114 protein-coding genes and 2 tRNA genes (1 of these 116 only partly in view) are annotated in these 112389 nt (G+C 69.3%); 44 read left to right on the top strand and 72 right to left on the bottom strand.

The genetic code is table 11. The features are described from left to right. Positions 1-357: 357 nt before the first annotated feature. From BHQ18_RS00815 to rplS, 4 genes are all read right to left on the bottom strand, one after another. On the bottom strand, positions 358-663 hold the full coding sequence (locus BHQ18_RS00815; RefSeq protein WP_069411668.1) for a DUF2469 domain-containing protein: 306 nt from the start codon (positions 661-663) through the stop codon (positions 358-360). Between the two features lie 98 nt (positions 664-761). After that, positions 762-1484 (bottom strand): ribonuclease HII, encoded by a 723-nt coding sequence (locus tag BHQ18_RS00820; RefSeq protein ID WP_069411981.1) that lies wholly within the window; start codon positions 1482-1484, stop codon positions 762-764. Between the two features lie 24 nt (positions 1485-1508). After that, the gene (lepB, locus tag BHQ18_RS00825; protein ID WP_069411982.1) at positions 1509-2351 is read right to left on the bottom strand and encodes a signal peptidase I; all 843 of its coding nucleotides are present in this window, start codon (positions 2349-2351) and stop codon (positions 1509-1511) included. An 86-nt stretch (positions 2352-2437) separates the two neighbouring features. Then, the gene (rplS, locus tag BHQ18_RS00830) at positions 2438-2779 is read right to left on the bottom strand and encodes a 50S ribosomal protein L19 (protein WP_069411669.1); all 342 of its coding nucleotides are present in this window, start codon (positions 2777-2779) and stop codon (positions 2438-2440) included. 295 nt (positions 2780-3074) lie between these two features. Between rplS and BHQ18_RS00835 the strand changes: the two genes are divergently transcribed. After that, the gene (locus tag BHQ18_RS00835; RefSeq protein WP_069411670.1) at positions 3075-4004 is read left to right on the top strand and encodes a serine hydrolase; all 930 of its coding nucleotides are present in this window, start codon (positions 3075-3077) and stop codon (positions 4002-4004) included. Here the strand turns inward: BHQ18_RS00835 and trmD are convergent. The 5 genes from trmD to mgtE form a co-directional block, all read right to left on the bottom strand. Beyond that, positions 4001-4681, bottom strand: coding sequence for a tRNA (guanosine(37)-N1)-methyltransferase TrmD (trmD, locus tag BHQ18_RS00840; protein WP_069411671.1), 681 nt, complete (start codon positions 4679-4681; stop codon positions 4001-4003). The two genes, BHQ18_RS00835 and trmD, sit on opposite strands and share 4 nt — an antisense overlap. Positions 4682-4693: 12 nt before the next feature. Next, positions 4694-5215: a ribosome maturation factor RimM gene (rimM, locus tag BHQ18_RS00845; protein ID WP_069411672.1), complete on the bottom strand. Its 522-nt coding sequence runs from the start codon at positions 5213-5215 to the stop codon at positions 4694-4696. A gap of 19 nt (positions 5216-5234) precedes the next feature. Beyond that, a complete protein-coding gene (locus tag BHQ18_RS00850; protein ID WP_003928628.1) occupies positions 5235-5477 on the bottom strand; it encodes an RNA-binding protein in 243 nt (80 codons plus the stop codon). A gap of 8 nt (positions 5478-5485) precedes the next feature. Beyond that, positions 5486-6028, bottom strand: a complete 543-nt coding sequence (rpsP, locus tag BHQ18_RS00855) for a 30S ribosomal protein S16 (protein ID WP_069411673.1) — start codon at positions 6026-6028, stop codon at positions 5486-5488. A 199-nt stretch (positions 6029-6227) separates the two neighbouring features. Further along, positions 6228-7505, bottom strand: a complete 1278-nt coding sequence (mgtE, locus tag BHQ18_RS00860) for a magnesium transporter (protein ID WP_084293835.1) — start codon at positions 7503-7505, stop codon at positions 6228-6230. A gap of 330 nt (positions 7506-7835) precedes the next feature. Between mgtE and BHQ18_RS00865 the strand changes: the two genes are divergently transcribed. Continuing rightward, positions 7836-8468 carry a class I SAM-dependent methyltransferase gene (locus BHQ18_RS00865; RefSeq protein ID WP_069411675.1) on the top strand — a complete coding sequence of 211 codons (633 nt, stop codon included), beginning with the start codon at positions 7836-7838 and terminating at the stop codon, positions 8466-8468. A gap of 4 nt (positions 8469-8472) precedes the next feature. Here the strand turns inward: BHQ18_RS00865 and BHQ18_RS00870 are convergent, their stop codons facing one another. Further along, positions 8473-8901 (bottom strand): nuclear transport factor 2 family protein, encoded by a 429-nt coding sequence (locus tag BHQ18_RS00870; protein ID WP_069411676.1) that lies wholly within the window; start codon positions 8899-8901, stop codon positions 8473-8475. Between the two features lie 122 nt (positions 8902-9023). On the opposite strand from BHQ18_RS00870, the gene BHQ18_RS00875 reads away from it, so the two are divergent. Continuing rightward, positions 9024-9902 carry a D-alanyl-D-alanine carboxypeptidase family protein gene (locus BHQ18_RS00875; protein ID WP_069411677.1) on the top strand — a complete coding sequence of 293 codons (879 nt, stop codon included), beginning with the start codon at positions 9024-9026 and terminating at the stop codon, positions 9900-9902. Positions 9903-9974: 72 nt separating this feature from the next. Beyond that, complete coding sequence (locus BHQ18_RS00880) at positions 9975-10808, top strand: D-alanyl-D-alanine carboxypeptidase family protein (RefSeq protein ID WP_069411678.1); 834 nt, start codon at positions 9975-9977, stop codon at positions 10806-10808. Between the two features lie 165 nt (positions 10809-10973). Here the strand turns inward: BHQ18_RS00880 and BHQ18_RS00885 are convergent, their stop codons facing one another. The 20 genes from BHQ18_RS00885 to BHQ18_RS00980 form a co-directional block, all read right to left on the bottom strand. Then, positions 10974-12047, bottom strand: a complete 1074-nt coding sequence (locus BHQ18_RS00885) for a metal-dependent hydrolase family protein (RefSeq protein WP_069411679.1) — start codon at positions 12045-12047, stop codon at positions 10974-10976. Position 12048: 1 nt separating this feature from the next. Then, entirely contained in the window at positions 12049-13608 is a 1560-nt protein-coding gene (gene ffh / locus BHQ18_RS00890; protein WP_069411680.1) for a signal recognition particle protein, read from the bottom strand. Positions 13609-13668: 60 nt separating this feature from the next. After that, on the bottom strand, positions 13669-16137 hold the full coding sequence (locus BHQ18_RS00895; protein ID WP_069411681.1) for a [protein-PII] uridylyltransferase: 2469 nt from the start codon (positions 16135-16137) through the stop codon (positions 13669-13671). A 77-nt stretch (positions 16138-16214) separates the two neighbouring features. After that, positions 16215-16553 (bottom strand): P-II family nitrogen regulator, encoded by a 339-nt coding sequence (locus tag BHQ18_RS00900; protein WP_069411682.1) that lies wholly within the window; start codon positions 16551-16553, stop codon positions 16215-16217. 33 nt (positions 16554-16586) lie between these two features. Further along, on the bottom strand, positions 16587-17888 hold the full coding sequence (locus tag BHQ18_RS00905) for an ammonium transporter (protein ID WP_234794039.1): 1302 nt from the start codon (positions 17886-17888) through the stop codon (positions 16587-16589). A 256-nt stretch (positions 17889-18144) separates the two neighbouring features. Continuing rightward, a complete protein-coding gene (ftsY, locus tag BHQ18_RS00910; protein WP_069411684.1) occupies positions 18145-19518 on the bottom strand; it encodes a signal recognition particle-docking protein FtsY in 1374 nt (457 codons plus the stop codon). A gap of 56 nt (positions 19519-19574) precedes the next feature. After that, entirely contained in the window at positions 19575-23162 is a 3588-nt protein-coding gene (smc, locus tag BHQ18_RS00915) for a chromosome segregation protein SMC (protein ID WP_205866012.1), read from the bottom strand. 26 nt (positions 23163-23188) lie between these two features. Then, on the bottom strand, positions 23189-23473 hold the full coding sequence (locus BHQ18_RS00920) for an acylphosphatase (protein WP_069411686.1): 285 nt from the start codon (positions 23471-23473) through the stop codon (positions 23189-23191). Beyond that, the gene (locus tag BHQ18_RS00925) at positions 23457-23873 is read right to left on the bottom strand and encodes an OsmC family protein (protein ID WP_069411687.1); all 417 of its coding nucleotides are present in this window, start codon (positions 23871-23873) and stop codon (positions 23457-23459) included. The genes BHQ18_RS00920 and BHQ18_RS00925 overlap by 17 nt, the downstream gene beginning before the upstream one ends. Before the next feature lie 57 nt (positions 23874-23930). Next, a complete protein-coding gene (gene mutM / locus BHQ18_RS00930; RefSeq protein ID WP_069411688.1) occupies positions 23931-24803 on the bottom strand; it encodes a bifunctional DNA-formamidopyrimidine glycosylase/DNA-(apurinic or apyrimidinic site) lyase in 873 nt (290 codons plus the stop codon). Beyond that, positions 24796-25497 (bottom strand): ribonuclease III, encoded by a 702-nt coding sequence (gene rnc / locus BHQ18_RS00935; RefSeq protein WP_069411689.1) that lies wholly within the window; start codon positions 25495-25497, stop codon positions 24796-24798. The genes mutM and rnc overlap by 8 nt, the downstream gene beginning before the upstream one ends. After that, a complete protein-coding gene (locus BHQ18_RS00940) occupies positions 25490-26098 on the bottom strand; it encodes a YceD family protein (protein WP_069411690.1) in 609 nt (202 codons plus the stop codon). Before BHQ18_RS00940 ends, rnc begins: the two co-directional genes overlap by 8 nt. 31 nt (positions 26099-26129) lie before the next feature. After that, a complete protein-coding gene (sepIVA, locus tag BHQ18_RS00945; RefSeq protein ID WP_069411691.1) occupies positions 26130-26867 on the bottom strand; it encodes a cell division protein SepIVA in 738 nt (245 codons plus the stop codon). 196 nt (positions 26868-27063) lie between these two features. Beyond that, positions 27064-27630 (bottom strand): hemerythrin domain-containing protein, encoded by a 567-nt coding sequence (locus BHQ18_RS00950; protein ID WP_069411692.1) that lies wholly within the window; start codon positions 27628-27630, stop codon positions 27064-27066. Positions 27631-27708: 78 nt separating this feature from the next. After that, positions 27709-28188 carry a pantetheine-phosphate adenylyltransferase gene (gene coaD, locus BHQ18_RS00955; RefSeq protein ID WP_069411693.1) on the bottom strand — a complete coding sequence of 160 codons (480 nt, stop codon included), beginning with the start codon at positions 28186-28188 and terminating at the stop codon, positions 27709-27711. Positions 28189-28212: 24 nt separating this feature from the next. Beyond that, positions 28213-28794, bottom strand: a complete 582-nt coding sequence (gene rsmD / locus BHQ18_RS00960; RefSeq protein WP_084293836.1) for a 16S rRNA (guanine(966)-N(2))-methyltransferase RsmD — start codon at positions 28792-28794, stop codon at positions 28213-28215. Next, the gene (locus tag BHQ18_RS00965) at positions 28791-32177 is read right to left on the bottom strand and encodes a pyruvate carboxylase (protein WP_069411695.1); all 3387 of its coding nucleotides are present in this window, start codon (positions 32175-32177) and stop codon (positions 28791-28793) included. Before BHQ18_RS00965 ends, rsmD begins: the two co-directional genes overlap by 4 nt. A 33-nt stretch (positions 32178-32210) precedes the next feature. Continuing rightward, on the bottom strand, positions 32211-32843 hold the full coding sequence (locus tag BHQ18_RS00970; RefSeq protein WP_069411696.1) for a vitamin K epoxide reductase family protein: 633 nt from the start codon (positions 32841-32843) through the stop codon (positions 32211-32213). After that, positions 32840-33625, bottom strand: a complete 786-nt coding sequence (locus BHQ18_RS00975) for a DsbA family protein (RefSeq protein WP_069411697.1) — start codon at positions 33623-33625, stop codon at positions 32840-32842. Before BHQ18_RS00975 ends, BHQ18_RS00970 begins: the two co-directional genes overlap by 4 nt. Positions 33626-33659: 34 nt before the next feature. Further along, on the bottom strand, positions 33660-34754 hold the full coding sequence (locus BHQ18_RS00980) for an alpha/beta hydrolase (RefSeq protein WP_069411698.1): 1095 nt from the start codon (positions 34752-34754) through the stop codon (positions 33660-33662). On the opposite strand from BHQ18_RS00980, the gene BHQ18_RS00985 reads away from it, so the two are divergent. Then, entirely contained in the window at positions 34753-35583 is an 831-nt protein-coding gene (locus tag BHQ18_RS00985; RefSeq protein ID WP_069411699.1) for an aldo/keto reductase, read from the top strand. The genes BHQ18_RS00980 and BHQ18_RS00985 overlap by 2 nt on opposite strands. Before the next feature lie 5 nt (positions 35584-35588). Further along, positions 35589-36428, top strand: a complete 840-nt coding sequence (locus BHQ18_RS00990) for an aldo/keto reductase (RefSeq protein WP_069411700.1) — start codon at positions 35589-35591, stop codon at positions 36426-36428. Positions 36429-36515: 87 nt separating this feature from the next. Here the strand turns inward: BHQ18_RS00990 and BHQ18_RS00995 are convergent, their stop codons facing one another. From BHQ18_RS00995 to BHQ18_RS01005, 3 genes are read right to left on the bottom strand one after another with little or no spacing between them, the layout of a single operon-like run. Beyond that, complete coding sequence (locus BHQ18_RS00995; protein WP_069411701.1) at positions 36516-37223, bottom strand: HNH endonuclease family protein; 708 nt, start codon at positions 37221-37223, stop codon at positions 36516-36518. Then, complete coding sequence (gene recG / locus BHQ18_RS01000; RefSeq protein WP_069411702.1) at positions 37220-39454, bottom strand: ATP-dependent DNA helicase RecG; 2235 nt, start codon at positions 39452-39454, stop codon at positions 37220-37222. The genes BHQ18_RS00995 and recG overlap by 4 nt, the downstream gene beginning before the upstream one ends. Positions 39455-39456: 2 nt before the next feature. Beyond that, entirely contained in the window at positions 39457-41079 is a 1623-nt protein-coding gene (locus BHQ18_RS01005; RefSeq protein ID WP_069411703.1) for a fatty acid kinase ATP-binding subunit FakA, read from the bottom strand. A gap of 219 nt (positions 41080-41298) precedes the next feature. On the opposite strand from BHQ18_RS01005, the gene rpmB reads away from it, so the two are divergent. Continuing rightward, on the top strand, positions 41299-41493 hold the full coding sequence (gene rpmB, locus BHQ18_RS01010; protein WP_069411704.1) for a 50S ribosomal protein L28: 195 nt from the start codon (positions 41299-41301) through the stop codon (positions 41491-41493). Positions 41494-41572: 79 nt separating this feature from the next. Further along, positions 41573-41884, top strand: a complete 312-nt coding sequence (locus BHQ18_RS01015) for a hypothetical protein (RefSeq protein ID WP_069411705.1) — start codon at positions 41573-41575, stop codon at positions 41882-41884. On the opposite strand, the gene BHQ18_RS01020 is transcribed toward BHQ18_RS01015, so the two are convergent. Next, positions 41881-42582 carry a uracil-DNA glycosylase gene (locus tag BHQ18_RS01020; protein ID WP_069411983.1) on the bottom strand — a complete coding sequence of 234 codons (702 nt, stop codon included), beginning with the start codon at positions 42580-42582 and terminating at the stop codon, positions 41881-41883. The two genes, BHQ18_RS01015 and BHQ18_RS01020, sit on opposite strands and share 4 nt — an antisense overlap. 47 nt (positions 42583-42629) lie before the next feature. Then, a complete protein-coding gene (locus BHQ18_RS01025) occupies positions 42630-43589 on the bottom strand; it encodes a thiamine-phosphate kinase (protein WP_069411706.1) in 960 nt (319 codons plus the stop codon). 104 nt (positions 43590-43693) lie between these two features. Between BHQ18_RS01025 and BHQ18_RS01030 the strand changes: the two genes are divergently transcribed. Both BHQ18_RS01030 and BHQ18_RS01035 read left to right on the top strand, forming a co-directional pair. After that, positions 43694-43936: an Lrp/AsnC ligand binding domain-containing protein gene (locus BHQ18_RS01030; RefSeq protein WP_109789148.1), complete on the top strand. Its 243-nt coding sequence runs from the start codon at positions 43694-43696 to the stop codon at positions 43934-43936. A 12-nt stretch (positions 43937-43948) separates the two neighbouring features. Next, positions 43949-44524, top strand: coding sequence for a DUF3515 domain-containing protein (locus BHQ18_RS01035; protein ID WP_069411707.1), 576 nt, complete (start codon positions 43949-43951; stop codon positions 44522-44524). A 10-nt stretch (positions 44525-44534) separates the two neighbouring features. On the opposite strand, the gene BHQ18_RS01040 is transcribed toward BHQ18_RS01035, so the two are convergent. The 3 genes from BHQ18_RS01040 to BHQ18_RS01050 are packed head-to-tail and all read right to left on the bottom strand — an operon-like array spanning position 44535 to position 47824. Further along, positions 44535-45659: a D-alanine--D-alanine ligase family protein gene (locus BHQ18_RS01040; RefSeq protein WP_069411708.1), complete on the bottom strand. Its 1125-nt coding sequence runs from the start codon at positions 45657-45659 to the stop codon at positions 44535-44537. Between the two features lie 60 nt (positions 45660-45719). Then, complete coding sequence (locus BHQ18_RS01045) at positions 45720-46823, bottom strand: cystathionine gamma-lyase (protein WP_069411709.1); 1104 nt, start codon at positions 46821-46823, stop codon at positions 45720-45722. 2 nt (positions 46824-46825) lie between these two features. Then, entirely contained in the window at positions 46826-47824 is a 999-nt protein-coding gene (locus BHQ18_RS01050) for an NAD(P)H-dependent glycerol-3-phosphate dehydrogenase (RefSeq protein ID WP_084293810.1), read from the bottom strand. Positions 47825-47867: 43 nt separating this feature from the next. On the opposite strand from BHQ18_RS01050, the gene cofC reads away from it, so the two are divergent. From cofC to mutT1, 3 genes are read left to right on the top strand one after another with little or no spacing between them, the layout of a single operon-like run. Beyond that, entirely contained in the window at positions 47868-48500 is a 633-nt protein-coding gene (gene cofC, locus BHQ18_RS01055; RefSeq protein WP_069411710.1) for a 2-phospho-L-lactate guanylyltransferase, read from the top strand. Between the two features lie 51 nt (positions 48501-48551). After that, entirely contained in the window at positions 48552-50747 is a 2196-nt protein-coding gene (locus BHQ18_RS01060) for an RNA degradosome polyphosphate kinase (protein WP_069411711.1), read from the top strand. A gap of 51 nt (positions 50748-50798) precedes the next feature. Further along, positions 50799-51719, top strand: a complete 921-nt coding sequence (gene mutT1 / locus BHQ18_RS01065; protein ID WP_069411712.1) for an 8-oxo-(d)GTP phosphatase MutT1 — start codon at positions 50799-50801, stop codon at positions 51717-51719. 122 nt (positions 51720-51841) lie between these two features. Here mutT1 and BHQ18_RS01070 read toward each other — a convergent pair whose 3' ends face one another. From BHQ18_RS01070 to leuC, 3 genes are all read right to left on the bottom strand, one after another. Next, positions 51842-52471 carry an HU family DNA-binding protein gene (locus BHQ18_RS01070; protein ID WP_069411713.1) on the bottom strand — a complete coding sequence of 210 codons (630 nt, stop codon included), beginning with the start codon at positions 52469-52471 and terminating at the stop codon, positions 51842-51844. A 203-nt stretch (positions 52472-52674) separates the two neighbouring features. Then, on the bottom strand, positions 52675-53268 hold the full coding sequence (gene leuD, locus BHQ18_RS01075; protein WP_069411714.1) for a 3-isopropylmalate dehydratase small subunit: 594 nt from the start codon (positions 53266-53268) through the stop codon (positions 52675-52677). Between the two features lie 11 nt (positions 53269-53279). Continuing rightward, on the bottom strand, positions 53280-54731 hold the full coding sequence (leuC, locus tag BHQ18_RS01080; protein WP_069411715.1) for a 3-isopropylmalate dehydratase large subunit: 1452 nt from the start codon (positions 54729-54731) through the stop codon (positions 53280-53282). 38 nt (positions 54732-54769) lie between these two features. On the opposite strand from leuC, the gene BHQ18_RS01085 reads away from it, so the two are divergent. Next, entirely contained in the window at positions 54770-55471 is a 702-nt protein-coding gene (locus BHQ18_RS01085) for an IclR family transcriptional regulator (RefSeq protein WP_069411716.1), read from the top strand. Between the two features lie 30 nt (positions 55472-55501). Here the strand turns inward: BHQ18_RS01085 and BHQ18_RS01090 are convergent. The 4 genes from BHQ18_RS01090 to BHQ18_RS01105 form a co-directional block, all read right to left on the bottom strand. Continuing rightward, positions 55502-55574, bottom strand: a tRNA-Glu gene (locus BHQ18_RS01090). A 62-nt stretch (positions 55575-55636) separates the two neighbouring features. After that, positions 55637-55711, bottom strand: a tRNA-Gln gene (locus tag BHQ18_RS01095). A 133-nt stretch (positions 55712-55844) separates the two neighbouring features. After that, entirely contained in the window at positions 55845-57317 is a 1473-nt protein-coding gene (gene gltX, locus BHQ18_RS01100) for a glutamate--tRNA ligase (protein WP_069411717.1), read from the bottom strand. Continuing rightward, a complete protein-coding gene (locus BHQ18_RS01105; RefSeq protein ID WP_069411718.1) occupies positions 57314-58102 on the bottom strand; it encodes a fumarylacetoacetate hydrolase family protein in 789 nt (262 codons plus the stop codon). Before BHQ18_RS01105 ends, gltX begins: the two co-directional genes overlap by 4 nt. A gap of 112 nt (positions 58103-58214) precedes the next feature. Here BHQ18_RS01105 and BHQ18_RS01110 point away from each other — a divergent pair, with 112 nt between their 5' ends. After that, complete coding sequence (locus BHQ18_RS01110) at positions 58215-59417, top strand: MFS transporter (protein ID WP_069411719.1); 1203 nt, start codon at positions 58215-58217, stop codon at positions 59415-59417. A 33-nt stretch (positions 59418-59450) separates the two neighbouring features. Here the strand turns inward: BHQ18_RS01110 and BHQ18_RS01115 are convergent, their stop codons facing one another. Both BHQ18_RS01115 and serA read right to left on the bottom strand, forming a co-directional pair. Continuing rightward, positions 59451-60461, bottom strand: a complete 1011-nt coding sequence (locus tag BHQ18_RS01115; protein ID WP_069411720.1) for a 3-isopropylmalate dehydrogenase — start codon at positions 60459-60461, stop codon at positions 59451-59453. After that, the gene (gene serA / locus BHQ18_RS01120; RefSeq protein ID WP_069411721.1) at positions 60458-62044 is read right to left on the bottom strand and encodes a phosphoglycerate dehydrogenase; all 1587 of its coding nucleotides are present in this window, start codon (positions 62042-62044) and stop codon (positions 60458-60460) included. Before serA ends, BHQ18_RS01115 begins: the two co-directional genes overlap by 4 nt. Positions 62045-62098: 54 nt before the next feature. Between serA and BHQ18_RS01125 the strand changes: the two genes are divergently transcribed. The 11 genes from BHQ18_RS01125 (at position 62099) to BHQ18_RS01175 (ending at position 71919) form a co-directional block, all read left to right on the top strand. After that, a complete protein-coding gene (locus BHQ18_RS01125) occupies positions 62099-63529 on the top strand; it encodes a phytoene desaturase family protein (protein ID WP_205866021.1) in 1431 nt (476 codons plus the stop codon). Positions 63530-63833: 304 nt separating this feature from the next. Then, positions 63834-64973, top strand: coding sequence for a polyprenyl synthetase family protein (locus BHQ18_RS01130; protein WP_069411723.1), 1140 nt, complete (start codon positions 63834-63836; stop codon positions 64971-64973). Then, a complete protein-coding gene (crtI, locus tag BHQ18_RS01135) occupies positions 64973-66481 on the top strand; it encodes a phytoene desaturase family protein (protein WP_069411724.1) in 1509 nt (502 codons plus the stop codon). Before BHQ18_RS01130 ends, crtI begins: the two co-directional genes overlap by 1 nt. After that, the gene (locus BHQ18_RS01140; RefSeq protein ID WP_069411725.1) at positions 66478-67425 is read left to right on the top strand and encodes a phytoene/squalene synthase family protein; all 948 of its coding nucleotides are present in this window, start codon (positions 66478-66480) and stop codon (positions 67423-67425) included. The genes crtI and BHQ18_RS01140 overlap by 4 nt, the downstream gene beginning before the upstream one ends. Positions 67426-67427: 2 nt before the next feature. Then, a complete protein-coding gene (locus BHQ18_RS01145) occupies positions 67428-67772 on the top strand; it encodes a lycopene cyclase domain-containing protein (protein ID WP_069411726.1) in 345 nt (114 codons plus the stop codon). After that, a complete protein-coding gene (locus tag BHQ18_RS01150) occupies positions 67769-68092 on the top strand; it encodes a lycopene cyclase domain-containing protein (protein WP_069411727.1) in 324 nt (107 codons plus the stop codon). The genes BHQ18_RS01145 and BHQ18_RS01150 overlap by 4 nt, the downstream gene beginning before the upstream one ends. After that, entirely contained in the window at positions 68089-68811 is a 723-nt protein-coding gene (locus tag BHQ18_RS01155; RefSeq protein ID WP_069411728.1) for a class I SAM-dependent methyltransferase, read from the top strand. The genes BHQ18_RS01150 and BHQ18_RS01155 overlap by 4 nt, the downstream gene beginning before the upstream one ends. Continuing rightward, positions 68808-70325 carry an FAD-dependent oxidoreductase gene (locus BHQ18_RS01160; protein WP_069411729.1) on the top strand — a complete coding sequence of 506 codons (1518 nt, stop codon included), beginning with the start codon at positions 68808-68810 and terminating at the stop codon, positions 70323-70325. The genes BHQ18_RS01155 and BHQ18_RS01160 overlap by 4 nt, the downstream gene beginning before the upstream one ends. Further along, complete coding sequence (locus BHQ18_RS01165) at positions 70322-71329, top strand: Rieske (2Fe-2S) protein (RefSeq protein WP_069411730.1); 1008 nt, start codon at positions 70322-70324, stop codon at positions 71327-71329. The genes BHQ18_RS01160 and BHQ18_RS01165 overlap by 4 nt, the downstream gene beginning before the upstream one ends. A 37-nt stretch (positions 71330-71366) precedes the next feature. Next, positions 71367-71576, top strand: coding sequence for a hypervirulence associated TUDOR domain-containing protein (locus BHQ18_RS01170; protein WP_069411731.1), 210 nt, complete (start codon positions 71367-71369; stop codon positions 71574-71576). A gap of 7 nt (positions 71577-71583) precedes the next feature. After that, the gene (locus BHQ18_RS01175) at positions 71584-71919 is read left to right on the top strand and encodes a DUF3140 domain-containing protein (protein WP_069411732.1); all 336 of its coding nucleotides are present in this window, start codon (positions 71584-71586) and stop codon (positions 71917-71919) included. Here BHQ18_RS01175 and idi read toward each other — a convergent pair. Next, complete coding sequence (idi, locus tag BHQ18_RS28905) at positions 71858-72457, bottom strand: isopentenyl-diphosphate Delta-isomerase (RefSeq protein ID WP_234794040.1); 600 nt, start codon at positions 72455-72457, stop codon at positions 71858-71860. The two genes, BHQ18_RS01175 and idi, sit on opposite strands and share 62 nt — an antisense overlap. 63 nt (positions 72458-72520) lie before the next feature. After that, positions 72521-73357, bottom strand: coding sequence for a MerR family transcriptional regulator (locus tag BHQ18_RS01180; protein ID WP_069411733.1), 837 nt, complete (start codon positions 73355-73357; stop codon positions 72521-72523). A gap of 135 nt (positions 73358-73492) precedes the next feature. Between BHQ18_RS01180 and BHQ18_RS01185 the strand changes: the two genes are divergently transcribed. Continuing rightward, positions 73493-73924, top strand: coding sequence for a hypothetical protein (locus BHQ18_RS01185; RefSeq protein ID WP_109789149.1), 432 nt, complete (start codon positions 73493-73495; stop codon positions 73922-73924). Positions 73925-73990: 66 nt separating this feature from the next. Here BHQ18_RS01185 and ilvC read toward each other — a convergent pair whose 3' ends face one another. From ilvC to BHQ18_RS01200, 3 genes are all read right to left on the bottom strand, one after another. Then, on the bottom strand, positions 73991-74992 hold the full coding sequence (gene ilvC, locus BHQ18_RS01190) for a ketol-acid reductoisomerase (protein WP_205866023.1): 1002 nt from the start codon (positions 74990-74992) through the stop codon (positions 73991-73993). A 61-nt stretch (positions 74993-75053) separates the two neighbouring features. After that, entirely contained in the window at positions 75054-75560 is a 507-nt protein-coding gene (gene ilvN, locus BHQ18_RS01195) for an acetolactate synthase small subunit (protein ID WP_069411735.1), read from the bottom strand. Next, entirely contained in the window at positions 75560-77419 is a 1860-nt protein-coding gene (locus BHQ18_RS01200; protein WP_069411736.1) for an acetolactate synthase large subunit, read from the bottom strand. The genes ilvN and BHQ18_RS01200 overlap by 1 nt, the downstream gene beginning before the upstream one ends. 303 nt (positions 77420-77722) lie before the next feature. Here BHQ18_RS01200 and BHQ18_RS01205 point away from each other — a divergent pair, with 303 nt between their 5' ends. Then, positions 77723-78070: a PH domain-containing protein gene (locus tag BHQ18_RS01205; RefSeq protein WP_109789168.1), complete on the top strand. Its 348-nt coding sequence runs from the start codon at positions 77723-77725 to the stop codon at positions 78068-78070. On the opposite strand, the gene BHQ18_RS01210 is transcribed toward BHQ18_RS01205, so the two are convergent. After that, the gene (locus tag BHQ18_RS01210) at positions 78067-78906 is read right to left on the bottom strand and encodes a DoxX family protein (protein WP_069411738.1); all 840 of its coding nucleotides are present in this window, start codon (positions 78904-78906) and stop codon (positions 78067-78069) included. The genes BHQ18_RS01205 and BHQ18_RS01210 overlap by 4 nt on opposite strands. 137 nt (positions 78907-79043) lie before the next feature. On the opposite strand from BHQ18_RS01210, the gene BHQ18_RS01215 reads away from it, so the two are divergent. Then, positions 79044-80165: a PQQ-dependent sugar dehydrogenase gene (locus tag BHQ18_RS01215; RefSeq protein WP_069411739.1), complete on the top strand. Its 1122-nt coding sequence runs from the start codon at positions 79044-79046 to the stop codon at positions 80163-80165. A 150-nt stretch (positions 80166-80315) separates the two neighbouring features. On the opposite strand, the gene BHQ18_RS01220 is transcribed toward BHQ18_RS01215, so the two are convergent. Further along, positions 80316-81218: an oxygenase MpaB family protein gene (locus BHQ18_RS01220; protein WP_069411987.1), complete on the bottom strand. Its 903-nt coding sequence runs from the start codon at positions 81216-81218 to the stop codon at positions 80316-80318. An 85-nt stretch (positions 81219-81303) separates the two neighbouring features. Here BHQ18_RS01220 and BHQ18_RS01225 point away from each other — a divergent pair, with 85 nt between their 5' ends. Next, on the top strand, positions 81304-81927 hold the full coding sequence (locus tag BHQ18_RS01225) for a TetR/AcrR family transcriptional regulator (RefSeq protein ID WP_069411740.1): 624 nt from the start codon (positions 81304-81306) through the stop codon (positions 81925-81927). On the opposite strand, the gene gatB is transcribed toward BHQ18_RS01225, so the two are convergent. The 4 genes from gatB to gatC all read right to left on the bottom strand — a co-directional run bounded on the left by gatB (position 81924) and on the right by gatC (position 86419). Continuing rightward, positions 81924-83426, bottom strand: coding sequence for an Asp-tRNA(Asn)/Glu-tRNA(Gln) amidotransferase subunit GatB (gene gatB / locus BHQ18_RS01230; protein WP_069411741.1), 1503 nt, complete (start codon positions 83424-83426; stop codon positions 81924-81926). The two genes, BHQ18_RS01225 and gatB, sit on opposite strands and share 4 nt — an antisense overlap. A 99-nt stretch (positions 83427-83525) precedes the next feature. Beyond that, complete coding sequence (locus tag BHQ18_RS01235) at positions 83526-84557, bottom strand: ATP-dependent 6-phosphofructokinase (protein WP_069411988.1); 1032 nt, start codon at positions 84555-84557, stop codon at positions 83526-83528. Positions 84558-84635: 78 nt separating this feature from the next. Further along, the gene (gene gatA, locus BHQ18_RS01240) at positions 84636-86123 is read right to left on the bottom strand and encodes an Asp-tRNA(Asn)/Glu-tRNA(Gln) amidotransferase subunit GatA (RefSeq protein WP_069411742.1); all 1488 of its coding nucleotides are present in this window, start codon (positions 86121-86123) and stop codon (positions 84636-84638) included. Further along, positions 86120-86419, bottom strand: coding sequence for an Asp-tRNA(Asn)/Glu-tRNA(Gln) amidotransferase subunit GatC (gene gatC / locus BHQ18_RS01245; protein ID WP_069411743.1), 300 nt, complete (start codon positions 86417-86419; stop codon positions 86120-86122). Before gatC ends, gatA begins: the two co-directional genes overlap by 4 nt. A gap of 69 nt (positions 86420-86488) precedes the next feature. Between gatC and BHQ18_RS01250 the strand changes: the two genes are divergently transcribed. From BHQ18_RS01250 to BHQ18_RS01275, 6 genes are all read left to right on the top strand, one after another. Further along, positions 86489-87145, top strand: a complete 657-nt coding sequence (locus tag BHQ18_RS01250) for an ACT domain-containing protein (RefSeq protein WP_069411744.1) — start codon at positions 86489-86491, stop codon at positions 87143-87145. Positions 87146-87226: 81 nt separating this feature from the next. After that, positions 87227-87838, top strand: a complete 612-nt coding sequence (locus tag BHQ18_RS01255; RefSeq protein ID WP_069411745.1) for a DUF4178 domain-containing protein — start codon at positions 87227-87229, stop codon at positions 87836-87838. Between the two features lie 10 nt (positions 87839-87848). Then, a complete protein-coding gene (locus BHQ18_RS01260; RefSeq protein ID WP_069411746.1) occupies positions 87849-88346 on the top strand; it encodes a DUF2617 family protein in 498 nt (165 codons plus the stop codon). Further along, complete coding sequence (locus BHQ18_RS01265; protein ID WP_069411989.1) at positions 88343-88777, top strand: DUF4247 domain-containing protein; 435 nt, start codon at positions 88343-88345, stop codon at positions 88775-88777. Before BHQ18_RS01260 ends, BHQ18_RS01265 begins: the two co-directional genes overlap by 4 nt. 34 nt (positions 88778-88811) lie before the next feature. Further along, positions 88812-89270: a DUF350 domain-containing protein gene (locus BHQ18_RS01270; protein ID WP_069411747.1), complete on the top strand. Its 459-nt coding sequence runs from the start codon at positions 88812-88814 to the stop codon at positions 89268-89270. Further along, positions 89267-90838, top strand: a complete 1572-nt coding sequence (locus tag BHQ18_RS01275) for a polyamine aminopropyltransferase (protein WP_069411748.1) — start codon at positions 89267-89269, stop codon at positions 90836-90838. Before BHQ18_RS01270 ends, BHQ18_RS01275 begins: the two co-directional genes overlap by 4 nt. Positions 90839-90841: 3 nt before the next feature. Here BHQ18_RS01275 and BHQ18_RS01280 read toward each other — a convergent pair whose 3' ends face one another. Beyond that, positions 90842-91096, bottom strand: a complete 255-nt coding sequence (locus BHQ18_RS01280) for a metallothionein (protein WP_069411990.1) — start codon at positions 91094-91096, stop codon at positions 90842-90844. 63 nt (positions 91097-91159) lie between these two features. Further along, a complete protein-coding gene (ligA, locus tag BHQ18_RS01285; protein ID WP_069411749.1) occupies positions 91160-93268 on the bottom strand; it encodes an NAD-dependent DNA ligase LigA in 2109 nt (702 codons plus the stop codon). 94 nt (positions 93269-93362) lie between these two features. Between ligA and BHQ18_RS01290 the strand changes: the two genes are divergently transcribed. Continuing rightward, a complete protein-coding gene (locus tag BHQ18_RS01290) occupies positions 93363-93767 on the top strand; it encodes an MmcQ/YjbR family DNA-binding protein (RefSeq protein ID WP_069411750.1) in 405 nt (134 codons plus the stop codon). A 34-nt stretch (positions 93768-93801) separates the two neighbouring features. After that, a complete protein-coding gene (locus tag BHQ18_RS01295) occupies positions 93802-95406 on the top strand; it encodes a 4-coumarate--CoA ligase family protein (RefSeq protein ID WP_069411751.1) in 1605 nt (534 codons plus the stop codon). On the opposite strand, the gene BHQ18_RS01300 is transcribed toward BHQ18_RS01295, so the two are convergent. From BHQ18_RS01300 to BHQ18_RS01315, 4 genes are all read right to left on the bottom strand, one after another. Continuing rightward, a complete protein-coding gene (locus BHQ18_RS01300; protein ID WP_069411752.1) occupies positions 95407-96246 on the bottom strand; it encodes a hypothetical protein in 840 nt (279 codons plus the stop codon). A gap of 155 nt (positions 96247-96401) precedes the next feature. Continuing rightward, a complete protein-coding gene (locus BHQ18_RS01305; RefSeq protein ID WP_069411753.1) occupies positions 96402-96734 on the bottom strand; it encodes an ArsR/SmtB family transcription factor in 333 nt (110 codons plus the stop codon). Further along, positions 96731-97225 (bottom strand): SRPBCC family protein, encoded by a 495-nt coding sequence (locus tag BHQ18_RS01310; RefSeq protein ID WP_069411754.1) that lies wholly within the window; start codon positions 97223-97225, stop codon positions 96731-96733. The genes BHQ18_RS01305 and BHQ18_RS01310 overlap by 4 nt, the downstream gene beginning before the upstream one ends. Positions 97226-97512: 287 nt before the next feature. After that, positions 97513-98523 carry a uroporphyrinogen decarboxylase/cobalamine-independent methonine synthase family protein gene (locus BHQ18_RS01315; protein ID WP_069411755.1) on the bottom strand — a complete coding sequence of 337 codons (1011 nt, stop codon included), beginning with the start codon at positions 98521-98523 and terminating at the stop codon, positions 97513-97515. A gap of 58 nt (positions 98524-98581) precedes the next feature. Here BHQ18_RS01315 and BHQ18_RS01320 point away from each other — a divergent pair, with 58 nt between their 5' ends. Beyond that, on the top strand, positions 98582-99226 hold the full coding sequence (locus BHQ18_RS01320) for a sensor domain-containing protein (protein ID WP_069411756.1): 645 nt from the start codon (positions 98582-98584) through the stop codon (positions 99224-99226). On the opposite strand, the gene mnmA is transcribed toward BHQ18_RS01320, so the two are convergent. The 7 genes from mnmA to BHQ18_RS01355 all read right to left on the bottom strand — a co-directional run bounded on the left by mnmA (position 99223) and on the right by BHQ18_RS01355 (position 105881). Continuing rightward, on the bottom strand, positions 99223-100290 hold the full coding sequence (gene mnmA, locus BHQ18_RS01325) for a tRNA 2-thiouridine(34) synthase MnmA (RefSeq protein WP_069411757.1): 1068 nt from the start codon (positions 100288-100290) through the stop codon (positions 99223-99225). The genes BHQ18_RS01320 and mnmA overlap by 4 nt on opposite strands. Further along, positions 100290-101486 (bottom strand): cysteine desulfurase family protein, encoded by a 1197-nt coding sequence (locus tag BHQ18_RS01330; protein WP_069411758.1) that lies wholly within the window; start codon positions 101484-101486, stop codon positions 100290-100292. The genes mnmA and BHQ18_RS01330 overlap by 1 nt, the downstream gene beginning before the upstream one ends. A 44-nt stretch (positions 101487-101530) precedes the next feature. Continuing rightward, a complete protein-coding gene (locus tag BHQ18_RS01335) occupies positions 101531-102349 on the bottom strand; it encodes a lysophospholipid acyltransferase family protein (RefSeq protein WP_069411759.1) in 819 nt (272 codons plus the stop codon). Then, positions 102346-103170 (bottom strand): GNAT family N-acetyltransferase, encoded by an 825-nt coding sequence (locus BHQ18_RS01340; RefSeq protein WP_069411760.1) that lies wholly within the window; start codon positions 103168-103170, stop codon positions 102346-102348. The genes BHQ18_RS01335 and BHQ18_RS01340 overlap by 4 nt, the downstream gene beginning before the upstream one ends. A gap of 90 nt (positions 103171-103260) precedes the next feature. After that, on the bottom strand, positions 103261-103926 hold the full coding sequence (locus BHQ18_RS01345; RefSeq protein ID WP_069411761.1) for a nitroreductase: 666 nt from the start codon (positions 103924-103926) through the stop codon (positions 103261-103263). Positions 103927-104101: 175 nt separating this feature from the next. Further along, a complete protein-coding gene (locus tag BHQ18_RS01350) occupies positions 104102-105058 on the bottom strand; it encodes an electron transfer flavoprotein subunit alpha/FixB family protein (protein WP_069411762.1) in 957 nt (318 codons plus the stop codon). Positions 105059-105089: 31 nt separating this feature from the next. Further along, complete coding sequence (locus tag BHQ18_RS01355) at positions 105090-105881, bottom strand: electron transfer flavoprotein subunit beta/FixA family protein (protein ID WP_069411763.1); 792 nt, start codon at positions 105879-105881, stop codon at positions 105090-105092. A gap of 194 nt (positions 105882-106075) precedes the next feature. On the opposite strand from BHQ18_RS01355, the gene BHQ18_RS01360 reads away from it, so the two are divergent. From BHQ18_RS01360 to BHQ18_RS01370, 3 genes are all read left to right on the top strand, one after another. Then, on the top strand, positions 106076-106858 hold the full coding sequence (locus tag BHQ18_RS01360) for a class I SAM-dependent methyltransferase (protein ID WP_069411764.1): 783 nt from the start codon (positions 106076-106078) through the stop codon (positions 106856-106858). Further along, the gene (locus tag BHQ18_RS01365; RefSeq protein ID WP_069411765.1) at positions 106855-108393 is read left to right on the top strand and encodes a 1,4-alpha-glucan branching protein domain-containing protein; all 1539 of its coding nucleotides are present in this window, start codon (positions 106855-106857) and stop codon (positions 108391-108393) included. Before BHQ18_RS01360 ends, BHQ18_RS01365 begins: the two co-directional genes overlap by 4 nt. A gap of 97 nt (positions 108394-108490) precedes the next feature. After that, complete coding sequence (locus BHQ18_RS01370; RefSeq protein ID WP_069411766.1) at positions 108491-109732, top strand: glycosyltransferase family 4 protein; 1242 nt, start codon at positions 108491-108493, stop codon at positions 109730-109732. A gap of 105 nt (positions 109733-109837) precedes the next feature. On the opposite strand, the gene BHQ18_RS01375 is transcribed toward BHQ18_RS01370, so the two are convergent. Next, positions 109838-110575, bottom strand: a complete 738-nt coding sequence (locus tag BHQ18_RS01375; protein ID WP_069411767.1) for an acyltransferase — start codon at positions 110573-110575, stop codon at positions 109838-109840. An 81-nt stretch (positions 110576-110656) separates the two neighbouring features. On the opposite strand from BHQ18_RS01375, the gene BHQ18_RS01380 reads away from it, so the two are divergent. Both BHQ18_RS01380 and BHQ18_RS01385 read left to right on the top strand, forming a co-directional pair. Continuing rightward, positions 110657-111943: a BamB-related PQQ repeat family beta-propellar protein gene (locus BHQ18_RS01380; protein ID WP_069411768.1), complete on the top strand. Its 1287-nt coding sequence runs from the start codon at positions 110657-110659 to the stop codon at positions 111941-111943. A 157-nt stretch (positions 111944-112100) separates the two neighbouring features. Beyond that, positions 112101-112389, top strand: the beginning of a protein-coding gene (locus BHQ18_RS01385) for an alanine/glycine:cation symporter family protein (protein ID WP_069411769.1). The gene runs 1256 nt beyond the window's last position; the window shows 289 of its 1545 coding nt (coding positions 1-289); it begins with the start codon at positions 112101-112103; its stop codon lies off the right edge, out of view.

Below are 112389 nucleotides of genomic sequence, written 5' to 3' on the forward strand. Positions count from 1 at the left end.
GACAGGGACAGTAACCGCTCCCCTTCCTGCAAACTTCACGGGTCGAAGCGCAGATAAAAGTTTGCTACATAAGATTGACACACGCCTCTGGGCTGTTCAAGCCGCAGAAATGAGACATCAGTGTCTTACCTGTCTCGCCGAGGAGTCTGCGTCGACCCATGTGTCTCTTGGCGATCTGCCCGGAACAACTATTAGGCCCGAAACCCGGCAGGTGGTAACTCGCGAGGTCTCTACCTCGACGAGGAGAAATAATGCCGCGTCGCGCGCGCCGACGCGTACCAAACGGCAATTTTTATGAAGATAGCCAGTCGGTGGTGCCGGCGGCTCGGCTGCCCTGACGCATGCGTCGGGCTGAAATCACTCGGGCAGACGCAGTTCGGGTTTCTCGACCTCTTCGATGTTCACGTCCTTGAACGTGATGACGCGCACCTGCTTGACGAAGCGGGCGGGCCGGTACATGTCCCACACCCACGCGTCGCCCAGCCGCAGCTCGAAGTACACCTCACCGTCGGAATTGCGGGGCACCACCTCGACGCTGTTGGCGAGGTAGAACCGGCGCTCGGTTTCCACCACGTAGCTGAACTGCCCGACGATGTCCTTGTATTCGCGGTAGAGCGAGAGCTCCATCTCGGTTTCGTACTTCTCGAGATCTTCGGCACTCATCGCTTCAGCTGTCCTTCATCCTGGTATCGCCGCCCGCTTGTAGGCGCCCCCGTGTAGGCGCCCCCGTGTAGGCACCCCCGTGTAGGCACCATTGTCCCCTACCCCACTTCCCCACGCTGCTCCGGCACACAGTCGTCGACCAGTTCGGTGACCACCTTGATGCCACCGGAGGTCGCGACCCGACGCACGTTGATGAACGAGTGCCGGTGCTGGGCGCACGGACCCCGTTCGGCCAGCGCAGCGCTGTGCGCGGGCGTGCTGTAGCCCTTGTGATCGGCGAACCCGTAACCCGGATGCTCGGCCTCCATCTTCACCATCAAGCGGTCCCGGCTCACCTTGGCCAGCACGCTGGCCGCCGCGATGCACGCCGCGGCCGCGTCGCCACCGACCACCGGCAGCGAGGGTACCGCGAGACCGGGTACCCGGAACCCGTCGGAAAGCACATAGCCCGGACGCACCGACAGGCCGGCGACCGCGCGGCGCATGCCCTCGATGTTGGCGACGTGCACTCCGCGGCGGTCGACCTCGGTCGACGGAATGAACACCACGTGATAGGCCAGGGCGTAGCGGCGGATCAGCGGGAACAGCCGCTCACGTTCCCTCTCGTTGAGCCGCTTCGAGTCGTCGAGCGCGCTCAGGCTCTCGAGCCGGTTGGGCCCCAGCACGCAGGCCGCCACGACGAGCGGGCCCGCGCACGCGCCGCGACCGACCTCGTCCACTCCCGCGACCGGGCCGAGCCCGCTGCGGTACAGCGCGGATTCCAGCGTGCGCAGCCCCGAGGATTTCCGGATCACCGTGCGTGGCGGCCATGTCGCCGGCAAGACCAACTCCTACTGATCAGCGAGTCACGTCTGCGGGTTCACGCTGCCGATTCCGCCCCACCGTGACGGCGGCCAGGCGATGAACCGCGCCTTTCCGATCACATTGTCCACCGGGACCGTGCCCGCCTCCGGGTCGCCCGTGCAGATCAGGCCCTTCTGGGCGTCTTCGGGGTTGCTCGAGCAGTGCGCCCGCGAGTCGGCCGAGTGCGTGCGGTTGTCGCCCATCACCCACACCCTGTCCTCGGGGACCTTCACCGGGCCGAACTCCCGGCCGAGGCACGGGTAAATCGCCGGGTCGGCGTTCATCGTCTCGGGATCGAGGTACGGCTCGTCGAGCCGTTTTCCGTCGACCGTCAGCCCGGTGGTCGCGCGGCACTCGACGGTCTGGCCACCCACCGCGATGATGCGTTTGACCAGGTCGTTCTCGTCGGGCGGGACGAAGCCGACAAAGGACAGCGCGTTCTGCACCCAGCGGATCGCGGGGTTGTCCGAGCGGATCGACCGGTAGTTGAGGTTCCAGTTCGGCGGGCCCTTGAACACGACGACGTCGCCGGGTTCGGGCGAGGTGAACCGGTAGGTGAGCTTGTCGACCATGATGCGGTCGCCGGTGCAGCCGGCGCAGCCGTGCAGCGTGGGCTCCATCGACTCCGACGGGATCAGGTACGGCCGCGCGACGAACGTCAGCATCACGTAGTACAGGACCAACGCGATCGACACGAGGATCGCGAATTCCCGAACCGCTCCGCCCTTCTTCTCGGGCTTCGCAGAGTCCTCGGACGAATCCTCAGACGACACGACGCTGTCGTCGTCGGAGTCGTTCGGGGCGGGATCGGCAGGCTTCTCGTCGGGCTCTGTGGGTCCGGTCACCGCATCAGGGTAGCCAGCGCGGTCGTCATCGCCGCGCTGCTGGCGTTCCAAGGATCAGGCTTCGGTGCGGATGCGCCGACGGACCGTCAGCGCTTCTCCTTGATCTTGGCCTTCTTGCCACGCAACTCGCGCAGGTAGTAGAGCTTGGCGCGCCGGACGTCACCGCGGGTGACGACGTCGATGTGGTCGATGTTGGGCGAGTGCACGGGGAAGGTGCGCTCGACACCGACGCCGTAGCTCTCCTTGCGCACGGTGAAGGTCTCGCGGACACCGCCGCCCTGGCGCCGCAGCACGACACCCTTGAAGACCTGGACGCGCTCCTTGGAACCCTCGATGACCTTCACGTGCACATTGATGGTGTCGCCGGGGCCGAATTCCGGAATATCGTCGCGCAGCGACGTCTGATCGACGAAGTCCAGCGTGTTCATCGGTGACACTTCCTTGCGGTTGGCGGCTGCGGGCGATGCGGTCGCGGTGGACGCATGCCGAGCCGATCTGATCGGGCGTATCGGGGTGTATCTCGCAGCGGGCGGAGCTAACCGTTCCCGGGTCCTGCACAGACAACTGCTCAATTGTGCCAGATGGGGCGGGGTCGAGTGAAATCGCTTCCGCCTCGGCGCGGTGGACACCACGCTACCGCGCTCCCCGCGACGGTGCGCCATACCGATTAGGCTGGAAGCGGGCCGATTCCGCGCCCGATTCTCGGCGCACCGTAGGAGGGCCATGCGACGTCGGCCGTCGAGGCTGGTGAGGGCGGTCGTTTCGATCGCCGCTGTGATTCCCGTCGTCGCTGGTTGCAATGCCCAGGTCAACGGTATGGCGCCGGAACCCGCAACGCCGCACCTGACCGTCGTCGTCCCGCAGGGCACCATGGCGCCGCTGCCCGAGGCGGCCCTCGACGAGCCGCCGCCGTCGTTCACCGGGCTGCAGGAACGCATCCGGCAGGCCACCGAGGACGGCAGGGCCGCGGGCGCCGACATCAGCGTGACGGTGCTCGACCGTTCGACCGGCCAGCGGGTGTCCAACGGCAACGACCGCGGGGTGGCGATCGCCTCGGTGGTCAAGCTGTTCATCGCCGACGACCTGCTGTTCCGCGACGAGCCGTTGAGCGAGCAGGACCGCGAATCGTTCGACACGATGCTGCGCGTGTCCGACGACAGCCCCGCCGAGGTGTTCTGGAACCGGGGTGGCGGCAGCGCGATCGTCACCCGCGTCGCGCAGCGGTACGGGCTGACGGGCACCCGCCCGCCGGGCAACGGACGCTGGTTCAACACCATCAGCACCACCGCGGACCTGGTCCGCTACTACGACATGATGCTGTCGGGCGCCGGCGGGCTGCCTACGCAGAAGGCGGAGATCATCCTCGACGATCTCGCGGCGTCCGCGCCCGTCGGCATCGACGGGATGATGCCCGGCGGGGTGTACCCGCAGCGGTTCGGTATCCCCGACGGCCTCTACGAAGAACCGGTGGCGGTCAAACAGGGCTGGATGTGCTGCATCGGAGCCGACTGGGTGCACCTGTCGACCGGTGTCATCGGGCCCGATCGGCGTTTCGTGATGGCGATCGCCTCCGATCAGGCCGCCGGCGCCGCCGAGGCCCGCGACACCATCACCGAGGCCGTCAAGACGATGTTCCCGGACGGCGCGATCTAGTCGTCGAGCAGATCGGGGCGGCGCTCCCGGGTGCGCTGCAGACCCTGCTCGTGTCGCCAGGCCGCGACCTTGGCGTGGTTGCCCGACAGCAGCACCTCGGGCACGTCCAGGCCGCGCCAACTGGGCGGCCGGGTGTAGCTGGGCGCCTCGAGAACTCCGTGCGAGTGCGAATCGTCTTCGTGGGACGCGGGATTGCCGAGCACGCCGGGCAGCAACCGGACCACCGCCTCGATCATCACCAGCGCGGCCGACTCCCCGCCGGGCAGGACGTAGTCGCCGATCGACACCTCGGCGACCCGCATGCGGCGCGCGGCGTCGTCGGCGACGCGCTGGTCGATGCCCTCGTAGCGACCGCAGGCGAACACCAGGTGTCTCTCTGCCGCCCACGCCTGCGCGTCGGCCTGGGTGAAGAGCCGTCCCGCCGGCGTTGGCACCACGAGAAGCGTTTCCGCCGAGCAGATTTCGTCGAGGGCCTCACCCCAGACCGGTGCCGTCATCACCATGCCGGGGCCACCGCCGTAGGGGGCGTCGTCGACCGAACGGTGCACATCGTGGGTCCAGCGGCGCAGGTCGTGCACCGCCAACTCGACGATGCCGGCGTCGATCGCCCTGCCCGGCAACGACTGTCGAAGCGCGTCGAGGTAGGCCGGGAAGATGGTCACGACGTCAATGCGCACCGCTGTGCATCCTCACTGGAGTTCCAGCAGTCCCTCGGGCGGATCGATCTCGATGGTCTGATCGGCCAGCGACACCGAGGTGACGATCGCGGCGACGAACGGCACCAGCACCTCGGCGCCGTCCTCGGCGGTCACCGACAGCAACTCCCCCGCCGCGGTGTGCAGCACCTCGGAGACGTTGCCGACGAGGCGGCCCTCGGTGGTGACGACGCGCAGCCCCTCGAGTTGATGGTCGTAGAACTCGTCGGGGTCGTCGATCGGGGGCAACTCCTGCGAGTCGACGAGGAACAGCGTGCCGCGCAAGGCGTCGGCGGCGGCGCGGTCGTCGATCCCGCGCAGCCGCACCAGGAGCCGACCGCCGTGCGCGCGCACCGTCTCGACGACGAACTCGCGTTCGGTGCCGCCCCGACCGGGCCGACCGCGAAGCACGGCGCCCGGCGCGAACCGGGTGTCGGGATCGTCGGTGCGGACGTCGACGGCCAGCTCACCGGTGACGCCGTGCGCCTTGGCGACGCGCCCGACCACCAGGTCCATGGCTGATTGCCCGCCCGGTCTACTGGTCGGTGTCCACCACGTCGACGCGGATACCGCGACCGCCGATCCCGGCGACCAGGGTGCGCAGCGCGGTGGCGGTGCGGCCGCCTCGGCCGATCACCTTGCCAAGATCGTCGGGGTGCACGTGCACCTCGACGGTGCGCCCGCGCCGGTTGGTCACCATGTCGACGCGGACATCGTCGGGGTTGTCGACGATTCCGCGCACCAGGTGTTCCACCGCGTCAACGACGACAGAACTCACGGCCGTGCTCAGCTCTCGGTGGCGGACTCGTCCGCCGCGCCCTCGGTGGCACCGGCGACGGTGGCGTCCGCGCCCTCAGCCGGCGGCTCGGACTCGTCCTTGGTCGGCGCCGGATCCGCGGCGGCTTCAGTCTCGGCGGCCTGCCCTGCCTTTTTGGCTGCGGGCGCCTTCTTCTTCTTGGGCTGGGTGGCCTCGGTGCTCGGGCCGCCATCGGCCTCGGCCAGCGCGGCGTTGAACAGGTCCAGCTTGCTGGGCTTGGGCTCCTTGACCTTCAGCGTGCCCTCGGCGCCCGGCAGGCCCTTGAACTTCTGCCAGTCACCGGTGATCTTCAGCAGCTGCAGGACGGGCTCCGTCGGCTGCGCGCCGACCCCGAGCCAGTACTGCGCGCGCTCCGAGTCGAGCTCGATCAGGCTCGGCTCTTCCTTCGGGTGGTAGCGGCCGATGACCTCGATCGCGCGCCCGTCGCGGCGGGTGCGGGCGTCGGCGACGATGATGCGGTACTGGGGGTTGCGGATCTTGCCAAGCCGCGTGAGCTTGATTTTGACAGCCATGGTGAAGCACTTCTCCTGTGATTGCCACGCTGCAATTCAGCGGTCGAGGCGGGATGCCCGGACCCGGTTTTGCCTTACGTGTGTGACCGCTGCGGGGCCGTAATCCCGGAGCAGACAGCCGCCTATTGTGCCAGACCAGCGGCGACCGGCAAAAATCGTGCCCGGGTACGGGGCTCTCGCCCGTCCGCGTTGAATGCAGTCAGATCCCGAGAACCGCCTTCGCGATCAGGAAGTAGATCAGCAGACCGGTCGCGTCGACGAAGGTCGTGATGAACGGATTGGAGAAGACTGCCGGGTCCGCGCGGATTGCCCGTGCGAGCAACGGCATCGCCCCGCCAACCGTCGCCGCCATGGTGCACACACTCAGCAGCGTCAGCGCGATCACCGTCCCCAGCGCGCGTTCGTACACCGCGGACGTCACGACGAAGGCCACAGCACCCAGCAACAAGCCCAGCGCCAGCCCGACACGGAACTCGCGGAACAACACCTTGAACAGATCGCTCGGCCTGACGTCGCCGAGGGCCAGCGCTCGAGTGACGGTAGTGGCGGCTTGGTTTCCAGTGTTGCCTCCCGTGCCGATCAGAAGCGGCACAAACAACGCCAGCGTCACCGCCTCGGCCAACGTCTGCTCATACACCTCGAGCACCTGAACGGTCAGCGTCGCTCCGATGGCCAGGACGAGCAGCCAGACCACCCGCGAGCGCACCAGGCTCGCCACGGGCGCTGTCAGATAGGGCCGACGCAGTGGTTCGACACCGCTGATGCGGGCCTGGTCCTCCGATTCGGCCGACTCGAGGATGCGCAGCGCGTCGTCGACGGTGAGGATGCCGATCAGCCGGGTCTCCGTGTCAACGATCGGCAGGGTCAGCACCTTGAGATCGGCACACCGGCGGGCCGCGGTTTCGGCGTCGTCGGTGGCGTACGCCCACTGCACCGGACGCATCAGTTGTCCGATCGTCGTTTCGGGCGCGGCGCCGAGCAGCTCGCGAAGACTGACCACCCCGACGAGTACCCGCTCGTCGTCGGCCACCGGGAGCGTGTAGACGGTCTCGGCGTCGGCCAGATGGCGCGACACCCGCGACATCGCCTCGGCAGTGGTCATTCCGGGGCGCACGGAGACAAATTCCGGACTCATCCGGCGCCCGATCGAACCCTGCGGATAGCCGAGGATGTCGGCGGTCATGGCGCGTTCATCGGGCGGCAGGCCCTGCAACAGCCGGTGCGCCACCGTCGCCGGTAATTCGTCGAGCAACTCGACGCGGTCATCGGGATCGAGGTCGGCGAACAGTGCGGCCACCGCATCGTCCTGCAGGGCTTCGACGAGATCGCGCTGCAGACTGGCGTCCAGGCTTTCGAACACCTGCAGTGCGAGGTCCTTCGGCAACACTCGATACAGCACTGCCTGTTGCCTGCGGTCATGACGTTCCAACGTGGCCGCGATGTCGGCCGCCGGGAGAGTCCGCACCTCGGCGGTCATGGCCGCCACGTCCAGGCGGTCGATGGCGTCACAAAGGGCCTTCACGGCCGCATTCCGACGGTCGGTCTCAACGTCACCCGTCACGGGTGACCCTCGAGCCGCGCCTTGACGTCCGGAAAGCGGTCGTCGATGTAGGCGCGGTGGTCGATGTAGGCGTCGTGGGTGGAGACCCGGCTCCCCTTCCTCAACATGGATCGATTGAACACGGTTCGGGCTCGTCGAGTGAACTGGTAGCGGTCCGGCACTTGTTCACGACCTCATTCACGCTCGGCGTCGCGCCGGCGGGCACGATGGTGGATCGTTTCGCGCACTGGCACCGTAGGTACAGATATGAATCCGCTCCGACGCAAACTGATGGCCGCCACCGCCCGGCAGCTGGGCCGCCCCCACGGGCCGTTCGGACTGGTCGTCGCGAAGAAGCTCAACCGGTCCAACGAGCGCGCCGTCGCGGCCGCGGTCGACGCGACCGGGGTCGGGCCCGGTGCGGTGGTCACCGACGTGGGGTTCGGCGGCGGGGTCGGGTTGCGGCTGCTGCTCGACCGGGTCGGTCGCGGCGGCGTGGTGCACGGGGTCGAGGTCGCGGAAACGATGCTGCGGCGCGCCCGGCGGGGCTTCGCGCGCGACATCGCGGCGGGCCGGCTGCGGTTGCACGACGGATCGCTGACCGCGCTGCCGTTCGACGACGGCGTGCTCGACGCCGTCGTCACCGTCAACACGGTGTACTTCATTCCCGATCTCGACGCCGCCTGCGCCGAGTTGGCCCGGGTCGTGCGGCCGGGCGGCCGGGTCGTGATCGGCATCGGCGACCCCGACGTGATGCGCCACGCGCCGTTCACCGCCTACGGGTTCACGCTGCGGCCCGTCGACGAGGTCCGCGCGGCTCTCGCAGGCACCGGGCTGACCGTCGAGCACCGGCCGATTGCCGACCACCCCATCCCCCGGCACGTGCTGGTCGGGCGCTGACGGTTCAGAGCAGCTTGTCGAAGCACTTCTCCTCGACGCGCCTGCTCATCCGCCACCCGTCCGCGGTGCGGATGAACTCGTCGACGTACCAGATCCCGACGAAATAGATTGGCGCACCGTCTTTGTGCGCACCGCCCATCACCATGGGGTTGAAGCAGATGGCTCGCGACGTGGCGTGATTGCCGGACACGCGGATGTCGACGTTGCCGAGCATGTGGTAGTACGCCGGGAAGTTCGGCAGCACGTCCTTGAGCCAGGCCTTGACGTCCGGAAAACGCCCGTCGACGCCGCCGGTCACCCGGTAGTCGATGTAGGCGTCCTCGGTGAACACCCGGTCGAGGTCGTCGAACCGCTTCTGGTCGATGGCCGTCGAGTAGTCGATCAGTAACTGCTGGATCTCCAGGCGGTCCGAGATCTCCTCCAGGCTCAACATGCGTCGATTCAACACGGTGCGGGCTCGCCGAGCGTGAAGTGGTGGCGGTTCGCGGTCTGAATCCAGGGCCGGATTTCCAACCCTGGGTTCACGCTCGAGGTGCGGGGTTAGGCTCGGGACCCATGCGCAGAACCGTGACCTGGCTGGCGATCATCGGCGCGCTGCTGACCGCGCTGTGCCCGGCAGCGGCCGCCGCGCCGGCCGCGGTGCAGCAGCCGGCCGGCTCGGTGCCGATTCCCGACGGGCCGGCCCACGCCTGGGTCGTCGCGGACATGGACAGCGGCGCGGTGTTGGCCGCGCGCGACGAGTACGGGCAGTACGCCCCGGCGAGCACCATCAAGGTGCTGCTGGCCCTGACGGTCCTCGACGAGCTCCCGCTGGACATGACGGTGGTCGCGAACGAGGCCGACACCCGGGTGGAGTGCAACTGCGCGGGCGTCGCTCCCGGCATCGTCTACACCACGCGGCAACTCCTCGAAGCGGTGCTGCTGGTCTCGGGCAATGACGCGGCCAACACGCTGGCCACCATGCTGGGCGGGCGCGATGTCGCGGTCACCAAGATGAACGCCAAGGCCGCGCTGCTGGGCGCCTACGGAACCAACGTCGGTTCGCCGTCGGGGCTGGACGGTCCGGGCATCGACATGTGGTCTTCACCGCACGATCTGGCGGTGATCTTCCGCGCCGCGATGGCCAACCCGGTGTTCGCGGCGATCACCGCCCAGCCGACCGCGGTGTTCCCGACCAGAACCGGCGACAAGGTGCTGGTCAACCAGGACGAGTTGCTCAAGCGTTACCCCGGCACGCTCGGCGGCAAGACCGGGTTCACCGATCGCGCGCAGAAGACATTCGTGGCCGCCGCGCAGCGCAACGGCCGCCGGTTGGTGATCGCGATGATGTTCGGGATGGACAAACCCGGCCAGCCGACGTACTGGGATCAGGCCGCCGCCCTGTTCGACTGGGGATTCGCGCAGCCTGCCGGCACCAGTATCGGCGCCCTGTAGCGCTGCCGAAGTTGCTCAATCGCAACGAATCCGAGACCGGCGCGGACAGCGCGGCGGATACGCTCGGCGGCCATGCGAAGCTTGCTGGCTGCGTTGGCCATCGCGCTGTCAGCGGCTCTGGGTGTCGCGGCGCCCGCCTCCGCGCAACCCGGCGGTGAGCCGTCGGGCGCGGTCGCTCTGCCCGACGGGCCCGCGCAGTCGTGGGTGCTCGCCGACCTGGACTCCGGGCGGATTCTGGCCTCCCGCAACCCGCATGAACCCCGCGCGCCGGCAAGCACGATCAAGGCGCTGCTGGCGATCGTCGTACTGGACGCGCTTCCGCTCAACGGCGTGATCGCGGCGCGGCCCGCGGCGGCCGACGTCGAATGCTCGTGCGCCGGAGTCAAAGCCGGCCGGCCCTACACCGTGCGTCAGTTGCTCGACGGGCTGATGCTGGTGTCCGGCAACGACGCGGCCAACGTCCTCGCCGACGGCCTCGGCGGCTACCGCGTCGCCGTGGCCAAGATGAACGCCAAGGCCGCGTCGCTCGGTGCGCGCAGCACGCGGGTGTCGTCGCCGTCCGGACTCGACGGGCCGGGGATGGAATCGTTCACCACCGCAACCGATCTCGCGATGATCTATCGACATGCATTGCGGTATCCGGCTTTCGCCGCGATCGTGCGCCAGCCGTCGTCGCTGTTCCCGACTGACAGCGGCCCCAAGACCATCACCAACCAGAACCAGCTGCTGAAGAGGTATCCGGGCACACTGGTCGGCAAGACCGGCTACACCAACCTGGCCCGCGATACGTATGTCGCTGCGGCGCAACGCAATGGTCGACGGTTGGTGGTCGCCCAGCTCTACGGCAGCGGGGACCTGTACGGCCAGGCGATCAAGCTGTTCGACTGGGGTTTCGCCCAACCCTGACCTCCGCCCGGTTTGTGTGGCGAGCGTGCGTGTCTGCGCCCCGACACGCCGCGAAAAGCCAACACTTTGCGCACGTTCGCGCCGCGACGAGCGTGCGCGAACACAGCGGAAACTCCGGCGCGTCGCCACCAGACACGCACGCTCGCGGTACGAAGGCGAAGCAAACTAGGCGAACACGCGGCCGCGCAGGATCACCACGTCGGGGTGGTTGAGGACGGCCGCGCCGCGGCGCGGATCCTCCGAATAGCACACCAGATCGGCGGGGGCGCCGTGCTCCATCGCGGGCCGGCCCAGCCACTCGCGGGCGCTCCAGCACGCCGCGCCCAGCGCCTCGGTCGCCGACATCCCGATGCGGGTCAGCGCCTCGATCTCGTCGGCGATCCGCCCGTGCGCCACCATGCTGCCCGCGTCGGTGCCCGCATAGATCGGCACCCCGGCCTCCCGGGCCGCCGCGATACGCGGATAGCACTTCTCGTGCAGATCCCGCATGTGCCGGGCGTACGTCGGGTATTTGGCCGCCGCGTCCGCGATGCCTGGGAAGTTCGCGATGTTGATCAGCGTCGGCACCAGCGCGGTGCCGTGCTCCACCATCAGGTCGATGGTGTCGTCGGTCAGACCGGTTCCGTGTTCGATGCAGTCGATGCCGGCCTTGATCAGCCCGGGCAGCGCGTCCTCGCTGAACACGTGGGCGGTGACGCGGGCGCCGTTGTCGTGGGCGGCGTCGATCGCGGCCTTGAGCACCTCGTCGGACCACAGCGGCGCCAGGTCGCCGACCTCACGGTCGATCCAGTCCCCGACCAGCTTGACCCAGCCGTCGCCGAACCGCGCCTGTTCGGCGACCGCGGCGGGCAGCGCGGACTCGTCCTCCAGCTCGATCGCGAAGTCCCGCTGGTACCGCTTCGGGCGCGCGAGGTGGCGGCCGGCGCGGATGATCTCGGGCAGGTCGTCGCGGTCGGCGAGGCTGCGGGTGTCGATCGGCGATCCGGCGTCGCGCAGCAGCAGCGCCCCCACGTCGCGTTCGACCTCGGCCTGCGCGATGCAGTCGTCGAGGTTGTCGAGCGGACCGTGATCGCCGAGGCCGACGTGACAGTGCGCGTCGACCAGGCCGGGCAGCACCCAGCCGCCGTCGAAAACCGTCTCCGCGCCGCTGACCGGTTCGGCGCTGAGCGCGCCGCGGTCGATCCACCACTCCACCGGCTCCCCGGTCGGCAGGCCGCGACCCCGAACGTGCAGCGCCACGCTACTTCTGACCCGGGAACTTCAGCTTCGACAGGTCGATGTCGGCCAGCCCCGGCGGCAGTTCGTCGAGCCCCTTGGGCATGTCGGACAGATCCGGGAAGCCCGCGGGCAGTCCCGGCATCCCCGCGCCGAGCGGATTGCGCACCTTCGGCGGGGTCGGACCCTTGCCGCCCTTCTTGCCCTTCTTCTTGTTCTTGGCGTTCTTGCGGTTGTTCTTGCGGCCGAACGGCATTCCCATCTGACCGGCCATGCTCGACATCATCTTGCGGGCCTCGAAGAACCGTTCGACGAGCTGGTTGACCTCGCCGACCGTGACACCGGAGCCGTTGGCGATCCGCAGCCGCCGGGACCCGTTGATGATCTTCGGGTCGGCGCGCTCCTCCGGCGTCATACCGCGGATGATGGCCTGCAGCCGGTCGAGCTGTTTGTCGTCGACGGCGGCCAACGCGTCCTTCATCTGACCGGCACCGGGCAGCATGCCCAGCAGGTTGCCGATCGGGCCCATCTTGCGGATCGCCAGCATCTGCTCAAGGAAGTCCTCCAGCGTCAGCTCACCGCTGCCGATCTTGATGGCGGCCTCTTCGGCCTTCTGCGCATCGAAGACCTGTTCGGCCTGCTCGATCAGCGTCAGCACGTCGCCCATGCCCAGGATCCGGCTGGCCATCCGGTCGGGGTGGAAGACGTCGAAGTCCTCGAGCTTCTCCCCGGCGGAGGCGAACAGGATCGGCACGCCGGTGATCTCGCGCACCGACAGCGCGGCGCCGCCGCGGGCGTCACCGTCGAGCTTGGTCAGCACGACGCCGGTGAACCCGACGCCCTCGCGGAACGCCTCCGCGGTGGTCACCGCGTCCTGGCCGATCATCGCGTCGAGCACGAAGATCACTTCGTCGGGGTCGACGGCCTCGCGGATCGCGGCGGCCTGGCTCATCAGCTCGTCGTCGATGCCGAGGCGGCCCGCGGTGTCGACGATGACGACGTCGTAGTGCTTGGCCTTGGCCTCGGCCAGGCCGGCCGCGGCGACCGCCACGGGGTCACCGGGCGCGGCGTCGGCGGCACCGTCGGCGGACACGCCCGGATGCGGGGCGAACACCGCGACGTCCGCGCGCTGGCCGACGATCTGCAGCTGGCTCACCGCGCCGGGCCGTTGCAGGTCGCACGCCACCAGAAGCGGGGTGTGCCCCTGCCCGCGCAGCCACTTCGCCAGCTTGCCGGCCAGGGTCGTCTTACCGGAGCCCTGCAGACCCGCCAGCATGATCACCGTCGGCGGGTTCTTGGCGAACGTCAGCGAGCGGGTCTCACCGCCGAGGATCCCGATCAGTTCCTCGTTGACGATCTTGACGACCTGCTGGGCCGGGTTGAGCGCACCGGAGACCTCGGCGCCGCGGGCCCGTTCCTTGATGCGGTTGACGAACGCGCGCACGACGGGCAGCGACACGTCGGCTTCCAGCAGCGCCAGCCGGATCTCCCGGGCGGTCGCGTCGATGTCGGCGTCGGTCAGCCGCCCCTTACCGCGCAGCCCCTGCAGGGCGCCGGTCAACCGGTCGGACAGGGATTCAAACACGCCGTCCAGCCTAATGGGAGCGCGACGGTGACCGCCCCGGCAGGGCGGACGCGCCCGCGATCAGCTGGCTTCGGAGACCGGCTTGGCCGGCGGCGGCGTGGGCAGCACCGCGTACAGGTCGCGGTCGAGGTCCTCGCGCAGCGCCGGACCTGCGGTGATACCGAACAGGTCGACGACCGACGAACCCAGCGTCGTGACCTTCGCCCAGGCGATGTCGACACCGTCGCGTTCGAACACGGCGGTGAGCCGAGCCAGCAGCCCGGCACGGTCGGTGCTGCGGATCTGGGCGACGAGCTCACCCGGCCTCGCGCCGTCGGACCACAGGATCCGCGGCGGTGCGGCGACGTGGTTGATCGGGACCGCGGCCGGGACCTCCCCGGCGCGGCCCGACCCGTGTTTCGACGCGTCGCGGTCGCGGCGGTCCAAGGCCTCCAGCACGTCGAGTTCGCCGTCGAGCGCGAGGATCAGTTGCTGGCGCAGCAGTTCGGCGGCCGGCGGCGCACCAAAGTGCGGGGACACCACGAACGTGTTGATCGCCGCACCCTCGTGACCGTTGACCGACGCCGAGTGCACCCGCAGCGAGTTCAGCGCCAGCACACCGGCCGCCTTCGACAGGAACCCCCGCCGGTCGGGCGCGATCATCGTGACGTGATGGATCTGCGGGCTGTCACCGGGGGTCATCTCGACGTGCACGCCCACTTGCGAAGCTATCGAAAGGTGCCGGGGATCAACGGGATCCGGCTGCGGCAGCGGTTCCCCGGCCATCACCATCCTGCACCGACCGACCAGATCCCCGATCAGGGAGGCCTTCCAGTCGCCCCACACTCCGGGTCCGGTGGCCAGCGAGTCGGCCTCGGCCAGCACGTGCAGCAGTTCCAGCAGAACCAGATCGCCGTCGAGTGCCTCGGCCACTGCGGCGATCGTGGCGGGATCCTGCAGGTCCCGGCGGACCGCGGTGTGCGGCAGCAGCAGGTGGTGGCGGACGACTTTGGACAGGATCTCCACGTCCGACGGCCACAGCCCCAGCCGGGTGCCGATCTGGGTGGCCAGCTCGGCACCGATCACGCTGTGGTCGCCGCCGCGCCCCTTGCCGATGTCGTGACACAGCGCGCCCAGCAGCAGCAAGTCCGGCCGGGACACGCGGGTGGTGAATGCGCTTGCCCGCGCGACGGTTTCGACGAGGTGACGGTCGACGGTCCAGATGTGCACGACATCTCGCGGCGGTAGGTCGCGCACCGCGCCCCATTCGGGGAACAGCCTGCCCCACAGGCCGGTGCGGTCGAGAGCCTCGATGGTGGCCACCGCCGACGGTCCCGCGGCGAGCATCACCAGCAGGTCTTTGAGCGCCTGCGCCGGCCACGGGGTGCGCAGTTCCGGTGCGGCCGCGGCCAACCGGGCCAGCGTCGACGCGGCCATCGGCAGGCCGGTGGTCGCCGAAGCGGCGGCGACCCGCAGGATGAGCCCGGGGTCGCGTTCGGGGCGCGCGTCGCGAGCCAGGATGACCTCTCCCGCGAATTCGATGACTCCCTCGTCGAGGGGTCGGCGCGACGGGCGGCGCAGCGCGGCGAATCCGCGCCGCGGCAGCGCGTTGCCCGCGGTGCGGATCCCGGCGTCGACGTAGAAACTGATCGTGCGCGCGGCATCGGAGAGCATGCGGGCCAGGTCGAACCGGTCACCGATGTGCAGTGCGGCGCCGATCTCGTCGGCGTGCTGCGCCAACAGCAGGTCGCGACCGCGCCCGGCGACCCGGTGCAGTTCGGTGCGCACGTTGAGCAGCGCGAGATGCGCTTCGCCGAGTGTGCCGATCGGCGAGGCCAGGCTCCGGTTGGGATACACGTCGGTCAGCTGGGCGATCGACAGGGCGTTGAGCAACTGCACGTCGCGCAGCCCGCCGCGGCCGCATTTGAGGTCAGGTTCGGCGCGGTGCGCGATCTCCCCGCTGCGGCCCCAGCGCGCCCTGGTGTGCTCGACGAGTTCGTCGAAGCGGGAGGCGATTCCGGTTCGCCACTGCCGTCGGGCCCCGCCGATCAACAGCGACGACAGATCCGAGTCACCGGTGATGTGACGGGCCTCGAGCATCGCCAGGCCCGCGGAGATGTCCTCACCGGCCACCTTGAGCGCCTCCGGAACGGTACGCACGCTGTGGTCGATGCGAATGTTGGCGTCCCACAGCGGATACCACAGCAGCTCGGCGACCTGGCTGACGATGTCGGTGGGCATATTGTCGTGCAGCAGCGTCAGGTCCAGGTCGGAGTGCGGGACGAACTCCCCGCGCCCCAGCCCGCCGGTCGCGACGATCGCAAAACCACTGGTCGGGGTGATCCCGATCTCGGTGGCCTTTGTGGTGAGCCAGAACTCGTGCAGATCCTGCAGCGCCTCGCGCAGCGCAGCCGAATCCAGTTGGCGCGCACCGCCGGAGAGCAGCTGCTTGGCGGCAGCGGCCAGGTCGGTGGCGGGACGGGACGAGCCCGCCGCCGGCGCCACCCATCGAGAGGGGGCACCGGCGGCGGGTCGCTGTTTCTCGGTCATCTCGTCATCTCCCCACCTGTCGGAATCAGCAATCGGTTCATCGGGTCGGGAGACGACCTCTCATTTGGTCAAGCGGCTCAAAGGGCGTCGGCTCCGCGTTCTCCGGTGCGTACCCGGACCACGGTGTCGACGGGGCTGACCCACACCTTGCCGTCGCCGATCTTGCCGGTGCGTGCGGCCTGGACGATGACGTCGACGACCTTGTCGACAGACGCGTCGTCGACCACGACCTCGACACGCACCTTCGGCACGAAATCGACGGAGTATTCAGCGCCGCGGTACACCTCGGTGTGACCCTTCTGGCGTCCGTAGCCCTGAACCTCGCTGACGGTCATGCCGAGAATACCCGTCTGTTCGAGTCCGGTCTTGACGTCTTCGAGCGTGAACGGCTTGACGATCGCAGTAATCAGCTTCATGTAGTCGATCCCTTCCGAGGAAATTGTTGCCGATCAGACGAGCTCGTAAGCGGTTTCGGCATGTTCGGTCGCATCGATGCCGGTGTCCTCGTCCTCTCGGCTGACCCGCCAGCCCAACGGTTTGACAATAAAGGCAATGATCGCCGTCATGATGCCAGTGAAGATGACGGCCACCAAGGCGATCACCACCTGCACCACCAGCTGCTGCACGCCGCCGCCGTAGAGCAGGCCGGTCTCCGTCGCCAGGAAGCCGATGCCGACGGTGCCCCACAGGCCCGCCACCAGGTGCACACCGACGACGTCGAGCGAGTCGTCGTAGCCGAACTTGTACTTCAGCCCGACCGCCAGCGCGGACAGCACACCGGCGATGACGCCGAGGATCAGCGACCCGATCGGCGAGAGTGAACCGCAGGCCGGTGTGATCGCGACGAGGCCGGCGACGACGCCGGAGGCGGCGCCGACGCTGGTCGCGTGGCCGTCCCGGATGCGCTCCACCAGCAGCCAGCCCAACATCGCGGCGGCGGTGGCGGCGGTGGTGTTGACCCAGACCAGGCCGGCGAGCATGTCGGCCGCGCCCTCGGATCCGACGTTGAAACCGAACCAGCCGAACCACAGGATGGCAGCGCCCAGCATCACGAACGGAATGTTGTGCGGCCGGTAGGCGACCTTGCCGAAGCCGGTGCGCTTGCCGAGCAGCAGCGCCAGCACCAGTGCGGCCATGCCCGCGTTGATGTGAACGACGGTGCCACCGGCGAAGTCGATCGGCGAGACGTTCGCGGTGCCTTCCTCGCTGACACCGAACATCTTGGCCGCGATGCCGTTCTCAGCGCCGGACAGCAGACCGCCGCCCCAAACCATGTGCGACAGCGGGAAATACACCAGCGTGACCCAGATGCCGCCGAACACCAGCCAGGTGCCGAACTTCATGCGCTCGGCCACCGCGCCGCTGATCAGCGCGACGGTGATGACCGCGAAGGTCAATTGGAAGCCGACCCACACGATGGCGGGCACGGTGCCGAAACCGCCGATGACGTAGAGCGTGTCCGCACCGACTTCCTTGGCTTCCAGCAGCGGGCTCAGGCCGAACAGCGCGAACGGGTTGTCGAAGATGCCCGCGATGTCGCTCTCACCGGTGTGCGCGGAGGCGAACGACATCGAGTAGCCCCACAACACGTAGATGACGCTGACCACGCCGAGCGACCCGAACGACATCATCATCATGTTCAGCACGGACTTCTGGCGGGACAGCCCGCCGTAGAAGAACGCCAGGCCCGGTGTCATGAACAGAACGAGTGCCGCGGCGGTGAGTACCCATGCGGTGTCGCCTGAGCTCAACCCGTCTGGGCCGAACGGCGCGAACGCATCATCGGGTAGAGCTAGGGGTAAGGCTGAAACCACTTTGTGTGAACCTCCTTGGGAAGTGCGCCGATCGGATCGGCCTCCCGAAGAGACTCTTTGGCTCGCGTTTCACCTGTGATTCTGTTCCGTTTCCGTTAAGTGAACGGACACGTCAGAAGCGTTACGCTCGTGTTTCGCACGCGCGCGGCCAGCAAAAACGGGTCCGGACACGACTCGACGATGTCTCGTCGGACTAACCGAGTAGCGCGTCGACGAACGCCGCCGGTTCGAACGGCGCCAGATCGTCGGCGCCTTCCCCGAGCCCAACGAGTTTGACCGGAACGCCGAGTTCCTGTTGCACGCGGAACACGATTCCGCCCTTCGCCGTGCCGTCGAGTTTGGTCAGCACCACACCGGTGATGTCGACGACCTCAGCGAACACGCGCGCCTGCGGCAGACCGTTCTGTCCGATGGTGGCGTCGAGGACCAGCAGCACCTCGTCGACCTCGGCGCGCTTGCTGACCACCCGCTTGACCTTGCCCAGTTCGTCCATCAGGCCGGTTTTGGTGTGCAGGCGCCCGGCGGTGTCGATGACGACGACGTCGGCGCCGTCGGCCACACCCTTGTCGACGGCGTCGAACGCGACCGACGCCGGGTCGGCACCCTCGGGTCCGCGCACCACCTGCGCGCCGACCCGCGACGCCCAGGACTGCAGCTGGTCGGCCGCCGCGGCGCGGAACGTGTCGGCGGCGCCGAGCACGACGCGGCGGCCGTCGGCCACCAGCACCCGCGCCAGCTTGCCGACCGTCGTCGTCTTACCGGTGCCGTTGACACCGACGACCAGCAGCACCGACGGCTTGTCGGCGTGCGGCAGCGCCCTGATCGAGCGGTCGAACTCGGGGCGCAGCTCTTCGATGAGCACCTCGCGCAGCACCGCGCGGGCGTCGGCTTCGGTGCGCACCCCGCTGGACGCCATCCGTGCGCGCAACGACGTGACGACCGACTCGGTGACCACCGGGCCGAGGTCGGCGATCAGCAACGTGTCCTCGACCTCCTCCCAGGAGGCCTCGTCGAGGTCACCGGCGCCGAGCAGGCCGAGCATGCTGCGGCCCAGCGTGTTCTGCGAGCGGGCCAGCCGTCCGCGTAGCCGCTCGAGGCGGCCCTCGGTCGGCGCGATCTCGTCGATCGCGGGCGCGGCTGGGGTCGGCTCTTCGACCGGTTCTCGGACGGGTTCTCGGACGGGTTCTTCGACGGTCTCCTCGACCGGCTTCTCGACCACCGGCGGAGTCTCGACCGGCTTCGGCACCGGCTTCACCGGAGCCTCGGGCAGCTGCACGTCGGCGATCGGGCGTTTCGGGGCGTCCCGCGGGACGGTCGCGTCGTCGCCGACGGCGGGCAGCCCGCTGGTGTCGATCCGCTCGGCGGGCTGAGGCGGCGCGGTCGGCGCGGACTGCGAGAACGTGATGCCCGAAGAGGCCGTGTAACCGCCCGAGCGGTCGACCGCGGCCGGGGTGTCGGTCTTCTTCAGGCTGATCTGGCGGCGCCGGTAGCGCACCAGCCCGATGATGAGCGCGGCCACGAGCAGAACGGCGATGACCGCGACTGCGATCCACAAACCTTCGGTCACCGAACCATTGTCTCAAGATGGCTCGGCGTCTCCCCCGCGCCCTCAGTTGGGGGCAGTCAGTTGGTGGAGGCGAGCAATTCCTGCCCGCGCATGCGCTGGCTGATGACCGTGGTGATGCCGTCGTCGCGCATGGTGACGCCGTAGAGCGCGTCGGCGACCTCCATGGTCGGCTTCTGGTGGGTGATGACGATCAGCTGTGAGCGTTCCCGCAGCTGCTCGAACAGGCTGATCAGCCGGCGCAGGTTGACGTCGTCGAGCGCGGCCTCCACCTCGTCCATCACGTAGAACGGCGACGGCCGGGCCCGGAAGATCGCGACCAGCATCGCCACCGCGGTCAGCGACTTCTCGCCGCCGGACAGCAGCGACAGCCGCTTGATCTTCTTGCCGGGCGGGCGGGCCTCGACCTCGATCCCGGTGGTGAGCATGTCATCGGGGTTGGTCAGCAGCAGCCGGCCCTCGCCGCCGGGGAACAACGTCGAGAACACCTGGGTGAACTCGCGTTCCACGTCGGCGTAGGCCTCGGTGAAAACCTGCAGGATCCGCGCGTCGACGTCGTCGACCACGTCGAGCAGGTCCTTGCGCGCGCCCTTGACGTCCTCGAGCTGGGTGGACAGGAAGTTGTAGCGCTCCTCGAGTGCGGCGAACTCCTCGAGCGCCAGCGGGTTCACCCGGCCCAGCTCGTTGAGTTCGCGTTCGGCCTTCTTCGCGCGGCGTTCCTGCGTCGGCCGGTCGAACGGCATCGGAGCCGGCGCGGTGACCTGCTCGCCGCGTTCCCGGGCCTGCTCGTACTCGGCCATCTCCAGCTCGGTCGGCGGCAGCGGCACGTCGGGGCCGTACTCGGCGATCAGGTCGGCGGTGGCCATCCCGAACTGTTCGAGGACCTGCTCTTCGAGTTGTTCGATGCGCAGCGCCGCTTGGGCTTTGGCCACCTCGTCCTTGTGCAGCGCGTCGGTCAGCGCGTTGCTCTTGGCGGTCAGCTCGTTGACCTCGTCGCGGGTACGGGCCAACGCCGTCGACCGGTGTTGCCGCTCGGCGGCCACCTCGTCGCGCACCCGTGACGCCACCGCGACCACCGCGCTCAGCCGTTGCGCGACAAGGCGTCCCGACTCGGCGACCGCAGCGGCCACCGCGGCGGCGTGCTCGCGGGCCTCGCGCGCCCGCTGGGCCCGCAGCCGGGCCTCGCGTTCGGCCGTCGCCGCCCTGCGCAGTGAATCAGCCCGGCCGCGAACGGCGTTCGCGCGTTCCTCAGCGGTGCGCACGGCCAGCCGGGCCTCCACCTCGGCGGCGCGGGCGACCTCCGCGGCGGCCATCGTCTCCTGACGGTCGACCGGTTCGGCTTCGAACATCGGCGCCTGCTGCGCGTTGTGCAGGCGCTGTTCGAGCTCGCCGAGTTCCTCGACGGTGCGGGCGCGGTTGGTTTCCAGCTCGGCGCGCTGCTGGATCAGCCGTTGCCATTCGTCGTCGGCGGCGCGGGCGTCCTGGCCGAGCCGGCCCAGCTGCTCGTAGATCGCCGAGATCGCGGCATCGGACTCGTTGAGCGCCGCGAGCGCCTGCTCGGCGGCGTCCTGCCGGCTGGACTGCTCGGCCAACGCGCCCGCCAACGCGGCCGACAACTCGCCGACCTGGGTCTCGGCGGCCTCGAGTTCGGCGCGGGCCTTGTCGACCTCGGAGGCGATCTCCAGCGTGCTGACCTTGCGATCCGAGCCGCCGCTGAGCACGCCGGCGCCGACCAGGTCGCCGTCGGTGGTGACCGCGCGCAGCCCCGGGCGGGCGGTGGCCAGGTCCAGCGCGGCCGACAGATCCCCCACCACCGCGACGTCGCCGAGCATCGCGTGCACCGCACCGACCAGCCGCTGCGGCGCCTCGACCAGATCGACCGCCCAGTGCGCGCCGTCCGGAAGCGAATCACGCTGCGGCACAGCGTGATCAGGCCAGTCGCTGAGCACGATGGCGGCACGTCCGCCGTCGGATTCCTTGAGTGCGGCGACCGCAGCGCGGGCCGCGGCGGCGTTCTCGGCGGCGACGGCGTCGGCGGCCGCGCCGAGGACGGTCGCGACGGCCACCTCGTAGCCGCTGCGCACCTTCAGCAGGTTCGCGACCGACCCGAGAAGTCCTGCGTCGCTGCGGTTCTCCTGCAGCCAGGCCGCGCCGTCCTTGCGGTCGAGACCGACCGAGAGCGCTTCGATCCGGGCCCGCAACGATGCCACCTGCCGTTCGGCGCTGCGCTCGGCGGCCTGCAGTTCGGCGACGCGTTCGTCGGCCAACCGCAGCGCGGTCACGCTGCGGTCGTGTTGTTCGTCGAGCCCGACCTCGCCGGCGTCGAGTTCCCCGACGCGGCCCTGTACGGTCTCGAACTCGGCCTGGGTGTGCTGGGCCTTGGCGGCGGCCTCCTCGATGGCGCCGCTGAGCCTGCTCACGGTCTCGTCGATCGACTCCACGCGGGTCCGCATCGTGTCGACCTGGCCCGACAGCCGGGCCAGCCCTTCGCGGCGGTCCGCTTCGGCGCGGGCGGCGGCCATGTGGGCGCGTTCGGCTTCGGCGGCCATGCGCTCGCACTCGCCGAGTTCGGCGCGAGCGGCTTCGAGTGTGCTGCGGGATTCGGTGAGTTCGTCGAGCAGTTGCCGTTCCTGGGCGGCAATCTCGTCGGCCTGCGCGTCGAGTTCGTCGGGGTCCGGCCCGGTCGACATCTCGGGCTCGCCCTCCAGATGCTGGGCCCGTTCGGTCGCGATGCGGACCGTCGCGCTGACACGTTCGGCCAGCGCCGACAGCGAGAACCACGTCTGCTGCGCGGCGTCGGCTCGCGCGCTGAGGGTTTCGACCGCCGACTCGTGGGCGCTCAGCTCGACGGTCTTGGCCTCCAGGCGGGCGGCGATCTCGTCGTGCTCGCGGCGCAGCGTGGTCTCGGCCTGGTTGGTGTTCTCGAACTCGGTGCGGCGGGTGACCAGGTCGTCGGCGGCCAGCCGCAGCCGGGCGTCGCGCAGATCGGCCTGGATGGTCTGCGCACGCCGGGCCATCTCCGCCTGCCTGCCCAGCGGTTTGAGCTGGCGGCGCAGTTCGGTGGTCAGGTCGGTGAGCCGGTTGAGGTTGGCCGACATCGCGTCGAGCTTGCGGACCGCTTTTTCCTTGCGCTTGCGGTGTTTGAGGACGCCGGCGGCCTCCTCGATGAACGCCCGCCGGTCCTCGGGCCGCGACTCGAGGATCTCCGAGAGCTTGCCCTGCCCGACGATCACGTGCATCTCGCGGCCGATGCCGGAGTCCGACAGCAGTTCCTGGACGTCCATCAACCGGCAACTGCTGCCGTTGATCTCGTACTCGCTGCCGCCGTCGCGGAACATCCGCCGGGTGATCGAGACCTCGTTGTATTCGATCGGCAGTGAGTTGTCGGAGTTGTCGATGGTGACGTTGACCTCGGCACGGCCCAGCGGCGGCCGCGACGACGTGCCGGCGAAGATGACGTCTTCCATCTTGCCGCCGCGCAGCGTCTTGGCCCCCTGCTCGCCCATCACCCAGGTGAGCGCGTCGACGACGTTGGATTTGCCCGAGCCGTTGGGCCCGACCACGCACGTGATGCCTGGCTCGAAGCGCAGAGTCGTCGGCGAAGCAAACGACTTGAAGCCCTTCAGGGTCAGACTCTTGAGGTGCACGACGTGCCACACTACCGCCGGAACGGCTATCGCTCGGTGAAGCTTTCTAGCGAGTCGCGAGGTTCGGTGAAGTCGGCGACGACGTTGTCGACGCGACCGGGGGTGTCGCCGCTTCGCAGCAGGTCAAGTAGCCGATCGCAGGCCTCGCGCGGGCCCTGCGCGACAACCTGGACCCGGCCGTCGGGCTTGTTGGCGGCGTAGCCGGTCAGCCCGAGTTCCAGCGCGCGCGAGCGGGTCCACCAGCGGAAGCCGACGCCCTGGACGTGGCCGTGCACCCAGGCCGTCAGACGTACCTCAGCTAACTCCTGCATCATCAACCTCAAATGTCACTTCCGCCCCGGCCTTGAGCGTGCGGCCGACCGTACAGACCTGGTCGATCGCGCGCTCGACCACGGAGAGCACCCGCGCGCGCTCCGACTCGGAGAGCCCGGACAGGTCGAGCTCCATGCGTTCGGCCAGCCGCGGATAGCGCTCGGCCTCGCGGTCGGCGGCACCGGACACGCGGATCGTCGTCGTGTAGTCCTCGCCGAGGCGGCGCTGCAGGGGGATGTCGCTGGCCATCCCGCTGCACGCGGCCAGCGCGATCTTCAACAATTCGCCGGGGGTGAAGACGCCGTCGACGTCCTCACTGCCGACGAGCACCTGCGCGCCCCGCGAACTGCGTCCGGTGTACCGGCGCGCTCCGGTCCGCTCTACCCAAAGTTCGGTCATGGCCCCATCTTCGCCCAGACCGACGAATTGGCGGAAAACCGCGCGCGCAATCGACCATTACGTCGCTCTCGGCAAGGTTCGGCGCACCCGCGGGCGCGGCTGGCATCTCGGGCAGTAGAACGAGGAGCGGTTCATGAACTTCTCCCGCCGCATGACGGCTCCGCAGCGGCGGCACGGTTCGCCCTCGCGGCCGTAGGCGTCCAGCGAGCGGTCGAAGTACCCGGACTCGCCGTTGACGTTGACGTACAGCGAGTCGAACGACGTCCCGCCCTGGGCCAGCGCCTCACGCATCACCTCCGCGGCCGCGTCGAGCACTTCGGCCAGCTTGGGCCGGGTCAGCGACGACGCCAGCCGCGCGCCGTTGACCTTGGCCCGCCACAGCGCCTCGTCGGCGTAGATGTTGCCGATGCCCGAGACGACGGTCTGGTCGAGCAGCTGCCGTTTGATCTCGGAATGCTTGCCGCGCAACACTTTCACGACACCGTCGCGGTTGAATCGCGGGTCCAGTGGGTCGCGCGCGACGTGCGCGACGGGCACCGGCACCTCGCTACCGTCAACGGTGACCATGTCGGTGAGCATCCACCCGCCGAACGTGCGCTGGTCGACGAAGCTCAGCGCGGTCCCGTCGTCGAGCAGCGTCGCGATCCGCAGATGGTCCTCGCGCGGCAGCGGGCCGAGCAGCATCTGCCCGCTCATGCCCAGGTGCACCACCAGCGCGGAGCCGTCGTCGAGCGTCAGCCACAGATACTTGCCGCGCCGCCCGGTGCCGACGATGCGCGAACCCAGCAGCCGCGCGGTCAGATCCCCCGGCCCCGCCTCGTGCCTGCGCACGGCGCGGGGATGGTGCACCCGCACCGCGGTGATCGCCTTGTCGACGACGTGTGCGGCCAGTCCCCGGCGCACGACCTCGACTTCGGGAAGCTCAGGCATCTACCTCAGCGGCGGTCAGCGCCGTCCACGCGGCCGCGGCCGCCTTGAGTTCGGCTTCCTTCTTCGTGCGGCCCACTCCCCTGCCGTACTCGGTTTCGGCGACGACGACGGTCGCGCTGAACTCCTTGTCGTGGTCCGGGCCGCTCGAGGTGACGATGTAGGACGGCGCGCCGAGCCCGCGGCCGGCGGTGAGTTCCTGCAGGCTGCTCTTCCAGTCCAACCCGGCGCCCAGCGTCGGCGCGGTGTCGAGCAGCGATGCGAACAGGCGCAGTATCACCTCACGCGTGACCGTGATGCCGTGCTCGAGATAGATTGCGCCGAGCAGGGATTCGACGCCGTCGGCCAGGATGCTCGCCTTGTCGGCGCCGCCGGAGTTCTCCTCGCCCTTACCCAGCAGCAGGTGCGTGCCGAGGCCGCCCTCGGTCAGGTGGCGCCCTACCTCGGCCAGCGCCTGGGTGTTGACGATGCTGGCCCGCAGCTTGGCCAGATCACCCTCGGAGCGCTCCGGATGACGGTGGTAGAGCTCTTCGGTGATCGTGAGTCCCAGCACGGCGTCGCCCAGGAACTCCAGGCGCTCGTTGGTCGGCAGTCCGCCGTTCTCGTAGGAGTAGCTGCGGTGGGTGAGCGCGACGGTCAGCAATTCGTCCGGCAGTTCGACCCCCAGCGCAGCCAACAGCGCGGCGCGGTCAGTCACGCGCGTCCTTACTGATCCCAGACTCGCTCTCCTGCCCACCGGCGTCGAACATGCCGGCCAGCTTGGCCCAGCGCGGGTCGAGGCGTTCGTGGTGGTGTCCGGGTTCCGCGGTGGCCAGCGCGATACCGCACTCCGGGCACAGACCGGCGCACTCCGGGCCGCACAGCGGCGCGAACGGCAGCGCGAGTCCGACGGCGTCGACGATCGGCTGCTCGAGGTTCACGGTGTCGTCCACCACGCGGCCGACCTCGTCGGCCTCGGTGGTCTCGTCGGTGGCGCTGTCGGGATAGGCGAACAGTTCGGTCAGCTCGATCTCGACCTCGCCAGTGACCGGTGTCAGACATCGCGCGCACTCGCCCGACGTCGGCGCCGACACGGTGCCCGAGACCAGGACGCCCTCCGAGACCGACTCGACCCGCACGTCGATGGTCAGCGGTGCGCCTTCGGCGATCGCGATGAGGTCGAGCCCGATCCTCGACGGACTCGGCACCGTCTCGTGGACAGCCACCATCGACCCGGGTCGTCGACCGAGCCGGGAGAGGTTGATGACGAGCGGCGATTGTGACGCGCGGTGCGTCGCCGCTCTGGCATGCGTCGCCATAGACGTCCAGTTTACGGCGATCGCCGGGCGGCTACCGAGCCGCGTAGTCGTGGGTGCCGGCGGCGGTCCGCAACTGGTGCCTGCCACGCCCGACCGAGCGCAGTGTGCCGTTGAGGAAGTCCTCGAACTCGGCGAGCTTGCTGTCGACGTAGATGTCGCATTCGCCGCGCAACCGGTCGGCCTCGGCGTGCGCCGAGTCGATCAGACGGGTGGCCTCGGCGGTCGCGGTCTGCACGATCTCGGTCTGCGACACCAGCCGCTGCTGTTCCTTGATGCCTTCCTGCACGGCCTTCTCGTAGGCCAGGTTGCCGCTCTCGATGAGGCGGTCGGCCTCGGTCTTGGCGCGTCCGGTGCTGGCCTCGTACTCGCGCTTGGCGGTCGCGGCGATCCGGGTGGCCTCGTCGCGGGCCTCGACGACCATCCGCTCGCTGTGCTGGCGGGCCTCGGCGACCATCCGGTCGGCCTGGGCCTTCGCGTCGGCCAGCAGCCGGTCGGCTTCGGCGCGGGCGTGGTTGAGCACCGAGTCGGCCTCGGCGGTGGCCGTCGACACCATCGAGTCGGAGTGCTCCTTGGCTTCGCGCAGCAACCCGTCCCGGGCGTCGAGCACATCCTGGGCGTCGTCGAGTTCACCGGGAATCGCGTCCTTGATGTCGTCGAGCAACTCGAGGACATCGCCGCGGGGCACCACGCAGCCGGCCGTCATCGGCACGCCGCGGGCTTCTTCCACAATCGCGCTCAGTTCGTCGAGCGCCTCAAAAACTCGGTACACGGCAACACCCTCCAGGCGTAGTTGACGGTTACTAGTGTGCCTGGTGTTACGCCTGTGACTCAGCTTCCCGCCCGGTGTGTCGCCGGTCGACTTGTTTGCCGCGAGCTTCGAGCCACTACCCCAGACCCCTTGGCCGCCGAACGTGAACTGTGCGCGAGAGCTTCGACCACCAGCTCACGTCCGGCGCGACGAGGCGCTACTTGACCACGGCCCCGATCAGGTCGCGCGCGCGGTCGAGCATCGACGCGAACGGGCCGACCGCGAAGTTCGCCTTGGCCGACTCGACCCCGGCGTGCGGATGCGTCGGCGCGATGGCCTCGGCGGCCTGGACCGCACCGGCCATCACCTTCAGGTCGTTGTCGTCGAGTTGCTGCTGCAGCCGGCTGAACTCCTCGCGCTCCTCGAGTTCGGCGTGCTCGATCACGTCGTCGCGGAACTTGGTCAGTTCGGTGATGAACTCCTGCGACGCGATGTCCATCTTCTCCAGCCGCGACAGGAACTCCTTGGCCTCGTGCTCTTCCTTGAGCCGGGCGTCGACGACCGCGTCGCCGTCCTCGACCGCCGAGCGGGCCCGTGGATGCACGACCATCTCCTCGGCGGTCTCGTGCACGGCGAGCAGTCGGCGCAGATCGGTGAACGCCTTCTCGCGGGCCTTCGGATGGGAGGCGCCGAGCACCTCGTCGAACAGATCCTTGATCAGGTTGTGCTGGTCGGTCAGGAACTTGACCACGTCACTGGTGTCCTGGACAAACGTGTCCACCATGGCAGAACCTCCTGCGGTGTCGAGTGATGGCGCTGTTGGGCTGGTGCGCCATGTGCGGACTACCCGCGCAGGGGGGTTCTAATCTCGGCGAAGCTTTGCCTGCAACCGCTCGTTGACCGCCGCGGGAAGCAGATCGGACACGTCGCCGCCGAGTGAGGCGACCTCCTTGGCCAACGACGACGACACGAACGAGTAGCGCGGCGTGGTCGCGACGAAGAACGTGTCGACGCCCGCGACATGTTTGTTCATCTGCGCCATCTGCAGCTCGTACTCGAAGTCGGCTCCGCTGCGCAATCCCTTGATGATCGCGGTCATCCCGCGCTGGCGGACGAAGTCGACCACCAACCCCTCGCCCGACTCGGCCCGCAGGTTGGGCAGGTGCGCGGTGGACTCCTCGATCATCGCGATGCGCTCGTCGAGGGTGAACATGCCCTTCTTGTTCGGGTTGACGAGTACGGCGATCACCACCTCGTCGAACTGCGCGGCCGCGCGCTCGAAGATGTCGATATGGCCGAGAGTCACCGGGTCGAAGGATCCCGGGCATACCGCGCCGCTCATGACCGAAGACGCTAGCAGGGCGGCTCAGCCGGTCCCGGTGTCGCCGTACTCGGCCAGTTCCAGGCGGGTGTCTCCGTAGCTGCGCGCCGGCCACACCTGCCAGCCGGCCGGCCAGTCCAGCGGCGGGCCGTGCGCGGAGCGCTCGATGACGACGACGGTTCCCGGCGCCGCCCACCCGCCGCGCGCCAGGGCCTCGAGCACCGAGATCACTTCGGCGGCAACGACGTCGTACGGCGGATCGGCGAACACGAGGTCGACCGGGCTCGTCGCACCCGCACCCAGCACCGCGGCGACCGAACCGCGGCGCACCACCGCCCCGGTCACGTGCAGCGAGGCGATGTTGTCGGCGATGACACCGGCGGCGCGGCCGTCGGATTCGACGAACAGTGCTGACGAGGCCCCGCGCGACAGCGCCTCCAAACCGAGCGCGCCCGAACCCGCGTACAGGTCGAGTACCGCCGCGCCGTCGAGGTCCACCCGCGCGGCCAGCAGGTTGAACAACGCCTCGCGGACCCGGTCGGTGGTGGGCCGGGTGCCCTGACCGGATCGCTGCTGGGGCACCGAGATCCGCCGTCCGCCCAGCGCGCCGCCGATGATGCGGGTCAGCTGACCACCACCAGCAGATCGCCGCCCTCGACCTGGGCCGTGGCCGACACCGCGACCCGCTGCACCTTGCCGGCCTTCGGGGCGGTGATCGCGGCCTCCATCTTCATCGCCTCGATGGTGGCGACGGTCTGACCGGCCTGCACCTCGTCGTCGGCGGCCACGCTGACGGTGACCACCCCGGCGAACGGCGCGGCGATGTGGTCGGAGTTGGACCGGTCGGCCTTCTCGGCGGCCGGGACGTCGCTGGCGACGCTGCGGTCGCGCACCAGCACCGGGCGCAGCTGTCCGTTGAGGATGCACATCACCGTGCGCATACCGCGTTCGTCGGGATCGGAGACGGCCTCGAGCCCGATCAGCAGCTCCACGCCGCGCTCCAACTGGACGCGGTGCTCGTCGCCGTGCCGCAACCCGTAGAAGAACTGGTTGGCCGACAGCCCGGAGGTGTCCCCGTACTGTTCGCGGTGCGCCTCCAATTCCTTTGTCGGACCGGGGAACAGCAGCCGGTTCAGCGCGGCCTGACGTTTCGGTCCGGCCTGCGCGAGCACGGCCTCGTCCTCGGCGCTGAGCTCGGCCTGCGGTTTGGCGGGGGCACGGCCGGCCAGCGCCTTGGTCCGCAGCGGCTCCGGCCACCCGCCGGCCGGGTCGCCGAGTTCACCCCGGAGGAACCCGATCACCGAGTCGGGGATGTCGAAACGCGCCGGGTCCGAGGCGAATTCCTCGGCGCTGACGCCGGCCCCGACGAGCGCCAGCGCCAGGTCGCCGACCACCTTCGACGAGGGGGTGACCTTCACCAGCCGGCCCAGCACCCGGTCGGCGGCGGCATAGCTGGCCTCGATCTCCTCGAACCGGTCGCCGAGGCCCAGGGCGATCGCCTGCTGCCGCAGGTTCGACAGCTGACCGCCGGGGATCTCGTGGCGGTACACCCGGCCGGTCGGCGCCGGCAGGCCGGACTCGAACGGCGCGTACACCTTTCGCAGCGCCTCCCAGTAGGGCTCCAGATCGCACACCGCCTGCAGTGACAGTCCGGTGTCGAACTCGGTGTGCGCGGTGGCCGCGACGATCGAGCTGAGCGCGGGCTGGCTGGTGGTGCCGGCCAGCGGCGCCGAGGCGCCGTCGACCGCGCTGGCGCCGGCCTGCCACGCCGCCAGGTAGGTCGCCAACTGGCCGCCCGGGGTGTCGTGGGTGTGCACGTGCACCGGCAGGTCGAACCGCGACCGCAGCGCACCGACCAGGGTGTGCGCGGCCTGCGGACGCAGCAGACCGGCCATGTCCTTGACCGCCAGCACGTGCGCGCCGGCCTCGACGATCTCTTCGGCCAGCCGCAGGTAGTAGTCCAGCGTGTAGAGGTCCTCCCCCGGGTCCGACAGGTCCCCGGTGTAGCTCATCGCGACTTCCGCTATGGCCGAACCGGTTTCGCGGACCGCGTCGATCGCCGGGCGCATGGAGTCGACGTTGTTGAGCGCATCGAAGATCCGGTAGATGTCGATGCCGGTGGCGGTGGCCTCGGCGACGAACGCCTGCGTCACCGACTCCGGGTAGGGGGTGTAGCCGACGGTGTTGCGTCCGCGCAGCAGCATCTGCAGGCAGATGTTCGGCAGCGCCTCCCGCAGCGCGGCCAGCCGCTCCCACGGGTCCTCCTTCAGAAAGCGAAGCGCCACATCGTAAGTCGCGCCGCCCCAGCATTCGATCGACAGCAGCTGCGGCGTCATCCGCGCGATGTAGGGCGCCACCATCAGCAGCCCGGTGGTGCGCACCCGGGTCGCCAGCAGCGACTGGTGGGCGTCGCGGAACGTCGTGTCGGTGACGCCGAGCGGACCCGAATCGCGCATCCAGTCGGCGAAACCCTGCGGGCCCAGTTCGGTCAGGCGCTGCTTGCTGCCCGGCGGCGGCGCGACGTCGAGGTCGACGTCGGGCAGCTTGTCCTGCGGGTACACCGACGCGGTACGCGGGCCGTGCGGTTGGTTGACCGTGACGTCGGCGAGGTAGTTGAGGATCTTGGTACCGCGGTCGGCGGGTGTACGCGCGGTCAGCAGGTACGGCCGCTGGTCGATGAACGACGTGCTGACCCGGCCGGCCCGGAAGTCGGCGTCGTTGACCACCGCCTGCAGGAACGGGATGTTCGTCGACACCCCGCGGATGCGGAACTCGGCCAGGGCGCGGCGGGCCCGGGCCACCGCGGTGCTGAAATCGCGCCCCCGACAAGTCAATTTGACCAGCATCGAGTCGAAGTGCGCGCTGATCTCCGCGCCGAGGTGCGTGCCGCCGTCGAGGCGGATCCCGGCGCCGCCGGGTGTGCGGTAGCCGGTGATGCGGCCGGTGTCGGGCCGGAACCCGTTGGCCGGGTCCTCGGTGGTGATGCGGCACTGCATCGCGAAACCCCGCGGCACCGGCAGCGCCTCCTGGCTGAGCCCCAGCGACTCCAGCGTCTCGCCGTCGGCGATCCGCAACTGGCTCGACACCAGGTCGATGTCGGTGATCTCCTCGGTCACGGTGTGCTCGACCTGGATCCGCGGGTTGCACTCGATGAACACGTGATGGCCGCGCTCGTCGAGCAGGAACTCCACCGTGCCGGCGTAGGTGTAGTCGATCTGGCGGGCGAACGCGACCGCGTCGTCGCAGATCCGTTGCCGCAGTTCGTCGGACAGGTTCGGCGCCGGCGCCAGCTCGATGACCTTCTGGTGGCGGCGCTGCACGCTGCAGTCCCGTTCGAACAGGTGCATGATGTTGCCGCGGGTGTCCGCCAGGATCTGCACCTCGATGTGGCGCGGGTTGACCACGGCCTGCTCGAGGTACAGCGTGGCGTCACCGAACGCGGATTCGGCTTCCCGCCCGGCCGCCTCGATCGCGTCGGGCAGCGCTTCCATGTCGGCCACGTGGCGCATGCCGCGCCCGCCGCCACCGGAGACCGCCTTGACGAACAGCGGGAACTCCATGTCGCGGGCGGCGGCCAGCAGTTCGTCGGGCGATGCCGACGGCGCCGAGGACCGCAGCACCGGCAGCCCCGCCGCGCGGGCCGCCTCGATCGCGCGCGCCTTGTTCCCGGTCAGTTCGAGGACCTGGGCGCTGGGCCCGACGAACGTGATCCCGGCCTCGGCGCAGGCGGCCGCCAGCGCCGGGTTCTCCGACAGGAAGCCGTATCCCGGATACACCGCGTCGGCGCCGGCATGTTTGGCCACGCGGATGATCTCGTCGACCGAGAGGTAGGCGCGCACCGGGTGCCCGGTGTCGCCGATCTGGTAGGACTCGTCGGCCTTGAGCCGGTGCAGCGAGTTCCGGTCCTCGTGCGCATAGACCGCGACGGTGCCGATGCCCATCTCGTAGGCGGCGCGGAAGGCCCGGATCGCGATCTCGCCGCGGTTGGCGACGAGGACTTTGGAGATCACGCGCCCATTTAACCCCGGGTACTCAAAGAAGTCTCAGAGCAGGGTCGACCAGTAGTACCAGAACCGCACCAGGATCAGCAGCAGCAGCGCGGTGAACCACAGCGCGACCAACGACCACCGCCAGGTGTGCACCACCCGCGCGACGGCGCCGCGCTGCTGCGGTTGCAGCGCGATCGAGGCGACCACCACCAGAAGCGGAATGACCACCGCCCACACGACCATGCAGTACGGGCACAACGCGCCGATGCGGTACATGCTCTGAAAGATCAGCCAGTGCACGAACGCCGCGCCCAGCAGCGTCCCGACGGCCAGGCCGGACCAGTACCAGCGCGGCAGTTCGACGCGGGCGAGCGCGAGCACTCCGGTCACCACCACCACCGTGAACGCGACGATGCCGATCAGCGAGTTCGGGAACCCGAACGCCGACGCCTGCGGGGTGATCATCACCGAACCGCACGACAGCACCGGGTTCAGGCTGCACGACGGGACATAGTCGGGGTCGATCAGCAGTTCGATCTTCTCGACCGTCAGCGCCGCCGCGGCGGCCAACCCCAGCACCCCGGCCAGCAGGATCCACACCGCGCTCGCGCGCCCGACCGGCATTCCGGGCGACCGCTCGGGCGCCGGTCCGGTCGGCGAGACTGCGCCGGGCGCGGTGACGGTCACGGCGCCGGCGGGGCCTGCGGCGGCGTCGGGTCCGGATTCGGCGACGGCGCGCCCGCATCCAGGGCGGGCACCTCGCCGACGATCTTCTCGATCTCGGCGATCAGCGCATCAGGTGTGGAGGGCCGGTAGTCGTTGCCGTTGATCCGGATGGTCGGCGTGGAGTTCACCTCGGTGGCCTTGGCCAGGCCCTTGACCATGTCCTCGTAGCGGCCGTTGTTGATGCAGGTCGGCACGTCACCGGTCACCCCGGCCTGGCGCGCGACCTCGATCAGCCGCGAGTTGTCCGGGAACGGGCCGACACCTTCGGGGGGCTGTTGCGCGTACAGCGCGCCGTGGAAGCGACGGAACGCCTCGGTGTCGGCGTCGGCGACGCAGTAGGCGGCGTTGGCCGCGCGCGTCGAGTAACCCTGTCCCTGCCGGTCGAGGATCGAGACCATGTAGTAGTCGGCGGCCACCGCACCGCTGTCGATGAGCTTGTTGATCGTCGGCCCGAACTGCTTCTCGAAGTTGCCGCACGCCGGGCACAGGAAGTCCTCGTAGAGCGACAGCACCGCCTTGGGTTCGGTGCTGCCCTCCGCGGTGATGACGTTGCTCGACGCCACCCGGATCGACTTGGCCTCACCTTCGCCGGGCTTGTCCTCTTTGGTCATCACGATGTACAGCACCAGCGCGGCGGCGAAGATGACGACGACGGCGGTCAACCCGATCTGAATTGCCAGGTTGCGCTTCCGGTCGGCCGCCTTGAGGTCGTAGCGCGGGTTCTTCTTCGGTTTCGTGGCCACGGGGTAAGCGTACCGGCGGCGGTTTCGCGTCTGGTCAGCCGCGCACCAGATGGGCGCGCAGCGCGGAGATCATGTCCGACACCGCGGCCGCGCTGCCGCCGCCGAGGGGGAACATGCTGGCGAAACCGTGGACCAGTGACCCGGCCTGCCGGAAGTCGACGGGCACGCCGGCGCTGCGCAGCGCGTCGGCGTACTGGATTCCCTCGTCGCGCAGCGGGTCGAAACCGCCGGTCAGCATCAACGCCGGCGCCAGCCCGGACAGGTCGTCGGCCAGCAGCGGTGAGACCACCGGGTCGGTCACCGCGACCGGCGCGTCGGTGAGGTATTTGTCGCGGAACCAGTGCAGGTCGGCCTTGGTGAGGAAGTAGCCGTTGGCGAACAGGGTCTGCGACCGGGTCTGGGCGGCCAGGTTCGTCCACGGGTAGATCAGCAGCTGCAGCGCCGGCGACGGCAGTCGCTCGTCGCGGGCGCGTTGGGCGACGACGGCGGCGATGTTGCCGCCTGCGCTGTCACCGCCGACCGCGATCCGGGCGGGGTCGGCGCCGAGTTCGGCGGCGTGCTCCAGCGCCCAGCGGTAGGCGGCGAACCCGTCCTCGGCCGCGGCCGGCGCCTTGTGTTCGGGCGCCAACCGGTAGTCGACGGACAGCACGTGCAGGTCGGCGTCCCGGCAGATCAGCCGGCACAGGTCGTCGTGGCTGTCGAGGTCGCCGAGCACGAACCCGCCGCCGTGGAAGAACACCAGCAGCGGGGCGTCCGGCGCGGCGGTGGCGTAGTGCCGCGCCGGGATCGGGCCGGCACCGCCCGAGACGGTCAGGTCGGTCACCGCGGCGACCGGAATGTACTGGTCGAACCCGGCGGACAGGCCGCTGAGCTGGGCGCGGGCGGCGGCCACGTTGCCGGGACCGCTGAGGCCGTCGATACCGACCAGCTTCTGCCCGGCCAGCATCAGCTGCAGCGTGGTGTCGAGCGTGTTGCCGTCGACGGTGATGCTGCGCCCGCCGAGCAGGAGCCGTTTGACCCGGTCCGGGATGCGGGGCAGCGTGCGCAACGTGACGCCGGCGGCGGCGTTCAGCAGCGCCTCACGGCGGCCCGGGCTCCAGGTTTGTTGAGCTGGCAGACTCTCGGTCATGGCATCTCCCTCGATCACGCTGAACGACGGTAATTCGATACCCCAGGTCGGTCTGGGCGTTTGGCAGACCCCGCCGGAGGACACCGAGCGGGCCGCGGCCACCGCGCTGGAAGCCGGGTACCGCCACATCGACACCGCTGCTGCCTACCGTAACGAGCGCGAGGTGGGCCAGGCGCTGGCCACGTCGGGTGTGCCGCGCGAGGAGGTGTACATCACGACCAAGCTGTGGAACTCCGACCAAGGCTACGACACCACCCTGACCGCGTTCGACAAGAGCATGCAGCGGCTCGGGCTCGAGTATCTCGACCTCTACCTCATCCACTGGCCGATGCCGAAGACCAACAAGTTCGTCGACACCTTCAAGGCCTTCGCCGAGCTCAAGGAGCAGGGCCGCATCCGCTCCATCGGGGTCAGCAACTTCGAGCCCGAGCACCTGCGCGCGCTGGTCGACGCGACCGGCATCGTGCCGACCGTCAACCAGATCGAACTGCATCCGCTGCTGCAGCAGGAGGAGCTTCGGGAAGTGCACGCGCAGTTGGGTATCGCCACCGAGGCGTGGAGTCCGCTGGGGCAGGGTTCGTTGCTCTCGAACGAGACCGTGACCGCGGTTGCCGAGGCACACGGCAAAACGCCCGCACAGGTACTGATTAGGTGGCATATGCAACTCGGCAATATAGTCATCCCGAAATCGGTGACCCCCGAGAGAATTGTGAGCAACTTCGACGTGTTCGACTTCGAGCTGAGCGAGCAGGACATGGCGTCCGTCTCGTCTCTCGGCGACGGCACTCGGTTGGGTCCCGACCCGAAAAACTTCGAGTTCACAGGGTAGGTGAGATGACCTCCTCGGCCACTATTCCCACGGTCACACTCAACGACGACCACACCATGCCGGTGCTCGGCCTCGGTGTCGGCGAGTTGTCTGACACCGAGACCGAACAGGCCGTGTCCGCGGCGCTGTCGGCCGGCTACCGGCTGATCGACACCGCCGCCGCGTACGGAAACGAGGAAGCGGTCGGCCGGGCGATCAAAGCGTCGGGTGTCCCCCGCGAGGAGATCTTCGTCACCACCAAGCTGGCGACGGCGGACCTGGGGTTCCAGTCGTCGCAGGACGCGCTGCGGGCCAGCCTCGAACGGCTCGGCCTCGACTACGTCGACCTGTACCTGATCCACTGGCCCGCCGGCGAGCAGGGCAAGTACGTCGACAGCTGGGGCGGGTTGATGAAGCGCAAGGAGGTCGGCGACACCAAGTCGATCGGCGTGTGCAACTTCCACTCCGAGCACCTGGCGAACGTGATCGACCTGTCGTTCTTCACCCCGGCGGTCAACCAGATCGAGCTGCACCCGCTGCTGAACCAGGCCGAGTTGCGCGAGATCAACGCCGGCTACGGCATCGTCACCGAGGCCTACGGCCCGCTCGGCGTCGGCCGGCTGCTGGACAACGAGACCGTCACCGCCGTGGCCGAGTCGCACGGTAAGACGCCGGCGCAGGTGTTGATCCGGTGGAGCCTGCAGCTGGGCAACGTCGTGATTCCGCGGTCGTCGTCACCGGAGCGGATCGCCTCGAACCTCGAGGTGTTCGACTTCGAGCTCACCGACGATCAGATGGCCGCGCTCAACGGCCTCGACGAGGGCACGCGGTTCCGGCCGGACCCGGAAACCTACACCGGCGCCTAACTCTCACTTTTTCCTCGCGAGCAGACGCAAACTGCTCTGAAATCCGCCGTTTTCGGGTCACTTTGCGTCTGCTCGCGCGGGAGAACTTCAGCCCGTCGGGCAGGTCGCCGCGGCCTCGCGCAGCACCGTGGCCGACGGCGCGTCGACCGGCAGCGCGTACCCGCGCAGCACCGCGATGAACTGCATGGCGTACTGGCAGTGGAACGCGGCATTCGGCGGCATCCACTGCGACGGCTCCTGATCGCCCTTGTTCTGGTTGGCGTCGCCGGCCACCGCCAGCAGGTTGGCCGGGTCGTTGGCGAACCGGACCCGCATCTCCTCGGGCCAGCCACGCGCACCGAGGTCCCACGCCAGCGCAAGCGGCACAATGTGGTCGATCTGCACTGCGGCGCCGGTCTTCTCGCCACGGGTGAACGGCACGACGGCGTTGGTGTAGGGGTCGATCAACGTGCCGGTCGCGACCGCGGTGGGACACCGCTTGATCGACACGAACGTCTTGTCGAGCAGGTCCCGGTTGAGCACGTCGTTGCGGGTGTCACACCCGTTTCGCCCACCGGGGGCCGTGGTGTCGTCGGTCCAGCTGTCGCCGAACGCGGCCCGGCGGTAGTCGTGCCCGCGGATGCGCAGCGGGATCACCGGGATCCCGGCCAGCACGTCGGTGCCCGGCGCGACGGTCGGGACGTCGGCCTCGGCGATGAACTCGGCCCGGTCGTGCGAGGACACCACGGTCTGCACCGCGACGGCGACCATCAGCGCGACGATCGCGGTCAGCCACAGCAGATACCGACGCCTCATGCCTTGTCCAGAAACTCGACACGATCGTCGGTGAACGGTGCGGCCAGCGCCGCCATCCCGACGTGGCCGGGGTCCCGCTCGTAGAGCGCGGTGCAGAACTCGCGGGCCTCGACGATCACGTCGAGATGCTTCTGCAGCGACAGGAACCGCAACGTGATGGCACGCCCGGACTGACTGTGCCCCAACACATCTCCTTCCTGACGCTCTTCGAGGTCGAGGTCGGCGAGCGCGAACCCGTCGAGCGTGGCGGCGACCGCTTTGAGCCGCTGACCGGCCTTCGACATTTCGGGTAGCCGGGTGGCGAGCAGACACAGGCTGGGGTGTTGCCCCCGGCCGATCCGGCCGCGTAACTGGTGGAGCTGGCTGATGCCGAACCGGTCGGCGTCCATCACCAGCATCACGGTGGCATTCGGCACGTCGACGCCGACCTCGATCACCGTGGTGCACACCAGCACATCGATCTCGCCGGACCGGAACGCGCCCATCACCGCGTCCTTCTCGTCGGCGGGCAGCCTGCCGTGCATCAGACCCAGCCGCAGACCCGACAGCGGCCCGCCGCTCAGCCGGTCGAACAGCTCGACGACCGTGATCGGCGGTGGACCACCGTTCTTGTTGTCCTTCTTGTCCTTGTCGCTCTCGTCGATACGGGAGGCGACGATGTAGGCCTGCCGGCCCGCGCCGACCTCCTCGATGATGCGCTGCCAGGCCCGCTCGAGCCAGCGCGGTTTCTCCTTGAGGAAGATCGTGTTGGTGGTGATCGGTTGTCTGCCGCGCGGCAGTTCGCGCAGCGTCGAGGTCTCCAGATCGCCGTAGTGGGTCAGCGCGACGGTGCGCGGGATCGGGGTCGCGGTCATCACCAGCAGGTGCGGTGTCACCCCGTCGGGGGCCTTGCTGCGCAACCGGTCTCGTTGTTCGACGCCGAAGCGGTGCTGTTCGTCGACGACCACCATCCCGAGACGGCTGAATTCGACGGCGTCCTGCAGCAGCGCGTGCGTACCGATCACGATGCCGGCCTCACCGCCGGCCACCTCCTCTCGGACGGCGCGTTTCTGCGGCGCCGACATCGACCCGGTCAACAGCGCGACCCGCGTGGCCCCGTCGGCGCCGCCGAGCTGACCCGCCATCCCCAGCGGGCCCAGCACATCGCGGATCGACCGGGCATGTTGGGCGGCAAGCACTTCGGTCGGCGCGAGCAGGGCGCACTGATAGCCGCCGTCGACCATCTGCAGCATCGCCATCACCGACACGATGGTCTTACCGGAGCCCACCTCGCCCTGCAGCATGCGGTTCATCGGCCGGGTGGCGGCGAGTTCGGCGGTCAACACCTCCAGCACATCGCGCTGGCCCGCGGTCAACTCGAACGGCAGGCGTTCGCGCATGGCGGCCACCAGCCCGTCGTCGCGCGGCGCTACCGCGGGACCGGATTCGCCGAGCTCGCCGTGCCGCCGTTCGGCCAGCGCCCACTGCAGCCCGAGCGCCTCGTCGTAGGTCAGCCGCGCGATCGCCGCATCGCGTTCGGCCGAGCGCTCGGCCGTGTGGACGGCCCGCAGCGCCTCGTCCTCGGTGATCAGACCGTGTTGCCGCAGAAAGGATTCCGGCAGCGGCTCGGGGATCGGGTCGAGAACATCGAGCACCTGGCGCACACACGCGTAGATCTCCCAGGTCTGCACTTTCTTGTTGGCCGGATAGATCGGGAAAAAGTCCCGTTCGAACGCGGCGAGCAGGTCGTCGCCGGTGGCGCCGGACGTCGAGACGATGGTCTTCATCGACTTGGTGCCGATAGTCCTGCCGCCCGGCGACTCCAGCACGAGAAACGCCGGGTGCGTGAGCTGCAGAGCACCCCGGAAGTAGTCGACCTCACCCGACAAGATCAACCGGGTTCCTTCGACCAACTCAGGAATCATCCAGTCGGCATTGAAGAACGTCGCGGTGACCGCGCGCCCACGACCGCCGAGGGTCACGCGCAACCATTTGCGCTTCCGTATCCTCCCCTTCTTGTCCCGCTGCGGCTTCATGTCGCCTGTGGTGGTACCGGTGATGGTGTCGACGAACGTGACGTGTACGCCTTCTTCGAGTTCCTCGTTCTCGCCGGCGGTCGTCATCTCGTCGCTGTACTTGCGGGGGTAATGGCGCAGCAGGTCGTTGACCGTGTGGATGCCGAAGTGCTCCGCCAGCGGGCCGGCGGCCTTCTTGCCGAGAACGAAGTCGAGACGGTCGGACAGGGTGGCCACCGCTACTCCACCCCGATCAGCAGCGCGTCACCGCGGTGGCCGGTGTGGTAGGTCACCAACTCCGCGCCCAGATGCCGTCGGTGCACGTGTTCGGCCAGCGCGTCCGCGACGCCGTCGTCGACGCCGCTTCCGGTGAGCACGGTGACCAGTTCTCCGCCCGCCGCCAGCAGCAGATCGATCAGCCCGGCTCCCGCAGCCACCAGATCGTCGCCGACGATCAGCACTTCGTCACCCGAAATGCCCAGGCCGTCACCGGGTTTGCACATACCGGCCCAGGTCAGCGCCTCCTCGGTGGCCACTCGCACCGAGCCGTGCCGGGCCCCGGCGGCGGCGCGGGCCATCGTGTAGCCGTCGTCGACGGCTTGGCGTTCGGTGTCGTGGACGGCCAGCGCGGCCAACCCCTGCACCATCGACGCCGCGGGCACCGGGACCACGTCGATCCCCCACCCGATCGCGGCCGTGCACCCGGCCACCAGCTCTTCGGCCGCGACGTAACCGTTGGGCAGCACCATCGCCTGGCCGGCGTCGGCGTTGACCAGCGCGTGCAGCAGTAGTTTGGCGCTGATCGGCCCGTCGTCCTCCAACCGCAGCACGTGCGCGCCCTCACCGGCGAACAGTTCCTCGGCGCCGGCGCCGTCGACCACCGCGAGCACGACCCGCCCGCGCGACCACCCGGCGGCCGGGCGCGCTCCGCCGGTCAGCGACGTCACCTGGATGCGGCTGGGCGTGCCCACCGACAGCGCCGCCTCGATCGCGGCACCGGCGTCGTCGGCGTGCACATGCACCGAATAGTGCCCGGCACCGTCCTGCGCCGCGGCGATCGCCACCGAGTCCCCCAGTCGGTCGAGTTCGCCGCGCAGCGTCTCGACATCCGCCGGGTCGCAACCGCCGAGCAGATACATCACCTCGTAGGCCGGGGTGACGGCGGCGGGCGCGCGGGTCTCACCGTGGGTGTGGGTGGGCACGTACTCGTCGCGACGCGGCGCCGTGCCGGTCAGCGTGGCGGTCATCGCGTCCAGCAGTACCAGCAGGCCCCGCCCGCCCGCGTCCACGACACCGGCCTCGGCCAGCACGTCGAGTTGGTGCGGCGTCTCGTCGAGGGACCGGACGGCGGCCTCGGTTGCGCGCGCCAGGACGTCGGCCAGGCCCGCGTCGTCGGTGACCGCCTTCTCGGCCGCTGACGCCGCGGCCTGCAGGACGGTGACGATGGTGCCGGGCACGGTTTCGCCCATGGACCGGACCACCAGCGCCACGGCCTGGCGCAACGACGCCGCCAGCAGCGGCCCGTCGACCGCCGCGACCGGGCCGTGGGTCGCGGCCCCGGCGGTGACGTCGGCCACCGCGCGCAGGATCTGCGACAGGATCACCCCGGAGTTGCCGCGGGCGCCGTGCAGGGCGCCGCGGGCCAGCGCCGCCGCGACCTGCGCGACGTCGTCGCAGTCCGCCAGCGCGTCGGCCTGCGCCCACGCGGCCCGCATGGTGAACAGCATGTTGGTCCCGGTGTCCGCGTCGGCCACCGGGAACACGTTGAGCCGGTTGATCTCGTCGGTGTGGGTGATGAGATCGCCGACGGCGGTGTGGGCCCATTCGATCAGGGTGGCGGCATCGAGCCGTCGAGCCGACATGCCTAACCTCCACGCACTCGCCGTGCGGGTCAGCCTAGTCACTGGACCCGACAGCGACGCCGCGACATCGCCGCCGGTCGCCGCGCCACCGCGGGGCTGGGGACGCCATTTTGGTGATCCCCGCGGCTATCGGTATCCTGGTCAGGTTGTCGGGTCACGCCGCGCCCGGTGTGGTGCAGCGGCCCGAACCCCCACGTACTGATCTGAGGAGTTCTGCATATGGCTGCCGTGTGCGATATCTGCGGGAAGGGCCCCGGCTTCGGCAAGTCCGTCTCGCACTCCCATCGCCGGACCAGCCGTCGGTGGAATCCCAACATCCAGACCGTTCGCGCGGTGACCCGCCCCGGCGGCAACAAGCAGCGGATGAACGTCTGCACCTCGTGCCTGAAGGCCGGGAAGGTCGCGCGCGGCTGACGCTGCCGCGCGTTTAGCACCGTCAGCGCGGGGGAAGCCCGCGGCCATGACGGTCCATCGAGCACGACCCATTCTCGCGTTGGCTTCCGCTGCTGCGCTGGCCTCGCTGCTGGCTGCCTGCGGCGACGACTCCGGGGGCAGCGAGAGCACTTCGTCCGAGACGACCAGCGAGACCACATCGGTGACCACCTCGGTGGAGGTCACGGTCTCGCCGAGCGCACCTCCTGAGACCACCGCGCCGCAGCCCGCGGCACCCCCGGCCACCGACGGCGACGGCACCGTCGAGGTGCCGATTCCGGACATCCCGTCGCCGCCGGCCATACCGTCGCCTCCGGCAATCCCTTCACCGCCGCCGATCCCGTCGCCGCCCCCGATCCCGGGCGTCGGCTAGGTGTGATCCTCGCGGGAGGGCAGTCGCCAGTCGATCGGCTCGGCGCCCATCTTGTCGAGCAACTCGTTGGCCCGGCTGAACGGGCGCGACCCGAAGAAGCCGCGCGACGCCGACAGCGGTGACGGGTGCGGTGACTCGATCGCGACGCAGTCGGCGCCGTCGAGCATCGGTTTGAGCGTCGACGCGTCGCGTCCCCACAGCACCGCGACCAACGGTTGCTTCCTGGCCACCAGCGCGCGGATCGCGCATTCGGTGACCGCTTCCCACCCCTTGCCGCGGTGCGACGCGGGGCTTCCGGGCCGCACGGTCAGCACCCTGTTGAGCAGCATCACTCCGCGCTGCGCCCACGGCGTCAGATCGCCGTTGGCCGGCGGCGGGTAACCCAGGTCGCTGGCGTACTCCTTGAAGATGTTCTCCAGGCTGCGTGGCAGCGGGCGTACTTCGGGCGCCACCGAGAAACTCAGGCCGACGGCGTGGCCGGGCGTCGGGTAGGGGTCCTGCCCGACGATCAGCACCCGGACCCGCTCCAGCGGAAAAGTGAACGCGCGCAGGATGTTCGGGCCGGCCGGCAGATAGGTGTTGCCTGCGGCGATCTCGGCGCGCAGAAACTCGCCCATCTGGGCGACCTGCCCGGCGACCGGTTCGAGCGCGCGCGCCCAGCCGTCGTCGACGAGTTCGTGCAGCGGCCGCGCGGTCATCGATGTCCCGGGGTCGTCGTCGCGGAAGTCACGAGTGGCCACCCTAGCTAGTCGAAGGACTGCCAGCCGGGATTGCCTTGCCACGCCGCGTCGTCCACCAACACCCGCGGCGGGCCGTCGAGCACCCGGCCGATCGGCGTCCACCCCGTCGGCGGCGCCCCGGGGAACGTCGCGACCAGCGCGTGGTCCTCTCCGCCGCCCAGGATCCAGGCCATCGGGTCGGCGCCGACGGCGGCGGCCGCGGCGGCCAGCGCGTCCCGGTCGGCGCTCAACGCTTCGGTGCGCAGTCCGATGCCGACGCCGGATCCGTCGGCGATGTGGGCGAGGTCGGCGACCAACCCGTCCGACACGTCGGTCATCGCGGTCGCACCGGCGTCGGCGGCCGCCCGGCCCTGACCGTAGGGCGGCTCGGGCACGAGGTGCCGGCGGCGCAGCTCGTCGAATCCGTCGACCCAGTTGTCCCACAACGCATATCCGGCCGCCGAGCGGCCCAGCTCACCGATCACCGCGACAGTGTCACCCGGCCGCGCCCCGCTGCGGCGCACGGGGTGCCTGCCGTCGAGGTCACCGAGCGCCGTCACCGAGATCACCCATAGCGGGGCACTGACCAGGTCACCGCCGATGATGCCGGCGCCCAGCGCCGCAGCCTCGTGCCACATCCCGTCCGCCAGCGCCAGTGCCTGCGCGGCCGGGGTGTCGGCGGGCGCGCCGAACGCGACCACGAACCCGGTCGCGCGCGCCCCCATCGCCTCGATGTCGGCGGCGTTCTGCGCAATCGACTTGCGCCCCACGTCGTGTGGGGTGGACCAGTCGAGGCGGAAGTGCCGGCCCGCGACCAGCATGTCGGTCGACACCACGGTCTGGCCGTCGCTGGATCGCAGCACCGCCGCGTCGTCACCGGGCCCGAGCGTGACGGCGTCGGGTTGGCGCCGGCCGGCGACCAGGCGCTCGATGACGGTGAACTCACCGACCTCGGCCAGGCTCTCGCCGCGGTCGTCGGTCGCCATGTCGCCTCCTGTCGCGGCCAGCCTCCGCGCCCTGAACACCGGACGGACCTGCGGTAGGTTAAGCCCCTGCGGCGTGGAGTCTATGCAGCGGTGAGGAGGTCCGGGTGGTCGAGGCGTTCATGCTGATCCAGACCGAAGTCGGACGCGCCCGGGTCGTCGCGGACCAGCTCGCCGAACTGCCCGGAGTGACCTCCGCCGAATACGTGACCGGTCCGTACGACGTCGTGGTCCGCATCGGCGCCGACACCCTCGACGAGTTGACGGCGTCCGTCGTGCCCACGGTTCAGCAGGTGACCGGCATCACCCGCACCCTGACCTGCCCGATCGCCAACGGGGCGCATCCCTAGAGTTGGGGTTCCGTGAACACCGACACCGACACCGACACCGACGCCGACGGCCCACCGCGCACCCTGCTGATCGCCGCGGTCGTGGTGGCCGTCACCGCCGTGGTCGTGCTGCTGGTGGTGGCGGTCTCGCGCCAGCGCGCGGTCCCGCCGCGCCCGGTGCCGCTGGTGGGGATCCCGGCGCCGCAGGCCACGAGCGCCGACTGCGCGACGGTGCTCGGTGCGCTACCCGACGGCCTCGGCGACGCCGTCCGCGCGCCGCTGGCCGAACCGGCGCCGCCCGGCGCGGCGGCATGGCGGTCCGACGGCAGCGACGAGGCGATCGTGTTGCGCTGCGGGGTGGATCGGCCCGTCGAGTTCGTGGTCGGCGCGCCGCTGCAGGCGGTCGACGACGTGCAGTGGTTCCGGGTCGGCGAGTCCGGGGTCGCCGACACGGGCGACGGCCGCAGCACCTGGTACGCCGTCGACCGCGGCGTGTATCTGGCGCTCACGCTGCCTGCGGGTTCCGGGCCGACGCCGATTCAGCAGATCACCTCGGTGATCGCGAAGTCGTTGCCCGCCAAGCCCCTCGACCCGGCGCCGGCGCGGTGATCCGGCGAGGTCAGCGCAGCCCAGTGCCCCGCGCGAGCGCGGTTTCGACCATGGTGGCCAGCAGCGTCGGATAGTCTACGCCGCTGGCCGCCCACATCCGCGGATACATCGAGATCGTGGTGAATCCCGGCATCGTGTTGATCTCGTTGATCACCGGCCCGTCGTCGGTGAGGAAGAAGTCGACGCGCGCCAGCCCCTGGCAGTCGATCGCGTTGAAGGCTCGAATCGCCAACTGCCGCACCATGTCCGCGACATCGTCGTCGACCTTGGCAGGTACATCGAGTTCGGCGGCGTCCTCGAGGTATTTGGTTGCGAAGTCGTAGAAACCGTCTTCGCGGCCGCGCACACCCGCGACCCGGATCTCGCCGACGGTGCTGGCTTCGAGCCGGCCGTCGGGGAATTCGAGCACGCCGCACTCGAGTTCGCGTCCCGGCACCGCGGCTTCGACGATGACCTTGGGGTCGTGGCGGCGGGCCAGTTCGATCGCCGCGGGCAGCTGATCCCATGCCGTGACCCGGCTGACGCCGATCGAGGATCCTCCGCGGGCGGGTTTGACGAACACCGGCAGCCCGAGCCGCTGCCGCTCGTCGAGGCTCAGCGTCTGCTTGCGTGGCCGCAGCACCACGTGGTCGCCGACCGGGAGGCCGTCGGCGGTCAGCAGCTTCTTGGTGAACTCCTTGTCCATGCCCGACGCACTCGCGAGCACCCCGGCCCCGACATAGGGCACACCCGCGAGTTCGAGCAGGCCCTGGATCGTGCCGTCCTCGCCGTAGGGGCCGTGCAGCACCGGAAACACCACGTCGACGGCGCCGAGCAACGCACCGGCGTCCTCTCCGAGCGAGAGCAGGTGACCGCCGCGGCCGGGATCGGCGGCCAGCGCCAGCTCGGTGCCCGACGTCGCGGTCACTTCGGGTAGCCGGCCGTCGGTGATCGTCAGCGTGTCGGGTCGTGCGTCGGTGAGCATCCACGCGCCGCCGGGCGTGATGCCGACGGCGACGACGTCGAAGCGCTCGGGATCGAGGTTACGCAGGATGCTGCCTGCGGAGACGCAGGAGATGGCGTGCTCGGAGCTGCGTCCTCCGTAGACGACGGCGACCCGGACGCGTCCCGAGCCGGAGTCATGGCGGGCAGTCACAATCTGGAGAGGCTACCGTCCGGCCGCACCGTGAGTCGTCCCCGATATCTGACCTGCGGTTCAGGCCAGCGCCTGTTCGACGTCGGCGACCAGGTCATCGGTGTCCTCGATGCCCAGCGAGATCCGGGCGAAACCCTCGCTGACCGCGTCACCCCAGCGGGCCCGCCGGTCCACCGAGGTGTGGATTCCGCCGAAGCTCGTGGACGCGACCAGCAGCGCGCTGCGCCGCACCAGTGCCTCGACCGCGGCGGCGTCGGCCAGTTCGACCGCGACGAGGCCGCCGAACCGTTTCATCTGCGCGCAGGCGACGCCGTGCGCCGGATCGCCGGGCAGCCCCGGGTACCGCACCGCGCGCACCGCCGGGTGGGTGTGCAGCATCACCGCCAGCGCGGCGGCGTTCTGGCACTGCCGTTCGAATCGCAGCCCGGCGGTGCCCAGGCTGCGCAGCACCAACCAGGCTTCGAATCCCCCGAGCACGGCACCGGCCAGCAGGCGCTCGCGCTCCAGCGCGGACATCAGGTCGGCGCGGCTGCTGGCGACATAGCCGGCGACGAGGTCGCTGTGTCCCGAGAGCGCCTTGGTGGCGCTGGCCACCACCACGTCGGCGCCCAGCGACAGCGGTTGCTGACCGAGCGGGGTCGCGGTGGTGTTGTCGACGACCAGTATCGCGCCACGGCGACGGCACTGCATGGCGAGCCGGTACAGGTCCACCACGTCGAGTCCGGGGTTGGCCGGGCTCTCCGCAAGCACGACGTCAGCGTCGGCGGACGCTTCGCACATCTGCTCGGCGCTCGCCTCGACGACGGTGACACCTTGTGGCGCAAGGTATTCCGATGCGTACCGGCGGACCTGATAGTAGCCGTCGGCCGGCACCACCAGCTTGGTTCCGGGCTTGGCCAGGACCCGCAGCGCTGCGGTGATGGCGGCCATGCCCGAGGCGAACGTCAGCGCCGCGGTGGCGCCCTCGAGTTCGGCCAGCGCGGACTCCAGTTGCCGCCAGGTGGGATTGCCGCTGCGCCCGTAGGTGTCCAGTCCGGCGGCTTCGTCGGCCGACAGGTGGAAAGTGGCGGCCGAGACCGGCTGCGGTGCCACCGGGCTTCCCGGAACATGCTCGGAGGCAACGGCTTTGACGCTACGAGTGGAGTCGCCGTACTGACCGTCCATGGTTACTCCGGTTTGGTGCTGCGCCCGAGTAGCAGTGCGACGGCCTCGTGCACCGACAGTCCCTTGTGACACACGCGGACGACGGCGTCCGTCAACGGCATTTCGACGTCGTAGCTGGCGGCCAGCGCCAGCACCGACTGGCAGCTCGCCACCCCCTCGGCGACGTGACCACCGGTGGCCTGCAGCGTCTGTTCCATCGAACCGCCGCGACCCAGGCGTTCACCGAAGGCGCGGTTACGGGAGTGCGGGGAGGTGCAGGTGGCGATGAGGTCGCCGACACCGGCCAGCCCGGCGAGGGTGGCGGGCTTGGCGCCCAACGCGATTCCCAGCCGCATGATCTCGGCCAGCCCGCGGGTGATGATCGCGGCCGCGGTGTTCTCACCCAGCCCGACACCCGCGGCCATGCCGCTGGCCAGCGCGATCACGTTCTTGCACGCGCCGCCCACCTCGGCGCCGATCACGTCGGCGTTGGTGTAGGGCCGCAGGTATCCGGTCGACAGCGCACGCTGCAGCGCCACCGCGCGGCCCGAGTCGCTGCACGCGACGACGGTCGCGGCGGGTTGTTCGTCGGCGATCTCGCTGGCCAGGTTGGGCCCGGTGACCACCGCGACCCGCGCCGGATCGACCCCGGTCACCTGCACGATGACCTGGCTCATCCGCATCAGCGTGTCGAGTTCGATGCCCTTGGCGAGGCTGACGAGCGTGACATCGTCGCCGATCAACTCCGTCCACTGACTGAGGTTGGTGCGCAAGGTCTGCGCGGGCACGGCCAGCAGCACGGTGCACGCACCGGCGAGCGCTTCGGCGGGATCACCGGTCGCATGGATGGTCTTCGGAAGTTCGATGTCGTCGAGATATCCGGGGTTGCGGTGCGTGTCGTTGATCTCGTCGGCCAACTCCGCGCGCCGCGTCCACAGCCGGACGTCGTTGCCCGCGTCGGCGAGCACCTTGGCGAGCGCGGTTCCCCACGCTCCGGCGCCCATCACCGCTGCCTCGACCACGCCATCAGCCTAGCGTGGGGCACCGGCTGGCAGGATGACGCACATGAGCGGGCCACCCGAAGCCGATATCGGATTGGTGATCGCCGTCAAGCGCCTCGCGGACGCCAAGACGAGGCTCGCGCCGGCGTTCTCCTCGGCCCGCCGCGAACAACTCGTGCTGGCGATGCTCGTCGACACCATCACCGCCGCGGTGGCCGTCCCGGCGGTCCGCTCGATCACCGTCGTGACACCCGACACCGGTGCCGCCGAGGCGGTACGCAGGCTGGGTGCCCAGGTGCTCACCGACCCCACCCCGGCCGGCCACGGCGACCCGCTCAACAACGCGATCTCCGCCGCCGAACGCCAGATTCGTCATCAGACGCCCAATATCGTTGTGCTGCAGGGCGATTTACCCGCACTGCGAACCGATGAGCTCGCCGCCGCCGTCGACGACGCCCGCGCACACCCCCGCAGTTTCGTCGGGGACCGCCACGGCACCGGCACCTCCGCGCTGTTTGCGTTCGGGGTCGCGCTTCACCCGCTGTTCGGCAGAAATTCCGCTGAGCGTCACCGGAGTTCCGGTGCCGTCGAACTGAGCGGGGTATGGCCGGGTCTGCGCTGTGACATCGACACCGCCGAGGATCTGACGGTGGCACGCAGGCTCGGCGTCGGCGCGGCCACCGCAGCGGTGATCTGAAGGGCCAGCGGCGCTGGCACGAACACCGGTTCGTAGGGAATCATCTGTGACATGACCGAAGCCGAGACGCAGACCCGGGACAACACCACCGAGGCGACGGAGGAAGAGCGGCCCGGCATCAGGGACTCGGCGGATTCCAGCGACACCGCTCCCGGCGCGCCCCCGGCGGCCACCTCACCGGCGGTCGACGACGCCCTGCCCGAGGACCGCTACCTCAACCGCGAACTGAGCTGGCTGGACTTCAACTCTCGGGTGCTCGCGCTGGCCGCCGATCCGTCGCTGCCCCTGCTCGAGCGCGCGAAGTTCCTCGCGATCTTCGCCTCCAATCTCGACGAGTTCTACATGGTCCGGGTCGCCGGGCTCAAGCGCCGCGACGAGATGGGGCTGTCGGTGCGCTCGGCCGACGGTCTGTCCCCGCGTGAGCAGTTGCGCCGCATCAACGAGCGCACCCAGCACCTGTCCGACCGTCACGCGCACGTGTTCCTCGACTCGGTGCGCCCGGCGCTGGCCGACGAGGGCATCGTGATCGTGACGTGGGCCGAACTCGACGAGCCCGAGCGCGGCCGGTTGTCGACCTACTTCCACGAGCAGGTGTTCCCGGTGCTGACGCCGTTGGCGGTCGACCCGGCCCACCCGTTCCCGTTCGTCAGCGGGCTGAGCCTGAACCTGGCCATCACCGTCAGACAACCCGAGGACGGCGGAGCGCACTTCGCCCGAATCAAGGTGCCCGACAACGTCGAGCGGTTCGTCGAACTCGCGCCGCGACCCGGCGACGACCAGGTCGTGCGGTTCCTGCCGATGGAGGAACTGATCGCGGCGTTCCTGAACGTGTTGTTCCCGGGTCTGGAGATCGTGGAGCACCACGCATTCCGGATCACCCGCAACGCCGACTTCGAGGTCGAAGAGGACCGCGACGAGGATCTGCTGCAGGCGCTGGAACGCGAACTGGCCCGGCGCCGCTTCGGCTCGCCGGTGCGCCTCGAGGTCTCCGACGACATGACCGAGAGCATGCTCGAACTGCTGCTGCGCGAACTCGACGTCGCCCCTGGCGATGTCATCGAGGTGCCGGGGCTGCTCGACCTGTCGTCGCTGTGGCAGATCTACGGTCTGGACCGGCCGGCGCTCAAGGACCGGCCGTTCGTTCCTGCGACCCCCCCGGCGTTCGGTGAGCGAGAGACCCCCAAGAGCATCTTCTCCACGCTTCGCGACGGCGACGTGCTGGTGCACCACCCGTACGACTCGTTCTCGACCACCGTGCAACGGTTCATCGAGCAGGCCGCCGCCGACCCGAATGTGCTGGCGATCAAGCAGACGCTGTATCGGACCTCCGGCGACTCCCCGATCGTCAACGCGCTCATCGACGCTGCGGCCGCCGGTAAACAGGTCGTGGCGCTGGTGGAGATCAAGGCCCGGTTCGACGAACAGGCCAACATCAAGTGGGCGCGGGCCCTGGAACGCGCGGGCGTGCATGTGGTGTACGGCCTGATCGGGCTCAAGACGCACTGCAAGACGTGTCTGGTGGTGCGCCGGGAGGGCTCGCTGATCCGTCGCTACTGCCATATCGGCACCGGCAACTACAACCCGAAAACCGCACGGTTGTACGAAGACATCGGGCTGTTGACCGCCGCTCCCGACATCGGGGCCGACCTCACCGACCTGTTCAACTCGCTGACCGGGTACTCGCGCAAGGACTCGTACCGCAATCTGCTGGTCGCCCCGCAGGGGGTGCGACGCGGCATCATCGACCGGATCGAGCGCGAGATCGCCGCGACCCGCGACGGTGCGGAGGGCCGAATCCGGCTCAAGGCCAACGCGTTGGTCGACGAGCAGGTGATTGACGCGCTGTATCGCGCCTCGCAGGCCGGGGTGCGGGTGGAGGTGGTGGTGCGCGGCATCTGCGCGTTGCGGCCGCAGGCCGACGGATATTCCGACAACATCGTCGTGCGCTCGATTCTCGGCCGCTTCCTCGAACACTCGCGCATCATCCACTTCCGCGCCATCGACGAGTTCTGGATCGGCAGCGCCGACATGATGCACCGCAACCTCGACCGCCGCGTCGAGGTGATGGCCGAGGTGAAGGACCCACGGCTGAAGGCACAGCTCGACGAGATCTTCGAATCGGCGATGGATCCCGCGACCCGCTGCTGGGAACTTGGTATGGATGGAAAGTGGACAGCTTCGCCGAAGGAGGGACAGACGGTTCGCGACCATCAGGTGTCGATGATGGAGCGCCACCGGCAACCGTGACCGCACAGGGCCGTTGGACGGCTGACCGCCGAATCATCCGCAGGAGTTGAGGTGGCCAAGAACACGTCAGATGGGGATGCGACGCCGATTCTCGCCGCGGGCGCGGTGTTGTGGCGCCCCAACCCCGACCTGAATGTGCCGGAGGTGGCGGTGATCCACCGTCCCCGCTACGACGACTGGTCACTGCCCAAGGGCAAGGTGGACCCCGGCGAGATCGAACCCGTCACCGCGGTGCGCGAGGTGCACGAGGAGACCGGCTACACCGCGGTTCTCGGCAGGCGCCTCATCTCGGTGAGCTATCCCGTCGAGCAGGGCACCAAGAAGGTGCAGTACTGGGCGGCGCGTGGGAAACACGGCGCCTTCAGCCCGAACGACGAGGTCGACGAACTCAAATGGCTCCCCGTCGGCGAGGCGGCCAAACAGGTGGACTATCCGCACGACCGAAAGGTTCTGCGCCACTTCGACAAGTACCCCGTCGACACCAAGACGGTGCTGATCGTGCGGCACGGCACGGCCGGCAGCAAATCGCGTTACCGCGGCGATGACCGAAAACGGCCGCTGGACAAGAAGGGCCGCGCGCAGGCCGAGGCGCTCGTCGGCGTGCTGCTGGCGTTCGGCGCCGACACGCTTTTCGCCGCCGACCGGGTGCGCTGCACCTCGACGCTGGCGCCGCTGGCCGACGAACTGGACACGTCGATCGCCACTGACGCGATGCTCACCGAGGAGGCCTACGCCGAGCACCGCAAGCTGGCGCGGCTGCGGTTCCTCGAACTCGCCGAGACACCGGGCACACCCGTGATCTGCACGCAGGGCAAGGTGATTCCAGACCTCATCGAATGGTGGTGCGACCGCGACGGAGTGCGGCCCGACAAATCGCGCAACCGCAAAGGCAGCGTCTGGGTACTGTCGTTTCACGACGGCAGGATGGTGGCCGCCGACCACATCAGCAGCCCGCTGGCGGTCGTGGTCTGACCCGCCGATCCGGATGTATCGGAGAGTCCGGGTCCAAACAGTCCGCCTTCAGCGGGTTTTGGCAGTCTATGAAACACAAACACGCCGCGGGTCGAGTGACCCACGGCGTGTCTGAGTTGAATCTATTTGCGGCCGCGCTTGGCAGGCGCCTTGCGCGCCGGAGCCTTCTTCGCGGTCTTCTTGGCCGCCGTCCGCTTGGTCGCGGCCTTCTTGGCCGGAGCCTTCTTGGCAGCGGTCTTCTTGGCTGCAGTCTTCTTGGCCGGAGCCTTCTTGGCTGCAGTCTTCTTCGCTGCTGCCTTCTTGGCCGGAGCCTTCTTGGCTGCAGTCTTCTTCGCTGCTGCCTTCTTGGCCGGAGCCTTCTTGGCAGCGGTCTTCTTGGCAGCGGTCTTCTTGGCCGGAGACTTCTTGGCGGCCTTACGAGCGGTGCCGGCCGTCACACCACGCTTCACCGCGGGGCCCTCCGCCGGGAGACGCTGCGCGCCAGAGACAACGGCCTTGAACTGCGCACCGGGACGGAACGCGGGTACGGACGTCGGCTTCACCCGAACCGTCTCGCCGGTGCGCGGGTTACGCGCGACGCGGGCGGCGCGACGGCGCTGTTCGAAAACGCCGAAGCCGGTAATGGTGACGCTGTCACCCTTGTGAACCGCACGCACGATGGTGTCAACGATGTTCTCCACCGCAGCGGTTGCCGACCGACGATCCGAGCCCAACTTCTCCGTGAGTACGTCGATGAGCTCTGCTTTGTTCATGCATAACCTCCGGAAACCAGTGGTCCACTTTGGACCGACTAGAGGACACGGTAAACCCATTCCCCATTGATTTCCAAGAGCCACGCGCAGTTTCATGCGAGGCTAGCGAACTTTCTTGCCCCCCTTGACCTCCTGAGGGCACCCCGGAGAACCGGGTTTCAGAGCGGTGAATTCGGCCCGACCGGGCTCGAAATCGGCCCGAATCAGGCCGGCAGAGTCCGCGGTTTCCAATCCGGCCGGGTCACTTCGTAGGCCGCTATCTCATCGCATTTGCGCAGCGTAAGGCCTATATCGTCGAGCCCCTCGAGCAGCCGCCAGGCGGTGTAGTCGTCAATTCTGAACGGCACCATGACCGTTCCAGCGGAGACGGTTCGATCTTGAAGATTCACAGTGATTTCCAACCCGGGCTGCTGCTCGATGAGCTTCCATAAAATTTCCACATCATCTTGCGCGATTTCGGCCGCCAGGAGGCCGGCCTTGCCCGCGTTGCCGCGGAAGATGTCGGCGAATCGGGACGATATGACGACCCGGAAGCCGAAATCCATCAGTGCCCACACCGCGTGCTCTCGCGACGACCCGGTGCCGAAATCGGGGCCGGCGACCAGAACCGAACCCTTGTCGAACGGCGGCAGGTTCAGCACGAAGGAGGGGTCGTTGCGCCAGGCGGCGAACAGACCGTCCTCGAAACCCGTTCGGGTGACGCGCTTCAGATAGACGGCCGGGATGATCTGGTCGGTGTCGACATTGGACCGGCGCAGCGGCACGCCGATCCCGGTGTGAGTCCGGAAGGGTTCCATCAGCTTTCCTCTCAGGCGGTCAGGTCGGCGGGCGAGGACAGCGTGCCGCGGACGGCGGTGGCGGCAGCGACCGCGGGTGACACCAGATGGGTGCGACCGCCCTTGCCTTGCCTGCCCTCGAAATTGCGGTTGGACGTCGACGCGCAGCGCTGCCCCGGGGACAACTGATCTGGATTCATCCCAAGGCACATCGAGCAGCCCGCCTGGCGCCATTCGGCTCCGGCCGCGGTGAAGATCTCGCCCAGACCCTCGGATTCGGCCTGCGCCCGAACTCGCATGGAACCCGGTACGACCAACATCCGGACGCCGTCGGCGACCTTGCGTCCGCGCAGCACATCGGCGACGACCCGCAGATCCTCGATGCGGCCGTTCGTGCACGAACCGACGAAAACCGTGTCGACGGAGATGTCCCGCATGGCCGTACCCGGACGAAGGTCCATGTATGCCAGTGCCTTTTCCGCGGCCTGACGCTCCCCCTCGTCGAACATCAATTCGGGATCGGGAACCGAATCCGCCAGCGGTACGCCCTGACCGGGGTTGGTGCCCCAGGTCACGAACGGACTCAGGGTGGCCGCGTCGAGATAGACCTCGGTGTCGAATTCGGCGCCTTCGTCGGTGCGCAGGCGCCGCCATGCTGCGACCGCTTCGTCCCACTGCGCGCCCTTCGGCGCATGCGGACGACCGCGCAGGAACTCGAACGTGGTGTCGTCGGGTGCGACCATTCCCGCGCGCGCACCCGCTTCGATGCTCATGTTGCAGATCGTCATGCGACCCTCCATCGACAGGGATTCGATGGCGCTGCCCCGGTATTCGATGACGTGGCCCTGTCCCCCGCCGGTGCCGATCTTCGCGATCACCGCCAGGATGATGTCCTTGGCGCTGACACCGTGCGGCAGCTCGCCGTCGACGTTGACCGCCATCGTTTTGAACGGACGCAACGACAGCGTCTGCGTCGCGAGCACATGCTCGACCTCCGACGTGCCGATTCCCATCGCCAGTGCGCCGAACGCGCCGTGTGTCGACGTGTGACTGTCGCCGCACACCACCGTCATACCGGGCTGGGTCAGACCCAGTTGCGGACCGATGATGTGGACGATGCCCTGTTCGGCGTCGCCCATCGGGTGCAGCCGGATGCCGAATTCCTCACAGTTGCGCCGCAGGGTCTCGACCTGGGTGCGCGACACGGGATCGGCGATCGGCTTGTCGATGTCGACCGTCGGCACGTTGTGGTCTTCGGTTGCGATCGTCAGGTCCGGCCGCCGGACCGGGCGCCCCGCCAGCCGAAGCCCGTCGAAGGCCTGCGGGCTGGTCACCTCGTGGACGAGATGCAGATCGATGTAGATGAGATCGGGCTCACGTGAGGAACCGTCGCCGGCCCCATGGACGACGACGTGGTCGGCCCACACCTTCTCCGCGAGGGTGCGCGGCGTCGCGTCGATTGCGCTGGACACATCGGTGGACATCGTGGCTATCTCACAATCTGGGAAGTTAGTATCTCCTTATGAGACAGGATAGCGGTATCGGCGTGCTGGACAAAGCGGTGGGCGTACTGCACGCGGTCGCCGACTCTCCTTGCGGGCTGGCCGAACTGTGCGAGCGCACGGGTCTGCCGCGCGCGACCGCGCACCGACTTGCCGCGGGGCTCGAGACCCACCGGCTGCTGACCCGCAACGGTGACGGCCGGTGGCGGCTGGGTCCGGCGGTCACCGAACTCGCCGGTCACGTCAACGACCCGCTGGTCGCCGCGGGCGCGGTGGTGCTGCCGCGGCTGCGCGAGCTCACGGGCGAGAGCGTGCAGCTCTACCGTCGGGAAGGCACTTCGAGGATCTGTGTGGCCGCGCTGGAACCGCCTGCCGGACTTCGCGACACGGTGCCCGTCGGCACCCGGCTGCCGATGACGGCCGGCTCGGGCGCCAAAGTTCTGCTGGCGTACGCGGACACGGCCACACAGGAGGCGGTGCTACCCGCGGCGAAGTTCACCGACCGGGCCCTCGCCGAAGTCCGCAGACGCGGCTGGGCGCAGAGCGCCGCCGAACGCGAACCCGGAGTTGCCAGCGTCTCGGCGCCGGTGCGCGACGGCCGCGGAACGGTGATCGCCGCGGTGTCGGTGTCGGGGCCGATCGACCGGATGGGCCGGCGTCCCGGTGCGCGATGGGCGGCCGATCTGTTGGCCGCCGCCGAAGCATTGACGCGGCGCCTGTGAGCCGTCCCGACGAATTGCGAAGTGCTGTTGTACCCCCGATGGGATTCGAACCCACGCTACCGCCGTGAGAGGGCGGCGTCCTAGGCCGCTAGACGACGGGGGCTAGAACTGTTTTCCGGTTAGCCAGCATATCTCAGGGAGATTTGTCGGCCTAATCGCGGTGGTTGGCTGGGGTACCAGGACTCGAACCTAGAATGGCTGAACCAGAATCAGCTGTGTTGCCAATTACACCATACCCCACTGGGGACCCGTAACCGCTGGTCACGGACCTCCTTCGGCCTTCTCACCCGGCGAGTGGATCCCGTCGCGTGTTGTGTGGGCCGACGAGCAGACTACCAAAGATTCGCGGGCCGATTTTCACGCCACCGCCACTCTAAGCCGCCGCGGCCGCGTGCTCGCGGCCGGCGCGCAGCCGGGCCAGGCTGCGCTCGCGACCCAGCAGGTCAAGCGATTCGAACAGCGGCGGGCTCACCGATGCGCCGGTCGCCGCGACGCGGATCGGGCCGAACGCCTTGCGCGGCTTGAGCCCCAGTTCGTCGAGCAGGGCCTGCTTGAGTGCCGCCTCGATCGCCGGGGTGCTCCAGTCGCCGACGGCGTCCAGGGCGCTGACGGCGGCGTCGAGCACCGCGACCGCCTCGGCCTTGAGTTCTTTGGCCGCGGACTTCTCGTCGAGACGGAATTCGTCGTCGTTGAGGAACTTCAACAGATCCCACGCGTCGCCGAGCACCACGATGCGGGTCTGCACGAGCGCGGCCGCCTCGGCGAAGCGCGTCTGGTCGAGGCCGGTGTCGTGGCCGTGCGCCGCGAAATAGTCGGCCAGCCGCGCGGTGAACTCCGCCTCGCTGAGCATCCGGATGTGCTCGGCGTTGAGCGCGTCGGCCTTCTTCTGGTCGAAGCGGGCGGGGTTGGAGTTGACGTCGACGACGTCGAACGCGGCCACCATCTCGTCGAGGGTGAACACGTCTCGGTCCTCGGCGATACCCCAGCCGAGCAGCGCCAGATAGTTCAGCAGACCCTCGGGGATGAAGCCTCGTTCGCGGTGCAGGAACAGGTTCGACTGCGGATCGCGCTTGGACAGCTTCTTGTTCCCGTCGCCCAGAACGCTTGGCAGATGGGCGAACTCGGGAATGCGCTCGGCGACTCCGATCCGGATCAACGCCTCGTACAGCGCGATCTGCCGTGTCGTCGACGGCAGCAGGTCTTCACCGCGCAGCACGTGGGTGATCTTCATCATCGCGTCGTCGACCGGATTGACCAAGGTGTACAACGGCTCCCCGCTACCGCGGGTCAACGCGAAGTCGGGCACCGTGCCCGCGGGAAACGTCGTCTCGCCGCGCACCAGGTCGCGCCAGCCGATGTCCTTGTCGGGCATCCGCAACCGGATCACCGCGCCGCGGCCTTCGGCGCGGAACGCCGCGCGCTGTTCGTCGGTGAGGTCGCGGTCGAAGTTGTCGTACCCCAGTTTGGGGTTGCGTCCGGCCGCCAGATGCCGGGCCTCGACTTCCTCGGCCGTCGAGAACGATTCGTAGGCCTCCCCCGCCTGCACGAGCCGGTCGATCACGTCGCGGTACAGGTCGAGTCGCTCGGACTGCCGGTACGGCCCGTAGGGTCCGCCGACCTCGGGCCCCTCGTCCCAGTCGAGGCCGAGCCAGCGCAGCGCGTCGAGCAGCGCGCGGTAGCTCTCCTCGGAGTCCCGCGCGGAGTCGGTGTCTTCGATGCGGAACACGAACGTGCCGCCGGTGTGCCGGGCGTAGGCCCAGTTGAACAGCGCGGTGCGGATCAGCCCGACGTGCGGTGTGCCGGTGGGTGACGGGCAGAACCGTACCCGCACAGTGGTTTCACTCATGACTTTCCCTTGCGGACAACGGGATTGGTCAATGTTCCGATGCCTTCGACGGTGATGCTGACGGTGTCGGAGTCTTCGATCGGTCCGACCCCTGCCGGGGTGCCGGTCAGAATGAGGTCACCCGGCAGCAGGGTCATCACCCGCGAGACCCACTCGACGATGGCACCGACGTCGTGAATCATGTTCGAGGTCCGACTGTCCTGTTTGACCACGCCGTTGACCTCGGTGCGGATCGCGAGGTCGGCCGGGTCGAGGTCGGTGACGATCCACGGCCCGACCGGACAGAACGTGTCGTGGCCCTTGGCGCGGGTCCACTGGCCGTCCTTCTTCTGCTGGTCGCGCGCGGACACGTCGTTGCCGATCGTGTAGCCCAGGATGTTCTCGGCTGCCCGCGCCGCGGGAACGTCCTTGCACGGTCGACCGATCACCACCGCCAGTTCCCCTTCGAAATGCACGGGATCGGCGTCGGCCGGCAATTGGATCGGCACGTAGGGTCCGATGATCGCGGTGTTGGGCTTCATGAAGATGACCGGATCCTCGAACGTCCCGCCCCCCATCTCTTCGATGTGCGCAGCGTAGTTCTTCCCGACGCACACCACCTTGCTGGCCAGGATCGGCGCGAGCAGGCGGACGTCGGCCAGCGGCCACTGCCGGCCGGTGAACTGTGGAGTGCCGAACGGATGTTCAGCGATTTCCCGGGCGACTGCCTGGGTGGGATCGTCGGGCGGACCCTCGACGCTGACGAAGGCGACCCCGTCGGGACTGGCGATTCGGCCTAGGCGCATGCGCTCAGCCTAATCGGCGGGGTCGGCGCGGGGTGCCACCGGGCCGAACAGGCAGTCTCACATTATGAAACGGTGATTCTGGACTGTGAGATCGATGTGCCACGATGGGCCGATGACCATCGAGGCGATCGGCACAGCGCGCCGGTGGTCGCTGCTGGGTATCGCGTTGGCGGCCACCACGAGCGCCAACGTGTTCATCAACGGTGTGGCGTTCCTGATCCCCACCCTGCACACCGAACGCGGACTCGATCTGGCCACCGCGGGTCTGCTCTCCGCGATGCCGGGGTTCGGTCTGGTCCTGACGTTGATCGCGTGGGGTTACGTGGTGGACCGGGTCGGCGAACGCTTCGTGCTGACGGTCGGTTCCGCGTTGATCGCCGCCGCGGCCTTCGCGGCCGCCTCGGCGGATTCGCTGTTCGCGGTGGGAACGTTGCTGTTGCTCGGGGGGATGGCCGCGGCGAGCAGCAACTCGGCCAGCGGCCGGCTGGTGGTCGGCTGGTTCCCGCCGCAGCAGCGCGGGCTGGTCATGGGTATCCGGCAGACGGCCACCCCGCTCGGGGTCGGCTTGGGGGCGCTGGTCATTCCGCGCCTGGCCGAAAGTCACGGTGTGTCGGTGGCGTTGCTGTTCCCGGCGGTGGTGTGCGCCGCGTCGGCGGTGGTGTGTCTGGTCGCCGTGATCGACCCGCCGCGTCCGCCGCGCTCGCAGGCCCCCGCCGAGCACCTGGCCAGTCCGTACCGCGGTTCGTTCCTGCTGTGGCGCATTCACGCCGTCTCGGTTCTGCTCGTGGTTCCCCAGGCGGTCGTGTGGACGTTCACGCTGGTGTGGCTGATATCCGAGCACGGATGGTCGGCGGGATCGGCCGGCGCCGTGGTCATGGCGGCCCAACTGCTCGGCGCGGGCGGCCGGGTCGCGGCCGGCTACTGGTCCGACCGACTGGGGCAGCGGCTTCGCCCGATCCGCTGGATCGCGATGGCGGCCGCGCTGTCGATGGGACTGCTGGCGCTGTCGGACTGGATGGGATCACCGGTCAGCGTCGCGCTGATGGTGATCGCGTCGGTGATCACGGTGTCGGACAACGGCTTGGCGTTCACCGCGATCGCCGAGATCGCCGGCCCGTTCTGGAGCGGTCGCGCGCTGGGCACCCAGAACACCAGCCAGCACCTGGCGTCGGCAGCGGCGGCCCCGCTGTTCGGGGCGCTGATCGGGGTGGCCGGCTATCCCGCGGCGTTCGCGGCCAGTGCGGTGCTTCCGCTGCTGGCCGTTCCGCTGGTGCCGTCCAGCGACGGACCGTCGAAAACGACGCCGGGGCGGTGATTTCGGCCGGACCACTGGGATTCGGCGAACGAACTAGAGGAAGCTCTCGATCCGCTCGCCGACCTGCGCGGTGGACAGCTTCTCGTCCCCGCGAGTGCTCAGGTGCCGCTCGACGGCCTTGTCCACGCGTGCGGCCGCGTCATGCTCACCGACGTGAGCCAGCAGCAACGCAACCGACATGATCGCCGCCGTCGGGTCCGCGAGGCCCTGCCCGGCGATGTCGGGCGCACTGCCGTGCACGGGTTCGAACATCGACGGGTTGGTTCCGGTGGCGTCGATGTTGCCGCTGGCCGCCAGCCCGATACCGCCGCAGACGGCGGCCGCCAGATCGGTGATGATGTCGCCGAACAGGTTGTCGGTGACGATCACATCGAATCGGGCCGGGTCGGTGACCATGTGGATGGTCGCGGCATCGATGTGCTGGTAGGCGACTTCGACGTCGGGGAACTGCGCGCCCACCTCGGCGACCACCCGCGACCACAGTCCGCCGGCGAAGGCCAGGACATTGGTCTTGTGCACCAGGGTCAGATGCTTGCGCCGGCCCTGCGCGCGGGCGAACGCATCGCGCACCACCCGTTCGACACCGAACGCGGTGTTGACGCTGACCTCGGTCGCCACCTCGTGCGGGGTTCCGGCGCGCAGCACTCCGCCGTTGCCGGTGTACGGTCCCTCGGTCCCTTCCCGCACGACAACGAAATCGATGTCCGAGACGCCGGAAAGCGGGCTGCTGACACCCGGATACAACCGGCCGGGTCGCAGGTTGACGTGATGGTCCAGCGCGAACCGCAGTTTCAGCAGCAGCCCGCGCTCGAGCACCCCGCTGGGCACCGACGGATCACCGATCGCGCCGAGCAGGATCGCGTCGTAACCGCGCAACTCCTCGATGGTCGCGTCGGTGAGCAGTTCACCGGTCGCGTGGTAGCGCCGCGCACCCAGGTCGTAGTCGGTCCTCTCCACCCCGGGCAGCACGGCGTCGAGCACCTTGACCGCCTCGCCGACGACCTCGGGGCCGATGCCGTCGCCGGCGATGATCGCCAGTTTCACGACAGGTCCACCACTTCGAGCATTTTGGCGCCGACCTCTTCGGAGATCGCGGTGCGCACCTCCGGCGGCACCGCACGGTCGATGCGCAGCAGGATCGTCGCGCCGGGACCTTCGGCGTCCTCGCTGAGCTGCGCGGCGTGGATGTTGATGTCGGCCGAGCCGAGGATGGTGCCGATCTTGCCGAGCGTTCCCGGCTGGTCGACGTAGTTGACGATCAGGTAGATGCCTTCGGCCCGCAGATCGAAGTTGCGGCCGTTGATCTGAACGATCTTCTCCACCAGCTGCGGCCCGGTCAGCGTGCCCGCGACGTTGGCGGTCGTGCCGTCGCCGTAGACCGCGCGCACGTCGACCACGCTGCGGTGGTTGGGGCTCTCGCTGGCGGTGCTGATTTCGGCCTCCACCCCGCGCTCGGCGGCCAGAGACGGGGCGTTGACGAACGTCACCGGATCCTCGATGACCGCCGAGAACAGCCCGCGCAACGCCGAAAGCCGCAGCACGTCAACCTCTTCGGCGGCGAGCTCACCGCGCACCTGCACCGACAGCGACACCGGCAGCTCCCTGCACAGCACCCCGACCAGCAGGCCCAGTTTGCGGACCAGGTCCAGCCACGGCGCCACCATCTCGCCGACGACGCCGCCGCCGACGTTGACGGCGTCCGGCACGAACTCGCCGGCCAGCGCGAGCTTCACACTGGCCGCGACATCGGTGCCCGCCCGGTCCTGGGCCTCCGCGGTCGACGCCCCGAGGTGCGGCGTCACGACCACCTGGGGCAGATCGAACAGCGGGCTCTCGGTGGTGGGCTCCGTGGCGAACACGTCGAGCCCGGCGCCGCGCACATGCCCCGAGCGCACGGCCTCGGCGAGCGCGTCCTCGTCGATCAGCCCGCCGCGCGCGGCGTTGACGATGATCACGCCGGGCTTGGTCTTGGCCAGCGCCTCCTTGCCGATCAGCCCCGCCGTCTCGGGCGTCTTCGGCAGGTGCACGGAGATGAAGTCCGCGCGGGCGAGCAGTTCGTCCAGGGTCAGCAGTTCGATGCCCAGCTGCGCGGCGCGGGCGGCGGACACATAGGGGTCGTAGGCGACGATGTGCGTGCCGAACGCGGCCAGTCGCTGCGCCACCAGCTGTCCGATGCGCCCCAGTCCGACCACACCGACGGTCTTGCCGAAGATCTCGGTGCCCGAGAACGACGAACGCTTCCAGGTGCGTGCGCGTAGCGAGGCGTCGGCGGCCGGGATCTCGCGGGCCGCCGCCAACATCAGCGCCAGCGCATGCTCGGCGGCGCTGTGGATGTTGGAGGTCGGCGCGTTGACCACCAGCACACCGCGGGCGGTGGCGGCCTCGACGTCGACGTTGTCCAGACCCACGCCCGCACGCGCGACGATCTTCAGTTTCGGGGCCGCCGACAGCACCTCGGCGTCGACGGTGGTCGCCGAGCGCACCAGCAGCGCATCGGCTTCCGACACCGCGGCCAGCAGCTTCTCGCGGTCGGGTCCGTCGACCCAGCGGACTTCCACTTGGTCGCCGAGCGCGGCGACCGTCGATTCGGCCAGTTTGTCGGCGATCAATACAACGGGCAGACTCACGCGGTCAGCCTAATGGGCTTGAATGGTCCGGTGGCCAGTGGGAGAACCGCGAGCGTGGATGTCACCGTCGTCGGCAGCGGACCCAACGGGCTGGCCGCCGCCGTCGTGTGCGCCCGCGCCGGGCTGTCGGTGCAGGTGCTCGAGGCTCAGCCGACGTTCGGCGGTGGTGCCCGCACGCTGCCCGACCCCGAGTTCGACGGCGTCCGCCACGACATCTGCTCAGCCGTGCATCCGCTGGCGCTGGCCTCCCCCTTCCTGGCGGAGTTCGATCTGCCGGCGCGCGGTGTGCGCCTCGAGGTGCCCGAGGCGTCCTACGCCAACCCGCTGCCGGGGGCGCGTGCGGCGATCGGGTACCACGATCTGGACCGCACCGCCGCAGAACTCGACGACGGCGGCTCCTGGCGCCGCCTGCTCGGTCCGCTGGTCAAACGTGACGCGGCCGTCGTCGACCTGCTGCTCGGCGACAAGCGTTCGATTCCGACCGACGTGCTGGCCGCCGTGCAGGTGGGGCTGCGGGTACTCGAACAGGGCACCCCGGCATGGCGGGCGCTGTCCGGCGACGACGCCCGCGCGTTGTTCACCGGCGTTGCCGCCCACGCTATTTCGACGATGCCGTCACTGGTGTCCGCGGGCGCCGGTCTGATGCTGGCGACGCTGGCGCACACGGTCGGCTGGCCGATCCCGGTCGGCGGCAGCCAGGCCATCGCCGACGCGCTGGCCGCCGACCTCGTCGCCCACGGCGGCGTCATTGTCACCGGCCAGCAGGTGACCCGGCCGCCCGCCGGGGTCGTGCTCTACGACACCGCTCCCACCGCCCTTCTGGACATCTACGGTGACGCCACGCCGACGCTTTACGCAAAAGCGTTGCGCCGCTACAAGTTCGGCGCAGGTGTGGCGAAGGTCGACTTCGTGCTCAACGGCGAGATCCCCTGGGCCGACGAGCGTCTGGCGAACGTCCCGACCCTGCACATGGGCGGCACCCGCGAGCAGATGGCCGAGGCCGAACGCGAGGTCGCGGCGGGCCGCCACGCCGAATGGCCGATGGTGCTGGCCGCGCTTCCCCACCTTGCCGACCCGGGCCGCGTCGACGCCGCCGGCCGCCGCCCGCTGTGGACGTACGCGCACGTGCCGTCGGGTTCGACCGTCGACCAGACCGACCGGGTGATCCGCATCTTCGAACGCTTCGCCCCGGGTTTCCGCGACGTCGTGGTCGCGGCGCGGTCGGTGCCGGCGGCGCGACTGTCCGAGCACAACGCGAACCTGGTGGGCGGTGACATCGGCGTCGGCGGCACCACGCTGGTGCACGCCCTGGCCGGTCCGACCCCCCGGATCAACCCGTGGAGCACCCCGATCCCGCACGCCTATCTGTGTTCGTCGGCCACGCCACCGGGCAGCGGCGTGCACGGTATGGCGGGTTACTTCGCGGCGCGCACCGTGCTGCGCCGCGAGTTCGGCATCTCGGAGATGCCCTCGCTGGCCCCCTAGTGTCGTGAGTCGCTAAATCGGGTGCAGTACATCGTCATGGGTCATTTGGGCCGCGAGATCTGCACGAGGGTCGTTACCAGCGCGGTTTCACAGCCCTCGTGCAGATCTCGAAGAACGTCGACACCATGTGGCCGGTCCGAATCCCGCACACTGCTGTGTCTGAACCTTCGACTCAGGACACCAGTTCCGGCCGCCCCCGAAAAATCGATGCATATTCGATGCATATCTGGGCTCGATCTGGGTATTCCGGTTCGAGCGCAACCAGACGGGGTACTTGCCCCGCATCGAGTGAAGGGGTCGCTGCTTGAGCGGGCTGAATGGAAACACCAGCGCCCCGGTGCTGGCGATAGCGCACCGATCCGCTCCGGGACGGGAACTGCTGGCCTCGGCTTTCCCGGCGTGGCGTAGCACGCTGCGCCGGACCGTGCTCGGCGCGGTCACCGAGTTTGTCCAGACGCGATGCGCCCAGGATCTGTCCACCGCAGGTGTCGACGCCGCCACCGATGTGCTGACCTCGTTCGTCGACGGCGGCAAGTGTGTGCGCTCGACGTTCGCGTACCTGGGCTGGCTGTGCGGAGCCGACGACGACCTCCGCGCGCTGCGGGCCGCGGCGAGCTTCGAACTGTTGCACGCCTTCGCGCTGCTGCAGGACGACGTGATGGACGGGGCGACGCTGCGGCGCGGCCGCCCCGCCGCGCATGTGAGGTTCGCCGGTTGGCACCGCGAGCGGGCATTGTCGGGCTCACCGGAGCGCTTCGGTGAGGCCGCCGCGGTCCTGCTCGGAGACCTGTGCCTGGTGTGGGCCGAGCAGATGCTGCGCGAAAGCGGCGTTGCGCCGCAGGCCCTGGCGCGGGTCTGGCCGCGCTACGACGCGATGCGCACCGAACTCGCCGTCGGGCAGTTCGCCGACCTGGTCAACGACGCCGCCGGGTTTCCCGATCTCGAGCAGGTACTCGACGTGCTGCGCCGCAAGTCGGGCAACTACACCGTGCGCAGACCGCTGGAGATCGGTGCGGCCATGGCCGGATGCCCCGCTCCCGTGCTCGAATTGCTCGGCGGGTACGGCGAAGCGGTCGGTGAGGCGTTTCAGCTGCGCGACGATGTGCTCGGCATCTTCGGCTCCCCCGACGTCACCGGTAAACCGGCAGGCAGCGACTTGTCCGAGCACAAGGCGACCAGCGTGGTGGTGGCCGCCTACCGCCTCGCCGACACCCCGACGCGCCGCCAGCTCACCCAGCTGATGAGCACCAACGACCTCGACGACGCCGACATCCGGCAGTGGCGCTCCCTGATCGTCACCACCGGCGCGGTGGATTGGGTTGAGCAGCTGATCGATTCGCGGCTGGCCCGCGCACTCGACCTGATCGGCGGCGGCGAAGTCGACAGCACGCTGCGTTCGGCGCTGGCCGACATGGCCGCGGCCTGCACCGAGCGGGCCGCCTGATGCGCACGGTCGAGGGTCGCACCGAACGCGTGGTCGTCGTCGGCGCCGGGCTGTCGGGCCTGTCCGCGGCGCTGCACCTGGCCGGGCGCGGGCGCACGGTCACCGTCGTCGAACGGGGCGCCCATCCCGGCGGACGCGTGGGCCGCGCCGACATCGGCGGATACCGGCTCGACACCGGCCCCACCGTGCTGACGATGCCCGACATCATCGACGACGCGTTCGCCGCCGTCGGCGAAACGCTGGCCGACCGACTGGACCTGATCCGGGTCGACCCCGCCTACCGCGCGTCGTTCGCCGACGGCAGCGCACTGCACGTGCACAGCGACGGCGACGCGATGGCCGCCGAGATCGAACGGTTCGCCGGTGCCGCCCAGGCCGACGGCTACCGGAAGATGCGCGCCTGGCTGACCAAGCTGTACGAAGTCGAGTTCGACGGTTTCATCGCGGCCAACTTCGACTCGCCGCTGTCGCTGGTGACCCCGCAGTTGGCGCGGCTGGCCGCGATCGGCGGATTCCGCCGCTGGAACAAGATGGTGCACCGCTACATCACCGACGAGCGCCTTGCGCGGGTGTTCACGTTCCAGGCGCTCTACGCCGGTGTCCCACCGCACCGCGCGCTCGCGGTGTACGCCGTCATCGCCTACATGGACACCATCGCGGGGGTGTACTTCCCGCGCGGCGGGATGCGCGCACTGCCCGATGCACTGGCGGCCGCGGCGTCCGATGCCGGCGTCGAATTCCGTTACAGCTCACCGGTATCGGACCTGGAACGCAGCGGCGACCGGGTGGTCGCGGTGCGCACCGAGAGCGGCGACCGGATCCCGGCCGACACCGTGGTGCTGACCACTGAACTGCCGGACACCTACCGGTTGCTGGGCCGCACACCGCGGCGCGTGCTGCGGCTGCGGCCGGCACCGTCGGCGGTGGTCGCCCACGTCGGGTGCCGCGCCCCGGCGGTGGAGACCGACCACCACACCATCATCTTCGGCGACCAGTGGGAGCAGACCTTCACCGACATCATCGACGACGGCCGCGTGATGGCCGACCCGTCGCTGCTGGTGACCCGGCCGACCGCCGGTGACCCGTCGCTGGCGCCGCCGGGGCGCGACCTGCTCTACGTGCTGGCGCCGGCCCCCAACCTCGATGTCGGACAGATCGACTGGGCATCGACCCGCGACGGGTACGTCGCCCAGATGATGGACATCGTCTCCGACCGCCTGCCCCAGCTCGGCGATGACGCCGAGGTGCTGCACGTCGTGGACCCCGCGGACTGGGCGCGCCAGGGCATGGCCGCCGGCACGCCGTTCGCGCTGGCGCACACCTTCAGTCAGACCGGCCCCTTCCGTCCGGCCAACACCGTGCGCGGCATCGCCAATGTCGTGCTGGCGGGTTCGTCGACCGTTCCCGGTGTCGGTGTGCCCACCGCCCTGCTCTCCGGGCGGCTGGCTGCCGACCGAATCACCGGCCTGCCATCCCGGCGGGCCCGTACCCAGGTGGTGTCCTCATGATCGGATCCGAACTCGACGCGGCAGGCGTACACGACCCGGCGCTGCGCGACGCCTACCGGCGGTGCCGCACGATCAACGCCGAACACGGCCGGACCTTCTTCCTGGCCACCAGACTGCTTGCGCCCGAACAACGTCCGGCCGTGCACGCGCTCTACGGGTTCGCCCGGCGCGCCGACGACATCCTCGACGACTTCGACCCGGTCATCAGCATGGCCGAACGCGGCGAGCAGTTGCAGCGGCTGGCCACCCAGCTGTTCAACCGCCTGGCCCAGGGCAGCTGCGACGACGGCGACCCCGCGTTGGCCGCGGTTGTGCACTGCGCACGCCGCTACGACATCCCCTGGGAACTGTTCGACGACTTCCTCGGCTCCATGCGGATGGACCTCAACGTCACCGACTACCCGGACCGCGCCGCACTCGACCGCTACATGTACGGCTCGGCCGAGGTGATCGGGTTGCAGCTGCTGCCGGTGCTGGGCACCGTCGGACCGCGCGAGGAAGCCGCACCTTATGCCGCCGCGCTCGGAAAAGCGTTCCAACTGACCAACTTCCTGCGCGACATCGACGAGGACCTCGAACGCGGCCGCGTGTACCTGCCCGCCGACGAACTCGCCGTGCACGGTGTGGACCGCGACGTGCTGACCTGGTGCCACGAGAACCGCCGCACCGACGCCAAGGTCCGGCGCGCGCTGGTCGAGCAGCACGCGATCACCCGGCGCGTGTACGACTATGCTCAGCAAGGTATTTCGAAACTCAGCCCGCGGTCGCGTCCGTGCGTGTCGGTGGCCCTGACCCTGTACTCGGAGATCCTCGACCGCATCGAGGAGATCGACTTCGCCGTGTTCACGCAGCGCGCGACGGTCGGGACCGGGCGGCGGATCCGCGTCGGCGGCGCCGGCCTGCTCAAGGCTTGGGGCGCCCGTCTTCGGGACCACGGGGCGTGACGATGGACCAGTGGCAGTACCTGATCGTGCTGGCGGCCTGCCTCGCGCTCACTGCGCCTCTGGAACTGCTCGGCCCCGGGGTGTACCGGCAGGCCGGGCGCGCCGCCCGCGCGATACTGCCGGTGGCCGCCGTGTTCGTGCTGTGGGACGCGATCGCGATCGTCGCCGACGTGTGGACCTACAACCCGCGCTACGTCACCGGCATCGACATCCTTGGCATGATGCCGCTCGAGGAACTGCTGTTCTTCATCGTCATCCCCCTCTGCGCACTGCTGACCTACAACGCGGTCACCACCATCCTCGGCCGGACGAAACGCACCCGGACACGTTCGGAGCAGACCACGTGAGCGGCCTGGGGTACACCCTGCCCGCCGTGCTGGCGGCGATCGCGGTAATCACCTGGGAGCTCGTCGTTTTGCGCACGGGCCTGTTCCGCAAGACCGCCTACTGGCTGTCGATCGCTATCGTGCTGGGCTTTCAGATCCCGGTCGACGGGTGGTTGACGAAGCTCAGCGCGCCGATCGTGATCTACGACGAGCAGCACACCACCGGGTTACGGTTCCCGTTCGACATCCCCGTCGAGGACTTCCTCTTCGGCTGGGCGTTGGTCACCGCGGTGCTGCTGCTGTGGGAACGTCAGCGGCAGGTGAGAAAGGAACAAGCGTGACGGTCAACGCGAGCGGCGATCCGACAGATGTGCCCGCGGCCTTCGACGATGGCGCTTCGGCGTATGACACGCTGGTCAACGCGAATCCCGGGTACCACGACCACCTGAGGATCTCCGCGCAACGCATGCGTCTGCCCGACCAGGGGCGCGGGCTGCGGTTGCTCGACGCAGGCTGCGGTACCGGCGCGTCGACCGCCGCGCTGCTGGCCGTCGCGCCGCACGCCGAGATCGTCGCGGTCGACGGGTCGGCGGGCATGCTGGCCGAGGCCGCGGCCAAGCAGTGGCCCGCGTCGGTCCGCTTCGTGCACAGCCGAATCGAAGACCTCGCCGACGCCGGGGTCGCCGGTCCGTTCGACGGGATCTTCGCCGCCTACCTGATCCGCAACCTGCCCGACCCCGACACCCAGCTGCGTACGTTCTGCTCGCTGCTGCGCCCGGGCGCGACGCTCGCGGTGCACGACTACTCGGTGCGCGATTCGAAGCTGGCCACCGCGGTGTGGAACGCGGTGTGCTTTGCGATCATCATCCCCAGCGGCAAGATCCGCAGCGGGGACGCGTCGCTGTACCGGTATCTGCGGCGCAGCGTGAACCGCTTCGACGGTGCCTCCGGTTTCCGGCAGCGCCTGCAGCGCACCGGGTTCACCGCGGTACGCAGCGACACCATGCCGGGTTGGCAGCGCAACATCGTGCACACCTTCCTGGCCGAGGCGCCCCGATGACCGACCGGCGCCGCGTCATGCACGCCGCGCCCCGTGGCGCACCGGACGCGACCTCGCTGCCCGAACAGCCCCGGGTGATTGTCGTCGGAGCCGGGATCGCCGGGCTGGCGGCGGCGACGGGTCTGGCCGAACGCGGCGTGCAGGTCGAGGTTCTCGAGCGCGAGGCCTACCTCGGTGGCCGCGTGGGCGGTTGGACCGAGGAACTCGACGACGGGACGCCGGTCGCGATGAACCGCGGTTTCCACGCGTTCTTCCGGCAGTACTACAACCTCCGGAACCTGTTGCGGCGCATCGATCCCGCGCTGGGGATGCTCTCCCCGGTGCTGGACTATCCACTGGTCGACCGGCAGGGCAGGCGCGACACGTTCCGCGGCCTGCCGCAGAGCCCGCCGCTGAACGCGGTGGCGTTCGCGTTGCGCAGCCCGACCTTCCGGCTGCGGGATCTGGTGCGGCTCAACGCGCGCGCCGCCGCCCCGCTGGCGGCGGTGAGCGTGCCCGGGATCTACACCGAACTCGACGACGTCGACGCCGATACGTTCCTGCGCAGCATCAACTTCCCGCCGGCAGCGCGGCATCTGGCGTTCGAGGTGTTCTCGCGCAGCTTCTTCGCCGAGCCGACCGACTTGTCGGCGGCGGAACTCGCGACGATGTTCCACATCTACTTCCTCGGCTCGAGCGAGGGCCTGGTGTTCGACGTCGCGAACGCCAACTTCGACGCCGCGCTGTGGGATCCGCTGCGCACCCACCTGCAGTCGCTGGGCGTACAAGTGCACACCGGCGTCTCGGTGACCGAGGTGCGCGCGGGAACCCGGTTCGAGGTGCGGACCGACCGCGGTGACGACCTCACCGCCGACGGCGTGGTGCTGGCCACCGACGTGACCGGTCTGCAGCGGATCGTCGCCGCTTCACCGGATCTCGGCGACCACGCGTGGCGCTCCCGGGTCGGCGCGCTGCACACCGCCCCGCCGTTCGTCGTGCACCGGTTGTGGCTGGACCAACCCGTCGACCCCGACCGCGCCGCGTTTCTCGGCACGGGCGGGCGGCCTCCGCTGGACAATGTCAGCGTGCTGGACAGATACGAGCGCGAGGCGATCGACTGGTCACGGCGCACCGGGGGTTCGGTCGTGGAGCTGCATTCCTACGCGGCGACCGATGACGTCGCCGACGTGACCAGCCGACTGCTGCCCCGCATGCACGAGCTGTACCCGGAGACCAAGAACGCCAACATCGTCGGTGAGCGTGTGCTGTGCCGCCAGGACTGTCCGCGGTTCGGCCCCGGCGATTTCGCGGCGCGCCCCACGGTGTCCACTCCGACTCCGGGGCTGGCGCTGGCGGGCGACGGTATCCGCATCGACCTGCCGGTCGCGTTGATGGAGCGGGCCGCCACCACCGGATGGGCGGCGGCCAACCTGCTGCTGGGACGCCACGGGGTCGCCGGACACGACCTGTACACCGTGCCCACCCAGGGTCGCTTCGCACCACTGCGGCGACTGGCTGAAAGGCAACTCCGATGAAGGTGTTCTCCGAACTGAGAGCGCGGGTCGCGAAAACCTCACCGTTCGAGGTGCTTCCGCGCACACCCTGGTCCGGTCAGGTGCCGACCTACGCCGACGCCGAGCCGGCCGTGATCAACACCGCGCTGCGCCGCTGCCGGCGCAGGCCCAGTGGGAACTGGTACGCGTTCGCCGCCAGCGACCGGATCGGAGCCCGTCCGGTCAGCGCCACCGTCGGCGGCGTCGAACTGGTGGCCTGGCGTACCGCTGACGGCAGCCTCGCCGTCGGACCCGCGGCGTGCCCGCACCTGGGCGCGGATCTGTCCACCGGGTCGGTGGACTGTGGTGTGCTCATCTGCCCGTGGCACGGCCTGCGGTTCGACGGCGGCCGCACGTGGGGCTGGCGGCCGCTGCCCGCCCACGACGACGGTGTGCTCGCATGGGTGCGGCTGGACCGCGTCGGCGGCGAAACTCCCACGGACACACCGATACTGCCCAAACGCCCGGACGGCGTCCAGATCTCGGCGGTGACCCGCCTTGACGGCACCTGCGAACCGGCCGACGTGATCGCCAACCGGCTCGACCCGTGGCACGGCGCATGGTTCCACCCGTATTCGTTCGCGCGCCTCGAGGTGCTCTCGGCCCCGCCCGCTGACGACGAACTCGCCGAGGACGACGACCGTTTCCTCGTCGCGGTCACGTTCCACATCGGCCGCCTCGGCGTCCCGGTGATCGCGGAGTTCACCGCGCCGGAACCGCGCACCATCGTGATGCGCATCGTCGACGGCGAGGGGGCGGGAAGCGTCGTCGAAACCCACGCCACCCCGCTGGGTCCCGGCGCCGACGGGCACCCGCGCACCGCGGTCATCGAAGCGGTCATCGCGCACTCGGACCGGCCGGGCTTCGTGCACGCGCTGCGCGGGGCGCCGTTGATCACCCCGCTGATGCGCAGCGCGGCCACCCGCCTGTGGCGCGACGACCTCGCCTACGCCGAACGGCTGTACCGCCTGCGCGCGCAGGCCTGACCCGTTTCGCCCCGGGCGCCCCGGGTATCCGGCCCCAATGAGCAAGGACATCAACAAGGGCGACAAGGTGCAGTGGAAGAGCCACGGCAGCACCGTGACCGGAACCGTCGAAGAGAAGATCACGTCGGACACCGAGGCCGCCGGGCGCACGGTGCGCGCCGATTCGGACAACCCGCAGTACCGGGTGCGCAGCGACAAGAGTGGTCGCGACGCCGTGCACAAGCCGGAATCGCTGAAGAAGAAGTAGGCGCTCGATGGCCACCGACGACCACGACGCCACGTACGCCGAGTTCACCGACACCGTCAACATGACGGCCGGTGAGCTCGAGAAGTGGCTGGACACCGCCGAATCCAAAGACGTGGGTCAGAAGTCCGGTGACGGCGAGTCGACCGGGCACGCCAGCGGCAGGCGCATCGTCGAACTGCTTCGGAAGAAGAAGTCAGAACTCGACGACGACGATTTCGCGCACATGCGCAAGGTTGTCGGCTATGCCCACCGTCATCTGGCGCAGAAACCTCAGGGCGACATCACCGATTCGGCGTGGCGCTACTCGCTGATGAACTGGGGTCATGACCCCAAGAAGAGTTAGCACCGTCGAGCAGCGGGATCTGCTCCATGGCCCACGGGCTGATCGCCCACGGCAACCCGGCCGCTGAGCGCAGCTGCTCCCAGGACACCCACATCCACTCCATGACCTCCGACGGGTCGGGCGCGAGTGGGCCGTCGCACCGTGCGACGAACACCGGGCAGATCTCGTTTTCGACCGTGCCGTCGGCCGCGACTGCCCGGTAACGGAAGTCGGGCAGCACGCACGTCGGCGCGCCGATCTTCACACCCAGTTCCTGTTGTGCGCGGCGACGGACCGCGTCGTCGACCTGCTCCCCCGGCGCGGGATGTCCGCAGAACGAGTTCGACCACACCCCCGGCCAGGTCTTCTTGCCCAGCGCTCGGCGGGTCAGCAGCACCCGGCCGTCACGGTCGAACAGATAACAGGAAAATCCCAGGTGCAGCGGTGTGGCCTCGTGGTGCACCGTGGTTTTGGCGGCGCTGCCGATGGGCTGGCCATCCTCATCGAGGAGGATCACGGATTCGCCATCGGTGGCCACCGCGGCCTCAGTCGTCGTCACAGACACCTCGTATACATACCCACAATCGCGATTCGCAATGATGCCAAAATCGCGCGTCCACCGTCACTCGGACACCTCCCAGCGGCGCAGCGCTTCGGCCAGGCTGCCGACGTGCACCCCCGGCGCGACATCCGGCACGTGCACCCAGCCGGGACCGGCGAGCACCACCTCGGCTTGCGCGCTCACCGCGCGCACGGTGTCCATGTCCGCGGTGTCGGCGCTGTGCGACCACAGCATCGCGGTGACCGGCACCGTGATCCGGCCGATCGCATCGATCAGCGCCCACGCGGGCACGTCGGCGCCGAGCATCAGCGCACCGTGCCCGCGTTCGCCGAGCGCGGCGCGCAGCGCCTCCAACGCCAGCACATGCGTTTCGCCTGCGGCACAAGCCAATACGATCGATGTCGTGGTTCCGGACGGCGCCAGCGGCACCCGCTGCAGTGCGCGTGACACCGCCCACGACAACGCGTGCTCGACGTCGATGCAGCCACCTTCGTCCTGCTGCCTGGACACGATCGCGGCGAAGGCGGGCCGCACGACGAGCTCCCAGGTGTCGAGCACACCGAAGTGCCGCAGGTGCGATTCGAGCAGCCGCCCCAGCGTCGGCAGGTCCAGCTCGAACGCGGCGCTCAGCAGCGCCTCGACATCACCGCGCGGCGGGGCGATCGACTCGGCCGCCATCTGGGCCGCGCTGCGCGGGCTGGCGCCGTCGCGGATCAGGGCGTGCATGCGCTGCACGACCGTGACGTCGTTCTCGCTGTAGAGGCGGTGCCGGCCGGGAACGTGGTGCGACGGGCCGACCCCGTAGCGCTGGCTCCAGCTACGCAGTGTGGCGGTCGGCACACCGACGCGTTCGGCCACGACGCGGACCGTGTACATCGGCTGGTCAGCGTCGGACATCGGAGCTGCTCATGGCGGTATCGACGCGGAGAGAGTAGACCGCGGACCCGGTCGGCAAACCCCGATCAATGCATTATCGATGCGGAGTTTCGTTATCAGGATAGACGGCCGGGCAGAAGCGGGTACCTGTCTGCCATGACCGATCAGCAGAAGGACGAACAGCACAGCCGCCCCGAGGGGCTCGACGACGCGACGGTGGAGGCCGTCGGCGGTGTCTCGGAGGCGTTGGAATGGGTGGAACGCGCCCGCGGACACCTGTACTCGTTTCACCAGTTGATGGGTCGCGCCGACCTGCTGCTCGGCGAGGCGTGCGACAAGCTGCGCGCCGCGGGCCACGACAGCGTCGCCCAGCGACTTGAGGAAGAGGTCGTCGGCCGCAACGTGCTCTACGGCCGCTGGACGTTCCAGATCGTCGAGGATTTCGACGACAGCTACTGGTCGGTGTTCCGCGACCACGAGCGCCGGGTGCGCGACGAGCTGCAGCAGGGCCGTCGGCACGTGTTCGAGTCGGAGATGAAGGAGCGGCGTCGCACCCAGGGCCGACCCGGGCACGAACACCGCCCCTGAAACTTGTGATTTCGGTGTCGTTGGTCGCGGTCAGCGCAACCAACGACACCGAAATCGCAGCTAGATTCAGGCCGTCTCGGTGATGGGCCGGTCCACCCAGCTCATCAGGTCGCGCAGCTTCTTGCCGGTCACCTCGATCGGGTGCTCGGCGTTCTGCTTGCGCAGGCCCTCGAGTTCCTTGTTGCCGCCCTCGACGTTGGCGACCAGACGCTTGACGAAGGTGCCGTCCTGGATCTCGGCGAGGATCTGCTTCATCCGCTCCTTGGTGCCGGCGTCGATCACCCGCGGCCCGGACAGGTAGCCGCCGAACTCGGCGGTGTCGGACACCGAGTAGTTCATCCGCGCGATGCCGCCCTCGTACATCAGGTCGACGATCAGCTTGAGCTCGTGCAGCACCTCGAAGTACGCCAGCTCGGGCTCGTAACCCGCCTCGACCATCACGTCGAAACCGGTCTTGACGAGTTCCTCGGTGCCGCCGCACAACACGGCCTGCTCACCGAACAGGTCGGTCTCGGTCTCGTCCTTGAACGTGGTCTTGATGACCCCGGCCCGGGTGCCGCCGATGCCCTTGGCGTACGACAGCGCCAGCGCCTGTCCCTCACCCTTGGGGTCCTGGTCGATCGCGATCAGGCAGGGCACGCCCTTGCCGTCGACGAACTGGCGGCGCACCAGGTGGCCGGGGCCCTTCGGGGCGACCATGCCGATCGTGACGTTGGCCGGCGGCGAGATCAGGTCGAAGTGGATGTTGAGACCGTGGCCGAAGAACAGCGCGTTGCCGTCCTCGAGGTTGGGCTCGATGTCGTTCTTGAAGATCTCGGCCTGCGCGGTGTCGGGGGCCAGCAGCATGATCACGTCCGCCCACTTGGCGACCTCGGCGGGAGTGTCGACCTCGAGGCCCTGCTCGGTGACCTTCTCCCGCGACTTGGAGCCCTCTTTGAGCCCGACCTTCACCTGGACACCGGAGTCGCGCAGGCTCAGCGAATGCGCGTGGCCCTGGCTGCCGTATCCGATGACGCCGACCTTGCGTCCCTGAATGACCGACAGGTCCGCATCGTCGTCATAGAACATCTCTACTGCCACTGAATTTCCTTATCTCTCACCTGATTTGGGGATACTCGTTATTCGGGTACTACTTGGTGGTGCCGATACCGCGCGGACCGCGGGACAGCGACACCACGCCGGACTGCACGATTTCGCGGATACCGTAAGGCTCCAGCACCCGCAGCAGCGCCTCGAGTTTCTCGGGCGTGCCGGTGGCCTCGATCGTCAACGACTCCGTGGACACGTCGACGACCTTGGCGCGGAACAGGTTCACCGCCTCGATGACCTGACCGCGGGTCGACGCGTCGGTGCGCACCTTGATCAGCGCCAGTTCGCGCGCGACCGAGTTGTCCTCTTCCTGCTCCACGATCTTGATCACGTTCACCAGCTTGTTGAGCTGCTTGGTGATCTGCTCCAGCGGTGCTTCCTCGACGCTGACGACGATCGTCATGCGCGACATGTTCTTCTGTTCGGTCGCGCCGACAGCCAGGGACTGGATGTTGAACCCGCGCCGCGAGAACAGCGACGCCACCCGGGCCAGCACACCGGGTTTGTCCTCGACGAGCACCGACAGCGTGTGCGTACGCGCGCTCATCAGGCATGCCCCTCTTCGTTGTCGAACAGCGGGCGGATGCCCCGTGCAGCCTGGATCTCGTCGTTGCCGGTGCCCGCGGCGACCATCGGCCAGACCTGCGCATCGGCGCCGACGATGAAGTCGATCACCACCGGGCGGTCGTTGATCTCACGTGCCTGGCGGATCACGTCCTCGACGTCTTCGGCACGCTCACAACGCAATCCGACGCAGCCCAGCGCCTCGGCCAGCTTCACGAAGTCGGGGATGCGGCGCGAGTGCGTCGACAGATCGGTCTGGCTGTAGCGCTCCTCGTAGAACAGGGTCTGCCACTGCCGCACCATGCCCAGGTTGCCGTTGTTGATCAACGCCACCTTGATCGGTGCGCCCTCGACCGCGCAGGTGGCCAGTTCCTGGTTGGTCATCTGGAAGCAGCCGTCACCGTCGATCGCCCACACCTCGGCCTCCGGGCGGCCGAACTTGGCGCCCATCGCCGCGGGCACCGCGAAGCCCATCGTGCCCAGCCCGCCGGAGTTCAGCCAGGTCTTGGGGTTCTCGTACTTCACGAACTGCGCGGCCCACATCTGGTGCTGGCCGACGCCGGCGACGTAGACCGCCTCCGGTCCGGCCATCTTGCCCAGCGTCTCGATGACGTACTCCGGGGACAGGCTGCCGTCGCTCTGCGGTCCGTAGCTCAGCGGGTAGGTGGCCTGCACCCCGCGCAGGTACTCCCACCAGTTGTCGATCGACAGCGAGGTGCCGTCGCGGCGGAGCGCCTCGATCAGCTCCCCGATCACCGCCTTGACGTCACCGACGATCGGCACGTCGGCGTGCCGGTTCTTGCCGATCTCGGCCGGGTCGATGTCGGCGTGGATCACCTTGGCGTCCGGGGCGAACGACTCCAGTTTGCCGGTCACCCGGTCGTCGAAGCGGGCGCCCAGCGTGATCAGCAGATCGCTGCGCTGTAGCGCGGCCACCGCGGCGACGGTGCCGTGCATACCGGGCATGCCGACGTTCTGCGGGTGGCTGTCGGGGAATGCGCCGCGCGCCATCAGCGTGGTGACCACGGGGATACCGGTCAGCTCGGCCAGCTCCAGCAGTTCGGCGCTGGCCTCGCCGCGGATCACGCCGCCGCCGACGTAGAGCACCGGCTTGCGCGAGGCCGCGATCAGCTTGGCCGCCTCGCGGATCTGGCGGTTGTGCGGTTTGGTGTTGGGCTTGTAGCCGGGCAGATCGATGCGCGGCGGCCAACTGAACGTGCACTGCGCCTGCAGCACGTCCTTGGGGATGTCGACCAGCACCGGGCCGGGGCGGCCGGTGGACGCGATGTGGAACGCCTCGGCGATCGCCTGCGCGATGTCGTCGCCGTTGCGCACCAGGAAGTTGTGCTTGGTGATCGGCATCGTGATCCCGGAGATGTCGGCCTCCTGGAATGCGTCGGTGCCGATCAGGCCGCGACCGACCTGACCGGTGATCGCGACCACCGGGATGGAGTCCATGTGCGCGTCGGCCAGCGGCGTGACCAGGTTGGTCGCGCCGGGACCCGAGGTGGCCATCATCACGCCGACCTTGCCGGTCGCGTGCGCGTAACCGCTGGCGGCGTGCCCGGCGCCCTGTTCGTGGCGGACCAGCACGTGGCGCAGCCGCTGCGAGTCGAACAGCGGGTCGTAGACCGGCAGCACGGCGCCGCCGGGGATGCCGAAGATCGTGTCGACGTCGAGTTCCTCCAGCGACCGGATCACCGCCTGCGCACCGGTCATCTGTTGCGGCGCAACATGTTTGGCGGGCGCGGCGGTGGTCTTCGGCGCCGGCTTGCCGGCATGCCCGTCGTCGGGCACGGTCGCGACCGCCTGCTCCAGCGGGCGTGTGGTGGGTGCGCTCACGGTGTTCGTTCTCCTAAATCCTGTTTCGGATCCGTGTCTAGGGTCTCAAATCGGTGGTCGGGCAAGAAAAAACCCCCGTCAGCTGGGCCGCTGTACGAGGGTCGCGCGTCGATGCTGGTGGCTATGCCCGAGTCTGGGCCAGCGCATCAACGCGCTTCCCAATTACTACGAGCGTGCCCAGGGTCTGCATAACCGTCGACGGTAGCCTCCGCACTGGTCACAGGTCAAATTGCCCTCCGATGCAAAGATGGCGGTGTGAGTTCTGAGGCCGCCCCCGCCCCCGTCGTCATCCGCATCTCGCCGATGGCTCACTTCGCCGTCGCGTTTCTGGCGCTCAGCCTGCTCACGCTGGTGCTGGCGGGTCTGCCGTGGGTGCTGGCACTGCTGGTCATCCCGGTCGGGCTGTCGGCGTACGTCGTGCGCAACCGCACCGTGGCCGACCGCGACACCGTCACCGCCCGCACGCTGCTGGGCAGCGAGACCCTGCGGTGGGACGACGTCGACGGTCTGCGCTTCGGGAAAGGGTCGGCGGCCTACGCCCACCTCAAGGACGGCCGCGATGTGCGCCTGCCCGCGGTGACCTTCGCGACGCTGCCGTTGTTGACCGAGGCCAGCGGCGGGCGCGTACCGAATCCGTACTCGACGGATTAGGCGAACGGGTTGCCGCCGTTGAGCACGACCCAGATCGCCACACCGGCGCCCACGCCGAGCACCAACGCGACGAACGATCCGACGAACGGCCGGCGGGCCCACCCGCGGCCCGCGTCGAATCCATAGCGGCCGGGTCCGGTCAGCACCAACACCGCGACCGCGCAGGCCAGGAACACCTGATATTCGTGGCCGTCGGTCAGGAAGTCCGACAGCCGGGCCTCTTCGTGGGCGACCATCGCCTGCGCCAGCACGCCGGTGACCAGATAGGCCAGCGCGCCCGCGGCGGCCACCGGGGTGAACAGGCCGAGGATCAGCAGCACGCCGGCAGCGATCTGCCCGCCGGTCGCGACGTAGGTCAAAATGTCGGCGTAGCGGAAGCCCATGTCGGACAGTTCGGTTTCCCAGCCGTTGAGCCCGGGTCCGCCCCACAGCCCGAACGCCTTCTGCAGGCCGTGGCCGATGAACAGCACACCGATCGCCACCCGCAGCAGCAGCAGGCCCAGGTCCAGGGTGCCGCGACGGTCCGCGCCGCGCGCCATCGGATCGGGTTCGATCTCGGCCGGTTCGGCACCATAACCGCCCATCGCGTGCCGCCCGCCCGGCTGGACGTACGGCAGCGGTTCGGGCTCGTGCAGCAGCCCGAAGGCGGGCGCCGCGGGCTGCGCCGGGGCCGCGGCGCCGGCGTCGTAGTGCGGGATCGCGGTGGTCTCGAAGTCGCCGCCGTAATTGGCGACCGGAAGGTCGTCCTCGGGATCGACCAGGCTCGCCGACACCGGTCGCCCGGCCGCGTCGTCGGGCCGCTGCCAGGTGCGTGGGTCATTGCTATGACTGGTCACATGGCCAGAGTAAGTGCACATCACCCGGTAGCCGGGTATTGGCGCGGCGCTTCGGCACGCCAATTCGCGTGCTCACCGGGGGCGCGGGCGCGGGTGCGCGTGGCGCGTCCGGCGGATTGATCCGTAACCTGGCTCGCATGAGTGTGCGCCGGCCGCTGCGGGGTGTGTTCGCTGTGCTGTGTGCGGCGCTGCTCGTGGGATCCGGGTGCGCGCGGTTCGACGACGCCCAGTCCCAGCCCTTCACCACCGAACCCGAGCTGGCGCCGGGGCCGACGTCGACGCCGCCGCCGCCACCGCCGCTGCCGCCGACCCCGTTCCCCAAGGAGTGCCCGGCGCCCGGCGTCATGCAGGGCTGCCTGGACAGCACCAGCGGGCTGATCATGCTGCCGGACAGCCAGTCCGCGTTGGTCGCCGAGCGCACCACGGGTGTGGTGAAGGAGATCTCGGTGCGGGCCGAGCCGAAGGTCAAGACGACGCTTCCGGTCGACGGTTCCGGTGACGGCGGGCTGATGGACATCGCGATGTCGCCGACCTACCAGCAGGACCGGTTGATGTACGCCTACGTCAGCACCCCCACCGACAACCGGGTGATCCGCATCGCCGACGGCGACATCCCCAAGCCGATCCTGACCGGTATCCCGAAGGGGGCCGACGGCAACACGGGGTCGTTGATCTTCACCAGCCCGACGACGCTGCTCGTGCAGACCGGGGATGCGGGCAACCCGGCCGACGCCGCCAACCCCGGGTCGCTGGCGGGCAAGGTGCTGCGCATCGAGCAGCCCACCACCGTCGATCAGGCCCCGACGACGACGGCGCTGTCGGGTCTGGGCGCCGGCGGCGGGATGTGCCGCGACGGGTCGGACGGGTCGCTGTACATCACCGACCGGACCCCGACCGGTGACCGCCTGCAGCGGATCACCAAGGACTCCAAGACCTCGACGGTGTGGACCTGGCCCGACCGTCCCGGGGTGGCCGGCTGCGCGGCGCTCGACGGCACCGTGCTGGTGAACCTGGTCAACACCAAGCAGACCGTCGCGGTGCGGATGGCGCCCGAAACCGGTGCGGTCACCGGCGATCCCGAGGTGGTGCGCCAGGATCAGCACGGCCACGCCTGGGCGCTGGCGATGTCGCCCGACGGCAACATCTGGGGCGGCACGGTGAACAAGACCGCAGGCGACGCGCAGAAGCTCGACGACGTGGTGTTCCCGTTGTTCCCGCAGGGCGGCGGCTTCCCGCGCAAGAACGAAGACGCCACCTGATTTGATTGCGCGCCAATAAAACTCAGCCGTCGACCATTCGCAGGCCGACGCGCGACGCTGGCGCATTCCCCGAGCGTGCCCGCCACCGCGACGCCGACCGCGCCGAAGCTCTCGGCGATCGCCGCCTGGGATGTGCTGGTGTCGGCCCGATCAGGCGTGTGCGATCAACCGCTCCCGCGCCTCGGCCGGGGTGACGGTGTGCGCATTGGTTGGCGCCCCAGAGGTCAGGTGAGCTTCGAGCACGTCGGCGGTCGCGGGGGCGATGCGACGGGCGACCGCCAGCATCGGCCGGCGGTCGAGGGCCGACAGCGCCCGGATCCAGGCCCGCGCGATCGGGGTGACCGCCGCGTCGACGGCCGCGGGCTGATCGAACCTGCCCATCTGCCGCATCCATCGGGGCAGTGTCGCGATGGCCGCGGGTGCCAGCAGGCGACTACCCGCCCACAGCTGCACGCCGCGGTCGCGTGGCGTGTACAGCAGATAGTGCATTGCGCGGTCGGCGTGTTCTGAAGTGCACAACCTCCCGCGGACCTCGGAGAAGTACTGCCGCACCTCATCTCGTGACGCCGGCACGTCGGCGGGTTTGCACGTCTGCAGTTCGGCGGCGATCCGCGCTTCGGCCCAGAATCGGGATTCCTCGGCCGGCGACAACGGGCCGGGCCCATACCGTTCGTAGCACTTGAGCACCGAATGCCATCCGGTGATGTGGATCCACAGCTGTGAGTCCGGGTGGTTGGCGCTGTAGCGCGCGCCGGTGATCGGCTCGATGCCCTTGGCGTGGGCGTGCACCCGCATCAGGGCGTCGGCCACCCCGACGGCGGTGCGGCCGTCGGCCACCGCGACGGTCAGGAAATAGGCCAGGGTGCGGTCGAGTCGACCGCGCGGATCGTCGTATATGCCCGCGCTGTCCGCGACCGCGGCGGCCAGGAACGGATCGAAGTGTTCGAGCACCACCGCGCGCTGGAAACCGATCAGCGCGGTCGGCGCGGCCCAGACCTTCCAACTCGGCGAGTCCGGTCCGAAGAACCCGTAGTCGTCGCGCCTGATCTCCATCGCGTCCACCTCCTGTCACCCCGCGAATAGAACGCCACCGTAGCAATTGACCGCAGCGAATACAACGGTGGCGTAACATTGGCGCATGGCCCAGGCCCGTCGTAAGTACGCACCGCGGTTACCACCCGAACAGCGGCGCGAGCAGTTGCTCGACGCTGCCATGACCGTGCTCGCCGACAACCCGTTGCACGAGCTCAGCATGGAATCGGTGGCCGAAGCCGCTGGTGTCGGAAAACCGGTGCTGTACACAGTTTTTCGCACGCGCAGCGAACTGGTGTCGGCACTGCTGAGCCGCGAACACGAACGCGGGGTCACTCAGGTCCGCGACGCGATGCCCGACGACCTGTCCGTACGGGGGCCGACCGGCGCGTACGTCGCGACCATCTCTACGTTTCTCGGCGTGGTGCTGGCGAACCCGACCCGGTGGCGGCTCATCCTGACCCTTCCTGACAGCGCGCCGCGCGAGTACCGCGGCGCGCTACGGCGGGCGCGGTCGTCGATCCTGTCCCAGGCTGAGCAACTCGCCAAGGCGGGCGCGGCGCTCGACCCGCGACTGGCCGACCTGGATCCGACCCTGCTGGGTCACACCATGTTGTCGTTCGCCGAGATGCTGGGCCGGCTGGCGGTCAGCGAACCGCAGACGTATCCACGCGAACGGCTCGAACAGTTCGCGGCGGCGGCGCTGGGCCTGGCGCGACGGCGGCCCTAGCCGCAGGCCGCGAGCACCAGTTCGCGCACCCGGGCCGCGTCGGCCTGACCCTTGGTCGCCTTCATCACCGCGCCGACGATCGCGCCCGCGGCCTGCACCTTGCCGCCGCGGATCTTCTCGACGACGTCGGGGTTGGCGGCCAGCGCCTCGTCGACGGCCGACTGCAGCGCGGAGTCGTCGCGCACGACCTCCAGGCCGCGGTCCTTCATCACCTGTTCGGGCTCGCCTTCACCGGCGAGCACGCCTTCGACGACCTGACGGGCCAGCTTGTTCGACAGCTTGCCGTCGTCGACCAGCTTGACCACCGCGGCCACCTGCGACGGCGAGATCGGTAGCGCATCGAGTTCGACCCCCGCCTCGTTGGCCTTCTGCACCAGGAAGTTTCCCCACCAGGCGCGGGCCGCGTCGCTGGAGGCGCCCTGTTCGACGGTGGCGGCGATGAGGTCGAGCGCGCCGATGTTGACCAGGTCGCGCATCACCTCGTCGGAGATGCCCCAATCGTCCTGAATTCGCTTGCGCAGCACCCACGGCAGCTCGGGGATGGTCTTGCGCAGGCGCTCCACCCACTCGGCGTCGGGGGCGACCGGTTCGAGGTCGGGTTCGGGGAAATACCGGTAGTCCTCGGCGGTTTCCTTGCTGCGGCCCGGCGAGGTGTAGCCGTCCTCGTGGAAGTGCCGGGTCTCCTGGGTGACTCGGCCACCGGAGTCGAGAACCGCGGCCTGACGGCGCATCTCGTAGCGGACCGCAACCTCCACGCTCTTGAGCGAGTTGACGTTCTTGGTCTCGGTGCGGGTGCCGAATTCCTTCTGGCCGACCGGCTTCAGCGAGACGTTCGAGTCGCAGCGCATCGAGCCCTGGTCCATCCGGACGTCCGATACTCCCAAGCCGCGCAACAGGTCTCGCAGCGCGGTCACATAGGCTCGGGCGATCTCTGGGGCCCGCGCGCCGGTGTTCTCGATCGGCTTGGTGACGATCTCGATCAGCGGCACCCCGGAGCGGTTGTAGTCGATCAGCGACGTGGTGGCGCCCTCGATGCGGCCGGTGTCGCTGCCGAGGTGGGTCAGCTTGCCGGTGTCCTCCTCCATGTGGGCGCGCTCGATCTCGACCCGCCAGGTGGTGCCGTCGTCGAGCGGCACTTCCAGGTAGCCGTTGATCGCGATCGGCTCGTCGTACTGGCTGATCTGGTAGTTCTTCGGCATGTCCGGGTAGAAGTAGTTCTTGCGCGCGAACCGGCACCACGGCACGATCTCGCAGTTGAGCGCCAGCCCGATCCGGATCGCCGACTCGACGGCCTGCTGGTTGAGCACCGGCAGCGACCCCGGCAGTCCCAGGCACACCGGGCACACCTGCGTGTTGGGCTCGGCGCCGAACCGGTTGGCGCACCCGCAGAACATCTTGGTCGCGGTGGACAGTTCCACGTGGACTTCCAGTCCCAGCACCGGCTCGTAACGCGCAACGACGTCGTCGTAGTCGATCAGATCGGCGGTCGCAGCAGTCATACCCCTGATCCTAGTGGGTCACCTTTTCCCGGCGAGCAGACGCAAAGTGCCCTCAAACAGCCGCGAAACGGGTCACTTTGCGTCTGTTCGCCGAAATAATCAGCCGAAGAACTCCGCGGCGTCGTCGTAGCGGCTCTGCGGGACCAGCTTGAGCTGGCGCACCGCATCGGCCAGCGGCACCCGGCCGATCTCCTGGCCGCGCAGCGACACCATCATCCCGTACTCCCCCGCATGCGCGGCGTCGGCGGCGTTGACACCGAAGCGGGTGGCCAGCACCCGATCGAACGGGGTCGGGGTGCCGCCGCGCTGCACGTGACCCAGCACGGTGACCCGGACCTCCTTGTTGATCCGCTTCTCCACCTCGAGCGCAAGTTGCTGCGCGACGCCGGTGAACCGCTCGTGGCCGAACTCGTCGATGCCGCCCTGGCGCAACTGCATCGACCCCTCGGCGGGTTTGGCGCCCTCGGCCACCACGCAGATGAAGTGCGAATCACCGCGCACGAAGCGCTGTTTGATCAACCGGCAGACCTCTTCGACGTCGAAGGGCTGCTCGGGGATCAGGGTCATGTGCGCGCCGGACGCCAGCCCGGCGTTCAGCGCGATCCAGCCGGCGTGGCGGCCCATCACCTCGACGAGCATCACCCGCTGATGCGATTCGGCGGTGCTGTGCAGCCGGTCGATCGCCTCGCTGGCCACGCCCAGCGCGGTGTCGTGGCCGAACGTCACGTCGGTGCAGTCGATGTCGTTGTCGATGGTCTTGGGCACCCCGACCACCGGCACGTTCTCCTCGGACAGCCAGTGCGCGGCGGTCAGCGTGCCCTCACCGCCGATCGGGATCAGCACGTCGATGCCGTTGTCGTCGAGCGTCTGCTTGATCTGCTCCAGCCCGGCGCGCAGCTTCTCCGGATGCACCCGCGCGGTGCCGAGCACCGTGCCGCCCTTGGCGAGCAGCCGGTCGTTGCGGTCGTCGTTGGCCAGCTGGATGCGACGGTTCTCCAGCAGCCCGCGCCACCCGTCGAGGAATCCGACCACCGACGAGCCGTACCGCACGTCGCAGGTGCGCACCACGGCTCTGATCACCGCGTTCAGTCCTGGACAGTCACCGCCGCCGGTGAGCACTCCGATCCGCATGTCCTCATCCTCCCCGAGCGCACGCATGTTCGCGCCCTCTGTCGACGTTTGTGCGCAACGACCGCGCGCCCGACGGCCTCAGAGCGCGGTGGGCAGCGGTCCGCGGGCGGCCTCGTAGGCGGCGCCGACGCGGTACAGCCGGTCGTCGGCCATGGCGGGCGCCATGATCTGCAACCCGACGGGCAGGTTGTCGTCCGACGACAGCCCCGACGGCACCGACATGCCGCAGTGCCCGGCCAGGTTCAGCGGCAGCGTGCACAGGTCGAACAGGTACATCGCCAGCGGATCGTCGACCTTCTCGCCCAACCCGAAGGCCGTCGTCGGTGTGGTCGGGGTGACCAATACGTCGACCCTCTGGTACGCCTCGTCGAGGTCACGCGCGATCAGCGTACGGACCTTCTGCGCCTGGTTGTAGTAGGCGTCGTAGTAGCCCGCCGACAACGCATAGGTGCCGATCATGATGCGCCGCTTGACTTCCGGGCCGAATCCGGCGGCCCGCGTCATCGCCATCACCTCTTCGGCGCTGTGGGTGCCGTCGTCGCCGACCCGCATCCCGAAGCGCATCGCGTCGAAGCGGGCGAGGTTGCTCGACACCTCCGACGGCAGGATCAGGTAATAGGCGGGAAGCGAGTAGTCGATGTGCGGGCAGTCGACCTCGGTGACCTCGGCGCCCAGCGCGGTCAGCTGTTCGACCGCGGCGTCGAACGACGCCAGCACACCGGCCTGGTAGCCGTCGCCGCGCAGCTGCTTGACCACGCCGACGCGCACACCCTTCAGGTTCCCGGACGCCCCGGCCCTGGCGGCGGCCACCACATCGGGCACCGCGGCGTCGACCGACGTCGAGTCCCGCGGGTCATGGCCGGCGATCACCTCGTGCAGCAGCGCGGTGTCGAGCACGGTGCGCGCGCACGGACCACCCTGATCCAGCGACGACGCGCAGGCGATCAGCCCGTACCGCGACACCGTGCCGTAGGTCGGCTTGACTCCGACCGTCGACGTCAGCGCCGCCGGCTGGCGGATCGAGCCGCCGGTGTCGGTCCCGATGGCCAGCGGGGCCTGAAATGCCGCCAGCGCGGCCGCGCTGCCGCCGCCCGAGCCGCCGGGGACGCGGTCGACGTCCCACGGGTTGCGGGTGGGCCCGTACGCCGAGTTCTCGGTCGACGAACCCATCGCGAACTCGTCCATGTTGGTCTTGCCCAGGATCGGGATCCCGGCCGCGCGCAACCGGATCGTCACCGTCGCGTCGTAGGGCGACGTCCAGCCCTCGAGGATCTTGGACCCACACGTGGTCGGCATGTCGGTGGTGGTGAACACGTCCTTGAGCGCCAACGGCACCCCGCTCAGCGCCGAGGGCAGCGTCTCACCGGCGGACACCGCGGCGTCGACGGTGGCGGCGGCGGCCAGCGCCTCCTCCTCGGCGACGTGCAGGAACGCGTGGTACTTCTCGTCGGTCGCCGCGATCTGATCCAGGCAGGCCCGGGTGACCTCGGTCGACGACACCTCCTTGGCGGCGATCTTGGTGGCCAGTGTCGCCGCGTCCATCCGGGTCAGCTCCGAGGCGCTCATTCGGCCTCCCCCAGAATCCGCGGCACCGCGAACCGACCCTCGGCGGCCTTGGGCGCCTGGTCGAGCGCTTCGTCCTGCGACAGGCTGGGCAGCACCACGTCGGGGCGGAACACGTTGACATCGGTGAGCGGATTGTCAGTGGGGTCGACGCCTGCGACGTCGACGGATTGGATCTGGCTGACGTGGTCGATGATCGCGCCCAACTGCCCGGCGTAGCTGTCCAACTCGTCCTCGGTCAAAGCGAGGCGGGCCAGCCGCGCCAGGTGGGCGACCTCGTCTCGGGAGATTTGCGACACGACAAGCAGCCTAGTCACCGCCGTTGAGGCCGGAATGCTCAGCGTCGGGTGCTGTGAAACAGTGTGCGCGTGCGTTCGTACCTACTGCGCGTCCAGCTCGAGGACCGACCGGGCAGTCTCGGCTCGCTGGCCGTGGCGCTCGGTTCGGTGGGCGCCGACATCCTCTCGCTCGACGTCGTGGAGCGCGCCGCCGGATACGCGGTCGACGACCTCGTCGTCGAACTGCCCGCGGGTGCGATGCCCGACATGCTGATCACCGCCGCCGAGCAGCTCAAGGGCGTCTACGTCGACAGCATCCGGCCGCACACCGGGCTGCTCGAGGCGCACCGCGAACTCGAACTGATCGACCACATCGCCGCCGCGCCGCGCGACCGGAAGCTGCAGGTCCTCGTCGACGAGGCACCGCGCGTGCTGCGGGTCGGCTGGGCCACCGTGATCCGGTTGACCGACGCGGGACCCGAACGGCTCGTCGGCAGCCCCAGCGCACCGGAGACGCAGACCGCCGCCACGCCGTGGCTGCCGCTCGAACACGCCGAGGCCCTCGACGCCGACGCCGACTGGGTGCCGCAGCCGTGGCGCGACATGGACACCACGCTGGCCGCCGCCCCGCTCCGCGATCCGCGGACCGCGCTGGTGCTGGGCCGTCCCGGCGGCCCGCTGTTCCGGCCGTCCGAGGTCGCGCGCCTGGGGTATCTGGCCGGCGTCGTCGCGACGATCCTGCGCTGAAATCGCGCCCCGGGCGCCCACCGGAGTGACTGTTACCGTGGGTTCCGACCGTCCCGCTCACCGTCGAACGGAAGGTTCCGGGTGGACACGCTGCTGATCCTGCTCGCCGCCGTGCTACTCATCGCGGCAGTCATCGTTCTGGTGATGGCGTTGCAGCGGCCCAAGAAGAAAGCCCGCCCCCAGGAGCGCGAGGACCCGCTGAAGTTCGCGGCCACCATGCCGCAGTTCGGCCCGCGCCAGCTCGGGCCCGGCGCCATCGTCGCCCACGGCGGGATCGACTACGTCGTCCGCGGCTCGGTCACCCTGCGCCAGGGCCCGTTCGTCTGGTGGGAGCACCTGCTCGAAGGCGGGCCGGAACCGCTGTGGTTCGGCGTCGAAGAGGACGAGGGGCGCCTCGAGTTGGTGATGTGGAAGCGACGGAAGGATCTGGCGCTGCAGCCGGGTGGAGACCTCGTCGTCGACGGGGTGACGTGTCGCGAAATCGAGCGCGGCAGTGCATCTTTCACCACGGAAGGCACCACGGGGCTGCCTGCAGGCGGTGAGATGGACTTCGTCGACTACGCCGACGCCGACGAGGGTGTGCTGCTCGGTTTCGAGCGGTGGGCACCCGACATGCCGTGGGAGATCTCGACCGGCAGGTCGGTGCGCCCCGGTGAGCTCACGGTGTACCCGGCGCCGTCGCCCGGCACCTAGGAATTCTGAATTGCCCTTTCATCGGCTCGCTGTGGAACCGGTCGACGTGTCCGGTACGACACTGCGACTCGCGCTCAACGCGCCTCCGCCGGAAACACTGGCGACGAGTGTGTTGTCCAGCGACACCAGCACACTGGCGCTCGGCGTGCTCGGCGCATCACATCTGATCACCATCGAAGGCACCAAAACCGTTTTCTCCGAAGAAGTTTCCTGCACAGCCCGGACCGACACCGCGCTGCCCGGGGCGGCAACCGCGCCGGGCTACCGCATCGAGTCGCGCACCGAGTTCTGTGACCCGACAGAGTTCCGGCGTCTGGCGCACCGGTTGCGCGTCAGCTGCGAACGCGACGACGGTTGGCTCGGCGGCGCCTTCCCCGGCGACGACGCCGCGCTGACCGCGCTGTCCGCCGAACCGGACCGTGACGGATGGCGGTGGCAGACCTGGCATCTGTACCCGGGCGAGGCCGGCGGCACAGTCGTCTACACGCAGAGCCGGTGGCAGCCGTGAGCCGCAATGGTCTTTTCCTGCTGGCCGCCGGGCTCGCGGTGGCCGGGATCGCCTGCCTGATCATGGGCGTCTCCCTGCAGAACCGCGACATCCGCACCCACGTCGCCGAGAACTACGCCGCGTACTCGCGATCGGGCGAGGCCACCAGCTACGAATGCGACGGATCACCGACCGAGGTGGCCGACCGGCTCGCCGACTATCAGAGCCCCGAGGCCCGCGCCACCGACCGCGGCACCGAATACCTGCGCTACCAAGACGACATCGTGATCGTCGGACCCGACGGGGACCGGCCGTGCACGATCCGCGTCGAGGACGTCCGCGGCAGCAGATACATGGGCGGCGGTTTCATCTTCCTCGGGCCGGGCTTTTTCCCCGGCGCGCCCGCGGGCGGTTCCGGCGGCAGTTCAGGCGGGCCGGGTGGGTCGAAATGACATGCGCAACAGGCCGATCAGGTAAGGAGAACCCATGAATCTGGCCCTGGTTGAATTCGGGACCGTCAGCGGCGAGAGCCTCATCCAGAACGTCGTCGCCGCGATCCTCTACTTCATCATCGGCGTCGCCGTGCTCGCCGCCGGCTTCGTGATGGCCGACGTGTTGACGCCGGGAAACCTGCGCCATTTGGTGTTCGTCGAACGACGGCCAAACGCCGTCGCGGTCGCCTCGGGCATGTACGTCGCACTGGCGATCGTGGTGAGTTCGGCGATCGTGGCCAGTTCGGCCGAACTCGGCCAGGGCCTCGTCGACGCGGCGGTGTACGGACTGGTCGGGGTCGCGCTGCAAGGCCTGGCGCTGGTGGTGCTGGAACTCGCCGTCCCGGGACGGTTCCGCGACCTGATCACCGAGGAACGGCTTCATCCGGCCGCGATCGCCACCGCGGTGGCCCTGCTGGCTGTGGGAGGGGTGAACGCCGCGGCGCTGTCATGACGGCGCCCGAGGACGAAACCGTCCACGCCGCACCGCGATTGGGCGGGTCGGCGACGCGGTGGCGGGCGGTGCTGTTCGCGGCCGTGGCGACGTGCGCGGCGTGCGGCATCGTCTACGAACTGGCGCTGCTGACCCTGTCGACCAGCCTGCACGGCGGCGGGGTGACCGCGATGTCGTTGATCGTCGCCGGCTACGTCGCCGCGCTGGGCGTGGGGGCGCTGCTGGTCAAACCGCTGCTGCACCGCGCCGCGTTGACGTTCATCGCGGTGGAGACCGCGCTGGCGATCATCGGCGGGCTGTCGGCCGCGGCGCTCTACGTCGCGTTCGCGTTCATCGGCGGATCGCTGTGGGTGCTCGTGGTCGGCACCGCGCTGATCGGCTGCCTGGTCGGCGCCGAGGTCCCGCTGCTGATGACGTTGCTGCAGCGCGGCCGGGTCGCGGCGGCCACCGACACCGGTCGTGTGCTGGCCAACCTGAACGCCGCCGACTACCTGGGCGCCCTGGTCGGTGGCCTGCTCTGGCCGTTCCTGCTGCTGCCGCAGCTGGGCATGATCCGCGGCGCCGCGGCCACCGGGATCATCAACCTGGTCGCCGCGGGCGTCGTCGCGCTGTTCCTGTTGCGCCGCATCGTCAGCGGGCGCGAACTGGCCGCGGCGCTGACAGCGCTGACCGCCGCGCTGGTCCTGCTGGTCACGCTGCTGGTCAATGCTGACGGGATCCAGACCTCGACGCGCCAACGGCTTTACGCGGACCCGATCATCGCCTATCAGCAGTCGCCGTATCAGGAGATCGTCGTCACCCGCCGTGGTGACGACACCCGGCTCTATCTCGATGGCGGGCTGCAGTTCTCGACGCGCGACGAGTACCGCTACACCGAGAGCCTGGTCTACCCGGCGCTGGCCAACCACCCGCGTTCGGTGCTGGTGCTCGGCGGCGGCGACGGCCTGGTGGCGCGGGAATTGCTGCGGCAGAACGGCATCGAGAATATCGTGCAGGTGGAGCTGGATCCCGCCGTGATCGAGATGGGACGCACGACGCTGCGCGACGCCAATGCCGGTGCACTGGACGACCCGCGGGTGCACGTCGTGATCGACGACGCCATGCGCTGGTTGCGCGAACACCCGGACCGGAGTTTCGGCGCGGTGATCGTCGACCTGCCCGACCCGGACACTCCCGCGCTGGGCCGGTTGTACTCAGTGGAGTTCTACGCGTTGATCTCTCGCGTGCTGACCCCTGACGGTCTGGTCACGGTGCAGGCGGGCAGCCCGTTCTCCACACCGGCCGCATACTGGCGCACGGTGTCGACGGTCGAGGCGGCCGGGTTCGCGGTGACGCCGTACCACGTGCACGTGCCCACGTTCGGGGACTGGGGTTTCGTGCTGGCCCGCCGCGGTCCGACCCCGCCGACGCCGAGACTGCCGGGCGAGGTGCCGCCGCTGCGGTATCTCGATCAGCGCGCGCTGGACGCCGCGACGGTGTTCGGCGCCGACACCGCGCCGCAGAACCTGACGCCGTCGACGCTGGACCACCCCCGGGTCGTCGATGACGTCCGGCGCGGGTACCGCTGAAGCTCAGCCGCCCGCGGGCACCGGCCAGCGGTCGTTGACGTCGGCATTGCTGTCCTTGCGTGCGCAGTGCGCGCAGCAGAACATCGCCTCTTCGGTCTCGATGCCGTGGCCCAGGATGCGGCAGCCGCAGTGCGCACACTCGGGCGCCAACTGCATCGCCGCACACTCCACGCTGTCGAACGTCGCGCTGCGGCCGTCGGGCCAGGACACGGTGAACGCCTTGTCGTAGTCGTTGCCGCAGGTATCGCAGATCGCCATCACCACTCCTTGGTCGCTTCGCCCAACCGTGTGCCCCGTGAACACGGCGGACAAACGCGCGCCTCAGTCGCTCTTGGGCCCGTTCTGCAGCAACTCGGCGAAGCCGTCCTCGTCGAGGATGGGCACCCCGAGCTCGACGGCCTTGTCGTACTTCGACCCTGGCGAGTCGCCGGCGACCAGGTAGGCGGTCTTCTTCGACACCGAACCCGCCGCCTTGCCGCCCCGGGCGACGATCGCTTCCTTGGCCTCGTCGCGGGAGAAACCGGTCAGCGATCCGGTGACGACGATCGACAGCCCTTCGAGGGTGCGCTCGATGCTGGCGTCGCGCTCGTCGGCCATCCGCACGCCCGCGTCGCGCCACTTGTCGACGATGGCGCGGTGCCAGTCGACGGTGAACCATTCGGTGACCGCCGCGGCGATGGTCGGGCCCACCCCTTCCACCACTGCCAGTTCGTCTTCGGAGGCGGCCATGATCGCGTCGAGGCTGCCGTACTCGGTGGCCAGCGCGCGCGCCGCCGTCGGGCCCACATGCCGGATCGACAACGCCACCAGAACCCGCCACAGCGGTTGCGCCTTGGCCTTGTCCAGGTTGGCCAGCAAGCGTTTTCCGTTCGCCGACAGGTCGCCCTTCTTGGTGGTGAACAGGTCGGTGCGCAGCAGGTCGTCTTCGGTGAGGGTGAACAGGTCACCCTCGTCGGAGATGACGCCGGCCTGCAGCAGCGCGGTTCCGGCCTCGTAGCCGAGACCTTCGATATCGAACGCGCCCCGGCCCGCGACGTGAAACACGCGCTCCCGCAACTGCGCCGGGCAGCTGCGGGTGTTGGGGCAGCGGATGTCGGCGTCGCCCTCTTTGGCCGGGGCGAGTTGGGTGCCGCATTCGGGGCAGTGCGTCGGCATCTCGAATTCGCGTTCGGAGCCGTCGCGCAGATCCACCACCGGCCCGAGCACCTCGGGAATGACGTCGCCGGCCTTGCGGATCATCACCGTGTCGCCGATCAGCACCCCTTTGCGTTTGACCTCGGAGGCGTTGTGCAGCGTGGCCTGGCTGACCGTCGAGCCGGCGACCTTCACCGGCTCCATCCAGGCGAACGGGGTGACCCGGCCGGTGCGCCCGACGTTGACCTTGATGTCGAGCAGTTTGGTCTGCGCCTCTTCGGGCGGGTACTTGTACGCGATGGCCCAGCGCGGCGCGCGTGACGTCGACCCGAGCCGGCGTTGCAGCGCCACGTCGTCGACTTTGACCACCACACCATCGATTTCGTGTTCGACGTCGTGGCGGTGCTCACCCCAGTAGGCGATGCGTTCGCTGACCGCGTCCAGTCCGTGCACCTGCGCGGTGTGCTCGCTGACCGGCAGTCCCCACGCCTTGAGCGCGCGGTAGGCGTCGTGCAGCGTCTTGGGCCGGAATCCGTCGACACGTCCGAGGCCGTGGCAGATCATCCGCAGTTTGCGGCGGGCGGTGACGGCCGGGTTCTTCTGCCGCAGCGAACCGGCCGCGCTGTTGCGCGGATTGGCGAACGGCGGTTTGCCCTCCGCGACGAGGCCGGCGTTGAGCTCTTCGAAGTCGGCGACCCGGAAGAACACCTCGCCGCGGACTTCGAGGACCTTCGGGATCGGGAATTCGTCGTTCTCGGTGAGCTTGTGGGGAACGTCGGCGATGGTGCGGGCATTGAGGGTGACGTCCTCACCGGTGCGCCCGTCGCCGCGGGTGGCGCCGCGTTCCAGGCGGCCGTCCCGGTAGACCAGTGACAGCGCCACCCCGTCGATCTTGAGCTCGCACAGGAACTTCACGTCGTCGCCGATCTCGCCCTTGAGCCGGCCCGCCCAGGCGGCGAGTTCGTCGGGGGTGAACGCGTTGTCGAGGCTCAGCATCCGCTCGAGGTGTTCGGCGGGAGTGAACTCGGTGGCGAAGCCGGCGCCACCGACCAGCTGGGTCGGCGAGTCGGCGGTGCGCAGTTCGGGGTGTTCGTCCTCGAGTGCCTGCAGTTCGCGCAGCAGGGTGTCGAACTCGGCGTCGGTGATGATCGGAGAGTCACGGACGTAGTAGCGGAACTGGTGTTCGCGGACCTGCTCGGCGAGCTCCTGCCACCGACGGCGCAGATCGGCGTCCGGGCCGCCTTCGGCCTGCTGGGCCAGCGTCGTCTCCGGATTTGGGCTTGCCTTGGCGCTCACCCTCGAAGGCTAACCGAGGGGGCCGACACGGCTCGACGAACCCGACACCGTCGGATGCCCGGACGCGTCTGCGCATCCGGCTACCCTGACCGCCATGCCGCATCCGGTCATGTTCCGCGACGACGACTTCGGTCTGGCCGAGGTGCGCGAGATCGCGCTCGGCTTCCCCGAGGCCTTCGAGAAGATCTCCTGGGGTCGGCCGGTGTTCTGCGCGCCGAAGATGTTCGCGTTGTACGGCGGCAGCGTCAAGCCCGCGGCCAAGGGCGACGACTACATCCAGTACCGGCACTCCGTCCTGGTCAAGGTCGACGAGTCCGACCGCCAGGCCCTCGAGCAGGACGACCGGTTCTTCTTCCCCGCCTACATGGGTCCGTTCGGCTGGCTCGGACTCGACCTGACGGCCGGCAGGACCGACTGGGACGAGGTGCGCGAACTGATCGACGCCTCGTTCCGGTTGACCGCTTCCAAGAAACTCGTCCGGTTGCTCGACGAAGGTTGACGGGGCGGCGGTCGGCCATGGTTCGATCGGAGCCATGAGCTTCGCCAGCCCCTTCCCCGAGGTCGAAATCCCCTCCAGCAGCGTCTACGACTACCTGTTCGGCGATATCGGAGACGCCGACCTCGACCGCATCGCGCTCGTCGACGCGAAATCGGGTCGGGAGACCAGCTACCGCGAGCTCATCGGCCGCGTGGACGCCTTCGCCGGCGCGCTGGCCGCCCGCGGCATCGGCGTCGGCGACGTCGTCGGCCTGCTGTCGCCGAACAGTTCGGGATTCGCCGTCGCCTTCCACGGCATCTTGCGCGCCGGCGCCACCGCCACCACGGTCAACGCGTTGTTCACCGCTTCCGACATCGCCAAACAGCTCACCGACTCCAAGGCCCGCATGCTGGTGACCGTCAGCGCACTGCTGCCCCAGGCCAAGGAGGCCGCGGCCGCGGCGGGCATCGGCGACGACAACCTCGTGGTCCTCGACGGCGACGGCCGGCAGTCCGGCGGCCACCCCAACGCCGAAGACCTGATGGGGCCCGGGCAGCCGCCCCCGGATGTCAGTTTCGCGCCGTCGTCGCACCTGGCGGCGCTGCCCTACAGCTCCGGGACGACGGGAAACCCGAAGGGCGTGATGCTCACCCACCGCAACCTGGTCGCCAACGTCGCGCAGATCCGGCCGTTGCACGGAATGGAGCCCGACGACACCGTGCTCGCGGTGCTGCCGTTCTTCCACATCTACGGGATGACGGTGCTGCTCAACGCCGCACTGCATGCCCGCGCCCGACTGGTGATCATGCCGGGTTTCGACCTCGCCGACTTCCTGGGCAACATCCAGAACCACAAGTGCACAATCGCGTTCATCGCACCGCCGGTCGCCGTCGCGCTGGCCAAACACCCGCTCATCGACGACTACGACCTGTCTTCGCTCAAGGTGGTGATGTCCGGGGCCGCGCCGCTGGACGCCGACCTCGGCCATGCCGTCGCAGAACGGCTCGGCTGCAGCGTGGTTCAGGGCTACGGCATGAGCGAGCTGAGCCCGGTCAGCCACATCACCCCGTTCGACGGCGGCAAACTCGACATGACGGTGCAGGCGCCGTTGAGCTCGGTCGGCTGGACGGTGTCCAACGCCGCGTCCAAGATCGTGGACACCGATACCGGTGACGAAATCAACCCTCCCACCGAGGGTTTGAGCAAGACCGGCGAGCTGTGGTTCAAGGGGCCCAACGTGATGGCCGGGTATCTCAACAACGAGGAGGCCACGAAGCAGACCATCGACGACGACGGCTGGCTGCACACGGGCGATCTGGCTCAGGTCGACGCCGACGGCTGCGTGTACATCGTCGACCGGCTCAAGGAGCTGATCAAGTACAAGGGCTACCAGGTGCCGCCTGCCGAGCTCGAGGCGGTGCTGTTGGCGCACCCGCAGATCGCCGACGCCGCGGTGATCGGTGTCAACGACGCCGACGGCGAGGAGATCCCGAAAGCGTTCGTGGTCAAGCAATCCGGGGCCCAGTTGACCGAGGACGAGGTGATGGAGTTCGTCGCCGCACAGGTGGCGCCCTACAAGAAGGTGCGTCAGGTGGCGTTCATCGACGCGGTGCCGAAGTCGGCGTCGGGCAAGATCCTGCGCAAGGATCTGCGGGGCTGATCAGACCCGGCGCAACCGCTCGGCGGCCTGCGCGGCGCGGGCCTGCCGATAGCCGAGCGCGGCGCCCGCGGCGGGGATCAGCAGCAGCCCGGCGATGCCCCAGAGCGCGCCACCGGGTTCGGCGGCCGGGGCGCCGACGAACTGGCGTGCGATCGCCGACGACGTCGCGACCCGATCCCCGAACGACGGTGCCGGCGGCGGCGCCGGCGCGGGCGGCGGCGCCGGTTCGGCGACGGGCGCCGGAACCGACGGTTGCCATTGTGTCGGCGGCGCATCTTCCCCGCCGAACACCGGTGTCCGGCCGTTACCGAACGTCACCTGCGGGGTTTCGAACGCCGACGCCGGTGCGCCCGCCTGGTCGGTTCCCGCCGATGAGACGGCGCCGCCTTCGGTCGCCTGCACCGATCCGCTGCTGACCACCGGGCCGGGGTCGGGGGCCGGTCGCGCCGGGGCGCTGGCGCTCGGCACGCTCGCCGACGACCGCGCGGCCGGGCTGTTGGCGGTGGCGGACCGGTTGCTCGACGGTGCCGGGGTCTCGCTGCGACCGCTGCCGACCCGTGATGACGGCGCGCCACCGGACTTACCTGCCGAGGCGTCGCGGTTGTTGCTGTCGTTCTTGTTGCTCCGGCCGCTGTCGCCCCTGGCGTCACCCCGGTCGTAGTCGCCCCGGCCGTTGTTGAAGTCGCGGCGGTCGCCACCGGATCTGCCGTGGTCGGACCCGCGGCCCTGGCTTCCGCCCCGATCGGAGCCGTGCCCGCGGTCAGAACCGTGTGAATGCCCGGGATGCGCGATGGCCACGGCCGCGCCGGATCCGCTCATCAGCAGAAATGCTGAGAGCACGCCAGCACCTGCCGCGAGACGCGGGTTCACTCCTGGCACCATTCCTCGTTCGGGGGCAAAGACAATCCCTGTCCAGTGCAAGCATTCTTGCACGCCCGACGAACCCCTATCCGCGTCTCTTGCGAAAACAGCGCAAATCGAGCAGCGAACGCCGCTCAGTCGTCCTCGACGTAGGCCCGCAACCGGTCGATGGCGCGGTCCCAGCGCTGTGAGAGCCGGGTCAGATACTCGCTGGCGTCGGCCAGGGGCGCCGGCTCCATCCGCCAGATCCGCTCCCGGCCGCTGCGTTGACTGTGCACCAATCCGGCCGATTCGAGCAGCAGCAGATGTTTGGTCGCGGCCTGCCGGCTCACCGGCACGACCTCGGTGAGCTCGGTCGTCGAACACGGTCCGCCGTCGCACAACCGGGTCACGATGCGCAGCCGGTTGGGATCGCCGAGCGCGTTGAAGAACGACGACAGCGGCGCCTCGGCGGCCGCCGCGCTCACACTCTCTCGCTGAGCTCGAGGTATTTGCGGACCAGGTTGGTCTGTGCGGCCCAGCCCTCGCTGTTGCCCTCGAACGCGGGCCCACGGCGCTCGGCTGGCAGCGCGTCGAACCCGGACTCGACGATGCGCAGCAGCACCCCGTCGGCGGTGTCCTCGAGCGTGAACTCCACGAGCGTGGTCGGTTCGTCGGTGAGATCGAGCCCCTCTTCGGCCCCGTACGGGTGCCAGCGGTAGGCCAACCGTCGCTGAGGCTCGACGGCCTCGATGTGCCACACGTCGGCCAGACCCGCGTACGGTTCCTGCGCCTTGGCGACGTCGGCATCGACCGCGGTCGGCGTCATCACGCCGGTCACCGCGACCCCGGCCCGGAACGGCCCGTCGAAGCGCACCCCGAACCAGCGGCCGAACTCCTCGGCGTCGCTGATCGCCCGCCAGACGCGCTCCAGCGGCGCCTTCAGCAGAACTTCCTTCTCGATACGATCGGTACTCATATGCAACCTCCTGGTTGCGCATGAACGTACCCCTCCACGACGTGCATGCGCAACCCTTTGGTTGCGTTTTATCGTCCGTCTCCGCCGAGTTCTGCCCGAGGGTCGCGATCGGAGCCGCGATGACAACCCTGGCGTCGATCTCGGCGAAGTTAGGTGAGCGGACGACGGGCATCGAGTGGCGCAATCGCGCGCGAGCGCTGAACCGCCTCCTCCGAACCCCTGCGCTTCGCAGTATGCGCCCCGCGAGCGGTGGCTGTACGCGCTTTTCGGCTACTTGAACGAGTCCACTAAACCGCGTCGGGATCGTCGGCGAACGCATCGGCCGCCTTCTGCGCCAGCTCGATCGCGCGCCGCGCCCATGCCGAGGTGGCACCGGCCAGACCGCAGCCCGGGGTGATGCCGATCCGCTCGGAGAGCACGCCGCGCGCGAACCCGAGCCGGTCGGTCACCGTGGCGGCGGCCTTGGCGATCTCCTCGGCCGACGGGCGTGAGTCCGGAGCCGTCGCGGGAACCACCCCGAGCAGAACGGTCCGACCGGTTTCGACGAACTCACCGATTCCGTCGAGATCAGCGGCGACGAGTGTGGACACATCGACCGACACTGCCGCAACTGTACTGCGCTGCAACGCCTTCCAAGGCAGTCCGGATGCGCAGATGTGTACTGCCACGTCGACGCCGGCGGCCGCGACGCAGTCGTCGAGCAGGCTCATCGCGACCGGTTCGTCCACCGGGTGCACCGGCGTGAGGCTGGTGACGCCGGTGAGCCGACCGGCCAGCGCCGCGGGCAGAAGCGGCTCGTCGAACTGCACCACCACGGGGGCGTCCACCCGGCGGGCCAGCTGCGCGCGGTGCGCGGCCACGCCCTCGGCCAGCGAGGCCGACAGGTCGCGCAGGGCGCCGGCGTCGGTGATCGCGCGGTGGCCGCCGGGCAACTCCAGCTCCGCGGCCAACGTGACCGGGCCGGGCGCCTGCACCTTGACGGTGCGGTCGCTGCCGCGCAGACCGGCCTTCTCCCACGCCTCCTCGAACGCGTCGAGGTCCTCGTCGAGCAGGCTGGTCGCGCGCCTGCCGGCGGCGGTGCGCCCGTTGGCGATCCGGTAGCCGCGCGGCACGGTGTCGATGGCGATGTCGACCAGCAGTGCTGCGCCGCGCCCGATCATGTCGGCCCCGACGCCGCGAGCCGGCAGTTCGACCAGGTGCGGCAGGGTGTGCAGTTCGCCGATGACGACTTCGGCGGCCTCGCGCACCGACGTTCCTGGCCACGATCCGATTCCGGTCGCTGCGGCGAATGCACTCACTCGTTTGACAGTATTCGATCGGGCTAATCTCGGTCGGTAAGGGTCGGGAGGTACAGCCATGCCCGTGGCGCCGCGACAGATGCTGCTGTGGGGTGCGGTCGCGGCGGTGGCGACCGGCTGCTCGGTGACCGTCGACGGGCACGCGATGCGCGCGGTTCCGGGGATCGACGACGACTCGCTCTCACCGGTCGACGTGGAGATGATCATTCTCGACCAGGCGCAGATGCGGGCGATCACCGGCGCGGGCGAGGGTCTGACGATCATCCCGAGCATGGACGGCAAGATCCCCGTCGACATCGATGCGCTCGCCGAAACCACTCCCCCGCAATGCCGGTGGGTCTTCGCCGAGACCCAGACGTTCGGGCCTGAGGTCGAGGAGTTCCACAAGACCACATTCCAGAATCCTCCCGAGGGCGGGTTGATCTCCGAGGGCGCGGCCGCCTACCGTGACGCCCCGACGGCACGGCGGGCGTTCGACGACCTCGTCGCGAATGTAGACCGTTGCGCGGCAACACCTCTGGGTCCGATGTTCGTCGGCGACTGGACGGTGGGTGCCGACGCGTTGCAGACCCGCCAGGCCGGAGGGTGCGGCCGGGACTATCGGGTGAAGTCGGTTGTGCTGGTTGAGGTCACGGCCTGTCAGTTCCCGGATTCGGTGCCCGACATCATCATGACGAACATCCTCGCCAAGGTGCCGGGCTAGCGGGTGATCGTCGCGCTGCCCAGCACCTCGTCGCCGGCGGGGTCGGGACGGTAGAGCACGAGCGTCTGGCCCGGGGCCACACCGCGCAGCGGTGTACGCAACTCGACGACGACGCGGCCGTCGCGCAGTTCTGCCACCCCGTCGCCGAGGCCGCCGTGCGCGCGGACCTGCACCTGACATTCGACGGGCCCGTCCGGCGCGGTACCCGACGTGAAGTTCGGCCGCTCCCCGACCAGCGTCCAGACGTCGAGGTCATCGGCGGCGCCGACCCGCACGGTCGCGGTGTCGGGGTCGATGCCGGTGACGTACCGAGGCCGGCCGTCGGGCCCCGGTCCGGCGATGCCGAGACCTTTGCGCTGGCCGATGGTGAAGCCGTGCACACCGTCGTGGTCGGCCAGTTTGGTTCCGGTCGCGTCGACGACGGCACCGCGCCGGACCCCGATCCGGGCGCCCAGGAACGCGCGGGTGTCACCCGACGGAATGAAGCAGATGTCGTGGCTGTCGGGTTTGTCGGCCACCGCCAGCCCACGCTGTGCGGCCTCCTCGCGGATCTGCGGCTTGGGAGTGTCGCCGATCGGAAACACCGCGTGCCGCAACTGGTCTGCGGTCAGCACCGCCAACACGTAGGACTGGTCCTTGTCGGCGTCGACGGCGCGGCGCAGCCGGCCGCCGGACAGCCGCGCGTAGTGACCCGTGGCCACCGCGTCGAAACCCAGCGCCATGGCGCGGGCGGCCAGCGCGGAGAACTTGATCCGCTCATTGCACCGCACGCACGGGTTGGGTGTCTCCCCGCGGGCGTAGGAGGACACGAAGTCGTCGATCACGTCTTCTTTGAAGCGGTCAGCGAAATCCCATACATAGAACGGGATTCCGAGCACATCGGCGACACGCCGGGCGTCGCCCGCGTCTTCCTTCGAACAGCAGCCGCGCGACCCGGTCCGCAGCGTGCCCGGCGCGCTCGACAGCGCGAGGTGCACTCCCACCACGTCGTGGCCGGCGTCGACCATTCTCGCGGCGGCGACCGACGAGTCCACGCCACCGCTCATCGCGACCAGGACGCGCATCAGTCGACGACCCCCGAACTGGCCAGCGCCGCCTGGCGGGCGCGTTCGACCACGGCGGGCAACACCTCGAGCGCGGCGTCGACGTCGTCCTCGGTGCTGTTGTGCCCCAGCGAGAGACGCAGCGAACCGCGGGCGTTCGCGGGGTCGGCACCCATCGCGATCAGCACGTGCGACGGCTGCGCCACACCCGCTGTGCACGCCGAGCCGGTGGAGCACTCGATGCCCCTGGCGTCGAGCAGCATCAGCAGCGAATCACCCTCACAGCCGCGGAACGTGAAGTGCGAGTTGCCGGGAAGCCGTGCCGCACCGGTTGCGCCGTTGACGTCGACGTCGTCGATGGCGGCCAGGACCCCGTCGATGAGACGGTCGCGCAGCGCGGCGACCCGCGCACTGTAGGCCTCGAGGTTCTCGACAGCGACCTCGGCGGCCGCGGCCATCGCGACCGCGCCGGCGACGTTCGGCGTGCCCGAACGGACGTCGCGTTCCTGGCCACCGCCATGCAGCAGCGGAACACACGCGGTGTCGCGCCGCAGCAACAGCGCACCGATCCCGGTGGGCCCGCCGAACTTGTGGGCGGTGACGCTCATCGCCGACAGCCCGCTGGCGGCGAAGTCCACTGCAACCTGACCGACGGCCTGCACCGCGTCGCTGTGCATCGGGACATCGAATTCTGCTGCCACCGCCGCCATTTCGGCGATCGGCATGATGGTACCGACTTCGTTGTTGGCCCACATGACCGTGACGAGGGCCACGTCGTCGTGCGCCTGCAGCACGTCGCGCAACGCGGCCGCCGACACCGAACCGTCGGCGGCGACCGGCAGCCAGGTCACCTCGGCGCCCTCGTGTTCGACGAGCCACTCGACCGAGTCCAGCACCGCGTGATGCTCGACCGGAGTGGTCACGATGCGGACGCGGCGCGGGTCGGCGTCGCGGCGGGCCCAGTAGATGCCCTTGACGGCGAGGTTGTCGCTCTCGGTGCCGCCGCCGGTGAAGAGCACCTCGGACGGGCGGGCGCCGAGCAGGCGGGCCAGCGTCTCGCGCGATTCCTCCATCCGACGGCGCGCGGTGCGGCCGGTGCCGTGTAGCGAGGAGGCGTTGCCGACGGTCGCCAGGGCAGCCGTCATCGCCTCGATCGCGGCGGGGTGCATCGGGGTGGTGGCGGCATGGTCGAGGTAGACCGGCCTGTGCGAGGTCATAACCAGTCCAGAATAGCCGCCGGACCGGTGACCCCCGGATCCGCTCAGGCGGCGAGCAGGTGGCCGCTCGACAGTGGTGCGGAATCGCCGCGCACGACGTTCTCGCAGCGGGCGGCCAGCTCGCGGCGGTCGGCCCCGGGCAGCTGCAGCGATTCGACCCGCACCCGGACCTCCGTGCGCCGCGCCACGATCAGGCGGCGGATCGAGTCCACCAGCGTGTCATCGCCGACGTAGGCGGCCACCGTCGACGGTCGCCCGTCGGGGCGGTGATAGCTCAGGCGCAGCGGCTGGACCGGTCGGCCCGCGTCGACGGCCGCCTGGAACATCGCCGGCCGGAATCGGCCGTAGGCGAGCCCGCAGTACGTCGTGCCTTCGGGGAAGGCGATGATCGTCTGCCCGGCCCGGAGACCACGCGTCACGGCGCCCACCACCGCGGGCAGGCGCCGCAGGTTGGCCCGCTCGATCGGGATCACCTTCATCAGCCGGGCGAGCAGGCCCAGTCCCGGCCAGCTGACCAGGTCGGACTTGGCGACGAACCGGCCGGGCTGCACCGCGCCGATGACGAAGATGTCGACCCACGAGACGTGTCTGCTGACCACCAGGACACCGCTGAGGTTGCGGACCGGGCCACCCGTCACCGTGATGCGGATCCCGAGGGCCCGCAGCATGAGCCGGCAGTAGCGGCGTTGCAGCCGTCCGCGGCCCGGGGCGGGCACGGCCAGGATCGGCGCCATGGCCAGCAGCAGCAGCGCGGCGCTCACCCGCAGCGCGGCGCGCGTCGCGGTCACCAGGCGCCGGCCGGCGTCCTCGACTGTGACACAACTCTCGTCGCACGCCGCCGTGGGGACCCACGGGGTGGTCATGCCTGCTCCATCGCTGCGGCCGCGCCGACCGACCGGAGCCGGCGAAGGTAGCGGATGTCGGCGCGACGTTTGTCGAGCAGGGCGGGAAAGTCCCCGACCCCGAAGTCGGGGTCGTGCGCGGGGTCCCCGCACACCTGCGCGCCCAGCCGCAGATAGCCCCGCATCAGCGGCGGGACGGTGATGCGGGCCGGCGGCGCGATGTCGTCGAGGCCGCGGCCGTCGACGGTGACGGGCCGGTAGGGGTGCACCGTGTACTGGTTGGGCGCGGGGTGCCGTCGGCGCACGAAGTCGCGCACGCCGCGGATCTGCACTCCGGCGGTCAGGTCGCCGGGTGCCTGCAGCGGCACCGACACGCAACCGGTCACGTAGTCGTAGCCGCTGCGGTCGAGGTAGGCCAGGATGCCGGCCCACATCAGCAGCACCACGGCGCCGTTGCGGTGCTCGGCGCGCACCACCGCCCGGCCCATCTCGACCAGGCCGGGCCGCAACGGATCCAGCCCGCGCACGTCGAATTCGGTGGCCATGTACAGACCGCCGGCGGCGATCGCACCGGGCGGCGGCAGCATGCGGTAGCAGCCGACCAGTTCGCCCGAGTTGTCCTCGCGGACCAGGAGGTGGTCACAGTGCTCGTCGAACCGGTCGGCGTCGCGTCCATCGGGCGATCCGGTCAGCGCGTAGCCGGGCTCGGAGGTGAACACGTCGTGGCGGAGTCGTTGGGCCGCCTCGATCAGGCTGGCGTCGCCGGACAGCAGCAGCGTGTAGCGCGGCGTCGTGCTGGTCGGCGTGTCGTCGGGGGCGATGAGTACAGAAGCAGTGCTCATGGCGCCACCGTCGCCCAGTCGCCTCTCCGGGCGGCATCGCGCGCGTGACGTGTCCGTGAGCGCCAGATGACGAGTTGGCTCCCGTGGCGGTCAGTCGTCGAGCAGCACGACGTTCGCGGCCACCGGGTTGCGCGGGATCCGCAGGTGGTTGGTCGGAAAGTCCGGATCGGCGTACCCGATCCCGAGACCGCACAGCACCCGCAACTCGTCCGGGATCTCGAGCCCGTCGCGCAGCACGTCTGGAAAGTGAGCGACCGACACCTGTACGCAGGTGGCCAGGCCGCGCTCGGTCGGCGCGAGCAGCAAGGTCTGCAAGAACATCCCGACAGCGAGGCTGTCGGCGTGACCGAGGTCGCGATGCATACAGATCGCCCCGGCGGTCGGCGCGCCGAAAAAGTCGAAATTGCGCAACTGGGCCAGGCGCCTGGCCTCCGCGTCGTCGCGGGCCACGCCCATCGATCCGTACACCACCGCCCCCAGCTCCCGACGCAACGCCGCGAAACTCTCCGGAATGCCCGCTGTGGCCGGAAAACCCGCCGACGCCCGGCGCATGAGCTCCTCGCCGAGGCGCTTCCGCCGCGCGCCAGTGGCCAGGAAGAGCCGCCACGGCTGGATGTTGGAGTTCGACGGCGCCCGCATGGCCAGTTCCAGCGCCTCGTCGAGAAGGTCACGCGGTACCGGCCTGTCCGGCAGGAACATTCGCGTGGTGCGACGCTCACGGATGACCGTGCTCAACGCGCTGACCCGCACCGGCATGTCCCTCACCCGCCTTCCGACCGCCAAGCACCCGATTTTTCGCGCTCTTACTCGACGTTCACGCACAAGCGTGCGCCAAGCGCCCGCACCGTCGCGCCCTTGACAGTCCGTAGTTGTGCCCGGAAGGCACGAAACCCCGGTGCGCAGTGCACCGGGGTTTCGCGTCAGAGCAGGATCAGCCCTTGCGAGCCTTGACCGCGTCGGTCAACTGCGGGGTGACCTTGAACAGGTCACCGACGATGCCGAGGTCGGCGATCTCGAAGATCGGCGCCTCCTCGTCCTTGTTCACCGCGATGATCGTCTTCGAGGTCTGCATGCCGGCGCGGTGCTGGATCGCACCGGAAATGCCCAGCGCGATGTACAGCTGCGGCGACACCGTCTTGCCGGTCTGACCGACCTGGAACTGGCCCGGGTAGTAACCCGAGTCGACCGCGGCGCGCGACGCACCGACAGCACCACCGAGCGAGTCGGCCAGATCCTCGACGACCTTGAAGTTCTCGGCGCTGCCGACACCGCGACCACCCGAAACCACCACGGTGGCCTCGGTGAGCTCGGGACGGTCACCCGCGACGGCGGGCTCACGCTTGGTGATCTTCGTCGCATTCTCCGCCTGCGCGGGCACCTCGACGTTGACGACCTCACCGGCACCGTCGGCAGGGTCGGCGTCGACCGAACCGGCACGCAGCGTGATCACCGGCACCTCACCGGTCGACTCGGCCTCGACGGTGAACGCGCCACCGAAGATCGAGTGGATGGCCTTGCCGCCCTCTTTGACCTCGACCACGTCGGTCAGCACACCGCTGCCGATGCGCGCGGCCAACCGGCCGGCGATCTCCTTGCCGTCGGCGTTGGCCGACAGCAGAACTGCGGCCGGCGACGCGGACTCGACCAGCGAGGCCAACACGTCGACCTGCGGGGTGATCAGGTAGCTCGCCGCCTCGTCGGACTCCGCGACGTACACCTTGGCCGCACCGGCGGCCTTCAGGCCCTCGATGAGCGGCTCGGCGGTGCCCGGCGCGTCGACCACGACGGCCGAAGGCTCGCCCAACTTGCGAGCCGCGGTGATCAGTTCCGAGGTGACCTTCTTCAGCGCACCTTCGGCGTGCTCCACGAGCACGAGTACTTCAGCCATGCTTCTTCCTCGTCCTTAGTCTTGGGCAGTCTTAGATGATCTTTTGGGCGACCAGGTACTCGGCGATCTTCGTGCCGCCGTCGCCTTCATCGGTGACCTTCTCGCCGGCGGTCTTCGGCGGCTTCGGCGTCGACGACAGCACTTTGGAACCGGCGTTGGCGCCGCCGACCTCGTCGGCCTCCACACCGATCTCGGCGAGCGTGAGCTTGGTGACTTCCTTCTTCTTCGCGGCCATGATGCCCTTGAAGGACGGGAAGCGGGGCTCGTTGATCTTCTCGTTCACGCTGATCACGGCGGGCAGCGATGCCTCGACGGTGAACACGCCGTCGTCGGTCTCACGCTCGCCGGTGACCTTGCCGCCCTCGACGGTGACCTTGCGCAGGTGCGTCAGCTGCGGCAGGCCCAGGTACTCGGCGATGATCGCGGGAACCGCGCCGCCGGTGCCGTCGGTGGCCTCGTTACCGGCGATGACCAGTTCGGTGCCCTCGATGGTGCCCAGCGCACGGGCCAGGGCCCAGCCGGTCTGCACCATGTCCGAGCCGTGCATGCCGTCGTCGACCAGGTGGACGGCCTTGTCGGCACCCATCGACAGCGCCTTGCGGATCGCTTCGGTGGCGCGCTCGGGCCCGGCTGTGAGCACTGTCACAGTGCTCTCGCCGCCTTCCTTTTCCTTGATCAGCAGCGCCTCTTCGACGGCGCGCTCGTTGATTTCGTCGAGCACGGCGTCGGCGGCCTCCCGGTCCAGGGTGTAGTCGCCGTCGGACAGCTTGCGCTCCGACCAGGTGTCTGGGACCTGTTTGATCAGGACCACGATGTTCGTCATGAGTCTGGTTCGTCCTCCTCGGAAGGCCGGGCGGCCGGCCTGCTTACCACGTTTCAAGCAACAACCACCATGTTACTCGCGGGTAACTTTTGGTGGATCGCAGAAACACCATAGCGGGTCGATGTTTGCGTTCTAGCAGCACGTAGGCGGTGAACCGTTCGCCTGTGGGCCGATTCACGTTAGCCTGCCTTGCAATGAGCGCATTTGTGACCGGTGCGGCGGACAGCCGGCCGGAGTTGCCGTTGACCGGGGAACGCACCGTTCCCGGGCTGACGGAGGAGAACTACTGGTTCCGCCGACACGAGGTGGTCTACCAGCGGCTGGCCGACCGCTGCGCAGACCGCGACGTCCTCGAAGCCGGATGCGGCGAGGGTTACGGCGCCGATCTGATCGCCGACGTGGCGCGACGGGTCATCGGCCTGGACTACGACGAGTCCGCGGTCGCGCACGTGCGGGCCCGCTACCCGCGGGTCGAGATGCGCCACGGCAACCTCGCGGAGTTGCCGCTCGACGACGGCGAGGTCGATGTCGTCGTCAACTTCCAGGTCATCGAACACCTGTGGGATCAGGCACATTTCGTGCGCGAGTGCCTGCGGGTGCTGCGCCCGGGTGGGACGCTGCTGATGTCGACGCCGAACCGGATCACCTTCTCCCCCGGCCGCGACACCCCGATCAACCCGTTCCACACCCGCGAACTCAACGCCGCCGAACTCACCGAGCTGCTGACCGACGCCGGCTTCGCCGTCGAGAGCATGCTCGGGGTGTTCCACGGTGCGCGGCTGGTCGAAATGGATGCCCGCCACGGCGGTTCGCTCATCGATGCGCAGATCGAGCGCGCGCTGGCCGACGCGCCGTGGGGTGAGCAACTGCTCGCCGATGTCGCGGCGGTGCGCACCGATGACTTCGACCTGGTCGACGCCGCCGAACGCGACATCGACGACAGCCTCGACCTGGTGGCGATCGCGGTGCGGCCGTGAGTCCGTCTGCCCCGGCGCGGGATCGGCAGACCCCCGGCCTGTTCACGTTCGTCCTGCACACCCACCTCCCCTGGCTCGCCCATCACGGTCGCTGGCCGGTCGGCGAGGAATGGCTCTACCAGTCGTGGTCGGCGGCCTACCTCCCGCTGATGCGGGTGCTGCGGACACTGGCCGACGAGGGCCGTCAGCACCTGCTGACGCTGGGGATCACTCCGGTCGTCGCGGCCCAACTCGACGACCCGTACTGCCTGACCGGTATGCACCACTGGCTGGCCAACTGGCAGCTGCGCGCCATGGAGGCGACGACGCTGGCCGACCCGTTGCGGCAGTTCGGCGTTCGTGAGCACGCCGCAGCACAGGAGGCCATCGAGGACTTCGAGGACCGGTGGGCGCACGGCGGCAGCCCGGTGCTGCGCGCGCTGGTCGACGCCGACGCCGTCGAACTGCTCGGCGGTCCGCTCGCGCACCCGTTCCAGCCGCTGCTGAACCCGCGGCTGCGCGAGTTCGCGCTTCGCGAGGGCCTGGCCGACGCCCGCCTACGGTTCGCACACCGACCCGTCGGCATCTGGGCGCCCGAGTGCGCGTATGCGCCGGGGATGGAAACCGGTTATGCCGCAGCGGGTGTCGGGCACTTCATGGTCGACGGACCGTCACTGCACGGCGACACCGCGCTCGGCCGACCGGTCGGCACCTCCGACGTCATCGCTTTCGGCCGGGACCTGCAGGTGAGCTACCGCGTGTGGTCCCCCAAATCGGGCTACCCCGGCCACGCCGCCTACCGCGACTTCCACACCTACGACCACAGCACCGGGCTCAAGCCCTCGCGGGTGACCGGACGCAACGTGCCGTCGGAGGAGAAGGCGCCCTACGACCCCGAGCGTGCGGAACGCGCGATCGACGCGCACGTCGCCGATTTCGTCGGCGTGGTGCGGCAGCGTCTGCTCGACGAGAGCGACCGCATCGGCAGGCCCGCGCACGTCATCGCGGCGTTCGACACCGAACTGTTCGGCCACTGGTGGTACGAGGGTCCGCGGTGGCTGGAGAAGGTGCTGCGCGCGCTGCCCGAGGCCGGCGTTCGGGTCGGCACCCTGGCCGACGCCAAGGCCGAGGGTTACGTCGGGTCGCCCGTCGAATTGCCGCCCAGCTCATGGGGTTCGGGTAAGGACTGGCAGGTGTGGGCCGGTGACCAGGTCGCCGATCTGGTGCGGCTCAACAACGAGGTGGTCGATACCGCTCTCACCGCCGTCGACAAGGCGCTCAGCGAGATCGGCTCCCCGCCGGCGCGCAACGCCGTCGCCGACCAGATCCTGCGCGAGACGCTGCTGACGGTTTCGAGTGACTGGCCGTTCATGGTGAGCAAGGATTCCGCCGCCGACTACGCGCGCTACCGTGCCCATCTGCACGCGCACGCGACCCGCGAGATCGCCGACGCGCTGGCGGCCGGGCGCCACGAGCATGCCCACCGGCTCGCCGAGGGCTGGAACCGCGCCGACGGACTGTTCGGCGCCCTGGATGCGAGGCGACTCCCGCGATGACTGACCCCACCCCCGTTTGCGCGAGCGTGCATGTCTGCACCCCGACACGCCGCGAATCGACGGCAGTTTGCGCACAGTCGCACCGAGATGAGCGTTCATGAAAATCCTGATGGTGTCGTGGGAGTATCCGCCGGTCGTCATCGGCGGACTCGGCAGGCACGTCCATCATCTGGCCACTGCGCTCGCCGAGGCCGGCCACGAGGTCGTCGTGTTGAGCCGCCGGCCCAGCGGCACCGACCCGAGCACCCACCCGTCGACCGACGAGGTGGCCGAGGGCGTCCGCGTCGTCGCCGCCGCGCAGGACCCGCACGAGTTCGAATTCGGCGACGACATGATGGCATGGACGCTGGCGATGGGCCACGCGATGGTCCGCGCCGGTCTCGCACTGAAATCCGACCGCGGTCGGCCCTGGCGTCCCGACGTGGTCCACGCCCACGACTGGCTGGTCGCTCACCCGGCGATCGCGCTGGCCGAATTCTTCGATGTGCCACTGGTTTCCACCATCCACGCCACCGAGGCCGGCAGGCATTCGGGGTGGGTGTCGGGCCGTATCAGCCGCCAGGTGCACGCCGTCGAGTCCTGGCTGGTGCACGAATCCGACTCGCTGATCACGTGTTCGACGGCGATGAGCGACGAGATCACCGAGCTGTTCGGCCCGGGACTGGTCGAGACCCGGGTCATCCGCAACGGAATCGACTGTGCCAGTTGGCCGTTCGCCGAGCGTGAGCCGCGGACCGGGCCCGCGAAGCTGCTGTACCTCGGTCGGCTCGAGTACGAGAAGGGTGTGCACGACGCCATCGCGGCACTCCCCCGGATCAGGCGGACGCACCCGGGCACCACGCTGACCGTCGCGGGCGAAGGCACCCAGCTGGGCTGGCTTGTCGAGCAGGCGCGAAAGCACAAGGTGCTCAAGGCCACCGCGTTCGTCGGGCACCTCGACCACGCGGCGCTGGTCGAGATGCTGCACGGCGCCGACGCGGCCGTGCTGCCCAGCCACTACGAGCCGTTCGGCATCGTCGCGCTCGAGGCCGCCGCGACCGGGACGCCGCTGGTGACGTCGAATGTCGGCGGTCTCGGCGAAGCCGTCATCAACGGTACGACCGGAATTTCGCATCCGCCCCGCGACGTCGCCGCGCTGGCGGCGGCGGTGCGTACGGTCCTCGACGACCCTGGGGCCGCGCAGCAGCGCGCGCTCGCCGCGCGTGAGCGGCTCACCTCGGATTTCGAATGGCACTCGATCGCCGACGAGACCTCGCAGGTGTATCTGGCCGCGAAACGGCGTGAGCGCGAACCACACCGGCGCCGGCCGATCGTCGAACACGCGCTGCCGGACCGCTGACGTCTTGTGCACGGTCGCGGCGGCGTGAGCGTGCGCAAACTGTCGGAGTTTCGCGGCGTGTCGGGCAGCAGACGCGCACGCTCGCCAAGAAGGGGCGGGCCCCGGTTAGCGGGAGGCCTTCTTCCGTTCGATGTCGGCCAGCGCGGCCGCCAACTCCGCCCGCTGGGCCGCTGACGTCTCCCACGCCAACTGGCGGTTCTTGACCACCTTCGCCGGCGCGCCGACCGCGATCGAGAAGTCCGGGATCTCCCCGCGCACCACCGCGTGCGAACCCAGCACGCAGCCACGCCCGATCGCGGTGTTGCGCAGCACCGTGACCTTCACCCCGACCCAGGTGTCCGGGCCGATGCGTACCGGACCCTTGATGATGCCCTGGTCTTTGATCGGGATGTTGATGTCGTCCATGCGGTGGTCGAAATCGCAGATGTAGCACCAGTCGGCCATCAGCACCGAGTCCCCCAACTCGATGTCGAGGTAGGTGTTGATCACGTTGTCGCGGCCCAGCACCACCTTGTCGCCGATGCGCAGCGAACCCTCATGACAGCGGATCGTGTTCTTGTCGCCGATGTGCACCCAGCGACCGATCTCCATCGTCGACAGCTCCGGCGTCGCCTCGATCTCGACCCCCTTGCCGAGGAAGACCATGCCGCGGGTGATGATGTGCGGGTTGCGCAGTTTGAACTGCAGCAGCCGCCAGTAACGCACCAGGTACCACGGGGTGTAGGCGCGGTTGGCGATCACCCATTTCAGTGAGGCTCTGGTCAGGAATCTCGCCTGCCGCGGGTCGCGCAGCCGCGACCCCCGCCAGCGCTTGTGCAACGGTGCGCCCCACATCGTCGTCATGGCCGCAAAGCCTACGCGAGCATCACAACCCCGAGCGGTTACCCTCACGTGGACCGAAAACGAGGAACGAGAAGGGTTCGAGTGTTCCGGCGACTGACCGTGCTCGCTGTTGCGGTACTGACAGCGCTGATCGCACCGGCCTTGACGGCCTGCCAGAACACCGACTCGTGGGTGCTGGCCAAGGCCGCCGACGGTTGGGCCGCGCAGTACGCCGACGCGGCCAACACCAGCTACGAGCCCACCGCCGGCGCGGACACGCTGCGGCTCGAGTGGATGCGCTCGGTCAAGGGCGAGATGGCCGCGTCGGTGGCGCTGGGTTCGGGCGACTACCTGGCCGCCAACGCGCAGACCTCCGCCGGCTGCTCACTGATGGTGTGGGAGACCGACAACAAGGCCCGGCAACGCTGGTGCACGCGGCTGGTGCAGGGCGGCGGCATGTCCAGCCCGCTGTTCGACGGCGTCGACAACCTCTACATCGGCCAGCCCGGCGCCATGCTGTCGTTCCCGGTGACGCAGTGGATCCGCTGGCGCAAGCCGGTGATCGGGATGCCGACCACCCCGCGGATCCTCGAGCCCGGGCAGCTGCTGGTCGTCACCCATCTCGGCCAGGTGCTGGTGTTCGACGCCCACCGCGGCAACGTGGTGGGCGCGCCGCTGGACCTGGTGTCCGGCGTGGACCCCAAGGACTCCGAACGCGGGCTGACCGACTGCGGGCCCGCGCGGCCCCGGTGCCCGGTCGCTGCGGCGCCGGCGTTCTCGGCGGCGACGAACGTCGTCGTGCTGAGCCTGTGGGAGCCCGGCGCCGACGCGCCCGTGCTGGTCGGCCTCCGGTACCGGCCCGGGCAGTCGCCGCTGCTGACCCGCGAGTGGACCAGCGACGAGGTCGGCGGCGGCCCGATCGCCAGCCCGGTGCTCTCCGAAGACGGCGCGACGGTGTACGTCAACGGCCGCGACGACCGGCTGTGGGCCCTGGACACCGCCGACGGAACGGCCAAATGGTCCGTGCCGCTGGACTTCCTGGCCCAGACCCCGCCGTCGGTGTCGGCCGACGGGTTGATCGTCGCGGGCGGCGGTCCCGGCGCCAAGCTGACCGGCATCAAAGACGACGGCAAAGTGCAATGGGTGCGCGACGACGTCACCCCGCTGACCACGTCGAGCCAGTCCGGATCCGAGGTCGCCTACACCGTCGCGCGCGACGGCGACGACGGTCAGACCCTGCTGGTGTTCGACCCCGCCGACGGCCGCACCGTCAACACCTACCCGCTACCGCGGGCGTCGGGTTGGCCGGTCGGCGTCTCGATCGGCCATGACCGCCGCGTCGTGACGGCCACCAGCGACGGGATGGTCTACGGCTTCGCGCCGGCCTGACCGCACCGTTCGTCGCGGAAAATCGACCGTCCGGCGGGGCCTGACACCGATGTGACGGCTTCGAAACACCTGAAGTTCACCGACGTGTCACCATGCACCGGGCTCAAATCGAACCGTCGAACCGGGCCGGCATCGCAGAACGTCGCAAGGAGGTCACTTGTCCGAATTCCTCGACGCAGTCAACGGATACGTGTGGAGCAACGCACTGGTCTATCTCTGCTTGGCCGCGGGGGTTTACTTCTCGTTGCGGTCGCGGTTCGTCCAGGTCCGTCAGGTCCGGGAGATGGTGCGGCTGATGCTCAAGGGCGAGAAGTCGCCGTCGGGGGTGTCGTCGTTTCAGGCGTTGACGATGTCGCTGGCCGGGCGGATCGGCACCGGCAACATCGCCGGCGTCGCGACCGCGATCGCGTTCGGCGGTCCCGGCGCGCTGTTCTGGATGTGGGCGA

Origin of the sequence: Mycolicibacterium flavescens (genome assembly GCF_001722335.1) — a bacterium.
Taxonomy (GTDB): domain Bacteria; phylum Actinomycetota; class Actinomycetes; order Mycobacteriales; family Mycobacteriaceae; genus Mycobacterium; species Mycobacterium flavescens.

Excerpts from the sequence above, each read along its gene's own strand:
- BHQ18_RS00815 (WP_069411668.1), bottom strand. The coding sequence starts at position 663 with ATGAGTGCCGAAGATCTCGAGAAGTACGAAACCGAGATGGAGCTCTCG.
- rplS (WP_069411669.1), bottom strand. The coding sequence starts at position 2,779 with ATGAACACGCTGGACTTCGTCGATCAGACGTCGCTGCGCGACGATATT.
- BHQ18_RS00835 (WP_069411670.1), top strand. The coding sequence starts at position 3,075 with ATGCGACGTCGGCCGTCGAGGCTGGTGAGGGCGGTCGTTTCGATCGCC.
- rimM (WP_069411672.1), bottom strand. The coding sequence starts at position 5,215 with ATGGACCTGGTGGTCGGGCGCGTCGCCAAGGCGCACGGCGTCACCGGT.
- rpsP (WP_069411673.1), bottom strand. The coding sequence starts at position 6,028 with ATGGCTGTCAAAATCAAGCTCACGCGGCTTGGCAAGATCCGCAACCCC.
- mgtE (WP_084293835.1), bottom strand. The coding sequence starts at position 7,505 with ATGACCGCCGAGGTGCGGACTCTCCCGGCGGCCGACATCGCGGCCACG.
- BHQ18_RS00865 (WP_069411675.1), top strand. The coding sequence starts at position 7,836 with ATGAATCCGCTCCGACGCAAACTGATGGCCGCCACCGCCCGGCAGCTG.
- BHQ18_RS00870 (WP_069411676.1), bottom strand. The coding sequence starts at position 8,901 with ATGTTGAGCCTGGAGGAGATCTCGGACCGCCTGGAGATCCAGCAGTTA.
- BHQ18_RS00875 (WP_069411677.1), top strand. The coding sequence starts at position 9,024 with ATGCGCAGAACCGTGACCTGGCTGGCGATCATCGGCGCGCTGCTGACC.
- BHQ18_RS00880 (WP_069411678.1), top strand. The coding sequence starts at position 9,975 with ATGCGAAGCTTGCTGGCTGCGTTGGCCATCGCGCTGTCAGCGGCTCTG.
- BHQ18_RS00895 (WP_069411681.1), bottom strand. The coding sequence starts at position 16,137 with ATGACCGAGAAACAGCGACCCGCCGCCGGTGCCCCCTCTCGATGGGTG.
- BHQ18_RS00900 (WP_069411682.1), bottom strand. The coding sequence starts at position 16,553 with ATGAAGCTGATTACTGCGATCGTCAAGCCGTTCACGCTCGAAGACGTC.
- BHQ18_RS00920 (WP_069411686.1), bottom strand. The coding sequence starts at position 23,473 with ATGCAGGAGTTAGCTGAGGTACGTCTGACGGCCTGGGTGCACGGCCAC.
- BHQ18_RS00925 (WP_069411687.1), bottom strand. The coding sequence starts at position 23,873 with ATGACCGAACTTTGGGTAGAGCGGACCGGAGCGCGCCGGTACACCGGA.
- mutM (WP_069411688.1), bottom strand. The coding sequence starts at position 24,803 with ATGCCTGAGCTTCCCGAAGTCGAGGTCGTGCGCCGGGGACTGGCCGCA.
- BHQ18_RS00940 (WP_069411690.1), bottom strand. The coding sequence starts at position 26,098 with ATGGCGACGCATGCCAGAGCGGCGACGCACCGCGCGTCACAATCGCCG.
- BHQ18_RS00950 (WP_069411692.1), bottom strand. The coding sequence starts at position 27,630 with ATGGTGGACACGTTTGTCCAGGACACCAGTGACGTGGTCAAGTTCCTG.
- coaD (WP_069411693.1), bottom strand. The coding sequence starts at position 28,188 with ATGAGCGGCGCGGTATGCCCGGGATCCTTCGACCCGGTGACTCTCGGC.
- BHQ18_RS00985 (WP_069411699.1), top strand. The coding sequence starts at position 34,753 with ATGGCATCTCCCTCGATCACGCTGAACGACGGTAATTCGATACCCCAG.
- BHQ18_RS00980 (WP_069411698.1), bottom strand. The coding sequence starts at position 34,754 with ATGACCGAGAGTCTGCCAGCTCAACAAACCTGGAGCCCGGGCCGCCGT.
- BHQ18_RS00990 (WP_069411700.1), top strand. The coding sequence starts at position 35,589 with ATGACCTCCTCGGCCACTATTCCCACGGTCACACTCAACGACGACCAC.
- BHQ18_RS00995 (WP_069411701.1), bottom strand. The coding sequence starts at position 37,223 with ATGAGGCGTCGGTATCTGCTGTGGCTGACCGCGATCGTCGCGCTGATG.
- BHQ18_RS01005 (WP_069411703.1), bottom strand. The coding sequence starts at position 41,079 with ATGTCGGCTCGACGGCTCGATGCCGCCACCCTGATCGAATGGGCCCAC.
- rpmB (WP_069411704.1), top strand. The coding sequence starts at position 41,299 with ATGGCTGCCGTGTGCGATATCTGCGGGAAGGGCCCCGGCTTCGGCAAG.
- BHQ18_RS01020 (WP_069411983.1), bottom strand. The coding sequence starts at position 42,582 with ATGACCGCGCGGCCGCTGCACGAACTCGTCGACGACGGCTGGGCGCGC.
- BHQ18_RS01025 (WP_069411706.1), bottom strand. The coding sequence starts at position 43,589 with ATGGCGACCGACGACCGCGGCGAGAGCCTGGCCGAGGTCGGTGAGTTC.
- BHQ18_RS01045 (WP_069411709.1), bottom strand. The coding sequence starts at position 46,823 with ATGGACGGTCAGTACGGCGACTCCACTCGTAGCGTCAAAGCCGTTGCC.
- cofC (WP_069411710.1), top strand. The coding sequence starts at position 47,868 with ATGAGCGGGCCACCCGAAGCCGATATCGGATTGGTGATCGCCGTCAAG.
- BHQ18_RS01060 (WP_069411711.1), top strand. The coding sequence starts at position 48,552 with ATGACCGAAGCCGAGACGCAGACCCGGGACAACACCACCGAGGCGACG.
- BHQ18_RS01070 (WP_069411713.1), bottom strand. The coding sequence starts at position 52,471 with ATGAACAAAGCAGAGCTCATCGACGTACTCACGGAGAAGTTGGGCTCG.
- leuD (WP_069411714.1), bottom strand. The coding sequence starts at position 53,268 with ATGGAACCCTTCCGGACTCACACCGGGATCGGCGTGCCGCTGCGCCGG.
- leuC (WP_069411715.1), bottom strand. The coding sequence starts at position 54,731 with ATGTCCACCGATGTGTCCAGCGCAATCGACGCGACGCCGCGCACCCTC.
- BHQ18_RS01085 (WP_069411716.1), top strand. The coding sequence starts at position 54,770 with ATGAGACAGGATAGCGGTATCGGCGTGCTGGACAAAGCGGTGGGCGTA.
- gltX (WP_069411717.1), bottom strand. The coding sequence starts at position 57,317 with ATGAGTGAAACCACTGTGCGGGTACGGTTCTGCCCGTCACCCACCGGC.
- BHQ18_RS01105 (WP_069411718.1), bottom strand. The coding sequence starts at position 58,102 with ATGCGCCTAGGCCGAATCGCCAGTCCCGACGGGGTCGCCTTCGTCAGC.
- BHQ18_RS01110 (WP_069411719.1), top strand. The coding sequence starts at position 58,215 with ATGACCATCGAGGCGATCGGCACAGCGCGCCGGTGGTCGCTGCTGGGT.
- crtI (WP_069411724.1), top strand. The coding sequence starts at position 64,973 with ATGCGCACGGTCGAGGGTCGCACCGAACGCGTGGTCGTCGTCGGCGCC.
- BHQ18_RS01140 (WP_069411725.1), top strand. The coding sequence starts at position 66,478 with ATGATCGGATCCGAACTCGACGCGGCAGGCGTACACGACCCGGCGCTG.
- BHQ18_RS01145 (WP_069411726.1), top strand. The coding sequence starts at position 67,428 with ATGGACCAGTGGCAGTACCTGATCGTGCTGGCGGCCTGCCTCGCGCTC.
- BHQ18_RS01160 (WP_069411729.1), top strand. The coding sequence starts at position 68,808 with ATGACCGACCGGCGCCGCGTCATGCACGCCGCGCCCCGTGGCGCACCG.
- BHQ18_RS01165 (WP_069411730.1), top strand. The coding sequence starts at position 70,322 with ATGAAGGTGTTCTCCGAACTGAGAGCGCGGGTCGCGAAAACCTCACCG.
- BHQ18_RS01170 (WP_069411731.1), top strand. The coding sequence starts at position 71,367 with ATGAGCAAGGACATCAACAAGGGCGACAAGGTGCAGTGGAAGAGCCAC.
- BHQ18_RS01175 (WP_069411732.1), top strand. The coding sequence starts at position 71,584 with ATGGCCACCGACGACCACGACGCCACGTACGCCGAGTTCACCGACACC.
- BHQ18_RS01180 (WP_069411733.1), bottom strand. The coding sequence starts at position 73,357 with ATGTCCGACGCTGACCAGCCGATGTACACGGTCCGCGTCGTGGCCGAA.
- BHQ18_RS01185 (WP_109789149.1), top strand. The coding sequence starts at position 73,493 with ATGACCGATCAGCAGAAGGACGAACAGCACAGCCGCCCCGAGGGGCTC.
- ilvC (WP_205866023.1), bottom strand. The coding sequence starts at position 74,992 with ATGTTCTATGACGACGATGCGGACCTGTCGGTCATTCAGGGACGCAAG.
- ilvN (WP_069411735.1), bottom strand. The coding sequence starts at position 75,560 with ATGAGCGCGCGTACGCACACGCTGTCGGTGCTCGTCGAGGACAAACCC.
- BHQ18_RS01205 (WP_109789168.1), top strand. The coding sequence starts at position 77,723 with ATGGCTCACTTCGCCGTCGCGTTTCTGGCGCTCAGCCTGCTCACGCTG.
- BHQ18_RS01215 (WP_069411739.1), top strand. The coding sequence starts at position 79,044 with ATGAGTGTGCGCCGGCCGCTGCGGGGTGTGTTCGCTGTGCTGTGTGCG.
- BHQ18_RS01220 (WP_069411987.1), bottom strand. The coding sequence starts at position 81,218 with ATGGAGATCAGGCGCGACGACTACGGGTTCTTCGGACCGGACTCGCCG.
- BHQ18_RS01225 (WP_069411740.1), top strand. The coding sequence starts at position 81,304 with ATGGCCCAGGCCCGTCGTAAGTACGCACCGCGGTTACCACCCGAACAG.
- gatB (WP_069411741.1), bottom strand. The coding sequence starts at position 83,426 with ATGACTGCTGCGACCGCCGATCTGATCGACTACGACGACGTCGTTGCG.
- BHQ18_RS01235 (WP_069411988.1), bottom strand. The coding sequence starts at position 84,557 with ATGCGGATCGGAGTGCTCACCGGCGGCGGTGACTGTCCAGGACTGAAC.
- gatA (WP_069411742.1), bottom strand. The coding sequence starts at position 86,123 with ATGAGCGCCTCGGAGCTGACCCGGATGGACGCGGCGACACTGGCCACC.
- BHQ18_RS01270 (WP_069411747.1), top strand. The coding sequence starts at position 88,812 with ATGAATCTGGCCCTGGTTGAATTCGGGACCGTCAGCGGCGAGAGCCTC.
- BHQ18_RS01275 (WP_069411748.1), top strand. The coding sequence starts at position 89,267 with ATGACGGCGCCCGAGGACGAAACCGTCCACGCCGCACCGCGATTGGGC.
- BHQ18_RS01280 (WP_069411990.1), bottom strand. The coding sequence starts at position 91,096 with ATGGCGATCTGCGATACCTGCGGCAACGACTACGACAAGGCGTTCACC.
- BHQ18_RS01290 (WP_069411750.1), top strand. The coding sequence starts at position 93,363 with ATGCCGCATCCGGTCATGTTCCGCGACGACGACTTCGGTCTGGCCGAG.
- BHQ18_RS01295 (WP_069411751.1), top strand. The coding sequence starts at position 93,802 with ATGAGCTTCGCCAGCCCCTTCCCCGAGGTCGAAATCCCCTCCAGCAGC.
- BHQ18_RS01310 (WP_069411754.1), bottom strand. The coding sequence starts at position 97,225 with ATGAGTACCGATCGTATCGAGAAGGAAGTTCTGCTGAAGGCGCCGCTG.
- BHQ18_RS01320 (WP_069411756.1), top strand. The coding sequence starts at position 98,582 with ATGCCCGTGGCGCCGCGACAGATGCTGCTGTGGGGTGCGGTCGCGGCG.
- mnmA (WP_069411757.1), bottom strand. The coding sequence starts at position 100,290 with ATGCGCGTCCTGGTCGCGATGAGCGGTGGCGTGGACTCGTCGGTCGCC.
- BHQ18_RS01330 (WP_069411758.1), bottom strand. The coding sequence starts at position 101,486 with ATGACCTCGCACAGGCCGGTCTACCTCGACCATGCCGCCACCACCCCG.
- BHQ18_RS01335 (WP_069411759.1), bottom strand. The coding sequence starts at position 102,349 with ATGACCACCCCGTGGGTCCCCACGGCGGCGTGCGACGAGAGTTGTGTC.
- BHQ18_RS01340 (WP_069411760.1), bottom strand. The coding sequence starts at position 103,170 with ATGAGCACTGCTTCTGTACTCATCGCCCCCGACGACACGCCGACCAGC.
- BHQ18_RS01345 (WP_069411761.1), bottom strand. The coding sequence starts at position 103,926 with ATGCCGGTGCGGGTCAGCGCGTTGAGCACGGTCATCCGTGAGCGTCGC.
- BHQ18_RS01350 (WP_069411762.1), bottom strand. The coding sequence starts at position 105,058 with ATGGCTGAAGTACTCGTGCTCGTGGAGCACGCCGAAGGTGCGCTGAAG.
- BHQ18_RS01355 (WP_069411763.1), bottom strand. The coding sequence starts at position 105,881 with ATGACGAACATCGTGGTCCTGATCAAACAGGTCCCAGACACCTGGTCG.
- BHQ18_RS01360 (WP_069411764.1), top strand. The coding sequence starts at position 106,076 with ATGAGCGCATTTGTGACCGGTGCGGCGGACAGCCGGCCGGAGTTGCCG.
- BHQ18_RS01370 (WP_069411766.1), top strand. The coding sequence starts at position 108,491 with ATGAAAATCCTGATGGTGTCGTGGGAGTATCCGCCGGTCGTCATCGGC.
- BHQ18_RS01375 (WP_069411767.1), bottom strand. The coding sequence starts at position 110,575 with ATGACGACGATGTGGGGCGCACCGTTGCACAAGCGCTGGCGGGGGTCG.